General features: G+C 42.4%; 90 protein-coding genes, 8 pseudogenes and 1 CRISPR repeat array (1 of these 99 running past the window's edge). Of the genes and pseudogenes, 52 read left to right on the top strand and 46 right to left on the bottom strand.

Translation table 11 applies throughout. The features are described 5' to 3' along the window. The 4 genes from lepA to V7K30_RS21735 form a co-directional block, all read left to right on the top strand. A protein-coding gene (gene lepA / locus V7K30_RS21750) for a translation elongation factor 4 (protein ID WP_335002783.1) crosses the window boundary here: on the top strand, positions 1-1810 show its 3' portion. It extends 2 nt beyond the left edge of the window; the window shows 1810 of its 1812 coding nt (coding positions 3-1812); its start codon straddles the left edge of the window (only 1 of its three bases is visible, at position 1); the stop codon is at positions 1808-1810. A 939-nt stretch (positions 1811-2749) separates the two neighbouring features. Continuing rightward, positions 2750-3937, top strand: a complete 1188-nt coding sequence (locus V7K30_RS21745; RefSeq protein WP_335002781.1) for a glycosyltransferase family 4 protein — start codon at positions 2750-2752, stop codon at positions 3935-3937. A gap of 44 nt (positions 3938-3981) precedes the next feature. Next, positions 3982-4206, top strand: a complete 225-nt coding sequence (locus tag V7K30_RS21740; protein WP_335002828.1) for an alpha-amylase family glycosyl hydrolase — start codon at positions 3982-3984, stop codon at positions 4204-4206. A gap of 395 nt (positions 4207-4601) precedes the next feature. After that, positions 4602-5039 (top strand): DUF6918 family protein, encoded by a 438-nt coding sequence (locus V7K30_RS21735; RefSeq protein ID WP_335002779.1) that lies wholly within the window; start codon positions 4602-4604, stop codon positions 5037-5039. 634 nt (positions 5040-5673) lie between these two features. Here the strand turns inward: V7K30_RS21735 and ltrA are convergent. Together ltrA and V7K30_RS21725 are read right to left on the bottom strand one after the other, a co-directional pair. Continuing rightward, positions 5674-7416, bottom strand: a complete 1743-nt coding sequence (gene ltrA / locus V7K30_RS21730) for a group II intron reverse transcriptase/maturase (protein ID WP_335002778.1) — start codon at positions 7414-7416, stop codon at positions 5674-5676. 632 nt (positions 7417-8048) lie between these two features. After that, positions 8049-9170 carry an RNA-guided endonuclease InsQ/TnpB family protein gene (locus V7K30_RS21725; RefSeq protein WP_335002776.1) on the bottom strand — a complete coding sequence of 374 codons (1122 nt, stop codon included), beginning with the start codon at positions 9168-9170 and terminating at the stop codon, positions 8049-8051. Between the two features lie 210 nt (positions 9171-9380). Here V7K30_RS21725 and V7K30_RS21720 point away from each other — a divergent pair, with 210 nt between their 5' ends. Then, the gene (locus V7K30_RS21720) at positions 9381-10295 is read left to right on the top strand and encodes a M23 family metallopeptidase (protein WP_335002774.1); all 915 of its coding nucleotides are present in this window, start codon (positions 9381-9383) and stop codon (positions 10293-10295) included. A gap of 254 nt (positions 10296-10549) precedes the next feature. Further along, a CRISPR array of direct repeats spans positions 10550-12184; the repeat unit is 37 nt; unit sequence GTTTCAATCCCTAATAGGGATTTTAGTTGATTGCGAT. Positions 12185-12664: 480 nt separating this feature from the next. Here the strand turns inward: V7K30_RS21720 and V7K30_RS21715 are convergent. Then, positions 12665-13432, bottom strand: a complete 768-nt coding sequence (locus V7K30_RS21715; protein WP_335002772.1) for a circadian clock KaiB family protein — start codon at positions 13430-13432, stop codon at positions 12665-12667. Positions 13433-13643: 211 nt separating this feature from the next. Further along, on the bottom strand, positions 13644-14918 hold the full coding sequence (locus V7K30_RS21710) for a type IV pilus twitching motility protein PilT (protein ID WP_335002770.1): 1275 nt from the start codon (positions 14916-14918) through the stop codon (positions 13644-13646). A gap of 733 nt (positions 14919-15651) precedes the next feature. Between V7K30_RS21710 and V7K30_RS21705 the strand changes: the two genes are divergently transcribed. Next, positions 15652-16026: a hypothetical protein gene (locus V7K30_RS21705; RefSeq protein WP_335002769.1), complete on the top strand. Its 375-nt coding sequence runs from the start codon at positions 15652-15654 to the stop codon at positions 16024-16026. A gap of 273 nt (positions 16027-16299) precedes the next feature. Then, positions 16300-17430, top strand: coding sequence for a non-hydrolyzing UDP-N-acetylglucosamine 2-epimerase (gene wecB, locus V7K30_RS21700; RefSeq protein ID WP_335002767.1), 1131 nt, complete (start codon positions 16300-16302; stop codon positions 17428-17430). Positions 17431-17687: 257 nt separating this feature from the next. On the opposite strand, the gene V7K30_RS21695 is transcribed toward wecB, so the two are convergent. Together V7K30_RS21695 and V7K30_RS21690 are read right to left on the bottom strand one after the other, a co-directional pair. Then, the gene (locus V7K30_RS21695) at positions 17688-18356 is read right to left on the bottom strand and encodes a peptidoglycan-binding domain-containing protein (protein ID WP_335002765.1); all 669 of its coding nucleotides are present in this window, start codon (positions 18354-18356) and stop codon (positions 17688-17690) included. Positions 18357-18657: 301 nt separating this feature from the next. After that, on the bottom strand, positions 18658-19563 hold the full coding sequence (locus tag V7K30_RS21690; protein WP_335002763.1) for a CoB--CoM heterodisulfide reductase iron-sulfur subunit B family protein: 906 nt from the start codon (positions 19561-19563) through the stop codon (positions 18658-18660). 418 nt (positions 19564-19981) lie between these two features. Between V7K30_RS21690 and acpP the strand changes: the two genes are divergently transcribed. The 5 genes and pseudogenes from acpP to V7K30_RS21665 all read left to right on the top strand — a co-directional run bounded on the left by acpP (position 19982) and on the right by V7K30_RS21665 (position 24878). Next, positions 19982-20236, top strand: a complete 255-nt coding sequence (gene acpP / locus V7K30_RS21685; RefSeq protein ID WP_335002761.1) for an acyl carrier protein — start codon at positions 19982-19984, stop codon at positions 20234-20236. Positions 20237-20471: 235 nt separating this feature from the next. Next, the gene (gene fabF / locus V7K30_RS21680) at positions 20472-21722 is read left to right on the top strand and encodes a beta-ketoacyl-ACP synthase II (RefSeq protein WP_335002759.1); all 1251 of its coding nucleotides are present in this window, start codon (positions 20472-20474) and stop codon (positions 21720-21722) included. A gap of 281 nt (positions 21723-22003) precedes the next feature. Then, the gene (gene tkt, locus V7K30_RS21675; RefSeq protein WP_335002757.1) at positions 22004-24031 is read left to right on the top strand and encodes a transketolase; all 2028 of its coding nucleotides are present in this window, start codon (positions 22004-22006) and stop codon (positions 24029-24031) included. Positions 24032-24168: 137 nt separating this feature from the next. Further along, positions 24169-24462 carry a hypothetical protein gene (locus tag V7K30_RS21670; RefSeq protein WP_229451151.1) on the top strand — a complete coding sequence of 98 codons (294 nt, stop codon included), beginning with the start codon at positions 24169-24171 and terminating at the stop codon, positions 24460-24462. A gap of 5 nt (positions 24463-24467) precedes the next feature. Further along, positions 24468-24878, top strand: a pseudogene (locus tag V7K30_RS21665) (PIN domain-containing protein). Positions 24879-24971: 93 nt separating this feature from the next. Here V7K30_RS21665 and V7K30_RS21660 read toward each other — a convergent pair. Both V7K30_RS21660 and V7K30_RS21655 read right to left on the bottom strand, forming a co-directional pair. Then, positions 24972-25313 (bottom strand): hypothetical protein, encoded by a 342-nt coding sequence (locus V7K30_RS21660; protein ID WP_335002756.1) that lies wholly within the window; start codon positions 25311-25313, stop codon positions 24972-24974. Positions 25314-25410: 97 nt separating this feature from the next. Next, positions 25411-25614: a hypothetical protein gene (locus tag V7K30_RS21655; protein ID WP_335002754.1), complete on the bottom strand. Its 204-nt coding sequence runs from the start codon at positions 25612-25614 to the stop codon at positions 25411-25413. Positions 25615-25707: 93 nt separating this feature from the next. On the opposite strand from V7K30_RS21655, the pseudogene V7K30_RS21650 reads away from it, so the two are divergent. Together V7K30_RS21650 and V7K30_RS21645 are read left to right on the top strand one after the other, a co-directional pair. Next, positions 25708-25899, top strand: a pseudogene (locus V7K30_RS21650) (Uma2 family endonuclease); the annotation flags it as partial. Between the two features lie 429 nt (positions 25900-26328). After that, complete coding sequence (locus V7K30_RS21645) at positions 26329-26736, top strand: hypothetical protein (protein WP_335002752.1); 408 nt, start codon at positions 26329-26331, stop codon at positions 26734-26736. A gap of 192 nt (positions 26737-26928) precedes the next feature. On the opposite strand, the gene V7K30_RS21640 is transcribed toward V7K30_RS21645, so the two are convergent. After that, a complete protein-coding gene (locus V7K30_RS21640) occupies positions 26929-27120 on the bottom strand; it encodes a hypothetical protein (protein ID WP_335002750.1) in 192 nt (63 codons plus the stop codon). Between the two features lie 424 nt (positions 27121-27544). Continuing rightward, the gene (locus tag V7K30_RS21635; protein WP_335002748.1) at positions 27545-28150 is read right to left on the bottom strand and encodes a DUF3318 domain-containing protein; all 606 of its coding nucleotides are present in this window, start codon (positions 28148-28150) and stop codon (positions 27545-27547) included. Between the two features lie 272 nt (positions 28151-28422). Between V7K30_RS21635 and V7K30_RS21630 the strand changes: the two genes are divergently transcribed. Beyond that, positions 28423-28683, top strand: a complete 261-nt coding sequence (locus tag V7K30_RS21630; RefSeq protein ID WP_335002746.1) for a hypothetical protein — start codon at positions 28423-28425, stop codon at positions 28681-28683. Positions 28684-28799: 116 nt separating this feature from the next. Here V7K30_RS21630 and V7K30_RS21625 read toward each other — a convergent pair whose 3' ends face one another. From V7K30_RS21625 to V7K30_RS21600, 6 genes are all read right to left on the bottom strand, one after another. Continuing rightward, a complete protein-coding gene (locus V7K30_RS21625) occupies positions 28800-29048 on the bottom strand; it encodes a helix-turn-helix domain-containing protein (RefSeq protein WP_335002744.1) in 249 nt (82 codons plus the stop codon). A 147-nt stretch (positions 29049-29195) separates the two neighbouring features. After that, positions 29196-30833: an iron uptake porin gene (locus V7K30_RS21620; RefSeq protein ID WP_335002742.1), complete on the bottom strand. Its 1638-nt coding sequence runs from the start codon at positions 30831-30833 to the stop codon at positions 29196-29198. Positions 30834-30964: 131 nt separating this feature from the next. Next, on the bottom strand, positions 30965-31594 hold the full coding sequence (locus V7K30_RS21615; RefSeq protein WP_335002740.1) for a Crp/Fnr family transcriptional regulator: 630 nt from the start codon (positions 31592-31594) through the stop codon (positions 30965-30967). Positions 31595-32062: 468 nt separating this feature from the next. After that, on the bottom strand, positions 32063-32731 hold the full coding sequence (phoU, locus tag V7K30_RS21610; protein ID WP_335002738.1) for a phosphate signaling complex protein PhoU: 669 nt from the start codon (positions 32729-32731) through the stop codon (positions 32063-32065). A 28-nt stretch (positions 32732-32759) separates the two neighbouring features. Beyond that, complete coding sequence (locus tag V7K30_RS21605) at positions 32760-34079, bottom strand: sensor histidine kinase (RefSeq protein ID WP_335002736.1); 1320 nt, start codon at positions 34077-34079, stop codon at positions 32760-32762. Positions 34080-34132: 53 nt separating this feature from the next. Continuing rightward, positions 34133-34885, bottom strand: a complete 753-nt coding sequence (locus V7K30_RS21600; protein ID WP_335002734.1) for a response regulator transcription factor — start codon at positions 34883-34885, stop codon at positions 34133-34135. Between the two features lie 464 nt (positions 34886-35349). Between V7K30_RS21600 and V7K30_RS21595 the strand changes: the two genes are divergently transcribed. Together V7K30_RS21595 and V7K30_RS21590 are read left to right on the top strand one after the other, a co-directional pair. Next, positions 35350-36333, top strand: a complete 984-nt coding sequence (locus tag V7K30_RS21595; RefSeq protein WP_335002732.1) for a hypothetical protein — start codon at positions 35350-35352, stop codon at positions 36331-36333. Positions 36334-36386: 53 nt separating this feature from the next. After that, positions 36387-37466, top strand: coding sequence for a hypothetical protein (locus tag V7K30_RS21590; protein WP_335002730.1), 1080 nt, complete (start codon positions 36387-36389; stop codon positions 37464-37466). A 664-nt stretch (positions 37467-38130) separates the two neighbouring features. Here the strand turns inward: V7K30_RS21590 and V7K30_RS21585 are convergent. From V7K30_RS21585 to V7K30_RS21565, 5 genes are all read right to left on the bottom strand, one after another. Beyond that, on the bottom strand, positions 38131-43578 hold the full coding sequence (locus V7K30_RS21585; RefSeq protein WP_335002728.1) for a trifunctional serine/threonine-protein kinase/ATP-binding protein/sensor histidine kinase: 5448 nt from the start codon (positions 43576-43578) through the stop codon (positions 38131-38133). A gap of 54 nt (positions 43579-43632) precedes the next feature. Further along, a complete protein-coding gene (locus V7K30_RS21580; protein ID WP_335002727.1) occupies positions 43633-45264 on the bottom strand; it encodes a sensor histidine kinase in 1632 nt (543 codons plus the stop codon). A 666-nt stretch (positions 45265-45930) separates the two neighbouring features. Further along, positions 45931-46704 carry a 1-(5-phosphoribosyl)-5-[(5-phosphoribosylamino)methylideneamino]imidazole-4-carboxamide isomerase gene (hisA, locus tag V7K30_RS21575; RefSeq protein ID WP_335002725.1) on the bottom strand — a complete coding sequence of 258 codons (774 nt, stop codon included), beginning with the start codon at positions 46702-46704 and terminating at the stop codon, positions 45931-45933. 34 nt (positions 46705-46738) lie between these two features. Then, positions 46739-47032: a DUF3593 domain-containing protein gene (locus tag V7K30_RS21570; RefSeq protein WP_335002723.1), complete on the bottom strand. Its 294-nt coding sequence runs from the start codon at positions 47030-47032 to the stop codon at positions 46739-46741. Next, a complete protein-coding gene (locus V7K30_RS21565; RefSeq protein ID WP_335002721.1) occupies positions 47029-47364 on the bottom strand; it encodes a DUF2499 domain-containing protein in 336 nt (111 codons plus the stop codon). The genes V7K30_RS21570 and V7K30_RS21565 overlap by 4 nt, the downstream gene beginning before the upstream one ends. A gap of 187 nt (positions 47365-47551) precedes the next feature. Here V7K30_RS21565 and csaB point away from each other — a divergent pair, with 187 nt between their 5' ends. Continuing rightward, positions 47552-48595, top strand: a complete 1044-nt coding sequence (csaB, locus tag V7K30_RS21560) for a polysaccharide pyruvyl transferase CsaB (RefSeq protein WP_335002826.1) — start codon at positions 47552-47554, stop codon at positions 48593-48595. Positions 48596-48778: 183 nt separating this feature from the next. Then, positions 48779-50254 carry a glycosyltransferase family 87 protein gene (locus tag V7K30_RS21555; RefSeq protein ID WP_335002719.1) on the top strand — a complete coding sequence of 492 codons (1476 nt, stop codon included), beginning with the start codon at positions 48779-48781 and terminating at the stop codon, positions 50252-50254. 315 nt (positions 50255-50569) lie between these two features. Here the strand turns inward: V7K30_RS21555 and V7K30_RS21550 are convergent. Further along, a pseudogene (locus tag V7K30_RS21550) lies at positions 50570-50722 on the bottom strand (hypothetical protein); the annotation flags it as partial. A 27-nt stretch (positions 50723-50749) separates the two neighbouring features. Then, a complete protein-coding gene (locus V7K30_RS21545) occupies positions 50750-51682 on the bottom strand; it encodes an SDR family NAD(P)-dependent oxidoreductase (RefSeq protein ID WP_335002717.1) in 933 nt (310 codons plus the stop codon). 91 nt (positions 51683-51773) lie between these two features. Here V7K30_RS21545 and V7K30_RS21540 point away from each other — a divergent pair, with 91 nt between their 5' ends. Next, on the top strand, positions 51774-52124 hold the full coding sequence (locus V7K30_RS21540) for a MerR family transcriptional regulator (protein ID WP_334979548.1): 351 nt from the start codon (positions 51774-51776) through the stop codon (positions 52122-52124). Between the two features lie 170 nt (positions 52125-52294). Here V7K30_RS21540 and pgeF read toward each other — a convergent pair whose 3' ends face one another. Next, entirely contained in the window at positions 52295-53086 is a 792-nt protein-coding gene (gene pgeF, locus V7K30_RS21535; RefSeq protein WP_335002715.1) for a peptidoglycan editing factor PgeF, read from the bottom strand. Between the two features lie 77 nt (positions 53087-53163). Between pgeF and V7K30_RS21530 the strand changes: the two genes are divergently transcribed. Together V7K30_RS21530 and V7K30_RS21525 are read left to right on the top strand one after the other, a co-directional pair. Beyond that, positions 53164-53982 carry a biotin--[acetyl-CoA-carboxylase] ligase gene (locus tag V7K30_RS21530; RefSeq protein WP_335002713.1) on the top strand — a complete coding sequence of 273 codons (819 nt, stop codon included), beginning with the start codon at positions 53164-53166 and terminating at the stop codon, positions 53980-53982. A 90-nt stretch (positions 53983-54072) separates the two neighbouring features. After that, the gene (locus V7K30_RS21525; RefSeq protein ID WP_335002712.1) at positions 54073-55629 is read left to right on the top strand and encodes a M23 family metallopeptidase; all 1557 of its coding nucleotides are present in this window, start codon (positions 54073-54075) and stop codon (positions 55627-55629) included. Between the two features lie 100 nt (positions 55630-55729). Here V7K30_RS21525 and V7K30_RS21520 read toward each other — a convergent pair whose 3' ends face one another. Then, on the bottom strand, positions 55730-56410 hold the full coding sequence (locus V7K30_RS21520) for a riboflavin synthase (protein ID WP_335002710.1): 681 nt from the start codon (positions 56408-56410) through the stop codon (positions 55730-55732). A 340-nt stretch (positions 56411-56750) separates the two neighbouring features. On the opposite strand from V7K30_RS21520, the gene V7K30_RS21515 reads away from it, so the two are divergent. From V7K30_RS21515 to V7K30_RS21475, 9 genes are all read left to right on the top strand, one after another. Then, positions 56751-57248 (top strand): bifunctional nuclease family protein, encoded by a 498-nt coding sequence (locus tag V7K30_RS21515; protein WP_012406891.1) that lies wholly within the window; start codon positions 56751-56753, stop codon positions 57246-57248. A gap of 235 nt (positions 57249-57483) precedes the next feature. Continuing rightward, positions 57484-58614, top strand: coding sequence for an aldo/keto reductase (locus V7K30_RS21510; RefSeq protein WP_335002708.1), 1131 nt, complete (start codon positions 57484-57486; stop codon positions 58612-58614). A gap of 128 nt (positions 58615-58742) precedes the next feature. After that, positions 58743-60548 (top strand): ABC transporter ATP-binding protein, encoded by a 1806-nt coding sequence (locus tag V7K30_RS21505; protein ID WP_335002824.1) that lies wholly within the window; start codon positions 58743-58745, stop codon positions 60546-60548. A gap of 163 nt (positions 60549-60711) precedes the next feature. Further along, the gene (locus V7K30_RS21500) at positions 60712-61329 is read left to right on the top strand and encodes a Uma2 family endonuclease (RefSeq protein WP_335002706.1); all 618 of its coding nucleotides are present in this window, start codon (positions 60712-60714) and stop codon (positions 61327-61329) included. 115 nt (positions 61330-61444) lie between these two features. Then, the gene (locus tag V7K30_RS21495) at positions 61445-62572 is read left to right on the top strand and encodes an AAA family ATPase (protein WP_335002704.1); all 1128 of its coding nucleotides are present in this window, start codon (positions 61445-61447) and stop codon (positions 62570-62572) included. 2 nt (positions 62573-62574) lie between these two features. Next, positions 62575-63225: a DUF3226 domain-containing protein gene (locus V7K30_RS21490; protein ID WP_335002702.1), complete on the top strand. Its 651-nt coding sequence runs from the start codon at positions 62575-62577 to the stop codon at positions 63223-63225. Positions 63226-63247: 22 nt separating this feature from the next. After that, entirely contained in the window at positions 63248-63409 is a 162-nt protein-coding gene (locus V7K30_RS21485; protein WP_335002700.1) for a hypothetical protein, read from the top strand. Positions 63410-63530: 121 nt separating this feature from the next. Then, positions 63531-63941 (top strand): ParA family protein, encoded by a 411-nt coding sequence (locus V7K30_RS21480; RefSeq protein WP_335002698.1) that lies wholly within the window; start codon positions 63531-63533, stop codon positions 63939-63941. Between the two features lie 121 nt (positions 63942-64062). Then, the gene (locus V7K30_RS21475; protein WP_335002696.1) at positions 64063-66711 is read left to right on the top strand and encodes a U32 family peptidase; all 2649 of its coding nucleotides are present in this window, start codon (positions 64063-64065) and stop codon (positions 66709-66711) included. Here the strand turns inward: V7K30_RS21475 and V7K30_RS21470 are convergent. Further along, entirely contained in the window at positions 66706-67329 is a 624-nt protein-coding gene (locus tag V7K30_RS21470; protein WP_335002694.1) for a Uma2 family endonuclease, read from the bottom strand. The genes V7K30_RS21475 and V7K30_RS21470 overlap by 6 nt on opposite strands. Positions 67330-67416: 87 nt before the next feature. Between V7K30_RS21470 and V7K30_RS21465 the strand changes: the two genes are divergently transcribed. The 3 genes from V7K30_RS21465 to V7K30_RS21455 all read left to right on the top strand — a co-directional run bounded on the left by V7K30_RS21465 (position 67417) and on the right by V7K30_RS21455 (position 69282). Further along, positions 67417-67590: a hypothetical protein gene (locus tag V7K30_RS21465; RefSeq protein ID WP_335002692.1), complete on the top strand. Its 174-nt coding sequence runs from the start codon at positions 67417-67419 to the stop codon at positions 67588-67590. A gap of 30 nt (positions 67591-67620) precedes the next feature. Continuing rightward, positions 67621-68397 carry a class I SAM-dependent methyltransferase gene (locus tag V7K30_RS21460; protein WP_335002690.1) on the top strand — a complete coding sequence of 259 codons (777 nt, stop codon included), beginning with the start codon at positions 67621-67623 and terminating at the stop codon, positions 68395-68397. 333 nt (positions 68398-68730) lie between these two features. After that, the gene (locus V7K30_RS21455) at positions 68731-69282 is read left to right on the top strand and encodes a hypothetical protein (protein ID WP_335002688.1); all 552 of its coding nucleotides are present in this window, start codon (positions 68731-68733) and stop codon (positions 69280-69282) included. Between the two features lie 136 nt (positions 69283-69418). Here V7K30_RS21455 and V7K30_RS21450 read toward each other — a convergent pair whose 3' ends face one another. Further along, complete coding sequence (locus V7K30_RS21450) at positions 69419-70576, bottom strand: extracellular solute-binding protein (protein WP_335002686.1); 1158 nt, start codon at positions 70574-70576, stop codon at positions 69419-69421. A gap of 345 nt (positions 70577-70921) precedes the next feature. On the opposite strand from V7K30_RS21450, the gene V7K30_RS21445 reads away from it, so the two are divergent. Together V7K30_RS21445 and V7K30_RS21440 are read left to right on the top strand one after the other, a co-directional pair. Then, positions 70922-71290 (top strand): hypothetical protein, encoded by a 369-nt coding sequence (locus V7K30_RS21445; protein WP_335002684.1) that lies wholly within the window; start codon positions 70922-70924, stop codon positions 71288-71290. A 336-nt stretch (positions 71291-71626) separates the two neighbouring features. Further along, positions 71627-73594, top strand: coding sequence for a di-heme oxidoredictase family protein (locus V7K30_RS21440; RefSeq protein ID WP_335002682.1), 1968 nt, complete (start codon positions 71627-71629; stop codon positions 73592-73594). Positions 73595-73743: 149 nt separating this feature from the next. On the opposite strand, the gene V7K30_RS21435 is transcribed toward V7K30_RS21440, so the two are convergent. From V7K30_RS21435 to V7K30_RS21420, 4 genes are all read right to left on the bottom strand, one after another. Further along, on the bottom strand, positions 73744-74322 hold the full coding sequence (locus V7K30_RS21435; protein ID WP_335002680.1) for a PEP-CTERM sorting domain-containing protein: 579 nt from the start codon (positions 74320-74322) through the stop codon (positions 73744-73746). A 431-nt stretch (positions 74323-74753) separates the two neighbouring features. Continuing rightward, positions 74754-75953, bottom strand: a complete 1200-nt coding sequence (gene cobT, locus V7K30_RS21430) for a nicotinate mononucleotide-dependent phosphoribosyltransferase CobT (protein ID WP_335002678.1) — start codon at positions 75951-75953, stop codon at positions 74754-74756. Positions 75954-76023: 70 nt separating this feature from the next. Next, positions 76024-76764 carry a DUF2232 domain-containing protein gene (locus V7K30_RS21425; protein ID WP_335002677.1) on the bottom strand — a complete coding sequence of 247 codons (741 nt, stop codon included), beginning with the start codon at positions 76762-76764 and terminating at the stop codon, positions 76024-76026. A 216-nt stretch (positions 76765-76980) separates the two neighbouring features. Next, complete coding sequence (locus tag V7K30_RS21420) at positions 76981-77682, bottom strand: Crp/Fnr family transcriptional regulator (protein ID WP_179065484.1); 702 nt, start codon at positions 77680-77682, stop codon at positions 76981-76983. A 556-nt stretch (positions 77683-78238) separates the two neighbouring features. Between V7K30_RS21420 and V7K30_RS21415 the strand changes: the two genes are divergently transcribed. Together V7K30_RS21415 and V7K30_RS21410 are read left to right on the top strand one after the other, a co-directional pair. Continuing rightward, a complete protein-coding gene (locus tag V7K30_RS21415) occupies positions 78239-82324 on the top strand; it encodes a hypothetical protein (protein ID WP_335002675.1) in 4086 nt (1361 codons plus the stop codon). Positions 82325-82668: 344 nt separating this feature from the next. Continuing rightward, complete coding sequence (locus V7K30_RS21410) at positions 82669-83322, top strand: sugar transferase (protein ID WP_335002673.1); 654 nt, start codon at positions 82669-82671, stop codon at positions 83320-83322. 52 nt (positions 83323-83374) lie between these two features. Here V7K30_RS21410 and V7K30_RS21405 read toward each other — a convergent pair whose 3' ends face one another. Beyond that, positions 83375-84211, bottom strand: a complete 837-nt coding sequence (locus V7K30_RS21405; protein WP_334944988.1) for a carbohydrate ABC transporter permease — start codon at positions 84209-84211, stop codon at positions 83375-83377. A gap of 298 nt (positions 84212-84509) precedes the next feature. Here V7K30_RS21405 and V7K30_RS21400 point away from each other — a divergent pair, with 298 nt between their 5' ends. Then, on the top strand, positions 84510-84635 hold the full coding sequence (locus V7K30_RS21400; protein ID WP_335002671.1) for a hypothetical protein: 126 nt from the start codon (positions 84510-84512) through the stop codon (positions 84633-84635). A gap of 261 nt (positions 84636-84896) precedes the next feature. On the opposite strand, the gene V7K30_RS21395 is transcribed toward V7K30_RS21400, so the two are convergent. From V7K30_RS21395 to V7K30_RS21360, 8 genes are all read right to left on the bottom strand, one after another. Beyond that, a complete protein-coding gene (locus V7K30_RS21395; protein ID WP_335002669.1) occupies positions 84897-86120 on the bottom strand; it encodes a DNA-processing protein DprA in 1224 nt (407 codons plus the stop codon). 6 nt (positions 86121-86126) lie between these two features. Further along, positions 86127-88226: a RecQ family ATP-dependent DNA helicase gene (locus V7K30_RS21390; protein ID WP_335002667.1), complete on the bottom strand. Its 2100-nt coding sequence runs from the start codon at positions 88224-88226 to the stop codon at positions 86127-86129. 60 nt (positions 88227-88286) lie between these two features. Next, the gene (locus V7K30_RS21385; protein ID WP_335002666.1) at positions 88287-88463 is read right to left on the bottom strand and encodes a hypothetical protein; all 177 of its coding nucleotides are present in this window, start codon (positions 88461-88463) and stop codon (positions 88287-88289) included. Between the two features lie 112 nt (positions 88464-88575). Beyond that, positions 88576-89151 (bottom strand): 5-formyltetrahydrofolate cyclo-ligase, encoded by a 576-nt coding sequence (locus V7K30_RS21380; RefSeq protein ID WP_335002665.1) that lies wholly within the window; start codon positions 89149-89151, stop codon positions 88576-88578. A 72-nt stretch (positions 89152-89223) separates the two neighbouring features. Continuing rightward, positions 89224-90168: a GDP-L-fucose synthase family protein gene (locus V7K30_RS21375; RefSeq protein ID WP_335002663.1), complete on the bottom strand. Its 945-nt coding sequence runs from the start codon at positions 90166-90168 to the stop codon at positions 89224-89226. A 23-nt stretch (positions 90169-90191) separates the two neighbouring features. Next, complete coding sequence (gene gmd, locus V7K30_RS21370; RefSeq protein ID WP_335002661.1) at positions 90192-91271, bottom strand: GDP-mannose 4,6-dehydratase; 1080 nt, start codon at positions 91269-91271, stop codon at positions 90192-90194. A gap of 597 nt (positions 91272-91868) precedes the next feature. Then, on the bottom strand, positions 91869-92627 hold the full coding sequence (locus V7K30_RS21365; RefSeq protein WP_335002822.1) for a sugar transferase: 759 nt from the start codon (positions 92625-92627) through the stop codon (positions 91869-91871). Between the two features lie 112 nt (positions 92628-92739). Further along, positions 92740-93882 (bottom strand): glycosyltransferase, encoded by a 1143-nt coding sequence (locus tag V7K30_RS21360; protein WP_335002659.1) that lies wholly within the window; start codon positions 93880-93882, stop codon positions 92740-92742. Between the two features lie 349 nt (positions 93883-94231). Between V7K30_RS21360 and V7K30_RS21355 the strand changes: the two genes are divergently transcribed. Together V7K30_RS21355 and V7K30_RS21350 are read left to right on the top strand one after the other, a co-directional pair. Continuing rightward, positions 94232-95170, top strand: a complete 939-nt coding sequence (locus V7K30_RS21355) for an NAD-dependent epimerase/dehydratase family protein (RefSeq protein ID WP_335002657.1) — start codon at positions 94232-94234, stop codon at positions 95168-95170. A 225-nt stretch (positions 95171-95395) separates the two neighbouring features. Beyond that, positions 95396-96271, top strand: a complete 876-nt coding sequence (locus tag V7K30_RS21350; RefSeq protein ID WP_335002656.1) for an SMP-30/gluconolactonase/LRE family protein — start codon at positions 95396-95398, stop codon at positions 96269-96271. Positions 96272-96430: 159 nt separating this feature from the next. Here the strand turns inward: V7K30_RS21350 and V7K30_RS21345 are convergent, their stop codons facing one another. Then, positions 96431-98605, bottom strand: a complete 2175-nt coding sequence (locus tag V7K30_RS21345; protein ID WP_335002654.1) for a DEAD/DEAH box helicase — start codon at positions 98603-98605, stop codon at positions 96431-96433. Positions 98606-98959: 354 nt separating this feature from the next. Here V7K30_RS21345 and V7K30_RS21340 point away from each other — a divergent pair, with 354 nt between their 5' ends. The 3 genes from V7K30_RS21340 to V7K30_RS21330 all read left to right on the top strand — a co-directional run bounded on the left by V7K30_RS21340 (position 98960) and on the right by V7K30_RS21330 (position 100766). Continuing rightward, positions 98960-99397 carry a DoxX family protein gene (locus V7K30_RS21340; protein ID WP_335002652.1) on the top strand — a complete coding sequence of 146 codons (438 nt, stop codon included), beginning with the start codon at positions 98960-98962 and terminating at the stop codon, positions 99395-99397. Positions 99398-99419: 22 nt separating this feature from the next. Beyond that, positions 99420-100007 carry a DUF2808 domain-containing protein gene (locus V7K30_RS21335; protein WP_335002650.1) on the top strand — a complete coding sequence of 196 codons (588 nt, stop codon included), beginning with the start codon at positions 99420-99422 and terminating at the stop codon, positions 100005-100007. Between the two features lie 168 nt (positions 100008-100175). After that, positions 100176-100766 (top strand): Uma2 family endonuclease, encoded by a 591-nt coding sequence (locus V7K30_RS21330; RefSeq protein ID WP_335002648.1) that lies wholly within the window; start codon positions 100176-100178, stop codon positions 100764-100766. Between the two features lie 3 nt (positions 100767-100769). Here the strand turns inward: V7K30_RS21330 and V7K30_RS21325 are convergent, their stop codons facing one another. Both V7K30_RS21325 and V7K30_RS21320 read right to left on the bottom strand, forming a co-directional pair. Further along, positions 100770-101348: a Uma2 family endonuclease gene (locus V7K30_RS21325; protein WP_335002646.1), complete on the bottom strand. Its 579-nt coding sequence runs from the start codon at positions 101346-101348 to the stop codon at positions 100770-100772. 10 nt (positions 101349-101358) lie between these two features. Further along, on the bottom strand, positions 101359-101937 hold the full coding sequence (locus V7K30_RS21320; RefSeq protein ID WP_335002644.1) for a Uma2 family endonuclease: 579 nt from the start codon (positions 101935-101937) through the stop codon (positions 101359-101361). 293 nt (positions 101938-102230) lie between these two features. On the opposite strand from V7K30_RS21320, the gene V7K30_RS21315 reads away from it, so the two are divergent. The 5 genes and pseudogenes from V7K30_RS21315 to V7K30_RS21295 all read left to right on the top strand — a co-directional run bounded on the left by V7K30_RS21315 (position 102231) and on the right by V7K30_RS21295 (position 105943). Continuing rightward, positions 102231-102626, top strand: coding sequence for a hypothetical protein (locus V7K30_RS21315; protein ID WP_335002642.1), 396 nt, complete (start codon positions 102231-102233; stop codon positions 102624-102626). A gap of 502 nt (positions 102627-103128) precedes the next feature. Next, positions 103129-103599: pseudogene (locus tag V7K30_RS21310) on the top strand (TIGR04283 family arsenosugar biosynthesis glycosyltransferase); the annotation flags it as partial. Further along, positions 103599-103766 (top strand): annotated as a pseudogene (locus V7K30_RS21305) (IS701 family transposase); the annotation flags it as partial. The pseudogenes V7K30_RS21310 and V7K30_RS21305, both read left to right, overlap by 1 nt. A 16-nt stretch (positions 103767-103782) precedes the next feature. Next, positions 103783-104130: pseudogene (locus V7K30_RS21300) on the top strand (TVP38/TMEM64 family protein); the annotation flags it as partial. Between the two features lie 256 nt (positions 104131-104386). Next, positions 104387-105943, top strand: coding sequence for a mercuric reductase (locus tag V7K30_RS21295; RefSeq protein ID WP_335002640.1), 1557 nt, complete (start codon positions 104387-104389; stop codon positions 105941-105943). Between the two features lie 65 nt (positions 105944-106008). On the opposite strand, the gene V7K30_RS21290 is transcribed toward V7K30_RS21295, so the two are convergent. Further along, positions 106009-109071, bottom strand: coding sequence for a PA14 domain-containing protein (locus V7K30_RS21290; protein WP_335002638.1), 3063 nt, complete (start codon positions 109069-109071; stop codon positions 106009-106011). A gap of 1166 nt (positions 109072-110237) precedes the next feature. Here V7K30_RS21290 and V7K30_RS21285 point away from each other — a divergent pair. Then, a pseudogene (locus V7K30_RS21285) lies at positions 110238-110483 on the top strand (CBS domain-containing protein); the annotation flags it as partial. Positions 110484-110797: 314 nt separating this feature from the next. Further along, positions 110798-111308: pseudogene (locus tag V7K30_RS21280) on the top strand (magnesium transporter); the annotation flags it as partial. A gap of 69 nt (positions 111309-111377) precedes the next feature. Here the strand turns inward: V7K30_RS21280 and V7K30_RS21275 are convergent. Both V7K30_RS21275 and V7K30_RS21270 read right to left on the bottom strand, forming a co-directional pair. Next, positions 111378-111635 carry a hypothetical protein gene (locus V7K30_RS21275; protein WP_335002636.1) on the bottom strand — a complete coding sequence of 86 codons (258 nt, stop codon included), beginning with the start codon at positions 111633-111635 and terminating at the stop codon, positions 111378-111380. Between the two features lie 253 nt (positions 111636-111888). Beyond that, positions 111889-112770 (bottom strand): SDR family oxidoreductase, encoded by an 882-nt coding sequence (locus tag V7K30_RS21270; RefSeq protein ID WP_335002634.1) that lies wholly within the window; start codon positions 112768-112770, stop codon positions 111889-111891. Positions 112771-113542: 772 nt separating this feature from the next. On the opposite strand from V7K30_RS21270, the gene V7K30_RS21265 reads away from it, so the two are divergent. Beyond that, entirely contained in the window at positions 113543-115144 is a 1602-nt protein-coding gene (locus tag V7K30_RS21265; protein ID WP_335002632.1) for a peptide ligase PGM1-related protein, read from the top strand. Positions 115145-115343: the final 199 nt, after the last annotated feature.

The following is a 115343-nucleotide window of genomic DNA, read 5'->3' as shown; positions in this document are numbered from 1 at the left end:
GACTGACGTTCCCGCAGTTCGCATTCGCAATTTTTGTATTATTGCTCACATCGACCACGGGAAATCAACCCTCGCCGATCGCTTGTTGCAAGCCACTGGCACTGTTGAAGACCGGCAGATGAAGGAACAGTTTCTCGACAATATGGATCTGGAACGGGAGCGCGGCATTACAATTAAGCTGCAAGCTGCCCGGATGAACTACACAGCTAAGGATGGTCAGCAGTATGTGCTGAACCTAATTGATACCCCTGGACATGTGGATTTCTCTTATGAGGTGTCGCGCTCTCTTGTTGCTTGTGAAGGGGCATTGTTAGTAGTAGATGCGTCCCAAGGTGTGGAGGCGCAAACTTTGGCAAATGTCTATTTAGCGTTAGAGAGTAACCTGGAAATTATCCCGGTTTTGAATAAAATCGATTTGCCAGGATCAGAACCAGAACGGGTAATTGGCGAGATTGAAGAAATTATCGGTCTAGATTGCAGTGGGGCGATTCTGGCCTCTGCTAAAGAAGGAATTGGTATTGATGAAATTTTAGAAGCAGTTGTCGAGCGGATACCGCCACCGCCTAATACGATAAATGAACGCTTACGAGCGTTAATATTTGATAGCTATTATGACAGTTACCGGGGAGTAATTGTGTATTTCCGGGTGATGGATGGCACCGTGAGAAAAGGCGATCGCATCCATTTAATGGCATCCGGTAAAGAATTTGAAATTGATGAGTTAGGTGTCCTTTCTCCGACGCAAAAGCAAGTTGAAGAACTGCACGCTGGAGAAGTAGGCTATTTGGGAGCGGCAATTAGAGCTGTAGCTGATGCCAGGGTAGGAGACACAATTACCCTAAGTAAGGCGAAAGCAGAGTCAGCCCTACCAGGTTATGCAGAAGCGAACCCGATGGTTTATTGTGGCATGTTCCCCATTGATGCTGACCAATTTGAAGACTTGCGGGAAGCCTTAGAAAAGCTCGAACTCAACGACGCAGCGCTGCACTACGAACCAGAAACTTCTAGCGCGATGGGGTTTGGTTTCCGTTGCGGGTTCTTGGGTTTGCTGCACATGGAAATTGTCCAAGAACGTCTAGAGCGAGAGTATAACCTAGATTTAATCATTACAGCCCCCTCGGTGGTTTATAAGGTGATCACCCTCAAAGGTGAGGAGTTGTACATCGATAATCCTAGCCGTTTACCTTCTCCCAACGATCGCGAAAAAATTGAAGAACCCTACGTCCAAGTAGAGATGATTACGCCGGAAACCTATGTTGGCAGCTTGATGGAGTTGTCACAAAATCGCCGTGGCATCTTTAAGGATATGAAATATCTCGCCCAAGGAAGAACTACACTTACCTATGAGCTACCCTTGGCGGAAGTGGTGACTGACTTTTTTGATCAGATGAAGTCGCGATCGCGCGGTTATGCCAGTATGGAATATCACCTGATTGGCTACCGTGAAAATCCTCTGGTGAAACTAGATATCATGATTAACGGTGATCCGGTGGATTCCTTAGCGATGATTGTGCATCGAGATAAAGCTTACAACGTCGGGCGGGCAATGGCAGAAAAACTCAAGGAACTAATTCCCCGTCATCAATTTAAGGTGCCAATTCAAGCGTCTATTGGCAGTAAAGTTATTGCCAGTGAACACATTCCTGCCTTGCGGAAAGATGTGCTAGCCAAGTGCTACGGTGGTGACATCAGTCGGAAGAAGAAACTTTTACAGAAGCAAGCAAAAGGTAAAAAGCGGATGAAATCCGTAGGTACTGTGGACGTACCCCAGGAAGCCTTTATGGCGGTACTGCGCTTGGATCAAAGCTAATTTAAGAGTGCTTAATCCTCAGAGACGATTGGCTGCTTGCGGCGACATCTCAACCTGAAAAAACATAAAAGACGATGCCATTGGTGTCAAGTTAACGTAAAAACCAGTCTAGACAAAGCTTTGATAGATTCCCTCGTCAAGAGTCTCTGACTGGGAATGCCTAATGTGGCGGCTGCCGCCTCAAGATTAGCGGCAGAGCCGCAATGAAAAAGCATTTCCAGCTCTGGCTGGAAACGAGGTTTTAAAGGGGTTTGCGCTTAAGTTGACACCAATGGCTTTTCGGCCCACCCCACAAGATTGGATAATTTATTTGTTGTCAGTCCCTAATGCAGGTGACAAAGCACTTTAGACATATCCGCGAATTAACCTCAAAGCCTTATAAATTAAGGATAAAAACCTAATTTTCGGATTAATCTTTTATATAGCCAAACAGCAGGGGCGTGATCAAGTTAGTGCTTTCGCGTCGTTACCGCTTCTTGAAGCCTAAGTTGCAAAGTGGGCGCTTAAATACTGCTGTGAAGCCGATTTCCCCTTTCTTGTTAACCTCTCAAAAGCCTATCCCAACAACTCACTTTGACCGTGCCAATTTTAGATTTTAGATTAAAGAATTAAAAATTATTTCGGTTCATGCCCCGCCCCGCACTTCTGACAGGGCGCGAACGTGGGCGGAACAATTCCATTATCCAAAATTTAAAATTCGGCTTGCCCCAAGCCAAAAAGTGGTCGGGGTCAATCCAAAATTTAAAATCCAAAATCCAAAATCGATTGACCTTGTGTTATATTGCTAGCCCACAGTTGATAACCTTTGATAAGCTTTAACAAAATCACCGTTAAAAAATCTAAAAGTTTTAGTAAAAGTACTCACTATATTCGCCAGACTTGTATTTTTAGATAAATGTAGTTATTTAGATATTTGTAAAGTGTTGGGGAGTCTAGTAGATGAAGATACTGGTATTGAGTTGGGAGTTTCCACCAAGGATTGTTGGGGGAATTGCGCGGCATGTAGCGGAGTTGTACCCGGAACTGGTAAAGCTAGGGCATGAAGTTCACCTGATTACGGCGGAGTTTGGTCAGGCATCGATGTATGAGGTGGTTGAGGGAGTAAACGTACATCGAGTGCCAGTGGCACATAGTAACGACTTTTTCCACTGGGTAGTCAATCTCAACCTGAGTATGGGACATCACGGTGGTAAGTTGATTTTAGAGGAAGGGTCATTTGATTTAATTCATGCCCATGATTGGTTAGTAGGAGATGCTGCGATCGCTCTTAAGCATAATTTTAAAATACCACTAATTGCCACAATTCACGCCACAGAATACGGACGTTATAACGGTATTCACACAGACATCCAAGGCTATATTAATGGCAAAGAAATCTTGCTGGCTTTCAACGCTTGGCGGATTATTGTTTGTAGCGACTATATGCGCCAAGAAGTAGGACGAGCATTACACAGTCCTTGGGACAAAATCGATGTCATTTATAACGGTATCCGAGCCGAAAAGAAACAGCACCACGTAGATTTTCATGCTCTGGATTTTCGCCGCCAATTTGCCACAGACGAAGAGAAAATCGTTTACTACCTCGGTCGCATGACCTACGAAAAGGGTGTACCTATATTACTCAATGCCGCACCCAAAATCCTTTCCCAAATGGGAGGTAACGTTAAATTTGTGATCGTTGGTGGCGGCAATACTGACCATCTCAAGCGCCAAGCCTGGGATTTGGGAATTTGGCATCATTGCTATTTTACAGGTTTTCTCTCCGATGATTATTTAGATAAATTCCAAACTGTCGCTGACTGTGCCGTTTTTCCTAGTCTTTACGAACCTTTTGGAATTGTGGCTTTAGAAAGCTTTGCTTCCCGTGTTCCTGTAGTAGTTTCTGATACTGGTGGTTTTCCTGAAGTGGTGCAACATACCAAAACAGGCATTGTTACTTGGGTGAACAATCCCAATTCTTTAGCTTGGGGAATTTTGGAGGTTTTAAAAAATTCAGGTTATCGGCAATGGCTGGTGGATAATGCTTATGAAGATTTAGAGCGGCGCTTTAGCTGGCCGAAATTAGCCAAGCAAACTGAAGAAGTATATCAGCGAGTTGTACAAGAGCGATCGCAAATTTCCTGGTAAGGGACTTCCACATCCCCGACTTCTTCAAGAAGTCGGGGATATAAATTAAATATATAGAAAATCATGATCACTCCCGCTTTGTCTGTAACTTTGGTGCGATCGCCCGCGATAATGATTTATTACAAGAAGATAATCGCGACTTGTGGTATAAAGTTCAACCTTACCTGATTGGGATTTTCACTGCTAAAGGGATTCCCTTAGTGTGGCAAGGTGAGGAATTGGGTGAAAACAATTTAATCGGGGTTCCAGCTATTCAGAATATTGGGTAACTATTCCCAGCAACTACGGAAGAATCTGGACAGTCACAACTAATACCTAATCTATTTTGGATATCATCTGGCCGAAATTATAGCGGTTATTGCTTCAAGCGATCGTAGGGAACATTGCTGATTGGTGTCAAATTAAGAGGATAAAGCCTATATTTGTGCTTGTGTAAGCGTCAATCTCTCGATGGCGCTTACATCTTTGTTTAAGCAACCCAGAAGCTTGCAGGGCACGGGCGAAGTAGTCTCTTTAAGATTGCTTGTGCGCTCACCTCAATTCGATTTACCCATATTCCTTATGTCGATAACATCCTCTAACTCTGATACCATTTTCTGTAATTTCCTGCTTGCTAAAAAAATTAGTCGAATAGAAATTAAGTACTTAGATAAGGAAGACTGAAATGGGACTTAACGACGGACTTTTGAACCCGACCAAAAAGGCTATGGTCGTAGATGACTGTTGCAAGATGATAGAAGGACAGCTTGCATCCAAGTCAGGTATGAGCGGCATCGCGTTGAAAACTGCCTTCGCCGCCCTGAAAGGGGTCAAGCCAGGGTATATCCCCTACGTTGTTGAGCAGATACTACCGCAGTGCTTCACGGCACTTGATCCCATCTGGAGTGAAGGCGTAGAGAAAGGCAATCCAATTGAACACCTGAGTGCGAATCGCTCTCAGACGGCAGACGCGCTACTGGGTGTCACCGATGCTAGAGTCAAGAACGCCAAGCGCCAAATCGTGCGAGGAACCTATGAAAAATTTCGCGGTTCAGCCAAAAAGCACGTAGAAGAAGCAGTACCAGACTTAGCGAAAGTAATCCATAATTACACTAAGACTTGAGCCAGAAGGAAAAAATCACAATAAACGTATGCCATCGTTCGAGACGTCGGTGGCATATAGGGCAGATATTATATCGTGTCCCGTTAAAGACTTATTATTAAGACCGCAAGGGGGCAGGAGGAGAAAAAGTTTTCAGGTTTTTGCGGCGCATAGCTCGTTGATGTCAACTTAACGACAAGACTTACTAAAAGTTCCTCGTTCTCAAAGCACTAAACAGCACCCACAAAGTCAGTGTAACTTTTAAAATTTAATTTCCTGATATATTGCAAGTCAGCTTGAAACAGCAAATAATCAGAAACTATGTAAACAACTCCCACCTGCCTAAGGGCTGAGGTGGGAGCTTTCAGAAGCCCTGATCATATCAAACAAGCTTAGTTGCACATACTTTGCAGTACGTACTTCTAACTTACAAGAAATGCCCGAACCACGAGGCTGGTTTACAACAACCCCAATTGCAGAAATAATTAAAGTCAGTGAAGGAGTTACCCCCTCCACTGCTCTCCAAAACGGAACGTGATAGTTTCCCATCATTCCGCTCCTCAGTAAAACGGCTGTTGTCATCAGAACGTCGTTGCCAACATATAGTTTTCCCCGTTAATTTATGGGTTCCACAGGTGGCTTAGGTTTAGCACTATTAATGTGCTAATTTGTTACCGAGACTGCCATCAAGGGCAGTCTTTTTATCATGGCAATGCCGATGGAGTAGTTGCCAATTATCGTATGAGTTCCGTCCACCAATGGATGTAGGAACAAGATGGTCAACTTCAATCGAATCTCCATCTGTGAAGTAGCTACCACAGTGAGCGCATATTCCTTTTTGCTTTTTGAGTAGTGTTGCTACTCTCGTAGACACTTCAGGATGTACACCCATTCTGGAACTCCAATAAATCCAGTCGCCGTCATAGGGGGATGCTTTGCCTTTGACTTTTACAAAGCGCTTTATTTCTGTGGAACTATGTTGTATTAGCTTAAGGGAATTTTTACCTTCCCCAGTTGCGAATACCCAGTTATCGCCTTCTATTGTTTTGAAGTATTTAAGGCGTATCCACCCTCTACCTTTATTTCTATGACGATGACGACCCCATTTAAGAAGCTTCCAGACAGCTAAGTGCCATAGCCTTTTAAAAATTTTCTGGCTAACGACAGTAGAGAAGTAATTGCACCACCCCCGTATAATGGGATTGAGTCTTTTAATCAACATCGCTTGGTCTAATCCACGCGAATTATCTATTACTTCTGCCACTTTTCTATAGTGCCTTTTCTGGCTTTCTTTACTGGGGGTGATAATAGTCTTAAAACCTAATAAACCACCTCTGCTTTTACTCCCTGAGTTGTATTTTCCGACTGGAAATTGTCTAACGTTGAATCCTAAAAAATTGAATCCAGGTTCTTCGACTTTTAATTTGTTCAGGGTATGGGCTAGTCTTGTTTTACTCGGTTTTAGTTCTAACCCGATGTCACTTAACCACTTCTCTATCTCTGTCTTGCACAGTTTTATGACTTCGTAATCCTCATGTAGAACCACAAAATCGTCTGCGTATCTGATACATGAAATCGATTTGATTTTATCTCGCAATCCAAGAGTATGACCGCGACTATCTCTCATATCGAATTTTGGGGCTAATCCCATAATCAGTTCTTCCATTCCATGTAGGGCAATGTTCGCAAGTAGAGGTGAAATCACCCCTCCTTGTGGTGTGCCTTCATTAGTTGGGAACAGACTTTTCCCATCCATAACACCAGCTTTTAACCAAGCTCGAATTTGTCTTCGTAAGGTTGGATAGGTATTTAGTTTTTTGAGAAGTACTTCGTGATTAATACGGTCGAAGCATTTGCTGATATCGGCATCCAACACATATTTGGATTTTGAGTGAATTGAAGTAAATATTGCTCCAACCGCATCGTGACATGAGCGCCCAGGTCTGAACCCGTATGAGTTAGGTTCAAATCGCGCTTCCCACTCTGGTTCTAATACCAGTTTGACAAGTGCTTGCAATGCTCGGTCGAACATTGTCGGTATTCCCAAAGGTCTTTTTTCCTCTGTTCCTGGTTTGGGTATCCAAACTCGGCGCGTAGGTTTGACCTTTGAACCCATTTTAATTTCATTTATCAAGGTCAAACGTTGCTTTGGGGTCAGTGATTTAACTCCGTCCACACCAGCCGTTTTCTTTCCTTGATTATCCTGGGTTACACGACGAACTGATATTGCTATTGCTGACCGTGAACTTATCAACAACTTTTGAAGTTTACGCACTAACTTGACATCACCACGACTAGACGCTTGGTATATCCGCTTTTGCAACTTGAAAACGTTACACTCTAGCTTTCGCCAGTTGATATCTTTCCATTCATACATCGGTTTTAACGCCGTGTTCATGACTTATTCATTGCTACTGGTAGCTATACTTTCCGTCTTACCGTGTGTCTGTGGGCGTATCCTTACCGTTACAGCAAGGCGTTAGCTTCTGACCCAATCTCTCTCACCTGTTACCTGGTTTTAATCCAGAGTTTTCGTCTTAGCTGACTACTCAAAGTATTCGACCTCTTTGAGAGTAATCAAGTGAGTTGCTTCGTTCCTCGTAACCTTTGTTTTGTTCTGTTAGGATGTCACCTTTTCACCGGGTTTTTGGGTAACGTAGGTATGCCGATAAAAATCCTCATACCACCCTTATTTCTTTTCCTATGCCCTTTTGGGACTTCCAGCGCAAACAGCCTTATTTCGCTGGTTCGGCGTAACGATGATTCAGACAGTGACTTAGCATTTGTTATCCATAAGAACTTACTCACGGGACACCACTTTTAGGCTAGTAGCTCTTTCCGCTTTTATCCCCGCTTCACCGATTGAGGGCTAGTCTCTACAGTGGGGGATATGTTTTCACTCCTACGTCTGGAGGGCAGGACTTGACGTTTTCTAGGGTACTGGCGTTTTACCTGCAAGGTTATAAAGTTGTCATCTACAAGGGATTAAAGTGCGAACTCAATCCTTATGGATTACCCTGTAGAAGCCAGTCATCCCCCGATTGCTCGGTTTCGACTGAACGAATCGCACTTCTTAGCGCCATTCAAGTCAGCGTCACCAACCCAACCACAATGACCACAAGCAAACTTTTTACCACTGCGATACGATTCACCCCTAACCGGATGAATATGCAAACAGTTGTGGCAAGTTTGGCTGGTGTATCGTGGGTCTACAAGAACCAGTTTCACGCCAAACTTAATCCCCTTATAAGTCATAAATTCCCGTAACTGATAGAAACTCCAACTATTAGACAGTCGGCGTTCCCGTTTGCTACGTGGCAGATTGTTTGTGTGTTCCCTAATCCCAGTTAAGTCTTCAAGTGCAATACCCTGATTGCTATTCTTGGCAGACTTCACAAGTTGGTAACTAATGACGTGATTTACGTGAGTCTGAAAACGCCTCTCCCTACCCGACAACCGTTGCTGAAGTTGCCGACATCTTCGCCGACTACTTCTTGTGCCTTTCGCAGCCTTATATTGGAGTTGCGCCCTAACTCTGGCGTATTTGTCTCTAACTTTCGTTATCTTTTCACCACTGAATTTGTCTCCGTCCGACGTAACCGCGAGATCGGTTCTCCCCAAGTCAACACCGAGTATTTTATCTGTATCTTCTGGCGTTGGTGGAACCGATTCAAGCTGAATATTAAGGTAATAAGTCCCATCTTTGCGCTTTACCAAAGTTGCTGTTTTTGGGTTTTGTCCTTTCAACAATCCCCTTTGGTAATTGCCAATCGCAAGCCCAAATCGCTCCCTACCACCAATCAACGTGAGGCTAGCTGTCCAGTCTTTCTCACGAAAGCTAAATGTCCTCACATCATAAGTTGCACTAGTAGGAGCAAAGCCAGTTACAGGCTTTCCCTTCTGCTTGGCAGTCTTGCGATTTCCAGATACCCTTCTCACCGCATGAATGGCCATCTGAGAAGACAACCCAAACAACGCCCTGACGCTGTGATAAACCAAAGACTGCATCGCCAACTCATTCATCAAAGTTGGAGGTGCAGTCTTGTTCACATATTCGCAAGCATCAGTGAAAGCCTGCAACGTTGCATCAATTTTGGCAACTTGTTTAAAGCATACTTTGAGCTTGCAGGATACTGTCAGGACTTGCTTCATAATCTTATAATACCTCAATACGTGAGTTGTGTATATGAAGATTATGAAATTGGGAAAACAGTCGCTCACCCATTGCCTTTTTATCCTGCGGACAAATTCGGCAATAGGTAAGACGTGCGTTTACCCGCTATCCCTCCCCGCCCTACTAAGAGTTGAGGGCGGGGACTCCCGCGATCCCGTTGAATTATTGTTTTAATCGGCTTGCAATTTATGAAAAAAGTTACAGTTTATCGATACCGTACTTGTGGACTAGTTGTGTTAATATCCTTAATCGCCGTATTAAGTACACCTACATCTGCCCTAACACAGTTAGCAGGCGATTCCCCAATTGGGCAAACTCCTATCCCTGCTTCTAACTTAATCTGGCCGACTCAAGGGTTTATTTCTCAAGGCTTCCGCAAATATCAACATGAAGGAATTGATATTGCAGGGGCATCTGGGACTCCTATTGTTGCTGCTGCATCGGGTACAGTTGTCAAAGCAGGTTGGGATGATTGGGGATTAGGCAATGCTATAACTATTAAACATCTCGACGGCAGCATCACTGTTTATGGTCACAATCGCCGTTTGTTGGTGAGCAAGGGTCAACAGGTCATTCAAGGTCAAATTATTGCTGAGATGGGATCTACAGGCAATAGTACAGCACCTCATCTGCATTTTGAAGTTCATCCAAATGGTCGAATAGCAGTTGACCCCCTTCATCTTTTGACATCCTTAACTGCAAGTGTTACCTCTGGTTCTAAAGTTCAGCAAGTGGATAACCCGAACCGCCTAGTCTCGACACCCCCAGTAGCAAAGCAACTTTCACCTTCACAGCCAATTCCAATAGGTTTTGCACCTGTTAGCGCTGATACTAAATGCAATGGAGTTACCATCATTGAGGGTGAGACTGCAAGTATTCGTGTAAAAGTCTGTGAAGAAAATGGTCAGTTATTTTATATTGGGCAGTTGAAGCAAGATCCAAGCAAGCCTATAAAAATAACAGCTTTGAATATTGGTAAAGGCAGATATCGAGCAGACAATGGGAGTTTTTATTATTTAGTCAGCCCCGAAAAAGTGGAAGTTTGGCGAAATGGGACTCGGATGCGTTCTGACAGTTTTTATAGTTTAACAAAATCGCCATAAAGTCCCTCGCTAATAGTTGTTCATAACTATCTACATTGCAAGCGATCGCTTGAGTTGATCAATTTGCTAAGTGATTCCATAATTCAATCCGCTTGGGTTAAAGCCAAAAACCAGCGTAGGTTGGGTTGAGGGACGAAACCCAACATTTTCGGGACTTTGTTGAGTTTCACTACGTTCAACCCAACCTACAATTATCCTTAACCCAAGCGTATTGTTCCATAATTATCTGTATGGGGTTAAAAAATGTTGTATTTGTTTCAATCCCTAATAGGGATTTTAGTTGATTGCGATGAGTGCCTAAAGTAGCGCTAGTAAGATCAGCGTCTACGAGTTTCAATCCCTAATAGGGATTTTAGTTGATTGCGATTACTTTGAATTTCAGTATCCCATAGTTTTTTATGAGTTTCAATCCCTAATAGGGATTTTAGTTGATTGCGATGCTTGGTCAGGTATTGAATTGCAAATATAGACTATGTTTCAATCCCTAATAGGGATTTTAGTTGATTGCGATCTTATCCAAAGAATTCCTTAGATATCACCTGATTGTTTCAATCCCTAATAGGGATTTTAGTTGATTGCGATCTGTGAATGGGCTGCCAACTCTCATCTCGTGCCGCCTGATTGTTTCAATCCCTAATAGGGATTTTAGTTGATTGCGATAACGCTTCGCAGAAAGCAGGTGAAGCATTAAAGTTTCAATCCCTAATAGGGATTTTAGTTGATTGCGATTTGAGATAGATTCAGAAACATTGGAATCGATTGGTTTCAATCCCTAATAGAGATTTTAGTTGATTGCGATATGTTAGTCGCTGCAATGGTTACGCGTCCTCAGTGAGTTTCAATCCCTAATAGGGATTTTAGTTGATTGCGATGCTACCAAATAGTATTTTACCGGCCCTAGATCCTGGAGTTTCAATCCCTAATAGGGATTTTAGTTGATTGCGATTCTAAATCAAACAATGTAGGTTGGTTCATAATCAGTTTCAATCCCTAATAGGGATTTTAGTTGATTGCGATAACTCGATCCGCCTTCCCTAAGCTTTCCCATCTCCGTTTCAATCCCTAATAGGGATTTTAGTTGATTGCGATATAGCGGCGGCGGCTAACCACGTTTTAGCGATCGCTCGTTTCAATCCCTAATAGGGATTTTAGTTGATTGCGATGCAAATAAATAACTATTCTCATCCCACCAAGTAGGGTTTCAATCCCTAATAGGGATTTTAGTTGATTGCGATTTTGTGTCGTAAATCTTTGTGGCAGTGGGTTTTGTTTCAATCCCTAATAGGGATTTTAGTTGATTGCGATTTTGTCTTTACCGTTCTGATGCTAGTATAGCGTAAAGTTTCAATCCCTAATAGGGATTTTAGTTGATTGCGATTGCAATCAGGCAGTCGGTGGTACGTATCAAGTTGTTGTTTCAATCCCTAATAGGGATTTTAGTTGATTGCGATTAAGCGCCTATCGGATTTCACGATATAATTCTCAGTTTCAATCCCTAATAGGGATTTTAGTTGATTGCGATTGATTGCGATAGTACAGTACCTCCCCCTACTCCGTAAGGTATTGCGGTTTCAATCCCTAATAGGGATTTTAGTTGATTGCGATGTAAAAGCATTAGGGGAGTCGGGGATGATCAAGGTTTCAATCCCTAATAGGGATTTTAGTTGATTGCGATAAAACAATGAACACCAATACATTACGCATCATCCGTTTCAATCCCTAATAGGGATTTTAGTTGATTGCGATTTGTCAGAAATAGCTAAATATTTGAGTATTCAAAGTTTCAATCCCTAATAGGGATTTTAGTTGATTGCGATTTCAAAAAGTTCGCGTTGATCTCGAAATTACTAAAGTTTCAATCCCTAATAGGGATTTTAGTTGATTGCGATCGCAGGCGTCTGAAAGCCCCGTTTTATTTGGTTTTCAAGGTTCAATAGCGCGAATACGAAAATCATAACATGAGGAGTGGCAATTGTGATAAACGAAAATAGCTGAAAGCCAGTCCAAATAAGGTGCGCGGATGGTTTAAAGATTCTACAGCCGTCAAGTCCTTGCATACACGGCAATTCAGCCATTTTTGTAGTCACCTCTTCACCAACACCTACCCATTCGCGCACTTGGCAAAAAAACTAGTCTGATTGCAAAGCCATTCATTATCCATGAGCTTAGTACAGACTTTCTTTCATTCCTAGCGAAAACAATTGCCACCTATCAAACCTCGGCGTTTTCCTTAGCGTCCCTCTGCGTTTCACCTTTAACCCTCAATTGCCATGATTATTACCCCAAACTGTATCTAGCTCACCTGCAAGCGATGTTTGGGTTGGGCTACGCCTATGCACTTTGTAGTTATGATTCTATCGTTATAAAACTTAAAATTTTTCCTTAGTAGCTAACATCTGTAAAATCTTTTCTACATGCTCCAACTCTCCAACGATTCGCCGAATTGGGTGAGGCCAAACCTTGACAAGGGTAGGAGTTGCAGAAACCTGATTGAGTTCTGCTTGTTCTGGATGAGTTAAAACATCAATCACCTTCAGAGTATAAGGGTGTCCGAGCGATCGCTCTAATAATTCGTGTAAATTTTGCAGAATGCGTTCGGTGGTACTGCTATGTCCTGCTACAAACAAGCGGAGAACATAGCCTTGTGTGATTACTTCCTTTTTTTGTACTATTACTGGTTGGTGGTATTTTGGCACAGGTTCAGAAAGGTCTAGACGGACAATTAAATCGTGATCCTCCCAAAGCTGCCCAAATGAGGAACGATAAGTTGTTAACACCATGCGATCGCACAATCCCTCCTGCCAGGGAGCTGCTTGCCATACTAACTCCCCTGTGCCAAAAATCGCATTAAGCAAAGCTTGATGTCTAATTACAGCCGGATAAGCTTCAGCAAAAGTTCGCACTTGTTGAGTGCGCGGATCTAACCAGTGGTCAAGAGTTGCAGTATAACAAGGCACTAAAAAGTGCGGTGGCTCTGGTAAATCTAGGATTTCTTGCAAAGCCGAGCACAAATGCAAGTGCCATCGGCCTTGCTTGCTAGGGTCGATGCAGTAAATTAAATCTCCTCCAGGTGTAAATAGCGCAATGCCTTTAAACAGCTGGGGTGTAGATAGTTTATTTGTCGTCAAGTTATTCACAGAGGCTAGGAAGCTAAAAGTAAAAAATTCTCTCTTTTACCTTTTACCTTAGCTATAACCGCAACCAGGATCAGCTAGAAAATTGGGAACCCATGAAAAATCCCGTAAATCTCATTCCCAATCGGAGACTGGAAACGAGACAAATCCCCAGTCCCCAATCCCCAATCCCCAGTCCCCAATCCCCAGTCCCCAGTCCCTCATCTCCCCAATCTTAAACTCGACCTCGGAGAAATTGCGCCATTTCGTTAGGAGTTGGTGACATTTCCAAAGCAGTTTCTTCAGTGATGCGACCATCTTGATAGAGATTGAGCAACGACTGATTCATCGTAATCATGCCGTCAAAGCCAGCTTGTTTCATCAACTCGCCAATTTCATCATACTTACCGTCTTTGATCCATTCTTTAATAGCCTCAGTGTTAATCAAGACATCATGGAAAGCAGCCCGCTTCCCGTCAGTTGTGCGACACAAACCTTGAGCAATTACTGACACTAAAGACTCAGAAATTGCCACCCGCATTGCATCCTGTTCGTCACCAGAGAAGAGATTGAGAATCCGCTCAATGGTTTTGACAGCGCTATTGGTGTGCAGGGTTCCCATGACCAAGTGACCAGTCTGAGCGGCTTTTAGGGCGGTGTTAACTGTTTCCTTATCCCGCATTTCCCCCACCAGAATCAAATCTGGGTCTTCCCGTAAAGCTGCTTTCAAAGCGTTGTCAAATTTCCGGGTATGCATTCCTACTTCCCGCTGTTTGACTAAAGACTTGCGGCTTTGATGAACAAATTCTATGGGGTCTTCAATGGTGATGATATGCTTGGCCATCTCCTTATTGATGTAGTCAACCATCGCTGCCATTGTGGTGGACTTACCTGAACCAGTGGGCCCAGTCACTAAAATTAAACCTTTGTGATAATGACAAATATCTCGAAAAATTGGCGGTAAATTCAACTGTTCCATAGTTAAGATTTTCAGTGGAATCAACCGCAACACCATTGCAGGCCCTTTAAGAGAACCAAAAACATTAATCCGCACGCGAGCAAAGTCATACTGAGTTGCTCCGTCAAATTCTAAGCTTTCTTCAAAGCGCTGAATTTCCGCCTCACTCATCACTTCCCGCAACCAATTCATGAAAATTTCTTTATCTGTTTCTGGATAATCGGTTGATTGAATTTCTCCTCGGCTGCGGAAGCGGGGTACTTCACCTACACCCAAGTGCAAGTCAGAATATCCCTGATCGTAAGCTAGCCTGATTAACTGCGCTAGAGTGATTTGCGGAGTGCTGTTTTGAGGGCGAACTGAACTAGGTATTGGCGGTGGACTACCCGGACGATGCCCTGCAACAGGCGCTTTAGTGCTCCTATCCATTGACATATCTAATGTTTGTGTCATTTGCCGCTGCGTACTAAACGTTGGCGGTGGTGGCGGCATTGGTGGCAGGTTACGTTCGGTAGCAGAGTTAGAATTTAATGGAGAGTGTGATTCTGTCATATATCTTCACATTTGGCAGTTAAAAAGTTGAATTAACGAGAACTCAAGTCACTTGCTTCGATGACTTTTGGAGAATGCTTGCGTACAAGCCCTAGCGGTGATGGGAGGCGATTGAAACTCTAGAACCACGGTCAATCCATTTCATCCACCTCAATTTGTATCTTTTTTTCCTGAGATTCCACTCTTCAGAATATTTAGATAAATTATTTAACCTATCTAACCTGGTTTAACACACGCAAGGACTCAAAACACCTCAGCAAAAACACATAGAAGCTTTTGCAGTTTATGATACTTTGCATTAAACATAAATATTCTCAGCCCCTAGATGAGAAATTTATCCCACGCATGAACACGAATTGCCAGCAATTAACTGCACAAACACTAGTAGATCATTTATTCAGCCCATCTATGAATTATGAGAACCGCTAGGAATTTTTATAAGAAATGTTAAGTTGAATAGGAGCAATATCCTGGGGATCAAAGTTAAAAGCTCATACCTTTTAGGTGATATACCTCAAGATAGATGCAGGTAACAAGTTTTTTTAATAGATAGAAAATGGACTTTGCATCCATAATTATAAAAAATTAACTGTAAACTTTAGTAAACAAATGCTCATTTTCCCGATTAGTTTTTATATACTGAAATTTCACTGAGAAACAAATCAGTTTACTCGCGAAAAGCGAGATATGACTGAAATTAAAATTTACTGTTGTATTTTTGGGAGGAAAAGTCATGGTTTCTGCTCAAAGCTCTAATCTAGGAAAGACCTACTCCTTGTTGATGATTAAAAGCTTTTTAATATGGACTTTTACATTGGCAGTATGTTTGTTGGTTGTGGGTTTTCCACTAGTTGTCTTGATGGCTACGGTCGGATGTCTGTTGTCGATTATCTTACAATCTGTGATGCCTGTTAGTGCTGTTTTGCTTGTAGCAGGCGCTTTAATCATGTTTAATGTCATGGCAGTTGTATTGGCTGCGGGTGTGCTAACTCTTAAAGGAGTTCATCCCAATGAAATCAAATGGTTAAGCTGGCTGCATGGCGAGGCAGACCAAATGCAGAGTACTGTTTATGCTGCTTGCCCTTTAACTTGTGAGATTAAAATCTAGTCATTACAGGTGAATTAGACAAACAGTGCGTCTGCCCGGTTAAGCCGGGTTTTTTCATGCTCTTTGTGATTTGAACTTGTGAGATCAAGATGTAGTCATTACAGTTGAATTCGATAAACATTGCATTTGCCCGGTTAAGCTGGGTTTTTTCATATCTTGTGTGATTTATCCATTTATATTTATGGTTTGTGTGATGATTGACCGCCAACTATTGACTATTGACCATAGACCATTGACTATAACCATTGGCAAATGACAGATGACTAATGACAAATGACTAATCAAAAACGGGTTTGCATTATCTTGGGTACTCGTCCCGAAGCGATTAAACTAGCTCCTGTGATTCAGGTTTTTCAAAAGTCTTCAAGTTTTGAGTCGCAAGTAATTCTAACTGGACAGCATCGGGAGATGGTTGAGCAAGTTATGCAGCTGTTCAACATCAAGGCAGATTATGACTTGGAAATTATGCAGGTTCAGCAATCTCTAAATGATATTACCTGCCGTAGTTTACAAGGGTTAGAAGCGTTATTCAAGGAGAAAAAGCCAGATTTAGTGGTGGTGCAGGGAGACACTACCACGGCTTTTGCCGCAGCTTTGGCAGCTTTTTATCAAAAAATCCCTGTTGGTCATGTAGAAGCAGGGTTAAGAACTGATGATATCTTCAATCCTTACCCAGAAGAAGCTAATCGGCGGTTGATTTCTCAAATTACTCAGTTGCACTTTGCGCCGACTCCTTGGGCTGTGGAAAATTTGCACCGTTCTGGTGTTTTGGGTGAGATTCACATGACGGGTAACACGGTAATTGATGCGCTGTTGAATGTAGCTGCAACCCAAACAGTTTGTAATGTACCAGGCTTAGACTGGGATTCATATCGCGTTCTGCTAGCAACAGTTCATCGTCGGGAGAATTGGGGAGAACCTCTGTTAGCGATCGCTCAGGGCTTTTTACAAATTTTAGACAAGTTTCCTGATACAGCTTTGCTATTACCATTGCACCGCAATCCGACAGTGCGAGTCCCATTGCAGCAACTTTTAGGAAATCATCCCCGAATTTTCTTGACAGATCCTCTAGATTATGGCGAATTGGTGGGAGCAATTGGGCGATCGCATCTTTTGCTCACTGACTCTGGTGGCTTGCAAGAAGAAGCCCCCAGTTTGGGAAAACCAGTCCTGGTTTTGAGAGATACCACCGAAAGACCGGAGGCTGTTGCAGCTGGTACAGCTAAACTTGTAGGCACTACGAGTGAGAACATTTTTGCAAATGCTACTGAGTTACTCAGTGATCCAGATGCTTATGAAGCAATGGCAAATGCAATTAATCCCTTTGGGGATGGTCATGCAGCAGAGCGCATCTTGCAGATTGTGCAAAATTACTTGGGTCTTTCATCAGAAACATCAACTTAAAAACTTAGATTAAACAAAATGCAAAATTTCTGTTTTTTAGGGTGCATAAAACTGGCTTTTCTCATTTGCATTCAACACAGTTTCAATGTTGTGGGGTGGGCATCTTGCCCGCCTTAAGATGGGCAAGACGCTCCGTTTGCGCAGCGTCTTTGATAGGATAAGTATTAATCTAAGACTTACCTTACCTTAGATTTCTCTCCATCCCAAAAGAAAACAGGTACAACTTGGAAAAGAGATTTTCAAAGGGTGGCTTTTGGCTAAATACCCAGAGCTGCTCTAGTTTCGGGCCCCACCACGCCATCTACAAGTATACCTTTACTTGCCTGAAAGCTTCGGACTTGATTAACAGTTTCTTGACCATAAATTCCATCAACTCTGAGATTACCTAAAGCTGTCTGAACATCTCTGACAAGCAGACCTCTAGAACCAGGGGTAAGAATCACCGAACCGCCAACACCACCAGGACTAGTTGTAGGAAGACTGTTAGGTTTATCACCAACCCATCGGGCAAAAACGTATCTACCCGTAGAAAGCCGAGCAAAACCGTTTTCATACCTTTCAATCGCTGGAAGTGTTGCGCCATTTGATACACAGTCCACATAAGAGTAGCTGCTGCTTGGCCCTGTACGGATACGCAAACAACTACCGTTAGTCTTTACATATGCAGCCGAACTCATTTGAATTTGGGCAGCAGCAATAAGTAATACACCAACACCAGCTAAAGCTAACCAAGCCGAAGATTTAAGAAGTTTTTTCCAATTGAATTTAGATTTGCTGATTCCAGATGCCTCTTCCTTAGTAATAACTATGTCGGAGGATTTAAGAGGTTTTCTGCCATTTAATTGAGATTTAGACGGATTATATTTGGTGTTTCCAGATGCCTCTTCTTGAGCAATAAACATGTGGGAATAAGCAAGATATTCCATAATGCGCTCCTTTATGTGAAAAAATGAGTCCTTACAGAGAATTACTTGGTTTTTCTCTGTATTTATTCTTAGTATATTTTATATCATTGTGCTTTAAAAAGGTTTTTACTGGTAGCGAAATTAAGAAAACGTGAGTTCGACGAACCTCTCCCACCTAGCCTGCATCTCCCCGTCAGAGCTATCTATTAGTCACATCTTTCTTAAGATTTATACAAATTAGGTTTGGAGAGGGGTCAGATCAAAGCCATCGAATTCACGCTTCTTTACAATAGTTTGGTTTTATTATGCCAACTTACTTAAACTAAAATCCTAATTTTTCCAACACTGGCTTTGTGGAAACAACGTGGCGTTCTAAACCCAGTTCTTTTGGACTAACCCCAAGTGCCAAAGCAATTAACTGAGGTAAATGCAACACTGGTAAACCTAGCTTCTGTTCAATCACCTTTTCTACCTCTGGCTGACGCGAATCTAAATTTAAGTGGCACAGAGGACAAGGCGTAACTATACAGTCAGCACCAGATGTCAAAGCGTCCTGAATATGCATCCCCGCCATCTTGAAAGATTGGGTAGTGGCATAGCTAGAAAGCGGCCAACCACAACATTGCGTCCGACCTCGGTAATAAATTGGTGTTGCACCCACCGCTCGAAACATATTTTCCATCGCTTCCGGTTGGAAGGGGTCATCATAGGGCATAGATTTTTGGGCGCGGAGGAGATAACAGCCATAAAAAGCCGCACATTTTAGTCCAGTTAACTTCCTGGTGACACGTTTGGTAATTTCCTCTAAACCGTAATCTGTTACCAAGGCGTAGAGAAGATGTTTAACGTCGGTACTGCCGCGATAAGGCGAACAGCCTTCTTTATGCAGCAAGCCATTAACCTGTTCAATGTAGGCAGGGTTAGAAGTCTGGCATTCTTTCAGGTGTTCGTTGACGTGACCGATAACACCTTGACAAGTGCTGCAATGGGTAAGTAAGGGCAGATTTAATTCTTCTGCTAAAGAAATATTTCTGGCGTTGACTGTATCTTCAAGCAGTTGGGAATCTTCTTTAAATGTGCCAGAACCGCAGCAAGCAGCTTTTTTAAGTTCAACCAGTTCAATGCCCAGTGCTTGGGTAAGCGCTTGAGTTGACTGGTAAAGTTCCCGACAGGCCCCTTGGGCAACACAACCGGGGAAGTAAGCGTATTTGAGTGTCTGAGATAGCATAGAAGTATGTTTGGGTTAGAGCGATCGCTCTAAACAATAACTGTTTTATCATCCCTTGTTAGCACCGAAGTTCTGATGTTTGACGTTGGGCGACCCTTTAACCATCTAGATTAAAGGGTCGCAGCATCTACATATTCTTATTGCTAGCAAGGCTTTAAATACTGAACGAGACATTGTAAAAAATTTTAGCAATAATTGGAAAACCGAAGCATTTACACGGTATCGGCGATGGCGTAGCCCGCTCCACTGCCCAAGTGTTAAGAGAAAACTTAGCCATTCTTTTTAGAAGAAAGGTTTCTAACAGAAAAACCCTTGGCAGTATGCGGGCGATCGCGCTTGACGATAAGATGTATATGCTCAAAACAATGTCTCCTCTAAAGAGCAGATCCTCGCAACTGGTTAAGGACTTTTATTATTTATGAGCCAAACGGAACTTTTTGAAAAGGTCAAGAATATCGTCGCCGAACAACTGAGTGTTGACGACAAGAGCAAAATCACACCCCAGTCCAAGTTTATGGACGATCTGGGGGCAGATTCCTTGGATACCGTTGAACTGGTGATGGCCTTGGAAGAAGAATTTGATATCGAAATTCCCGACGAAGCTGCCGAGCAGATTATATCGGTTCAAGACGCAGTAGATTACATCAATAACAAAGTTACCGCATCAGCTTAACTGGGGATTGGGGATTGGGGATTGGGGATTGGGGATTGGGGAGATTTTTCTTCAGCACCTAGTCACACGAAGGGTGACGTTAGGAACGTCGCTAACGCTGACACTAACGCCAGTCTCTCATAAAGGAAATCTTTAAGACCCTTCGGGTGACGCTCCTGCTGCGCTGGCTCACCAGTACCTACTCGCTAACCCCGAATTTTTTGTATGCAGCTTTTTCGCCATTTTTAACTGAATCATGACAGATCATACACGTAAACGCGTTGTTGTAACTGGTGTTGGCGCGATTACACCTATAGGTAACACAGCAACAGAATATTGGGATGGATTATTGAGTGGACGCAATGGTATAGACTACATCACATTATTTGATGCATCTCACCATGATTGCCGCATTGCTGGTGAAGTGAAAAACTTCGATCCACATGATTACTTGGAGCGCAAAGAGGCCAAGCGCATGGATCGATTTGCCCAATTTGGGGTTGCGACAGCAAAACAGGCTCTATCTAACGCGCAGTTAGTGATCAATGACCTGAATGCAGAACAGGTAGGTGTCATGATCGGTTCTGGCGTTGGTGGCATAAAGGTATTAGAAGACCAGCAAACTATTTACCTCAACCGTGGCCCCGATCGCTGTAGTCCATTCATGATCCCGATGATGATTGCCAATATGGCAGCAGGATTAACGGCAATTCACACGGGTGCTAAAGGGCCAAACTCCTGTCCTGTAACTGCCTGCGCTGCTGGCTCCAACGCCATCGGAGATGCTTTTCGCTTAATTCAAGGAGGATACGCCCAGGCGATGATTTGCGGGGGAACGGAGTCAGCTGTCACACCATTGTCGATCGCAGGGTTTGCCGCCTGCAAGGCACTCTCTTTTCGCAATGATGACCCATATACAGCTTGCCGTCCATTTGACCGCGATCGCAACGGATTTGTTTTGGGTGAAGGTTCAGGAATTTTAATTCTAGAAGAACTGCAACACGCAATCAGTCGCGGCGCTCACATTTATGCCGAAATGATCGGCTATGGGATGACCTGTGACGCCTACCATATCACCTCCCCTGTACCTGGTGGACTCGGAGCCGCTAGAGCGATAGAGCTAGCGCTCAAAGATGCCAGCATAACTCCCGAACAGATCAGCTACATTAATGCCCACGGCACTAGCACCCCAGCTAATGATTCAACTGAAACCTCAGCAATCAAAAAAGCCTTGGGAGAATATGCCTATAAGGTGGCAATTAGCTCCACCAAATCGATGACGGGTCATTTATTGGGCGGTTCTGGAGGTATTGAAGCAGTAGCAACAGTACTAGCGATCGCTAATGACCAAATTCCACCGACAATCAATCTGGAAAATCCCGATCCAGAGTGTGACTTAGATTACGTGCCTAACTCTAGCCGCGCTCAAAAAGTCGAGGTGGCAATATCCAATTCTTTTGGGTTTGGCGGTCATAATGTCACACTAGCCTTTAAGAAATACGTCTAAGAGAATTCAGGAGTCAAAATTTAGAATTCAGAATTTAGAATTCAGAAGTTTTATCCTCCTCTGCCCAATGCCCAACGAAAGTATCAGAAATATCATTCCGATATAAACTAAGCGTTCAGCATGACCCAATTATCAGCTTGATTTATCACCATAAACTCAGGAGATCCCGCTTGTCCATCGACAAGCGGGAATGGGATGATGAGGATACTGTGGGGAATCTAAAATAACCCCAACAAGAGAAGCTACGAAGAGTGCTAACCCGTCGTTAAAAACAAGAGATTATGACTGTTGCAACCCAATCCCTCAAAGAATTGTCCCTCGAAGAACTTTGTATTAACTCGATCCGCTTCTTGGCTGTTGATGCCGTAGAAAAGGCAAAATCGGGACACCCAGGACTGCCGATGGGCGCGGCTCCGATGGCTTTTGTACTTTGGGATCGCTTTTTAAAGTTTAATCCCAAGAATCCTAAATGGTTTAATCGCGATCGCTTTGTCTTGTCTGCTGGTCATGGCTCGATGTTGCAGTACGCCCTGCTCTATCTGACAGGCTACGATAGCGTCAGCATTGAAGATATCAAGCAATTCCGTCAATGGGAGTCTAAAACCCCTGGACACCCCGAAAACTTCATGACCCCAGGCGTGGAAGTCACCACTGGGCCACTCGGTCAAGGAATTGCTAATGGAGTCGGTTTGGCGATGGCTGAGGCGCACCTTGCCGCTAAATTTAACAAATCCGATACCAAGATTGTTGACCATTACACCTACGTGATTGTGGGTGACGGTTGCAACATGGAAGGAATTTCTGGTGAAGCTTGTTCTTTCGCAGGACACTTGGGATTAGGCAAACTCATCGCTCTGTACGACGACAATCACATCTCCATCGACGGTTCTACAGATGTGGCATTCACCGAAGATGTTTCTAAGCGCTTTGAAGCTTACGGTTGGCACGTCCAACACGTTAAGGACGGCAACACTGACTTAGAAGCGATCGCTAAAGCAATTGAAGCAGCCAAAGCTGTTACCGATAAGCCTTCTTTTATCAAGGTAACAACTATTATTGGTTACGGTTCCCCCAATAAAGCAAACACCGCTGGTGTTCACGGTGCTGCTTTAGGTGGAGACGAAATAGCATTGACTCGGAAAAATTTGGGTTGGGAATACGAGCCTTTCGTAATACCCGAAGACGCTCTCAACCACACACGCAAAGCAGTTGAGCGCGGCGCAGGTTACGAAACCGAATGGAACAAGACCTTTGCGGACTACAAAGCTAAGTATGCCCAAGAAGCGGCTGAGTTTGAACGCTACATAAGCGGCAAACTACCCGATGGTTGGGATAAGGTACTACCCACCTACACCCCCGAAGACAAAGGACTGCCCACTCGCAAACACTCAGAAACCTGCCTCAACAAACTAGCGGCGGTTTTACCTGAATTAATTGGTGGTTCGGCTGACTTAACCCACTCCAACCTTACCGAAGTCAAGGGCAAGGGCGACTTCCAAAAAGGGCACTACGAAAACCCCAACATCCACTTTGGTGTACGGGAACATGCGATGGGCGCAATCTGTAATGGTATAGCGCTGCACGCTTCGGGATTAATTCCCTACGGTGCTACCTTCTTGATCTTCACAGATTATATGCGTGCTGCCATCCGCTTATCCGCCCTTTCCCAAGCTGGCTCGATTTGGGTGATGACTCACGATTCCATTGGACAAGGTGAAGATGGCCCCACACACCAACCCATTGAAACCCTGGCTTCCTTACGAGCCATTCCTAATTTAACCGTGTTTCGTCCCGCAGACGGTAATGAAACCTCTGGCGCTTATAAAATAGCGATCGAAAAGTCGAAGCAAAACGCTCCTAGCCTGTTGGCGTTCACCCGTCAAAACGTCCCCAACTTGCCAGGTACATCAATTGAAAAGGTGGCGAAAGGTGGATACACCGTGGTGGATAGCCAAGGTACACCTGAGATTATCTTGATTGGCACTGGTTCAGAATTGAGCCTCGCCGTTACCGCCGCTGAAAAACTCACAGCCGAAGGTAAGAAAGTTCGTGTCGTCTCGCTACCTTCATGGGAACTGTTTGAAGCACAGGATGCGGCTTATAAAGAGTCTGTTCTGCCGAAAGCTGTCACCAAGCGTTTGTCTGTAGAAGCTGGTAGCAGTTTCGGTTGGCACAAGTACGTAGGTACTGAAGGCGATTGCGTTAGTATCGATCGCTTTGGTGCTTCGGCTCCAGGCAATGTTTGTTTAGAGAAGTTTGGCTTTAGTGTTGATAATGTGTTAGCTAAGGCTAAACAATTGTTGGGTTAATAGCAACAGAATATTCTCAAAATTTTGTGAGGTGGGCATCTTGTCCACCTTTTTTTTACGCAGAGGGGCGTTGAGGGAAGCGCAGAGTAGAATCGTTTATAATTGGGCTAATTAGTTGATGAATGAAGGAGGAAGTTATTCAAGAAGTTTCTAGCTATCATCAAGAACTTACTAACCGGATATCGCCAATTGTAGACAACCTATTTAAAAGCAATAGCTTGTATTTGGTGAAATTAAAAAAATGGGAAATGATTGAAATGCTGGTAGACCTGTTTGGTAAATTTTCACCAGAAGAAATGCGAGCGATTAAAGATGATGATTTAACACGCAGAATTGATAGTATCTTAGTTTTAGAAGCTGTTTCTGGTACCTTAAATGATTTGACGCCAGAGCAAATAAAAATGTACGATGAAGCAGTAAAGAGAAAATAGAGAAAGTGACTTATTTACTTGATACAAACATTGTCAGCTATCTTCTCAAAAAGAACATCAATGTAGATAAGAAGTTCCGAGAAGCACGCCGTCTCCAAAAAGACATATTTATTAGCTGCATCACCTATTATGAGGTCAAACGGGGACTTTTAGCTATCAATGCTACAAGGTAGTCAGCTGACTTTACTTTGTTCTGTCGTAGATATCAAATTTTGTTTTTAGATGATATTGCAATTCTTGAAAAAGCCTGCGAAATTCATGTGGATTTAAAACGCAGATGTCAAACTATCCAAGAGCAAGATATATTTATAGCAGCAGCTGCGATCGCATGCGGTTTAATTCTAGTTTCTAATGACTCTGACTTGCTGGGAGTTGAAGGACTAAGCTTGGAGAATTGGCTATCAACAGATTCTTAAAAATAAGAGCTTCGTCTCTACTTAAGTTTATATTTGTCCTTATGACACTCGTGTTTAGAAACTGGGTTTTTCTAAAAAACCCAGTTTCTAGTCCTAAATTCCTACTAACTTGTCTAAAATAGCCCTAGCGCGAGAATCCTTTAGTCCTTCTGCTGTCCGATAAAAAACCTCCCATTCATCAGAAGTAATTTGTAAATATGATTTGTATTTATCTGCTGATGCTCTCAAGCGTTGTTTGTAATCTGGATAGGAATATATTTTAAGGTAGCGTCCGCGATTACCTGTGCGGCGAACCTTTACTTTCCACTCACGATTATAGCTGTCACATAAAACTGTTTCTCCCAAATCATGTTTAACGCTATGCCGTGTGTGGTCGAATAATTTATTGGCATCTTGGGCGATTTCTTTACCAAGCCTATATAAATCTAATATCATTACTTTTCCTTACAAAACTATTTCAAAATAGGGGTTTTAAATTTATTCTTTTAATTCCCCTGATTGTTCAATTTAAAAAATTTTAAAGCGAATTTAATTATCCAAAAACTGACTTTTTCATCCCGTAAATAGCTAATCCAGCAACTGCACCAGTCCCAGCAAAGCCTATTAAACCTATTCCGTAAGCAGTTCCTCCAATTGCTAAACCTGCACCTCCAACACTGTGGTACACAGTCACTCCTACCACTGCGCCAACTGTTGCAAAGGTAGCTGCTTCATTGATATTTTGAATGATATCCACGTTTTTGAATTCTAAATAACTTTTTATCAGCTTATTTAATTTTTTGAGCGAATGCTACCAAAGAAACACGTAATTAAAATATGGATAGTTCCCATGAACTCAGCACAAACACCTTTAGGCATTGAATCAACCCTACCAGACCACACGCAGCTACCAGAATCTGACGGGACATTTGTGAAAAATCTGCAAGAACATCCGCAAAGCTTATTGCTGACAGATTCGATTCAACCAATCTTGCAAAAGTTGCATCCCGATGGACAATATTGTATTGCTCAAGATGTGGGAGCGATGTCTACGACGGGCTACGCCTACGCAGCGCTTGGCTGCTAAACTAAGAGAATTAAATATTAACCCCGACGAATTAGTTTAATTATTTTGGCAACTATCTTTAGATAGATAGGGTAAACACTACACGATTTATCCTTAGTAATCCCTTGCTAGTAATGAAAAAATACAACTTTCCATCTGAATTTCATATTTAATTGATTTTGTCAATAGGTAATCTCCAGTATTGCCTAAGAAATCAGCAAGGGATTCTCTGGACTGAATCTATATTCATGCTTTATGTAGATGCAGTTATGACTTTGCAAATGCGATGATATATATTCGAGAACAATAATTAGTTACTGTTGTTCAGATAAAAAATCAGATTTTATCCGACTCCGATAACTTTGGTTTTTAGCCAATTGTTTGATGTTTTGAGAAGATAACACAATGAATAATATCCTCAAGCGCACACTTTTACCCAGCCTCATGGCTGCAAGTTTAGCTGGTGTCACCTTAGTTCCAGCGAAACCAGCTGCTGCTGATGACCAAGTACTAAGAGATGTAGGTATTGGGGCTGTTACCAATGTAGTAACAGGAGCTGTTAGAGGACATGGTAGTGTATTAGGCAATGCTGCCAAAGGTGGTGTGACTGGTGCAGCTGTCAATGGTGCAAATGGTCTGAGAAAGCATGGGTATCGCAATCACAATCGCCGGAGCGCTGTCCAAGATGTTGGAGTCGGTGCAGGGGCTGGCGCATTGACTGGCGCAGTTACTGGTGATGGTAGACATACCGTTGGCAATGCTATTGATGGTGCAGCTGTAGGTGGAGCAATCCATCTATTAACCAATCACTAATAATTCGTAAATTCATCAGCTGAAATACTTTCCAACGGTTAACGAACTTATCCCTTCCTAATTCCTCTCCTTCCTAAAAGGAGCAAACCCAACCTCTCTTCCCTAGTAGGGAGGGGAGGTTGGGGAGTTAGATTTATGTTGAGATAATATGCCACCGTCAGGAGCGGATGACGTTAGACTTAATAGTAAGCTCTAGCCCTTTAACGCCTTTCTAAAGTTTCGACGATAGGATTGATTTGTAATAAACAAAGCAGGCCATAGCAAAGCTAAACCAATGCGATTGGTCAAAGTTGGATTAAAATTAGTCCGCCCAAACCCATTCCAAAACTTCCAAGCGCCGCCTCCGTAAACCACTATTAAGCCGACTAAAATTAAGGTACTCATTCCCATCAACTCCGTTAGTAACTGACAGAATTTAAGTTAAGTTTTACCACACGAGGTAAGCACTTTATAAGCAACACTGAGAAGGTATGGCAAAACTCCCCAGTTTTTGACATCTAAGCCAGTTAAACACACATTCTCTTATTCCAGTGTAGAATAGCCTCATGCATTGCAGCTAGTTTGAGGCTCATGTGTTGTATCTCGTCGCCTAAAGGCTAGAAGCCTTGGGCTAAATACATAAAGCAGTAGTTGTTACTGAAAGCTTGCTGTAGTTATAAAAAACGAGAAATTATGCAAAGAATTCGGCTTAGACAATCCTAAAACCTGATCTGAAATTTAGAGGTTTTGGCATTGTTTGCTGTCAAAAACCAATATAAAGACTTTTCACTTTAAATGTTGCTACAAATAAGCAGCAGAGACATTTATTCTACTTATCATAACTTTCTGGCATACCCACTGGTGATAAACCCGCGATCGCTCGTAAGTTTTGGCAACGAATCAAGTCAGTAAAATTTAAACCAGAACGCCCTTCAATTTTTGCTACCGCTTCAATCGCAGATAATAAGTGCTGCGCTGCTTCAGCTTCTGAATAACCCCGCCGTTGTGCTATGCGAATTGCTGCTGCATCGGCATTTAACTCTGACTCTTGAGATTTATTGGCACGCCAAATCCGAAAAGCGGCGATCGCACTTAATCCCCCAGCTACGGCTACACCCACCACATCTGACTGTGCTGCTTCCAAGAATCCACCTAACAGCCCGGCCAGCACTACACCTTGATAAATGTCGGGTTTAAACCACTTCACCCCCGTCAACCAGCTAACCATCTGCAACAGCAGCAAGTCTCGTTGCGGCTTTGTCAAGCGACGCCACAAATCGAAATTAATATATATTGGTCGCGCCTGATTCCAGGGTTGGGGAAAGGAGGCGTCAATCACTTTTGCTTGCTCTGGCTTACTAACGATTTTTGTCGTCATCCGACCAGAAGCAGGCATCACATCTAACAAACGGCGAATTTCAACATTTGGCTCCATAAATTTAATTATTAGCCATAATGTGCATGGTAACTATTTTAGTTATCATTCGTGTTAACCTTTGATTTGTGAGATGCGATCGCAGTCTTTCTAAATGGTTGTTCTATTAGTGAAAACCTCTGTAAATGGCGATTTGTGAATAGATTCAGATCAAGCCATAAGAATATTGATTAAGCAGTTTGCTCGTGTGGCGGGATTTTCTAGTATCCGTTTGCCGCTAAATTCAAAACCTCAAAGTTTTGGATAACCATTGATACTACACTTGTAACTACATGGACGCTTTTGCTACCCTCCCGCCTGAATGGACGAATAAGGCAATACATGCCTATGAATTTTGCTGTCCTAACTGCCACTCAAGTAGCCGAGAAGCTGAAAAAGTTTGGCTAAATCGGCGATCGCCTGTACTCACAGAAGACCGTCATCGCAAATGGCAAGAGTTCTACTATTGCCACTGTGGTTCTGTGTGGTGGGCTTGGAGTAGCGATCGCCCCTCAACAGATATATCTGGTCAGCCAGATTATAATCCCACATAGCCAATTTTTTTCATCAGAATTGTGGATTTATTGATCTGCGACTATCCGTAAGCCAATTCTGAATAAGCTGGTAAATATTCCTACTGGAAGAACTTATGTGCTTTGCTCGTGTTTGATTAAATTAGATGAATTACTACTTTCTGATTGAGAGCACGAGCAATTTTTTGCAACATTGAAAGCGAGTGTCCTTCGTAATCAGCATCTTCAAGGCGTGCAATCACAGGCTGTTTTGTACCAACAAGTTCAGCAAGCTGTTTCTGCGTTAACCCCGCTTTTGTTCTGGCTTCATAAATCAGCTGTGCTACTTTTGCATTGATAGAGGCTTCCTCCACCATTATCTCAAGCTCAGGATCGCTGCTAGTCATCTTGTCAATGTTATATTACGGCAAAAGAGAAAACCAGAGGTGTGGACTATGATTATGGTTCCCCGATATTGAAAAATCTAAACAAAAGCCCACCTCAAGGCGGGCTTTTGTTTATCTAATTCTGAGCTTTGTATTTCATCACCAATTTTAGAAGGTGAAGGTAGTCCGTAGAGTGCCTACGTATTCAGTGTCGTTAGCGTCGTTGTGCTCTGGATTGAAGATTACCAACAAGCCAGGGGTGACTTGAATATTATCGGAAACCTTGAACTTGTAAAGACCTTCTAAGTGATAAGAGGTATTGTCGTCTAAGTTAACATTGGCGGCGACATTTTTTATGCTGCCACCCGTAACTCTGGGTGGTTGACCAAAAATAACACCTAAGACGTTACCTTTTCCACCAAAGTCTCTCAAAGCAAGCGCTCCAGCCCAGTACCAAATATCTGCATCTGCACCCGCATTAGGACCAGTCTGAGCATCGGCAGTTGTGTAACCTCCCCAAGCGCTAAGAGCAAACTTAGGGCTAACTTGGAAAGTACCCTCTACACCGTAGTTGTTGGATTCGGTACGAGTGTTATTCCCAAAGGGATTGTTAACAAAAGCACTGCCTGTACTTTGTAAAAGGTTGTTGTTAGCACCATTAGTTTGATAAGTGCGGGCGTATGTTAGACCAATATTAAAAGCTTTGCTGGGTTGGAAAGATAACTGACCAAAGATAGCGTTATCACCATCCAACAGCCCATTATTAAGGCTAGGGTCGTTAGCAGTCCTAGCTAAATAAGCACCGCTCAAGCTGATCGGGCCTTTAGGATTGAAGGTAACAGTTAAACCAGCGCCACCGGCACCTTGACGATAAATAGGGCTGAAACGTCCATAGCGAGAAAGGGCACCTTTACCAGAGCTAGCAAAGTCAGGGTTGAAGTTATTGACATTCTCCCATAACTCTCCACCAGTGGCATCAATTTTCACACGTACTGCGTCACTAAAGTTGAAAGCATAGTTAATTTTGTCGATGACAACAGAGTTGCCAGTGCCAGTAACACCGTCATAGGCCAAGCGGGTCATGTTAGTACCGCTCACACCAGCATTAGAAACGATGTTGCCAGCATTCAGACGAATTTGCAACTGGTCTTTCCCAGTGAAACTGCTGTATAAGTTCAAACGAACGCGGTCAGAAAAAGTGGTATTAGAATCCAAGTTTTGATTTGAATTACCAGCAGCAACTGCCCTATTTCCAGCAAAAACATCAGACACACTGAAAACTGCTTCCCCAACCAACTTGGTGGTAGTGGAGAACTGATTGGCTTCCAATTCAGAAGTGCGGGCTTCTAGTCCATCCACACGACCGCGCAAGGTGGCTAGTTCAGCAGAATATTCTTCTTGTAAGCGCTGTAAAGTAGCTAAGTCTTGTTTGCTCACCAAATCGGCTGTAGCTGTAGCAATCAGTTCATTAACCCGATCTAAACAGGCATTCAAACCTGCGGCAAATTCATAACGGGTCAAAGCACGGTTCCCACGATAGGTACTGTTAGGATAACCTGCAATACAGCCGTAGCGCTCAACTAGGGATTGTAAAGCTTGGAATGCCCAATCTGTGGGCTGCACATCCGAAAATTGCGAAACTGATGTTACCTGACTCATGTTGTTAGAGTCTTGAGCTTCAGATAAATCGGCAACATTTGTTACCTGTTTGTTGACTTCAGCAGCTAAAGCACTATTCGCAGCAAAAAATGTCGCTGCGACAACAACCGGACTAACTTTAATAAGATTCCAGAATCGTTTTGTCATGTTTTTACTCTCACTCACACCCACATAATCCAGTCCTGAGAAAATGCTTATAACACTTTACTTTCAGGGATTCTACACACAATCACAGCGATGATTATACATTATATTCTGTGATTATTACAAGCAAGTCGTTAACATACTGCTGAACCATAATTTTTAAGTAATTTATTTGGGAACCGCAAAATAATGCGGCGTTTGTGACGTAAAACTGTTCCTTCTTCTTCCAACTGTTGTAGGAGCCGGGTAACTGTTACTCGTGTGGTATTTAACACTTCAGCAATATCTTGATGGGTAACATTTAGATCGATTAGCTTGCCCTTCTCTACATCACGGCCAAATTTTTCGCTTAACCAGACTAAAAACTGCCATAAGCGTAGCGAAATTGGTTTTCGATGCACAATGCTTAGTAGATCCTCTGCTTGTTGAATATGAGACAACAAAGCATTAATATTTTGATGCCACAAATGAGGTGGCACAATGCTTATTTCCACGCCTGTGAGACATTCAATCTGGTAGGGCTTGACTCTAGACAAAGGATAACCAATCAGATCCCCTAATCCCCAATAACCGAGAGTGATGAATGTTCCATCTTCACTCCACGTTAAGGTACGAACTGCACCGTGCTCAATCCGCCAAAGTACGTCATTTTGAAGTGGAATTACTTGCCTACGGGTAAATATCTGCTGGGGTAATTGTCCACTGAAAGCAGAGCTATTTGACACGGCAGAAGAGTTTGAAGTAGGAGTTGTGGAATACATCATTAACCGTAACTACATAATTATCAGGGAATCTCGCTATTTACAATCATTAAGAAACTCTAATAATTTGTATTAAAATTTACCTATATAGTTGAAAGTGTATTCTTCTCAATCGAGCTAGAGACTAACTCAAAATTTTTTTATGGAAACAACTTATGCCTTCAGGTATCTATCAGTAAGATAGACCGGAATTTTTTGGTTGTTTATCTGTTACTCTAATTGTGCAAGTTTAAGAATAGGTAAGCTTTTAGTAAAATATTTAGTTAACTTATTTTTAATAATTTAGTATTTTCTGAAGACTCAGTACAGGATTTTATCAAATCGTAGCGAATCAATTTTAAAAAGTCTCCGCTCCTGGAGGTTTAACTTTCAACCCTCAATTCCCAACGGTTTTACGCAAAGCTGTACGAGTCGTCAGCCTTTGTTTGTAGAGGTAGTGGCTTTAGCCTGTGGACTGATCTGAATCGTCAATTAAGAGCGTTGACCAGTGACAATATATGCTACCCTTTGACCGATATTAGTGGCATGATCTGCCATGCGTTCCAGACAACGAATTGCCAGTGCTAGCAGTATAATTGGCTCAACTACGCCTGGAACATCGCGTTGTTGGGCTAAAGTCTGATAAACGCGATCGTAGGCATCGTCTACAGTATCATCTAGGTGCTTTAAACGGCGTCCACCGGCTTCATCAAAATCTCCCAAAGCCTTCAAGCTAGTTGCTAGCATCGCCTGTGCGTGGAGGGACATAGCTTCAATTTCTGGCAAACACGCATGAGGCGCGTAAGGAAAAATTTTAATCGCAATCTCAGCTAAATCCTCAGCATAATCGCCAATGCGCTCTAAGTCTCGCACCAACTGCATAAAGGCACTCAAGCAGCGCAAATCTTGAGCCGTAGGCGCTTGCAGCGTCATAATCGCTGTACAGTCTGATTCGATTTGACGATAAAAGCGATCAATCTTTTTATCTAATCGGGGAAGTTCCTCAGCTGCTGTTAAGTTACGAGCAAATAACGCTTGGTGGCTGAGGCGAAATGATTGTTCTACCAAAGCACCCATGCGTAATACATCCCGTTCTAAGCGCCTAATGGCGCGTGCGAGTTGGGGTCTTTGAGGATTGGGAGTATAATCGACAGCTTTCACACTTGTTGTCTCAAACGTGAAGATATTACTAACTATAGTCTTGGCTTAGGGAGTTTGCCATAACTTCATGAAATTGGAGTTGCATCCACGCACCACCAGTTTCTGGATGGTTCATAGCTTTGATTGAAGCACCGTGGGCGATCAGAATTTGCTCAACGATCGCTAATCCTAAACCACTGCCTATGATCGCCCCTACGGAGTTACCATCTTGGGGGGAATGGGTTCGCGCTTTATCTCCGCGATAAAATCGCTCAAAAACGTGGGGTAAATCTGCCTCAGAAAACCCGACTCCAGAATCAATAAGATTTATTTCCAGGATTGGGGAAGCCCCATCATTATCCTTTGCTGATAAGATTTTCGCTTTAACGTGAATACTTGTGTAAGGAGGACTGTACTTAATGCTATTGTCTAGCAAGTTGAGAAAAACCTGGTAAATCCGGGCTTGATCTGCCTTAATCCAGAGATTTTCTGGGCCAGAATAAGAAAAAGACAGATGTTGGCGCCCTGCCAAGGGTTCTAGTGTTTCCCAAACGGATGTAATTAGCGATCGCAATTCTACAGCTTTGGCTTGCAATTGCATGGTTGGGTTTGCTTCCATTTGGGTGAGGTCTAGCCAGCTTTGCACTAAGTTTATCAGCCGGTCAACTTCCTGCATCAAGCGGTTAACCCAGCGATTTAGAGGTGGTTCCAAGCGGGTTTGTAAAGTTTCCGCAACCAAGCGAATCGAAGTCAGCGGCGTTCTGAGTTCGTGCGCTAGATCAGAAAAAGAGCGATCGCGGACTTGATTTATATCTAATAGGGGTTGACGATTTTCTAAAAAGACTCCCACTTGTCCATTGGGTAAAGGCAAGCTAGACGCCCGCAAAGCCAGAGATTTTATTGTTGGCATCTCTGCCGTATCATCATAAGATGGATGAAATATCCATTCTCCCGTCTGTGGTTTTTGCAAATCACGAGTTTGCTCAATTAAATGGTCAAGTTCGTAAGACCGTACCAACTCTAGTAACAAGCGCACCTGTTCTGGTTGCCACCTTTGCAGATACAAAATTTCCTGCGCCTGCCGATTACACCACAGCAGTTGATTTTCCTCATCCACCTGCAAATATCCCACTGGTGCAAAATCTAGTAGGTCTTGGTAAGTTTGCAACGACTGCTGCAAATCTTGCCGTTGCTGCTTCACCATCGCTATTTCCTGCCGTAACCCAGGAATCAGCAGCAGTCCCATTTTGTCAGAATGCGAGGTTAACGGTCGGAATAAACGCCCCAGGTAGCGGTTAAGTTGAACCTGTTGCCAAATCCAAAACCCAATGCCTACCGCTAAACCCAGAAAAAATCCCAATAAAAGCATTTGAGTTGTTAGTTTCTTGGTGACTACTAAAAACTAACAACTATCCAAACTAATTATCCAAACCTATAGCCAAAACCTCTCACAGTCACAATATATTCGGGATGACTGGGGTCTTGCTCTAATTTTTCGCGCAACCACCGAATGTGAACGTCTACGGTTTTACTATCGCCGACGAAATCTGGCCCCCAAACCTGATCTAGCAATTGTTCCCGTGACCATACCCTGCGGGCGTAACTCATAAATAGTTCCAGCAAGCGGAACTCTTTGGGGGAAAGACTTACCTCTTGACCACGAACCAGCACACGACATTCTTGGGGATTCAAGCTGACATCCTTGAATTTTAATACTGGTACTTGGGGTAAATTACTTAGGCGTTGGCGGCGGAGTAAAGCGCGACAACGAGCTACTAACTCGCGCATACTAAAGGGTTTGGTCAGGTAGTCATCTGCTCCCACTTCTAACCCCAGAACGCGGTCAGTTTCACTACCCTTAGCACTGAGCATTAAAATAGGTACTGGGTTTCCTTGATGACGTAACAAACGGCAAATATCTAGCCCATTGATTTGAGGCAGCATCAAATCAAGAATGATCAGATCAAAGGGAAGTTCCCCGGAATTGGTTTCAAAACTTTTGAGATACTCTAAAGCAGACCGCCCATCAGGTGCAGTTATCACCCCGTAACCTTCTTCTTCCAGAGCTACAGCTAGCATTTCCTGGATTAATTCTTCATCTTCTACTACTAGAATACGGCTGGTTTGTCCAATGTCCGTTCTGGCAGAATATTTGGTCGATTCACTGGTATACATTGATATCACAAAAGTCTGGGACTGTGCTTGTATCAATTAGGATGATTGAATCTATTATCTAGCTTTACTGCAACCGCGCTTCTACTAGGGTTAATTCTTTTAGATTTTCTTTACAAAAAGTAACAGATATCACAGCACCCTCCTAAATCATAAATCACTAAACATTTTCATATTTTGTTGTGTGACGCAATTACATGAAGAATTGTCTTGACAAAAGCAGATTAAGTTGGGTATATTTGCTTTAGTACAAAAGTACTAAATAGCTCGAAGGAAAAACTATACCTGAAAAACAAAAGGACACATGTGTGGAAAATTCGTACCCATCTAAGTGTCATCTATTGAACATTTCAGTATTTATACTGCGTTAAAAATGTTGATTCAAAGCTACTCTGATGTCTGCATAGGGTAGTCCTTGATATGGCTTGCTACCCAATAAATCATTGCCTATTGAAGGGAGTTGGAAGATGACTACAGTTGGAGTCAAGGACAGCAAACAACAACTAATGCAAGCATTTCAACAAATTATTATTCAAAGAAAAAAGCTGGAATCGAAAATAGCAACTAAACAAGAGGAAGCAGAAAAGGCAAAAAGTCAAGAAATTCTGCAAGCAGCTTCTACATATACGGTTGATAGTATTGTCAAAGGTTTAGCTGATTTACAATTGGAGTTTGGCAGTATTCTCAACGCATTATCTGAAAAACTAGCTCAGGAAAATTCCAAGTTAGATGAATTGAATCGAGCTATAGAAATTGAAACTCAACGCCTACAAGAGCTTCAAGAAATCAGAGTTGTAGCGGATACTCTAGACATTTTAAGTCAAGAACATCAAGAAAAATTAAAAACCCTCGAACAAGATACTATCAGCAAAAGGGAAACACTAGAGAAAGAAATTACAGTCAGGCGAAAAGAATGGCAAAAAGAGCAAGCAGAGTATGAAGAAAAACTCCAAGCATATAACGATTTATTAGCTAAAGCTCGCCAGCAAGAACAAGAAGAATCTCAGTATAAGTTAGAAACTACTTATAAACTCAATACAGACAGTTACGAAGCAATAAAACGCCAACAACAAAGGGAAATACAAGAAAATTCTCAAAATAAACAGAAAGATTGGGCAGAACGAGAAAAGATATTCGCTGAACGCCAACCACTCTTTGCAGACTACCAGCAAAAAGTAACTACATTTCCTAATGAACTGGAAGAAGCTGTTAAGAAAGCTAGGGAAGAGGCAATTAAAGAAACAGTCCAAAAAGCTAAAATAGAGGCTGATTTATTTGATAAAGAGTGGGAAGCTAATAAACAAAGTTATGAACAAAAAATTCAATCCCTGGAAGAAACAATTAAGAAACAGTCTGAGCAAATAGAAGGTATTTCTGCTCAACTGCAAAGTGCATTAAAACAAGCACAAGACTTAGCTATGAGAGCTTTTGGCAGTTCTAATCTTAAATAGTTATGAGTCTGGAGCATCTTAATCATTTTTAATTCCTGAAGAGGAGGTTTGTTGTGGTGGTAAAAAAACCGACTGATAAGAATACTAAAGTAGAAATTCTTCAGGCGTATGAGGAGTTAGCTAAAGAAAAAGCAGCGCTGAAATCGGAACTTGATCAAGTTGGTAAAGAAAACCAGCCGGGAACTAAAGAACAGCCTAAATTAGAACAAAAAACACCTATGAATCAGCTTTCTAGTGTCCAAGAAAAGATGAACAATACAATTGAAAGCTTGGCAAGGATTCAATTAGGTTTTGGCAGTGCTGCTAATGAATTATCAGAACAGCTAACCATAAAAGCCTCTAAATTAGAAGAAATCAGGCGAAATTTAGAAGAAGAAATCCAACAATTAACACAGTTGCACAATTTAGAAATTTCTGATGATATCTTGGATACTCTCATCCAAGCTTATGAAGATAATACTAAAGCTTATCAGGAAGAATATAGCCAGCGTTCTGAAGTGTTATTCCAAGAAATACTAGAGCAAAGGAATACTTGGGGAAAAGAACAAGAGGAACAGCAACGGGCGATAAAAGAACGAAATGAAAACTTGAATAAAACTCGGCAACGCGATGCGTCAGAGTATAAATATAATTTAGAACTCCAGCGACAACTGCAAAGTGGCGAATACGAACAAGAGCAGAAAGCACTATATAAGCAACTAGAAGAATTACTACAAGAAACAGAGAAACAGTGGGCTGAAAGAGAGAAAGCAATTTCTGAAAGAGAGAAACAATTTGAAGAATTAAAAGCCAAGGTAGAGGTTTTTCCGAAAGATAAAGAAGCAGCCATCAAAAAAGCTACAGAAGAAGGCAAAGGCATCGCCCACTATCAAGCTAAAGTAAAATCAGATTTATATTCTAAGGAAGTGGAAGGGCAAAAGCGTTTCTATGAACAAAGATTGCAATCTCTAGAACAAACTATTACTAATCAAGAGACGCGGATTCAAAATCTTTCTAAACAACTTGAATCTGCTCTCAAACAAGTTCAGGATTTGGCAGTTAAAGCCATTGAAGGTACTTCAAATGTTAATTCATATCAAGCAATCAAAGAAATAGCTTTAGAACAGGCAAAGACTCAAGTAAAAAATAAATAAGCTGATTTCTTCTTGATGATAATTGTAGAGACTTAAATTAAATCAAGTCTCTACAAGGAACTATAAAGCTTTTTATTCGGTTCTCTTTGGTTTTTTGATGTCTGAGGGAGGTTGTAGTTTCTTCTTCTTTGTTGCGTTAGCCTGTGTTTGATTAAATGCTTGGTTAGAATTTTGTTCTTGACTAGACATAATACTAAATTTTGAACTCTACTACAATTTAATCTACATTACGGGTATTGTCGATTACGGAAACAGATCGCCGAAAATTTCAGTTGAAACAAAAAAAGTTTAGTAGATAATGTTACCCCTGTAGAAAGCTTTACTTTTAACGGGTTAGAGACAAATCTTAATATATAAGTCAGCGATCGCTAGGTAACGCAGTGTGCAACTCCCTCTCCTTAGTAAGGCTACGGTGTACACACAAGTCGAAAAAAGCTCGATTTCTCATTTCTCCTTGTTCTCTCGTTCCTATGCAGAGCATGGGAATGGTTGATTAGAGGCTGCTGCCTCCAGTCAGATATTGAGTCAGAGACTCAATGAATGCATTCCTCATGCAGAGCATGGGAACGAGTCAAGCCTAATCAAGCTAGGTTTTTAGGACTTGTGTGTACACCCTCTCCTTACTAAGGGAGGGATTAAAGACTTGAAATCGGAGTAGTAGCCATTAATATACTGGAATCTCAATGACAAATTCTGTTCCTTCACCAAGCACAGAATTGCAACTCAACCGCCCATTGTGGGTTTCCTCGACAATTTGACGAGCGATCGCTAATCCTAATCCCGTTCCTTTCCCCACCTCTTTAGTTGTAAACAGATGGTCAAATATCTGCGTTCTAATCTCCTCTGGCATCCCCTGACCGTTATCTCTAATGCGAATTGCTACCGTGCGTTGGTCACTGGATACTTCGGTATGAATCAGTATTTGCTGATGATCGGCTTTCACTTGGGCAAAAGAACGCCCCTGAATGGATGTATCTAAGGCATCAATTGCATTAGCGAGGATGTTCATAAATACTTGATTTAGCTGTCCTAAAAAGCACTCAACAGGCGGTAAATCTCCATAGTCAGTAATGACTTCGATCGCGGGACGTTTTTCGTAAGCTTTGAGGCGATACTTCAAAATCAACAGCGTACTCTCAATTCCTTCATGGAGGTTACAAGCAACTTTTTCGGTTGTATCGGCTCTGGAGAAGGTGCGGAGACTGGTACTAATGTCTCTAATCCGTTCCGAAGCCCCCTTCATCGAACTTACTAGCTTTGGGAAGTCTTCAATCAGGAATTCTAGGTCAATTTTTTCGCCATGCTTAATGACTGCGATCGCTGGAGTGGGATAATGTTGTTTAAGCAATTGGATATGGGCGAGTAAGTCTTGAGTATACTCTTCGGCATTGTTGAGACTGCCTTCGAGAAATCCAATGGGATTATTAATTTCATGTGCCACCCCAGCAACCAAATTGCCCAAGGTTGCCATTTTTTCATTTTGCACCATTTGTAATTGGGTATGCTCAAGTTCTTGCAGCGATCGCTCTAACTGTTGTCCATAATTTTGGGATTCTTGATAAAGGCGGGCATTTTCTAGAGAGATGGCGGCTTGGGTGCATAGCAGTTGGATAACTTCAGTGCGATCGCTCGTAAATGCACCAATTGTCAGCGCATTTTCTAGATATAGCAGCCCGATGAGTTTACCTTGATTTAACATCGGCGTACACAACACACTCTTAGGTTGTTGCTGCATGAAATATGGATCGGCGATAAAATTAGTTTGTGCTGTTAGATCATCGAACACAACAGTTTTTAAGCTGCGTTTGACAGAGTTTACCAGTGTAATCGGAATGCCTTCGCTGGTTGACAATGGTACAGATACCAGGGTGACTCCTTCATTAATAGTGGCTACAGCTTTAACCACTAAGTTGTCCTGTTGCAGTACAAGCAAGGCAGCTTTTTGTGCCCCAGCATTTTCCATCACCACTTGCAAAAGGGTAGTGAGTAATTGCTGTAATTGAATTTCACTGGAGAGAGCTTGGGAGACTTTAAAGATGGTGGCCAAATCGAGGGCTTCATAAATATTGCTGCTAGAAAGGTTTGTGTGGATGGTTTGATGTGGGAATGATGATCTATCGACAGTTGAATTTAGTTGAAAGCGATTAAGTTGCTGTTGTAATATGGGAGCCAAGAGGTGAGGATAGCGTTTTTCTAAGTCCTGGATTTTAGCTTTAGCACCCCAACGGGCATAGCAGTAATAAGCTTCTTGCATATAAACTTGGGCGATTTTTTCTTTGCCCCAGTCGAGGTAGAACTTGGCAGCTAGCTCATTGCTCAAGGCTTCTTCTTGGATATATTCGTTTTCTTTAGCTAGAGTTATGGCGCGATCGTACAATTCCATTGCTTTGTTTTTTTGCAGCAAAATCCGATGCCGCTCTGCTTCGACTAAATAAAATTTGTGTTGATGATTCATTGGGGCATGATGCGCCCATTTTTTTAGCTTTTTCTGATGGGATATTACTTTTTTAATAATCTGTTTTTGCTCGGTAGCCGTTGCTGTTGAATAAAGAATCAGTTGGGTTAGCGCCTGATAAAAATAAACTATTGGTACAACTGCCGCCGATGTTACCCCATCTAAATAGGTTATTGCATTAATTGATGCCTCAGATGCTCCGGCATAATTTTCAAAAAGGTAGCAAAGTATCAGTTCATTGGCATAGCTAAAGCACAATCCAGTGCGATCGCCTGCTTGCTCTTGTAATGGGCGAATAGTTTGTGCATCATAAACAGCACCTGAGAAGTAACTGGGATTAGTAGACGGTTCTAACAAATTCAAGATGGCTTGACGAAATGAATTAATATAACTCTGAGGTTTTTCTTGTCTAAAATGGCTGTAGACTTCAGCATAGTCACCCATCTTTTTTTCTAACTCAGCCAATTCCTGCCCGATAAAATATCCATGAAAACTACAGCTATAGCTAGCCCAAGCAGCATATTCAATATCTCCTGTTTCTAACCCCACTTGATACGCTTCGGTTAACGGTGCAATTGTGTCTTTAAGAGGTTGATGCCAGTGATTAATAAATGTTTGAACAATGAAGAAGGTTCTAGCTTTGAATTCCTTGCTATGGAATTTTTCGAGAACTTGTAATGCTAATTGACCAAATTCATAACCGGTCTCAATATTTCCCAAAATGCCACACTCAATCAATCCATACCAGGCATAGCCAAATGCAGATGCTCCCGCATTGCCGTACTGCATCGATAGATTGACTTCGCTCAAGATTATTTGTGGTAGTAAATCTGGACGACCAATATAAGCCGTTGAATTCGTACTAGCTAGAATTCGGATTGCTGCCAGCTGTTTGCCCCCCGTCATGTCAGGTAAATCAATCAAAGTTAAAGGAGATTTACCTAAAAGTCGTAATTTTGTTTGGGCTAAACTGAGGAATGTTTGCGTTTTATTTGCTTGATGAGATAGTTTTACACCTAAGAGATTTAGCAGTGCGATCGCAGTCCGAATCGAATCATCAAAACGACTCTGAGCTAAATAAGATTGAATTTGGATTTCAATCGATTTTACCTGATCTAGTAAGACATTAGCATGGTGTTGGACTTGCTTGACAAACTCTTCTGCCTGGTCAAATTCACCTATAAAATATGCTGCCGAAGCAGCTTCTTCATACAAGGCTAATGTGAGTGAATATTGTTGTTGCCAGCTATCTTTTGTCAATAGCTGAATCCCGCAACTAATATATTCCATTGTATTAGTATAAGCAGTGGATTGTTTGGCTTTTTGCCCAGCTAGCAAATTTAACTGTGCTAATTGATTTCGATCAGACTGGTCAGTGATTAGATTTACACCAATATTTAACTGATTAACAATCTCAAAAATTCTCTCTCCCTGCTTTTTAATCGGTATTTTGCTTAATAATAGTTGGCCAATTTGCAGATGGATGGATTGCTTTTTTGACTCTAGGATTAACGCATAAGCCGCTTGTTGAACGCGATCGTGTAAAAATTTATAGTTTACAGTTAGCGAACTTTGTACTAAATCTTGTGTTTCCCGCCCGACATAGAATTTGTAAACTTCACTTTGTGGCAGGATTAATCCCTCTTGTAATGCTTTCCAGAGGTATATTGCTGTTTCGGTTTCGGAATTTTCTGAAACAATTGCCAATGTTGCCAAATCAAATTGATTACCAATACAAGCCGCTAATTTCAAAACATCCTGCGTTGGTTCTGGCAATTTTCGCAACCGTAACACCATAAAATCAACCACATCATCTGTCAGGGCTAACACCTTCAAGTGGGCAATATCACACTGCCAACTTTCGCTATCTAAATCAAATTTAATTAGTTGATCTTGATGCAGTGCTTTGAAAAAATGCGTACTGAAAAATGGATTTCCCTTGGTTTTCTGATAAACCAATTGTGTGAGTTTTTCTGTAGTTTCTAGTGAACAACTTAGGGTATCAGCAACCAGTTGATTTAAACTGGGTTCACTCAGGGGAGCTAATGTAATTTTGTTAATGCTAGCATTGGCTTTGGCAATTTCATCTAATGTCAACATCAATGGATGAGCAGCAGAAACTTCATTATCCCGATAAGCTCCAATTAAAAGTAAAGCTCCACTTCCTGACTCGTTCATCAGCAACTGGATCAATTTCAGTGATGTAGAATCAGCCCACTGCAAATCATCAAGGAAAATTACTAATGGATGTTCTTTTGTGGTGAATACCTGAATGAACTTTTGGAAGAGTAAATTAAACCGATTCTGTGCTGCACTGGGTGAAAGTTCGGTTGCAGGTGGTTGTTGACCAATAATTTGTTCTAGTTCGGGAATTACCTCAAGAATGACTTGCCCCTGCTCACCCAGCACTTGTAAAATTTTATTTTTCCAAGTTGACAATTGGGCATCACTTTCACTCAGCAATTGCCCCATTAAGTCTCGAAACGCCTGCACAAAAGCAAAGAAGGGAATATTACGATTAAATTGGTCAAATTTGCCTTTGATGAAGTAGCCTCTCTGTCGAGCAATGGGTTTATGAACCTCGTTGACTAAGGCAGTTTTACCAATACCAGAAAAACCAGCCACTAGCATTAGTTCTACCCCCCTTAGTCCCCCCTTGGTAAGGGGGGATTCAGGGGGGTTGGTAACGCGGTCAAATGCTTTTAGCAGAGTTTCAACTTCATCCTCACGACCATAGAGTTTTTCTGGGATAATAAAGCGATCGCACACATCCCGTTGAGCAATTGGGAAACTTGCAATCTTACCCGTTTCCTTGAGTTGAGCCAAACAATTTTCTAAATCATATTTCAGCCCAAATGCACTCTGATAGCGGTCTTCGGCATTTTTCGCCATCAGTTTGCTGACAATAGATGAGAGTACAGGCGCAATTTGCAGATTAATCTCGTGTACTAAAGGCGGAAGTTTGGCAATATGACAATGTACCAATTCCATCGGATCGTGCGATTTAAATGGTAATTGCCCTGTTAGTAACTCGTAAAAACTTACACCCAGAGAATAAAAATCAGTCCGGTAATCAATTCCCCGATTCATGCGTCCAGTTTGCTCTGGAGATAAATAGCCAAGTGTCCCTTCTAGCACATTAGGACTCATCAAGATTTGAGTTTCCCGTGGCAGCAGAGATGCAATACTAAAGTCAATTAACTTAACTTCTTTAGTTTCTGGATTAATTAAAATATTGGCGGGTTTAATATCTTTGTGAATGATCAGATTACGAATTAGAATATCTAAGGCATTACAGAGAGCGATCGCTATTTGTAAAAACTCAATCAGAGTTTGTGGTGTTCCCCCCATCCCCCCATTCTTTCCTCTCCCTTCCCAGTGGTTGAGAGAAATTCCTCCAAAGTCCTCCATCACTAACGCATAGCCATTCTGGTAGGGTTCCAGGCTATAGGTTTGGATGATTCCAGGTAGATTTAGATTTTTGGCGATGGTAAACTGGTTGCGAAACTGTACCAATTCGCTGAAACTGGGATAAGCAGTTTTCATCAGCTTAATAACCACAGATTTTTGGTCAGTCTCTCGATTAGCGCGATAAACTAAGGTTCGAGAACCGTTATAGAGTTCTTTGCTAACCTGATATCCGGGAATACTGACCATACGGCTTAATCCTTGAGATGCCAGTATCTAGTGTTCCCAAAAACAGGGCCGGATTTACGATTCAGGTTGATGAACTGGTATCTCAATTATAAATTTGGTACCCTCTCCTAGTGTGGAATCACACCACATCTTGCCATGATGTTTTTCTATGACTATTTTGTAGCTGATGGATAAGCCCAAGCCAGTGCCTTTACCGATAGCTTTGGTGGTGAAAAAAGGATCAAAAATGCGCGATCGCACTTTTTCAGGTATCCCCGAACCATTATCAGCGATCGCAATCTGCACCCGATTATCAGCCGTAACTTGAGTTGAAATCCAAATTTTACCGGGTTGTGTTTGTTGAGCAGATTCCTCCAGCGCATCGATCGCATTCGCCAGTAAGTTCATAAATACCTGATTGAGTTGTCCGGGATAGCACTCAACCAAAGGCAATTGAATGTAATTTTTAACCACTTCAATTGCCAAAGACTCTGGTATTGCCTTGAGGCGATGTTGCAAAATCAGCAGCGTATTGTCAATCCCCTCATGAAGATCAACAGTTTTGAATTCGGATTCATCCAGGCGGGAGAAGTTACGGAGAGATAAAACAATTTCCCGAATCCGCTCAGTGCCAACTTTCATTGATTGCAGTACCTTGGGCAGGTCTTCATTCAGAAAGTCGAGATCCACGTCATCCAAAGTTGCCTGGAGCGTTTTGGGCGGATTCGGGTAGTGCGCCTGATACGCCTGAACCAATTTCAGTAAGTCTTGACTGTAGTTATCAATATAAGTAATGTTGCCATGAATAAAATTGACAGGGTTGTTGATTTCGTGAGCAACTCCAGCGACCAGTTGCCCCAGACTCGACATCTTTTCAGTTTGAATGAGTTGCTGTTGAGTGCTGTGAAGCTGAGTTAAAGCTTGCTGAAGTTCTGTTGAACGTTGTTCTTTTTCAGTGAGCAGTGTTTTCACGCGTTCGATCAAATGGTTGAATGCAGTCGCTAAAATACCGATTTCATCCTTGGTCGTGACGGGGGCTTGCAGGTCAAAGTTAGACTCTTGGGTGACTTGCCGTGCCACCGATGTCACGGATTGCAGTGGTTTGGCAATGCTGCTCGAAATGCTAAATCCGATGATCAATGCGAAAATAACACAGCCTAAACTGGTGATACCGATCGCAATCATTGTCGGTCTGGCTTGAGCGATCGCATTGTCATACAGCGATGACCACTCTAAAATCACGGCACCAGTCACCTGTTTTTGATTGTTTGTCAGGGGAACGACAATTGATTTAATCCCTTGGGGATGATCAACGCTCTTTTCCATAAAAGTTCTGAAGTTAGTATCCTGCATCGTTTTCTGGATTTCATTGCCCTTGTCCTCATCAAAAGTCGTGCCGACACTTTCAGGAACGGCATCCGCCAAAATTAGCTTCTGCCGATTGACCACCACAATGTCGCGCTTTTGCAGATCATGCAGCAAATTGGTCAAGTTTTGCAGTTCGTCGGAACGTTCAACAGAAATGGATTTGTGATCATCAGAGATATGGTGGATCGAAACAGCAAGTACTTGGGCAACGTGTTCAGCTTCGGCGATCGCCAGAGTTTCAGCAATTTTCTGGTTTTGGGCGATCGCAACTGCACCAACAAGGCTCGTTAATAAGGAAATACCAACAAAGCTTCCAAGCAGTTTGTGAGAAATTTTCATCACGATAGACCAGCCATAACCATGTCAACCTCAAGTTAGTGTTCCCAGATATTTGAACCACAAACTTTGGAAAACTGGATGATCGTGGTAAAACTGGTAAAATTTCTGGACTGTAGGTTTTTAATTTGGCGTTCGCGTAGCGTGTCCTTTAGGACAAGGTATGGCAGATATGGCGTGTTACAGCAGTTTTCATGTATTTGAACCACATCTATCGTAAGGGCACAGCAATGCTCATTGGTGTCAACTTAAGCGCAAACCCCTTTAAAACCTCGTTTCCAGCCAGAGGCTGGAAATGCTGCTCTTGGCGGCCTGCCGCCAGCAAGGGAGGCGGAGCCTCTAGAACGGCATTCCCAGTCGGAGACTGGGAACGAGACAATCTAAAAGCTAGTTATAGACTGGTTTTCACGTTAAGTTGACACGTATGAGCAATGCTGTGCCCCTACCGCGTGGTCTATTTACCTGAAAATAGCTGTAAGCCCAAGGTAAGGGATCTTAGGGGGAGACAAAAAGGGCTAAGATGCAGACAAAATAAGTCTCATTGCCCTCTCGCTTTATTGATATAGGAATCCGATTTGATTTTTGAAAAAAGTCAAGGGACAATATTTGCGAGATAATTTTGCTGGTTTTGTGGGATACCCAACACAGGTTGTCTCAATAAAAATAATCTCAAGCAAAGGTAGAAAAACCTAAATTCGGTGGAATATCCTGAATCCGCCCAGGCCCGATCGCTCGTAATGCTTCTTTGAGTAAAATATCCCCAGTATACAAAGCACGTCCGACAATCACACCAGTCACGCCTTGAGGTTCTAACGCCAACAAACTTAACAAATCGGTGAGAGAACTTACCCCACCGGAGGCAATTATCGGGATGGAAATTACTACTGCAAGTTCTCGCAAAGCTTCTAAATTCGGGCCTGTAAGTGTACCGTCTCGGTGGATATCTGTGTAAATTATCGCGGCTGCACCCAATTCTTGCATCTGTACAGCCAGTTGAGTTGCTAAAACTTCCGAGGTTTCTAACCAACCGCGAGTTGCTACGAGTCCGTTACGGGCATCAATACCGATAATAATCTGTTCGGGAAATTCTGCACACAGTTCTTGTACTAGCTGGGGTTGTTCTACGGCGATGGTGCCGAGAATTGCCCACTGTACGCCCAGATTGAATACTTGTTGCACGCTGGTGCGATCGCGCAATCCTCCACCAATTTCAATGGGTACTGACACTGCTTGAGCGATCGCTTCAATTGCCCCCAGATTTACTACTTTACCTGCTTTGGCACCATCTAAATCAACTATATGCAATCTGGTAGCACCTTGATCTACCCACTGTTTGGCAACATCAGCCGGATTTTCGCTAAAAACTTGCGAGCGATCGTAGTCTCCTTGATACAGTCGCACACAATGACCTTCTAGTAAATCAATCGCTGGAATTACGTCCATTTACCTTTTCCTCATAACTCAATGCAATCAAACACTAGTTTTTCATTTTTAATTGCCTTACGGCTTGCCCAAAACCCAGCACAAGTAAGATGTTAGAAAGGGTCAAAAATAGTTCTGCACCACCGTGCAACCAATCCACATCTGCCAAAGACTTGCCATAATGCAATACAGCATAAATCCCCGCCGGGATGGTGATGGCAACAAACACAAGAGTGCCGTAAAATCCATACAGCGCTAAACGCGGCATTTGCGGACTGCGGCTAATAAACCACAAGAAACCCAAATAGGGAAACAGTGAAAGTGCAAACAGGGTTTCTTTAGAAATCATTGCTCTAATTTGATATGTTTTGATTCAACAGTCTCAGGAGATTTGGTAGAACGCCAAATCAAAAACGCTGCTGCCCAAAGCGTAAAATTACCAACTAAGGTCATGGTAGCTTGAAGCGTTACCAGCCATTCCAGAGATTCGGCGTTGTCGAAATAATGCCAGGTACAGGCACACATGGCGCTGACTAAAGCTGGTAACATGGCAAGGGATAATCCCCACCAATTGCGATTACCAGTCAGTTCGCCATAAGTCCAGATTAACCAAATGGCGACAATCCACTCAATAACGCTAGAAATATGAATAATCCAAGTGGGAATTGATAGGGTGTGCATAAGAAAGTTAGGAGTTAGGAGTTAGGAGAGACGCGATTAATCGCGTCTGTACAGGAGTCTTTTCTATCTTCTTCTGTTACGAAGTTTGAAAATAGAACTTGTGAATGAGTCTACTATCTGTATCAACGACAGATGTTCTGTATAAAAAAAGCTGATAATCTAAAATCTAAAATCCAAAATGGCAAAGATGCGGGCATTATTGTCTGGGTATTACGGCAAAGGTAATGGTGGTGACGAAGCTTTGTTAGCAACGCTTTTGCAAATGTTACCACCTGATGTAACGCCTGTGGTGCTTTCTGGTAATCCAGAGTCAACGCGCGATCGCTACAATGTAGAAACCTCCGATCGCATGGCTCCCTTACCTGTACTGCAAGCTTTACGCTCTTGCGATGCCTTGATTTGGGGCGGCGGCAGTCTCATTCAAGATGTTACCAGTACTATCAGCCCATTTTATTATGGGGGACTGATGGCATTGGCGCAGAAAATGGGTTTGAAAACCATTGCTTGGGCGCAGGGCATTGGCCCCTTGCTGCGTCCGCAAACTCGTTGGTTGGCACGGCAAACCTTTGGTAATTGTATCAAAATTAGTGTCCGCGATCGCGCCAGTGCTGCTTTATTATCTGATTGGCAAATTCCTTGTATTATAGCTCCTGACCCGGTTTGGGCGTTGGAGTCGAAACCAGTACCAGGACTTTGGGATTTACCTGCGCCGAGAGTTGCGGTAACGTTGCGATCGCATCCCCAACTTACAGAAACACGTCTGGCAAACTTAACTCGTGCTTTGGTGGATTTTCAAAAAGCTACGCAGGCTTTTATTTTATTACTGCCATTTCAAAAAACTGAAGATTTAAGTATTGCCGAAGCTATTCAACCGCATCTTAAAGATGTCAGCAAGATTTTGTGTCTGGAAAATCCACAACTTTTGAAAGGTGTGTTTCGCGGTGTCGAGATGGCAATTGGGATGCGTCTGCACAGCTTGATTATGGCTGCTGCTGAAGGTTGTCGCTGCTTTGCTATTAGTTATGACCCCAAGGTTAATCGTCTTATGGAAGACTTGGAAATGCCTGGGTGGGATTTGGCGACTTTACCCGATGACCCCAATTTGATTAGTCTGACTTGGATGGAGCATTACGCTAATGGCGATCCTTTATCACCAGAGCAAATACAATCTTTAGTAGATAGGGCATTAATGCACCGCGAGTTATTGAGCCAAGCTTTTTGTAATAATTAAGACCAAAATCCCAATAAAAGAGCGTATTGTACGCAACCGAGAACCGCTATAATTTTATGGCGGCAAGGGAGTAATTATCAAAATTCTGTAAATTGATTATGAAAATACTTAAGTATAGTTTATAACGAATGAGTTAAGCGATATTATTTACCTGTATCGTAAATAAGTATTGAGATCATTCCAATGATAAGCTTTGGCTTTTGGAACTTAATTATAGTAATTTTAGTTACTTTGGTTCTCAAAAATAATTGGCGATTAGATGATGAAAAGGCAGCCTGGAAAAATTCTTTATTCTTAAAATCTTCTATAATCCAACGGTTGATCAGGTTTTTTCGTCAACCAATTGTTAACTTTCTCGTCCAAGCAGCTGTTGTATTAGTCGTTACTAGATTCCTCTGTTATACAGGTTGGCTAGTTTATTTCCTAAATCAACCACATCCACCCTTATGGGATTTTAAGTGGTATTATGTGGCGAGTAAATTGGCTCATCAGCATTTGAGTCCGTTTAATGTTGAGATTTTTAACCAAAGTTTCTGTACCCTAACTAAGACGTGTGGCTTTATTCCACCGTTCGTCTATCCACCTAATATCATTCCTCTCATCTGGTTTCTTGGTTATTTTTCGATCAATACTGCATTTACAATCTGGATTGTGATGCATATGTTAGCAATCGGTTTGGCTTTATGGGGAGCGAATATCCTCTTGGAGTCGAAGTCGCGAGCTTTGAGAACTATTTGCACAATCTCGATTGCCTTGATTTATGGCTTAGTTTACGATCTTCAAGTTGGTAATATTGCCATTTTCGTTGCAGTTCTGATCTTATGGATGTTTATCTTTGCTAGAAAATATCAGGATATTCCAGCAGGTATTTGTTTGGGAATTGCCCTTTGTAAACCAACATTAGCTGCATTATTCATTCTGTATTTTCTACTTAAAAGAAGATTTTCTCTAGTTTTTGTCTGCGTTGTCACAGCAACTTCTCTAGCCTTTATAGGTCTAGCCTTGACGGGCAATTCTTTGACAGAATTCCTGTCGGATGCCGCTCGTGGATTTTCACTCTGGCTAAATGATCCATCAGTTAGCCCCTATCTTTCGATTAGTCGCCTCGATTTGATGGTTGTGGGCCCGAGATTATTTCCCAAGAATCCATTTTTTGCCAAGCTTTTATCAGACTTAATTGTTCTGATCCTTGTTGGTTTAGTGGGTTGGTATTGGTATCTACAACAATCTGTTACAGGCTGGTCAAAAAATATATATTTAGCAGAAATGGTACTAGTTTCTTGCTTGAGTATTGCCATTAACTATTCACAGCAAACTAGTTCTGTGATGTTAATACCTGCTGTGGTTTTTTTGCTAAATGATTTGCTGTATCAGATTAGGCATTGTACATTTTCTAGGAAAAGAATGTCTGTTTGGTTAGCAGGCGTTTGCTGTGTAGCAGTGCAAACAGCAGTTATTCATGGCTGGCTCATCGGCTCTCTTGCAAAGCACTGGAATGTGAAAGCAGGGGAATTGCCCTACTTTATGAAAGTAACTATCTTCGCCCTACCGAGTTATGCCATTTTAGCAATCACCCTAAGTATTTTAGTATTAGCAATTAATTCGCTGCGGCAAAAACAGGTTCTGAAATTTCAATCTTTGAATCGGGTGTCAGAATAATTCCTAATTGATAAGCTAAACCACATCTAGTTTGCATAATCTAAAATTGTACATTTCTTGTGGGGTGGGCGTCTCGCCCGCACAATATATGCAAGTTAAATGTGGAACAGCTTAATGACGGTCTCTGCCAGACGCTCTAGCTAGCTAGCTTGCTTGTATTGTAGAGGTACGAATACTCGCTCTCAGCGAACGCAAGAGCGTCTTTTGGAGTTGCCATGCCGTTGGCGAACGCGAACAGCGTGTTGCCAGACTTGCCTCTCGAAGGCGAACAGCGTCTTTGAAGGAGAAGAGAAAGCTTTACGTTGCGCTAACATAATATGCTCCATAACCGTCAGTAACTAACCACCCCAAAAAGGCATCGCCAATCAGGCGTAGGAGTTCTTCTTTTCTGCAACTACCGATATGATAAACCGCAATTGTTTGAGTAATCGCCACCCACAACCGCAATCGTACATTGCCTCTCTTTTTTTGTTGATCTACCTTTTGTGTACCTTGTCAATGCGTAAGTCTTACACTCGTTTCCCACAGATCGACTGCTTTGTGCTCATCGTAGGATTCATCAGACGATCGAATTTCCTTCAGTCCATCAAAATATCGACCTGTCACCTGATCTAGTGCGGGATCGAGAATGAGCCGAGCCAGCGCACTGCCCATCACTTGAGAGTCTCTCGATTGCTCTAGAGTCGATGCTGACAGAGTTGCCTTGAGCGCGGAGCGTTCTGATTCGCTATAGTCTCGACTCAACTTTGTATCGAGCATCAAGCCCGGATTAAACGCATTCACTGTCATCTTCGACTGCTGCTTTTGCAAACGGCGCGAAAGCTCATAAGTACAGAGCAGGTTGCAGAGTTTGGAAGTGGTATAGCGCACCCGCCCAACCGTTGCAATGTCCATCTGATTATCATCACCCGTCGGAAATGCTAGGGCGTTTGCATCCTGATAGTTTGGGTGAGGCATTCCAGTATTTGCTTCTGGATTGTGGGTATCACTACTGACAAATACAATGCGGGAGCGATCGCTTAACTGTGGCAGCAGCAAATTGACAAGTAGAAAGTGTCCTAGATGGTTCACGCCAAAGGTCATCTCGAATCCATTTTCTGTGTAGCGTGTGCCTGAAACGATTTGAACTCCTGCATTACACACGATCGCGTGTAAAGGGGGATGTTCTCTGGTCTGGAAATCTTGCACGAACTGACGCACGGATGCCAGAGATGCCAAATCAAGGGTCATCCCTTCAATAAAAGAATAGTTCGTTTCAGCAGTCAATTGTTGAACCGCTTCTTCAACTTTGGGCAGATTTCGACTGGCGATGATAATGTGCCAGTCTTGTTTAGATTGTGCGATCGCTTGGGCACAATAGTATCCCAGACCACTATTACCTCCTGTAATGATCACCGTTTTACTAGCTTTAATTGGAGTTTGCATCATGTTCAGCCTGTAAATTGAAAACCTATGTCAAACTTAAAGGATGGAGCATACTCCAATGTCAAGTAGAAATCTTCAATCTCCTCAGTAATCTATGTTGATTAGCGAACTTTCTCAGAAAGTAGGACTCTCGAAAGACACGATCCGTTTTTACGAGAAGGCTGGACTTTTAGACTCAAGCAGCAAGCGTTCAGAGAATAACTATCGGAATTACAGCGATGAAGCAGTCTCACGTTTAGAGTTCGTCCAGCATGGAAAAGCCCTTGGATTTACGCTCAGTGAAATAAGGAAAGCTCTCGATGAGTGGGACACCTCTTCAACTGAAGATAAGCTGCGGAGCATTCGCAATAAGATTGCAGAAATGGATGAGAAGATTGGACAGTTTCAAGCGTTTAAATCTCATCTCATCGAGAAGCTCAAACGGATGGAAAGCATAGGCACGTAGCTTTAACGGTATTGTCAACTTAACTCTTCAGTCTTCCCAGTTTTATCTCTGTAATTATCGATTCTACTCCTCTTCTGTCACTCTCCAAAAATATTTGCCTTTTCGGAGTTCTAGAGCTTTTGTATAGCAAGCAATTGCGCGATTATTTTCTAACATATTGATGCTAAAGTTTAAAACAAGTTTTGCCTTTTCCCACTGACAATCCCTGACCATTGCACTTTTTTCTCTTTCTCCCGGCGGTAAGAAAAGAAATGCTCTGGAGTTTGGAAAGTACAATAAGGTGCGATCGCAATTTGTTCTGCACTAATCCCCAAATTTTCCAGTTGTAAGGCATTCACTCGCCGGACATCCAGCCGTACCTTTCCTGGATTGGGGTCTTCTAGCAAAGGTGAATTTGGTAGCTCGTGTAATGCAGTTACAATTTTTTGTTCGTCTTCATGTGGTATAATGCTAGCCCCAATTTCAGCAGCCACTTCGATAGAGACTTGGTAAACCTCACCAGCGATCGCCGGGCCCATCGCAATTCTCAAATCATCGAGTTTGCTGCCTTGAGATTGTAGTCGAGCGATCGCTAGGGGTACAATCTTCTTGGCAGTCCCCCGCCAGCCTGCGTGTAATGCTGCCACCCGTCCAGTTACCACATCCCCAATCAGCACGGGTGTACAATCTGCACTAGCTACCCAGACTGCTTGGAGAGGCTGCTCGCTAACTAAACCATCTGCCGATGCTAAATCCTCCCCAAGAGTGCAAAAGAAGCTCTCAATTTCTTGGGGCGTGAGAACAGTATTGCCATGAACCTGCTTTAAGCGATAGACTGATGCCTCTGGTTGCAATACTTCTGTGAGAACTTGTGGCGATCGCGGCCAAAACTGCTGGGTAAAGAAGCCGTGATGCCAATGCTCCAGAATACTACAAGTTAAATAGGGCAGTCCTTCCCAATTGCGCCAGTGCCAAGTGTGCATCTTCAACCAAACCTAAACAGAAATCACTCATCAGCCAATCAATGCTAACTTGAACAACGGAATTTGGGTTAACTGCTGTGGGATTTAATCTGCAAAACTTGGAAGCAGCCTTGAAAGCAGGGCGTAAGTATACATATTTACCATTTTCTCTCCACTTTTTTGAAAGCGTCTCTTCAACTAACCAAACCCTCTGGAACTTACTCAACCAAGGGGCTATTTCAGGAACAGTAGTAATCGCAACCGTGCAATCTGCTGGGCGGGGACAATGGGGACGCCAGTGGATTTCTCCGGTTGGGGGATTATATGTTTCCGTGGCGATTTCTTGCGACCACAAAATAGAGGCTACTGACAGCTACCAGCTAACTTTCGCTACTGCTTGGGGAATTGCGTCTCAATTGCGCCAGTGCGGTGTAGATGTTGGGATAAAATGGCCCAATGATTTAGTTTTAAATGGTCGCAAACTAGGCGGCATTTTGACAGAAACCAAAGTAAACAAAGGACAAATTACCCAAGCAGTAATTGGTGTTGGTATTAACTGGACAAACCCAGTACCCGAAACTGGAATCAATTTGGAATCGTGGCAAGCTTCCCAAGATTTCAGACCAATTTATTGTCTAGAAATGCTAACCTCTAAAGTCTTACTGGGAATAGAATCCGGTATGGAGTGCCTTTGGCAAGAAGGAGTAAGCATACTCTTGTCTCGCTATCTAGATTTGCTTACAAACATGGGCGATCGGGTGTACGTCAATAATCTTTCAGGTACTGTAGTTGGGGTGACTCCTCAAGGAAATTTACGAGTTGATTTGGAAACACATGATACAAAGGAACTAATTACACCGGAAATTTATATTGAACCCGGTACAATCAGTTTGGGATACCATAAATCTTCCGTTTAAATTTTAGGTTTGTTCAAAATATAGCTCTTTGGGCAAGACAAACCACTAGCATCATCTCTTTAGGCTAATTACACACAACTGAGAGAACAAATGACGCAGCGCAATAATTCTGCCCATCATCGTTTGCACTACTTATGGCAGCAAGGTCTAACGAAAAAACGCTTTGCCTCTACGCTACCAGCTCAGAGCCTCTGTTGGCTGAGTAGCGTCAGCCTCCTCAGCGGCGGCTTTGTGTTTGCCCAAACGGAAACACAAATAGACAACATCGTTCCCACTGTTGAAAGTTCCCAGCCAACAGCAGTTACAAATCCAGTTAGAAAACAGGCTGTTGCGCCGGAAGCAGCGTCAGCGCAACCGGAATTTTCCCAACGGCGAAGCAGACTTAGACAGAGATTAGGCAAGCCAGAGGTTGCTCGATCAAAAGAGCCAGTTAGGCAGTCTACGCCCAAAATCGAAGCTGCTGATCCTGTTGTGATTATCAGACAGTCAAAGCCCAAGGTAGAAGCCTCACAGGTTACTCCTGCAAGGGTGAGACAGGAAAAACCCAATACCCCTGCCCGCTCTTTACCTGAAAAACTGCCAGAAGTTGCTCAACCAGCAAATAACTCAAACAGCCCTGTCAGTGCAACTGCGGGGAAAACCAAGGATTATAATAACGCCTATATTGATCCTAATAGTTATGACAGTGGTGCCACAGGTACTTATCAAGCACCAAATTCCGTAATTCTCACAGAACGCTCCAGTGGTTGCCGAGCCATCTTGCCGTCAGGGCAAAGCGTATTAGGTGGCGTTTGTGCCAAAGTACCCCAAAGGAGTGTAGCTGATTCTAATGGTAAAGCAGCACCTAATTGGCTTAGAAGAAGTCAAAATGCCCAATTAGCAGTAGTTCCACCCGTGCGGCAAGTTGCAACTACTGGCAGCACCAGCAGATGGCGTGCCACTCCAAATGTTTCTAGTGGTGACACCAAAAGCGCATATCGCCCTAATCGGTTTATCCCCAATCCCGGCGAGTTCAGCCCCACAACAGTGAGTGCAACTCCCATCGCCCCCAGTGGCGGAACTTTACCTCCACCAATGGCAGATGGCAACATTGCACCCCGCCCCAGCAACGTAGCTTACGACTTCTCACTGGCATCAGTATTGCCGCAAATCCCCTACACAGGGAGAGTCGCCTATAGCGGTACGGGAATGATGTATCCATTGTCTATTCCCGCTCCCATTACCTCGTTGTTTGGTTGGCGAATTCATCCAATCACAGGCGATCGCCGCTTCCATGCTGGTACAGACTTAGGTGCGCCTATGGGAACGCCAGTTTTGGCAGCAGCTGCTGGTCAAGTGGAAACTGCTAACTGGGTGGGTGGTTATGGTTTAACCGTTATCCTGAATCACAAATCTGCTGAACAAACTCTCTACGGTCACATGTCAGAAATTCTTGTTCAACCCGGTCAGTGGGTACAACCTGGAACTGTCATCGGGCGTGTTGGCAGTACTGGGAACTCCACAGGCCCTCACCTGCACTTTGAAGTCCGTCACCTGACACAAGATGGATGGGTTGCTGTTGACTCAGGAGTGGAATTACAAAGTGCCCTCAGCCAGTTAGTGCGAGGCTTGCAGACCGCCCAGGTTAGCCAGCAACCAGGCAGCTAGAAGAAAGTTAGGAGTGAGGAGTGAAGAGTTATGAATTTAAAACTCCAAACTCCAAACTCCTAACTCCAAACTCCAAACTCCAAACTCCTAACTTTTTTAGTTAAAAATACCCGTGTTCTGCTAAGAATGCGGGCGTAATGCCATCTATACTAGTTTCATCAGGGGTTGTGGTGTGTGGGTTGCCAGAAGAAAGGAATTTTTCCACGTATTTGCCGAGAATATCCCCTTCTAGATTCACCAAACTCCCAGGAACCAAATAGCGAAGATTTGTCTCGGCATAGGTGAGGGGAATTACCGCCACCTTGAATTGGGAGAGTTCTGGCTCATATGCGGCGACTGTGAGGCTGATGCCATTGACAGCAATGCTACCTTTAGGGACAATGTACCGAGCGATCGCATCAGATGCAATAAAGGTCATTTCCCAAGAACTAGCCGTTTGTTCTGCCACTAGCAATCGACCGATGCCGTCTACATGACCCATCACAAAATGACCACCAACTTTGCTGCCCACCCTGAGCGACGCTTCTAAATTGACATATCTCTGTGGCGTTTGCTCACCTCCCAACGTCGTGCGGCGTAGAGTTTCCGGTGAAGCCGTGGCGATAAACCCGTCTTTTAAAACTTTTTCTACTGTCAGGCAAACACCATCTACAGCAACACTGTCACCATAAGCCAAATCTTGCATAATTACTTCGCCCGACTGGCTTACACAAGTAATTTGCCAAGAATCGCCCCCTAAGGGTTCCATCGTTCCTAATGACTGGATTAATCCTGTAAACACGGCTTTTTTGTCAAACTAACTCTATTTATTACCTAATTTTGCCTGAAATCAATTGGTAATTGTCACATAAATCTCGAACATCCAAGTATATTTTCTGACTTTGTTTCGGATAGGAATATTAACACATTAGCATCCTTCACAAGGCATACTTGGGTAAGAAGGTTATTGTCTAAGAAGACCAATTTGACTTACTCTGGTTTTCACCACAAGTTCGGAGTTTAATAGAAGCAATTATAGAGAACAAATGCTTATGTTTATTACTGTCACCAAACCGCCGAAAAATGGGTACTATTTGTTACACAGCATCCAAGGCTCTCAAAGCATTGTAGAGGCTTAGGCAATGATTGAAATGAAAGTCGCTGGCATAGCATTAGATGCCATAACCCGCAGCCCGATCGTCCTTTTGAAAGATTCTTCAGATCGGCGGGCTTTGCCAATTTACATCGGTCAGGAACAGGCTAGGGCAATTATGGGTGCATTGGAGAATCAGAAGCCTCCCAGACCCTTAACCCACGACCTGATTGTGAATCTTCTAGAGACTTGGAACATGACTCTAGAAAAGGTGATTATTCATTCCCTGCAAAAGGATACATTTTATGCAGCTTTAATCGTCCAGCAAGGCGAAGTCAAAAAAGAAATTGACGCGCGTCCTAGCGATGCGATCGCTATTGCCCTCCGTACAAATACCCCCATCTGGGTAATGGAAGAAGTGATTGCCGATGCTTCTATCCCTGTTGATCGCGATGCAGATGAAGCCGAACAGCAAGCCTTCCGTGAATTTATTTCCAATCTCCGTCCTGAAGATTTGATCAAGCGCTTTGGTAATGGCGACAGCTAAAAAAGTTAGGAGTTAGGAGTTATGAGTTATAGGAATTACACAAAATTGTCTCAAAAACCTGATTTGTCGTAGCGGTAATTCATGAATTACCGCTACTTCAGAACTTTTTTGCGTAAGTCCTAAGTTATTTTGCTTCGACTCCTAACTCCTAAGCTAAAAAAGTTAGGGTTAAGAGTTATAAATTACTTCCTTCAACTCCTAACTCCTAACTTCTAACTCCTAACTCTGTTTAAAAATGCAATACCGACGCTTTGGAAAAACGAATTTGCGCTTCTCGGTTTTTTCCTTGGGAACAATGCGCTACTTGGCTTGTTTTGAAAATGCTCACCAGACCATCGAACAAGCCTTAGCACTAGGAATTAATCATCTAGAAACCGCCAGAGGTTACGGCAAAAGCGAGGAGTATCTTGGTAGGGCGCTAAAAGCTGGGTTGTCAGTACCCCGAACGAGGCTTTACATCACTACCAAAATCTCAGCTACAGCAGATGCTGACTCCATGCGTCGGTGCATCGACGAATCCCTAGAACGATTACAGCTAGATTATTTAGATTGCTTAGGTGTTCATGGTTTGAACACTTGGCAACATTTGGAGTGGGTACAAGCCAAAAATGGCTGTATGCAAGCTGTAGAGGAAGCTGTTGCTGATGGTCGAGTGCGACACGTTGGTTTTTCCACCCACGGATCATTAGAATTAATTCAGGCAGCTATCAATACAGATTTATTTGAATTTGTCAATCTGCATTATTACTATTTTTTCCAACGGCACGCACCAGCGATTCAACTAGCTGCCGAAAAGGACATGGGGATTTTCATTATTTCCCCTGCTGATAAGGGAGGACGCCTCTACACGCCACCCCAAACTCTAAAAGACCTGTGTTATCCGTATTTACCATTAGATTTAAACTATCGCTTTTTACTTTCAGACAACCGTATTACTACTTTGAGTATAGGGCCAGCAAACCCAGATGAATTGATTGAACCTTTGCGAGTTGCTGACGATGATGGAGAGTTAACATCAGCAGAAAATTCTGCTTTTGAGCGTTTAGAAAATCACCAAAAAGTCGCTTTGGAAACTGATAAGTGTAGCCAGTGTTATGCTTGTTTGCCCTGTCCAGCAAATATCAATATTCCAGAGGTATTGCGGTTACGAAATCTTGCAGTGGCATACGACATGAAAGACTATGGACAATATCGTTACGGAATGTTTGAAAATGCTGGTCACTGGTTCCCTGGAATGAAAGGCAATCGCTGTACAGAATGTGGTGACTGTTTGCCTCGGTGTCCAGAAAAGTTAGATATTCCAGCTTTGTTGGAAGATACTCACCAAAAATTAAGTGGGAAAGCAGGTAGGAGATTGTGGGGTTGACTTTTATGTTTTGCGCCTATCACAGCCGATAAAAATGTAAAATTTATAAAAGATTAAAAAAGTCAGGAAAATCTGCCCAAGCTGGGGTATCTCGCGGCAAGAAAGATGAAGATTAAAAAAAAAGAAATATCCTACGCCAATCACTGACGGTTTTCCGCTACAGTGGACGGGCTGTAAGCTTAGTTTGGACTACTAGCCGATCGCTTACTATTCTTCTGGCGAGTTTAACTCTAGTAGCTGGTCTTTTACCGGCGGCGATATCCTACATCAGTAAGTTAATTGTTGATGCAGTGGTATTTGCCTCTCATAACTCAGACAGCAATGGTTTTGTCAATATTTATCACCCTTTTTTGTATGTAGGATTAGAAGCGATCGCTGTAATTTTACTAGCAGGCAGTCAGCGGGGACTCACCATTTGTCAGTCGTTATTGCGGGCGCTAATGGGTCAGCGAGTAAATGTACTCATCTTAGAAAAGGCGCTGACACTGGATCTCAGGCAGTTTGAAGATTCAGAATTCTATGACAAATTGACCAACGCCCGACGAGAAGCATCAGTTCGTCCTCTTTCTTTAGTAAGCCGCACCTTTGGGTTGGTGCAAAGTGCCCTTTCCCTAATCACCTACGGTATTTTACTAGTAAATTTCTCCGTTTGGGCGGTGGTGGTGCTGATTTTGGCAGCTATGCCTGTATTTATTGCCGAAACTAAGTTTGCTGGAGAAGGCTTTCGCTTGTTTAGTTGGCGTGCGCCAGAAACCCGCCAACAGAACTACTTAGAAAATCTGCTAGCAAGAGAAGATTTTGTCACAGAAGTCAAACTCTACCAGCTGGGAGAGATGCTGTTAGAACGTTACCGCAACCTGTTCGATCAACTCTATGGCGAAGACCGCGATTTGACTCTAAGGCGAGGATTGTGGGGCTATCTCCTAAGTTTAGTCAGTACTGCTGCTTTTTACCTAGCTTATGCTTGGATTGTGCTGGAAACAGTGTTAGGTAAGATTTCTTTGGGAGACATGACACTATATCTGACTGTGTTTCGTCAAGGACAGTCTACTTTTTCCAATGCTCTCACCTCTATTGGAGGAATGTATGAAGACAACCTATATCTATCAAATCTCTACGATTTCCTCGAAGAGAAAGTACCAAAGTCTTGGGGTAAGGCAACCATTGGTTTAAATCCCCAAGATGGTATCCGTTTTGAGAACGTCTCATTTACTTATCCGGGGAGTTCCAAGCCAGCGTTGACAAATATTTCGCTACACTTGAAACCCAGAGAGAAACTAGCAATTGTGGGTGAAAACGGTTCTGGTAAGACTACCTTAATCAAACTACTTACCCGACTCTATACCCCTGATTCTGGGCGAATTTTCTTAGATGGCTTGGATTTGCAGGAATGGGATGTGGATGTGTTGCGGCGTCGGATTGGTGTAATTTTTCAGAACTTTGTCCGCTATCAATTCACTGTAGGTGAGAATATTGGCGTGGGCGATGTAGAACATCTCGAAAACAAAACCCGTTGGCAAACTGCTGCCCAAAAAGGCATGGCCCAATCTTTTATTGACCAATTACCCCAAAGCTTCCAGACTCAACTTGGTCGTTGGTTTAAGGGAGGACAGGAACTTTCGGGGGGACAGTGGCAGAAAATTGCCTTGTCTCGTGCTTTTATGCGATCGCAAGCAGATATCTTGGTGTTAGATGAACCAACATCAGCAATAGATGCCCAAGCTGAGTTTGAGATTTTCAATCATTTTCGCGCTATTACTCAAAATCAGATGGTGCTTTTGATTTCCCATCGCTTCTCGACGGTACGGATGGCTGACAAAATTTTAGTAATAGAAAATGGGGAAGTTATAGAACAAGGAACTCACGAAGAATTGTTACAGCTAGGAGGACGTTATGCAAAATTATTTCTGTTACAAGCAGCCGGTTATCAATAGGAAATAGGGCTAGGAGTTACTTTTGAATTGAGATAGCGATGCCTAGGTTGGGCTGCGCCTACGCTCACTTTCTAGAAAGTACCTAGCCGCTCATCTAACTACGTTAGACTGCTCGATATAAATTGCTGAAATCCCTTGAGTGCAGTTGTTATTTGATAAAATTATGCAAGTTATACAACAGCGATACTACACACCAGAAGAATATTTAGAACTAGAAGAAGCTGCTGACTACAAAAGTGAATACATTGATGGGCAAATAATTCCTATGGCGGGTGGGACAATAAATCATAATCAAATAGCACTTAACTTAAGTACTGAGTTTAATTTTGCTTTTAAAAAGCAGAACTACCGGGTTTTAATGAGTGATGTTCGTCTGTGGATACCTCAAAAGCATACCTACACCTATCCAGATGTGATGATTCTAGCGGGTGAACCGGAGTATTTCAACAAGCGGACGGATATAATTGTCAACCCACAGGTCATTGTGGAGGTTTTATCTAAATCGACTAAAGGCTACGATCGCGAAGATAAATTTCAGGCTTACCGAACTATTTCCACTTTCCAAGAATATCTATTAATTGACCAAACTCAGATTCATGTAGAGCAGTTTTCAAAAATTGGAAAAAAGCAATGGACGCTTCGTGAATATGATGAAGAGGATGAAGCGATCGCACTTGTAACCGTACCCTTTGAGATTTCCCTACAGGATTTATACAACAAGGTGAAATTTGAGCCTGTTGAGCCAGAAGGGGGAAGTGCTGATGTTGAGGAATTTAAATAAGGGGAGCGGGTTAATAGAGTTGAGCAGTTGTTCCTTTTTGCTAGAGTGAAAAGGGTCAAGACTGCTTATACTAATATCAGTCATTGCCTCTTTGTTGTCTCCGGCTAGCAAAATTATGTTGAAGACGATAAAAATAGAAAATTTCCGTAGTTTCCAATCTTTCGAGCTTCAGCAACTTGGTAGAGTCAACCTACTTGTTGGTAAAAACAACAGTGGTAAAACATCAATATTGGAAGCTATTCAACTTTTATGTTCACGGACTAATCTTGAGCCACTTGCTGAGGTTATGACTAACCGAGGTGAATATTTTTGGAATGATAATCAAATAAAAAATCGTGAGCTTGATATTTGTCATCTTTTTTACGGACATGAAATTCAACCAGATAGCAAACTTTGTATATCAGGTATGAATGGCGAAACTAAAGAGACAATTACTGTTAGTATAGGAGCGCGTTACTTTCACCTTGATGATGATTTGGGAAGAGAATTAAATGAAAAATCTAGCAGTTTAAATGAATCTTCAATTTTAATAAAAGATCTTAATTTTGGGATCAACTGGACTAATGGAGAGGAAACAGAAATTTTGAACTTTCCCTTATCAAATAATAATGGTTTAGATTTAGATTATATTCAGCGATTCCGTCGAGATGGTAAAAATCCAGCACCAAAAATACAATTTATAACGTCATCTTCTCTAGGAACTGAGAAGATGATTGAACTCTTTGATCAGATAGTACTAACGTCTGAGGAAAAACTTGTAGAGCAGGCACTACAGAGGATAGACTCTAAAATTCAACGGATTGCTCCAATTAGTTCTCAAAAATTACGGCATTCTTCAGTTTATCGTGGTGGTTTCCGTGTGCTACTTTCTGACAGAAATCAGCCTGTACCAATTGGCAGTATGGGTGATGGTATTTGGCGGATATTAGGACTTGTATTGGCTATAGTATGTGCTAAAGATGGATACTTATTTGTTGATGAGATTGATACCGGACTCCATTTTACAGCTATGTCTGATATGTGGAAAATGATTTGGGAAACAGCCAAAAGATTAAATGTGCAAGTTTTCGCAACTACACACAATAGTGATTGTTGGACAAGTTTAGCCAGTATTGCAGAGCAGCAAGATGCCACTGAGGATGGTATTAGAATTCACAGAATTGAAAAAGGTAAAGACACAAGTGTAGTCTTCACTGAACCTCAAATCGTCATTGCTGCTGAAAGAGAAATTGAGGTACGTTAGTAATGGCAAAAGGTTATGAACCCAAAAAGCTGTTAGTAGAAGGACAGGAAGATTTACGAGTTATACCAGAATTAATAGAAAAAAACGGAATTCGTTGGGGTGATAAAAAAAGGGAAGCAATTGTATCAATACAAGATTGTGAAGGTTACGAGAACATTGATGCAAACCTTATTTCTACTGAATTACAAGCATCAGGACTCACTAATTTAGGCGTGATAATAGACGCAGATGAAGATTTACCTGCACGTTGGATCAGTATAAGAAATGCTTGTTTGCCAAGTATACCTGACATTCCTGAAGGAATATCAGAGACAGGACTTATCCACATTACAAAAAATGGAATTAAGTTTGGTATCTGGATTATGCCAGATAACCAAATGAGAGGTATGTTAGAGACGTTTTTGGCTTACATAATTAGAGATGAAGGCGAAACTATTTGGCAATATGCTCAGGAAGTAGCAAAAGAAGCAAAAAATAAAGGAGCATCATTCAAAGATTCTTATCTTGATAAAGCTAAAATTTACACTTGGCTAGCATGCCAAGAAGAACCAGGAAGACAACTTCATCAAGCTATAAAGTATGAAATTCTGAATCCACAGCATCCTAAAGCACAGACATTCATAACCTGGTTTAAAACTCTGTATGATCTATAATTTAATTTGTTGGATTTTATATATGCAAGAATCTAAAGAGGATAAGGCGATATCTCTGATGCGCTACGCCTACGGACTTGTAACCGTACCATTTGAGATTTCCCTACAGAATTTATACAACAAGGTAAAGTTTGAGCTTGTTGAGTCGGAAGGGGAAAGTGTTGATGTTGAGGGATTGGGGTAAGGGTGCGTTAAATAACTTGCTATTCTGTAACCTTTTTAGAAGCTATATTTAAGTCATACAGGTTCTAAAATGAATAATAGCTGTATTCAAAAGATTTCAGAAGTATCAAAAGCAAAATAAGATGGTTCACAAGATTGCCTTGTTCAATCACAAAGGTGGTGTCAGTAAGACCACAACGACTTTTAACTTAGGTTGGATGCTTGCTTCAAAGGGTAAGACAGTTATCCTTGTAGATACTGATCCTCAATGTAATCTAACAGGAATAGCTTTAAAAGAAGAAACTGAAGATGATGAAGCAAGAATAGAAAAAATTTACAATACACATTCAAATATAAAAACTGGCTTGGCTCCTGCTTTTGAGTCACAGCCACGGGCTATTAAAGCTGTAGATTGTATTCCGATAGAAGGACAAGAAGGTTTATTTTTATTACCTGGTCATGTAGGCTTTGCTGAATACGAAGTAACATTAGGTATCGCGCAGAAACAAAATTGCTCACGAAGCAGATATAGATCCCACCCTCAACATAGGTAATCGCTGGTATATCGACGAATCAATGGTTGGTGATACAGTTGATTTTATTGAGCCCCTTCTCCCCTTTCCCCACCAACTTCGATAAAATCACTATGGTGCTAGTTAACCCTCCCTAAATCTGATGAAAAGCGATCGCCCCTCTTCCCAACCCTCCCTTCAACGTCCTGAACTACTTGCACCAGCAGGTAATTGGGACTGTGCTAAAGCTGCTATGGAAAATGGGGCAGATGCGATTTACTTCGGTTTGGATCGGTTTAACGCCAGAATGCGGGCACAAAATTTTACTGAGGCGGACTTACCCCAATTGATGACATTTCTGCACCGTCGGGGCGTAAAGGGTTATGTCACAGTCAACACACTAATATTTCCCAAAGAATTAGCAGAAGCGCAGCAATATCTCCGCACAATTATTGCAGCAGGTGTGGATGCGGTGATTGTCCAAGATGTGGGTATATGCCGTCTCATCCGTCACCTGTCGCCCGATTTTCCCATCCATGCTTCCACGCAAATGACAATCACTAGTGCGGCTGGAGTAGAATTTGCTAAGTCCCTCGGCTGTCAATTGGTGGTGCTGGCGCGTGAATGTTCTCTTCAGGAAATCAATAAAATTCAGCAGCAGATTGCCCTACAAGAAACTTCGCTGCCCTTGGAAGTTTTTGTTCACGGTGCTTTGTGTGTGGCGTATTCCGGTCAGTGTTTGACTAGTGAGGCTTTAGGCGGACGTTCTGCCAACCGAGGCGAATGTGCCCAAGCTTGCCGGATGCCCTACGAGTTAATCGCTGATGGGGAAGTTGTGAATTTAAAAGAACGCAAATATTTACTTAGTCCACAAGACTTAGCAGGGTTAGATGTTTTGCCAGATTTGGTGAAATCAGGAGTAACTTGTCTCAAGATTGAAGGTCGCCTGAAAGCTCCAGAGTATGTTGCTAATGTCACCAGTGTTTATCGGCAAGCCCTAGATGGGGTGATGACAGAATTGGAAAGACCTAACCCCCTAACCCTCTTCCCTTGTAGGGAAGGGGGAATAAAAGCTCCCCTCTCCGCTTCGGAGAGGGGCTGGGGGAGAGGTCAATCAAATCAAGAACACTACAACTTAGAGATGGCATTTTCTCGTGGACTCTACACGGGTTGGTTTGGCGGGATTAATAATCAAGAACTAGTTCACGCCCGCTTTGGTAAAAAACGTGGGGTTTATTTAGGTGAAGTCACCCGCATTCACAACGAACAGGTAACAGTCAAATTGGAAGCGCCTGTAAAACCAGGGGATGGAATTGTGTTTGACTGCGGTCATCCAGAGGCGAAGGAAGAAGGCGGCCGGGTTTATGCTGTGGTGTCCAAAGGTAAAGAAGCAATGCTGACCTTTGGGCGAAATGATTTGAACCTGCGTCGAGTGCATATAGGCGATCGCATTTGGAAAACCAGTGATCCAGAACTCGATAAGCAACTGCGTCAAAGTTTTGCTGGTGAAAACCCCCAATTTCAGCGTCCGATTGACTTGGAGGTTTATGGAGAAGTTGGTCAGCTATTAATTGCGATCGCCCGCGATCAACTCGGTAATATTGTACAGGTGGAGTCTGCAATTTCTCTGGTTGAAGCGCATACCAAACCCCTAGATACAGACCGTTTACAAGAACAATTCGGTCGTTTGGGTAACACCCCTTTCTGTTTGGGAACACTAACTAACCACCTCAGTGGTACTGTTATGCTGCCCGTAAGTGAGTTGAACCGGATGCGGCGGGAAATTGTGGTGCAGTTGGAAGAATTGCGAAGTCAACCCAAACGCTGGCAATTATGTTCTGATGTCTCTTTCCAAGACTTACTACCCTCCTCATCTCCCTTATCCCTGTCATCTCCTGCACTCATCGTCTTAGTACGAAACCTCAAGCAACTCCAAGCCGCCCTCAAAGCTGGTATTGAGACACTTTACTGTGAATTTGAAGACCCCCGCGCTTACCGAGAAGCGGTGCAAATGGTGCGCCAACAACGGCAAAAAAACAAAGCAGACAATTCTTCACTTTTAACTCCTAACTCCCAACTTCTAACTCCTAACTCTCTACTCCCCACAATTTGGGTTGCACCACCCCGAATTACCAAACCTGGAGAAAACTGGATTTTGCAGCAAGTACGTGCCTCTGAGGCAGATGGCTATCTGGTGCGGAACTATGACCAACTGCAATTTTTTGCCCAAGACCGTTGTATCGGAGATTTTTCGCTCAACGTTGCTAATGCCTTAACAGCAGACTACTTTCAGCAACGCTTTGCTTTAGAACGGCTGACGGCATCCTATGACCTGAATATTACCCAACTGCAAGACCTGCTCACCAGTTGTCCACCCCAGTGGTTTGAGGTGACAATCCATCAGCATATGCCGATGTTTCACATGGAGCATTGTGTATTTTGTGCCTTTCTCTCAACGGGTACAGACTACACTAACTGTGGACGACCTTGCGAAAAGCAGGAAGTGAAATTAAAAGACCGTGTAGGCAGCGAACACGTCCTCAAAGCAGATGTAGGTTGCCGGAATACTGTATTTAACGGCACTGCTCAAACGGGAGCCGAGTACGTACAACGTCTGATAGAACAGGGATTACGTCACTTCCGCATCGAGTTTGTGAATGAAACACCAGAGCAAGTGAGTAAAACAATACATTGCTATCGTCAATTATTGCAAGGTGAGATTACAGGTTCCCAACTCTGGCGAGAGTTGAAGTTGCAAAATCAGTTAGGTGTGACTCGTGGCCCTATGGGAGTGTCAGCACTGCGGTCATAATTGATTTTCTGAACGCCCAGCTTGAAAAATCTGTTCGGCGGTCAAGTTTAATTCTGGGAATGTAGGGGATATGATGGTGTCATTTCCCCGAAACAGATTAACTTGATACTCACCATCCACCAAATAGTAAACGGAAATAGTTGGTTGTTTGGGATTACCTATATACCTTCTACCGCCCAAAGCTAAATAATCAGTAATCCAGTATTCAGGAACACCAAAAGTTTCGTAGTCAACCAGCTTGGATGCATAATCATCCTTCCAATTAGTGCTGACGACTTCAATAACTAGGGGAACTGACGCAGCTTGAGTAACCGTTGAAGACTTTTTCCACATCGGCTCTGCTGAAAGATTCTTTTGATTAATCACTATCACATCAGGCGAATAACCTGACTCCTTATCAGGAACCTTGACCAGTGCTTGCTTGGGTATAAGGTATGGGAGACTCAGCCGTTCAAATTCTACGTTTAGTTTTTTAGCTAAAAAACCATTAATCTCTTCATGATCTCCTACTGGCTGCATTTCAACAATTGTTCCGTCGTGTAGTTCATAACATCCGCCATCTGGCTTCCAATTGAGGAATTCTTCAAAAGCGATTGTTTTTGGTAAGGCTTGAAACATCAGACTTGCTCCTGACTCTGGTTTAGAGTTTAGCAAATTACTTGGTATCAGATTACTTAACCCTCTGTATCTCGTTATAGTTTAACTGTGTTGCTGGATGTAGTTTTGTTGTCTGATGCAGTGGGTGCAAAGATTGGTGGTTTTCATAACTATTCACTAAAGATATCGCCAGAAATTCTATTACATAAATATCAAGATAATTTCCCATCTTTAGAAACTGGAGATCAGGAAATATTACTGAAAAAATATGAGAATCAATAGGAAATCTATCTTGCACAGCAGCCGGCGCCTATGAATAATATTTCGACAACTAATAATTGGGACAGTTCCCTTTATGAAGATAAACACGCCTTTGTCTGGCAGTATGGTGAGGACTTACTAAAATTCCTCAACCCTCGGCCAGGAGAATCCATTTTGGATCTAGGCTGCGGTACTGGACAACTAACAGAAAAAATTGCCCAAGCTGGTGCTGAAGTTATGGGAGTTGATCATGCATTTGCGATGATAGAAAAGGCAAGAGAAAACTATCCCCATATCCGCTTTGATGTTGCTGATGCCAGGAATTTTCAAGTAGACAAGCCATTAGATGCTGTATTCTCTAATGCTGTACTACATTGGGTGAAAGAAGCAGATAGTGCGATCGCTTCCATACACCAAGCCCTAAAACCCGGAGGTCGTTTTGTCGCAGAATTTGGTGGTAAGGGGAATATACAGGCGATCGTTAAAGCCTTATACAGGGCTTTAGAGTCCATTGGTATCCCTCAACCACAAATAGAGAATCCTTGGTATTACCCCAGTATTGGTGAATACACCAGCCTACTGGAACAGCAAGGTTTTGATGTCATTCACGCTATCCTGTTTCCTCGTCCAACTCCCCTAGCAGAGGGAGAAGCAGGTATGGCAAACTGGATTCAGATGTTCGCCAGCAGTTTTTTAACAGGACTTTCTGGTGAGCAACAAATACAAATAATTCGCGTCGTGGAGGAATATCTGAAGCCAACACTATATCAACAGGGAACTTGGACAGCAGACTATCGAAGAATTCGCGTTGTTGCCATTAAACCTTAGATTGTGCGAATTTTGACTTGTGCCTTACAGCAGTTTTGATCTATTTGAACCACATCTGTCGTAGGAATACAGCAATGCTCATACGTGTCAACTTAAGCCCAAGCGAATGGAATTCCCGGCTACACAAATGAAGTCCGCCTCCGCAGACTAAGGAAACAAGGGGCAAAATCCCCTTGTCTGGAACCCACGGAGGTGGGTCAAGTTTAGTGTAGACGCGGTTTCTAACCGCCCATTTGGCGTTAAGTTGACACCAATGAGCAATGCTGTGCCCCTACACCGTGGTCTATTTACCTGAAAATTGCTGTAATTACGAATTACGAATTAGTATCAGCTATGTATATACCTAAATTGTGCGATCGCCTTTGGCGATGGCGCAGCCATCGCCAGACATGGTTTTCATTACTACTAACCATTAGCCTTACCACTTTAGTAGTCCCGCCCTCACTAGCGCAAACCCCCCCAATACCGTTGCCTTCTAGTGCGCCTCTAGAACTAGACTTATTAACCAAGCCAAAAGACTATGTGATCACAGCTAACACCATTAACCCAGCACAATTGACCGTTCCGAGTTTATGGTGGGCACAACAAAACTCTGAGAAAAAGCTATTAGACAATTGGATAGCATATCCAGCTTCTGAAAAAGAACCTGCACGAGTAGACTTGATCGTGAATCAGCAAATTTGGAGCTTACTAGAGTATGTAGAGCGCTACGACTTCGTAAATCGCTTGGGTAGCGCTGCACGGAACTTTGGTTACAACGTCCGGGTATTTAATTATCAAAAAGAACCCTTGGCAACGTACACTTGCAACTTTAGTACAAGTCCAGCTTTATGCAGTATCCAAACGAATGTTAAGAACAAGATAGGGTTACAGCGTTCTTTGTAGAAAATAGTTAGGAGTTAGGAGTTAGGAGTTAGGGGAGATGGGAAAATCTCAATGCCCAATGCCCAATGCCCCATGCCCAATATCCAATGTCCAATGCCCAATGCCCAATGCCCAATGCCCAATGCCCAATGCCCAATTAAGCTTTAATTTTGGTGAACAAAGACTCGTATTGCTTTATTGCTGATGGGGGTAAGGGAAGCAAAAATTCACTTTTATCGAAAACTTCGCGATCGCTCTGTAAAATGCTCCATAATGGTTCTTGGATATCGTCAGCGACAATATTTGTAGAAATTGGCGAATTACTTTTAGTCAGCACCGAAATTTGTTTAGCTGTGCTTGGTTGCCAACAAAAATCAATCCATTGATCTGATAAAGTACCCTTAATAATACCTGCGGGACGTACCCACAAGTCTGCCCAGATTGCTGTTCCTGACTGAGGGATAACTACGGCAAGTTGCGGATAACGTCCCAGAAGTGGCAGTACATCGCTTGACCAACCAACCGCTAGCCAAGTGTCTTCCATAATTAGAGGTTCCAAGTAGTTATTGGAACTGTAGAACTTCACCTGTTGATTTAATCTCTGTAATTCCTTTTCTAAGTCTGGTACTTGGTCAAGATTCTCTGTATTGTAAGATTTTCCTAGCTTCTTTAAGACCAGACCAATAACTTCTCGTGGTTGATTGAGTAGGGAAATGCGCTGCTGCATTCCATCTCGCCACAAATCACTCCAATCTTTGGGCGTCCATCCCAATTTTCGCAACTTGTCACGGTTATAAACAATCACCGTGCTACCCCACCTGTAAGGCGCACCCCACACCTTCCCTTGAGTATCCAATTTACCTTCGTTGTTGCGCGTTACAAGTTGTTTCCACCTTTCATCTAAAGCAGACCACTGCTTTAATTGGTTTCCCTGTACCTCTTGGAGTGGTTGAATCAATTTTTGCTCAATAGCTGCTTTTAGCCAGTAATCTCCCAATGTCACTAGGTCTGCATCAGTAGTTTTTTGACCTTGCCTAAAAGGTATAAAGCGACTCCATCCCTGCTCATCGGTGGCTTTTGGTTTCTGCTGCCAATTTTGTAATTGCTGAAATAAATCCTGTATCTGCTCAACTGGAGCAAACTTTAACTGCACCTGTTGCTGCAAACCTTTGTGGAATTGATTAACTACCTGACCAGGTATAGAACCTTTTAATAACTGTACTTTTAGTTGCGTCTGGTTGTTTCCACCACAGCCAAAAAGCAGTTGTGAAAGTGCCAGTGTACTTGTACTTAGCAAAAAAGACCGTCGATCCATTGATTTTGGATTTGAGATTTTTGATTATACCTAATATTAAGCAGAGATTCACTAGCTGAAAAAGTGGAGTTGGAAAATTATCGGTATTTTTTCTTGGCAATACGGATAAATTTGAATATTTTGCTCAAAATAGCGACTTTTTCGGCAAATAACTACCTAAAGATTAATTTTTATCTATAAATTTCCTTAGTGGTACTTATGGTCAAATTTTACTTATATTTAGAATTAATGATTTAAATGTCACATTTGCACCAAAAATTATCAATACTTAAATAATCCATAAGTATAGTTAACGTTGATAGTAAATTGAATAACATATAGAAAATGTACGGATGAGGGTATTAAATGGAGCCATTACAGAAGCAAATCCTGACTTTAAGCGAAAAACTGGATGCCCTCTGCCAAGTGATTGAGCAGCTTGACGGTAAAGTCGCTCAAGCTTTCTCAGAGTGTTCTTTAGCGAATACACAAGCAAAGGATAATTATCAGGAGAATGGCGCAGCTAGTGGCTACCAGTTCAGACGTAACAATTTAAATCCAGAAATGGAACACAAGGATGTCTTGATAGATGGCATTTATCTAGATATGCATCGTCAAGGTGGAGATAATATAACACCAGAAATTCAAATACAACGACTGACAGCGCAATTAACAGCAGCATACAATCGCATTGCCGCCTTGGAAGAACAATTACTCAGAGAGAGAATTCATTAAATTTAACCTGAGTTCAACGAATTAAAAAAATGGCTGGAAGTACGGAAGGCAAGCCTTTAGGTTAAATGTCGAGCGATCGCTTTGTAAGCAGATATTAAGTATAATCAACTAATCCAGCCATCAAATTGATAAAAAACTTAAACACACTATTGCATATATTTACGTAACAGTGTGATATATCTACGTATGGCTTTTAGTGATTACCTCACTATGAAACAAAAAAACAACCCTAAGACTGCTGTCGTTAGGGTTTTGTATGGTTCAAAAACCAAGATATTCTTATTAATCTGCGTTTTTCTCATTAGTGTTTTTGGCATCTTGTTATCAAATTGGTTGATGACAAGCCAAACAGCTTTTGCAAAAAGTCAATTTTTGCAACCTGCTCCTACTCAACCGCTAGGCTATTACGACTATTTCGGTAAACTACTGAGTCCACAAGAAGCATCACTACTAATTGTAAATAAGGGACTCAATCCTAATGACCCCATTTCCTATCAACGGGTAGGGGCAGTTAAAATTACTCAGGAATTAATTGCCCAAGGTGAAGATATATTCTTGAACCACAAGATTGGCGACACATTTGGATTACAAGGAGTATTCGGTTTTGGACTTGGCATTGCTAAAATTTTGCCAGAATTACAGACAGCAATAGTTAAGTTGCAAGGTCAGCCGACAACGAACTTACAAATTATTCTTGAGAAGGATATAACACTAGGTAGTCGAACTTTTCCCAAAGGAACTGTCGTCAATACAGGCTTAAAAATGGAAAAGGGAGGGACTCTTCCGATTGGGCTGGGAATCACACCTAAGATTGATATTAGCTGTGCTGCGTGCCATGTATCTCTTTCAAACAAGGGTGAACGTCTTTTGGGAGTACCTAATGGCGAAATTGCCACGCCCCTGCTGGTTGCTTTAGCACCAAATTCTTCTGCGGGGTTTTCGCGGTTAAAGTTTAATCCCCTAAGTCCACAATACCGAGGCAATGGGAAAATTATTCTAGACAGTAAAGGTAATAAAGTAGAATTACCTGATCCTGAAAAATTTGAAAAAGCTTTCGACGATGCAGTATTGGATGTGCCTTTTGGTAATTTTGAGAGTTCTTCAGATAGTATCAACGATACTACTCAAATTCCCAGTATGTTCACATTTAAGAATCATCCTTATTTCCTTGATGGACAGTTTGCTGTGGGGCCGTTTGCGGGACTCAGCGCTGTCAGCAACGGTGTTCATTCTTCAGAAATCAATCTGTTCGCAGCCGCTCAACTCAGTGCAGAAACCCTTGGTATTGATCCAGAAGTTTATATTGGTACATTACTGCAAAATGCTGCCGTTAAGAGCCTACGTTTACCAGAAGGACCTCCGGTAAAACCCTCTCAGTGGTTGCGGGGAGCGATCGCACCAAATCCTATACAAGCAGAATTAGAAGACCAAATTCCTGCCCCAGGCACAGGAACTTACCCAAACCTACGACCCAGTTTGTTTACTTACAACGGTTTGGTTTTCAGCCCAAATACTAAAAAGCCCGGTGATATTGCTAGCGGCACTTTCTTATTTGCTGAAAACGCCATGTCTGCTTTTCAAAATAGCTTAGTACCACCTGCAAACCAGACTTCGGAAAACTGGCAAGCTTTGAATAGCAATTCTGTTAAGCGTGGCGCAAAAATATTTGAGAAAGCCAATTGTGCAACTTGCCATATTCCACCATTCTTCACTGACAACAAAATTCATCCAATTGATGAAATTCATACTAATCCAGCCCGCGCCCAGTCTCGCTTGGGGCTGAATAATTTGTTAGTACCACCCAAGCTGTACACTTTTAACACTCCAGTTCCCATACCTGCTAACGCTGAAGTGCTGGATCTACCAACGCAGGGTATCTCCGATACTCCCACAACTCTACCCAAAGGTATATTGCCAAAAGGCGGTTACAAAACTACTTCCTTGCGTGGTCTTTATTTAAGCGCACCATATTTGCATGATGGTGGTGCAGCAGTACGAGCAGGAAGCCTGAAACTTGACTCAAATGGTATCACGGTTGTTAACAAGATCGGCTTAGGGCTTTCTGGCACTCTCAGCCAAGGTATACCTGCCGATCCAGCAAGCAGCTTGCGTGCCTTGGTTGATCGTGATCTTCGTACCTTAGTTGTGAAAGCCAACAAAGCTAACCCTAGTTTAGTGCGTAGTAACCTTGATGGCACAGGTCATGATTTCTACGTAGATAGACAGGCTGGGTTTAATTCCAACCAGCAAGCAGACCTGATTAATTTCTTGCTGGCACTTGATGACAATCCTGGAAGTTTCTAATTAAAGCTACGCCTGATATCCTATGTTAGGGATTTCCAAGAAATAAATTTATCCAACTATTTATTGTGGGCGGGCTTTCCGGCCCACAATAAATAGTTGGATATTTTTTATTTAGAAGTCCCAAATACCACAATACGGTTCAGTTAAGGTTAAAACTCTTTGTCATGCTTCTGGGAAGCTAATACTTGTTTTCGCTTTGTCCACCAGCCAAAACCAAGAGCAACTAACGAGCCACCTACTGTGTAGGGTTCGGGAACAGGACGTGGTATCACACTAAAGCTGCCATAATCTACATCGCTTGAAAGCTCTGAATAACCTTCATTGAAACTACTGTATAATACGTTAACGTTGCCATTTCCATCTTCCCCGCTTCCAGAAACCAGGTAAGAAAAACCGTTCTGGGTTAACAGCGGCGGACTCGCATTCAACAGATTGTCATTGATTCCGTATGTACCTGGTGAGAGCAGCCCAATGATTGTTTCGGTAATTCCTTTGACTGTTCTTGTCCCAGTTATTCCTGTAATTGTGTAATTGTTTTTTATGGGATCTAGATCGGTGGTAGTAAGGCTGCCGCTAGCGGAAATCGCTGTATCATTTGCTTCATAACTAGGAAAAGAGTACTGAAAATCAAATAGCTGTACAGCTTGTGCCGTAGAACATGCACCAACACCAGTGATACTTATAACAGTACTAGCGGTAGCAATACCAAGCTTTTTGACAAATTTCATCCGATAATTCTCCTGAAAAACAAGAAGGTAAACAAAGTTGCATAGTTCAAATTGCTAGAAAGACGCTCTAACGCACAGACACACACAGAAGTTAGAAGCTTCTGGCTTCCTAAGATCAAAAGTTCGGGAGACACGCAGAAGCGATTTGAATGACGATTAGGTTATTAACTGTTGATTTGGCTAAGTACAGCTTTGCGTAAAATTGTAGCGTTTTTAAACGCAGAAAGAAGTACGATCGCAGAAAACCTCCGCTTATATCAAGTCCGGTTAATCACTTATGATTACCGGATCTGTGCAAAAATCGTAAAAGCCTCTTTCCCCCTGCTCCCTGCTCCCTGCCCCCTGCGGTCTAAATGATAACTCTTTGACCGGACATAATATTATAATTTCGATGAGAGCGCAGAGCCTTCCCAAATTTAATTCGCTACAAATTAATGAAATGCTGTACTTAGGCGTTCAAGTTGGGCTTCAATGGCTGCCAAAAGTTCGTGTTGCTGCCAATCTTGGCTCAGATGGGCGGCTATGCAAGCTGCTCCAGCACCCATACCTTCTTTCACAAAGCCTTGCTCATAAGCTCTCAGTTGGGGATAGCGAGAATCAGCAAAGCTCAGATGAGTTGCTAATAGGGGAGGGGTTCCTCCACTCTGAGTTAAGCTACCTTTTCCTAAGCTGAGGGCTAAGTCAACTGTAGCGCCAGTAGGATCTTCTGCCACCCAGCGGGTTGTGCCTACAACTACTGCTTCTGGTTGCCATGATAAGGCGTAAGCTTGAGCGATCGCACTGATCAGCGCATAAACCGCCAGCATTTGCGTCCCACCAGCTAGCATTACACCACAATTACGACTAGCAGCGATCGCCATCCCAGCTACCACCACTTGCATGGGATCACCCACGGCGGCGACGAGTTTTAGAGGATCTACGGAATTTTGGATTCGAGATTGGAAGTTTTTCTCCCCCTGCTCCTTGCCCCCTGCTCCCTGCCCCCTGCTCCTTCTCATCTTCTCTAGCCCCGCTTGCACTAGTGCCCACTTTTGCGCGTGGTTACAAACAGGGTGGCTACTATTAACTTTTCCGGCAGCATCTATACCCAAACCAGTTAAAATTGCCAGGGCAGTTGTAGTGCCTCCAACGACGCACTCACCGATAATCAGATACCCCTGTTGGATATTGGCAGCAAGGCGTTCTCCCCAAAGTAGCCCTTGTTCAAACAAGTGGTGTACCGTGGTGATTTCCATAGCAGTACCTCCACTTAAACACTTAGCAGGAGTGCCACCCAAATCAATTACTGGTACAGCAGGAGGCTGGGGTAAACCAGCATTAAACAAATGAACTGGTATCTTTAGTGACTCAAAGACAGCGCGAGAAATCAGCACAGGCGAAGCCCCAGCCGCTAATGGTGGTAGGGGATATTGGGCTTTATGTTCTGGGCCGTAATACAAAAACTCGGCATCGGCACAAGCAGTATATTTTCGATCCTCTGGAGTGCGACCAGCCGCTGAAATCCCTGGAATTAAACCAGTTTCAGTAAATCCTAAAACACAGGCAAATACGGGTAGACAACCACGATGCCGTCGTAGCCATTCTTCACCTTGTTCTTTTTGGGTATAAATACGAATTTGGGAATTGGGCATTGGGCATTGGGCATGGGGCATTGGTGATTAGTTAGGACTCATTATTTAATCAAGGACAAATGACAAATAACTATCCTTCATAATCCATGAGGACTTGTACCCAGCGTGGTGGACGGGGAATGGGGTTGCCCAGGCGGTCAAAAAGCAACCATGCTGCCAGGTGTACCACAAAAAGGTAGATAAAGTTATTGAGTACAATTAGAGCGATCGCTCCTACTTGAATCAAAAATACACTGGGACTGGCCAACAAACTCAGCTTCAAAAATAGCCACTCAATGAACTCAGTCACCTGGGTAATCACATAAATCCACAGGTCTTCACCCGACAAAACAGACAGCAACCACAGCCTAAAAAAAACTCCCAAAGTACCCAACAGCGTACCCAAGGTGATAGAAACAATCCAGGGAACACGACGACGATACCATGTCGCTCCCAAAAGCACGCCCATGAACCCGTAGGGCATGACAAACAGCAAACTGCGGGCTGGCCCCATCAGTACCGTCAGCAATAACCCGGAGGTGAGTGCTGCCATCCATGCCGCACGTTTGCCCCAACGCAGATAAACTAGAGCGATCGGCACCGGAAAAAATATCCGCAAAACTGGGCCCAACGGAAAGTAGAAATTAATAAACCAAATTAAGCTAGCAGTACTGGCTAAAAATGCCGTTTCCACCATCCTCAAAGGCGCATCAGCCTTGAGTTGAGGAGGCATTAACTGCTGTTCTTTGTCTAACCAATGATTGTGGGGAGTTGGAGATTCAGGAGATGGATCTTCCTCCGGCTCATCTGGCAGAGAATCTAAAATACTCATATCTGACAAGTTCTTAAACTGGGGATTAGGGATTGGGGACTAGGAACTGGGGATTGGGAAGATGAGTATGTGGATTCATACCCCAACCAAATCTTACTCATAATTTTTTCCCCATTACCCAGTACCCAGTCCCGGAGCGCCCATTCCTCGCCAACAAGCTGCCATCTGTTCGCGTAGCGTCTTGTAGAGAAGTTGGGAAATCCTGGGCGCGACCTGTTAGACTATCATTCTTTCCAAGGCTGACAAATCGGGAATACAAATAGTGTCTTGATCCCGTTTAATCAACCCTTTTTTTTCTAGCCTTGTCAAGACTCGTGTCACAGTTTCCCGCGCCAGTCCGCTCAAACTACTCAATTCCCGATGAGGTAAATTGGGGATTTCGGTTCCTGTTTGCCCTTTTTTTCCCTGTCCTTCTGCCAAAAATAGCAACGTATCTGCTACCCGTGACTGGCTATCAGATTCCCGCAACCGCAATCGGCGATTTACTTGCCGCAAACGTCGTGCCATTAGTTGCGCCAATCGAACTCCCGCCAAGGGTTCTATCTGAAGCAACTTGACAAAATCCTGAGCAGGCATACTGCCAATTACCGTCGGGGCCAAGGTAATCACATCTGTGGATCGAGGTACTTCATCTAAGGCCGCCATTTCACCAAACAATTCCCCTTTGCCAAGAATATTCAGCGTTACCTCTTTTCCTTCCAGATTGTAGGTGCGAATTTTTACCCATCCGTCCATAATAAAATACACAGAACCGCCCCAGTCATTTTCCAGCAGAATCACCTGATTGGCTGGGTGAGTGCGGGTGACAAGATGGATGAGGGCTGATTCCACAGCAGTTTCTGGCAACCCTTGAAAAAAGGGAGCCGAGGTGATCATCCAGGGATTAGCCTGTGCTTGCAAGCTATATCGGTCTTCCATTACAACATTTTTATTCAAGCTTCTATATACACAACAAACAAGAGCGCCATTTTTAGCCTAAGCCATCAAGGCACAGCTCCCTTTTAAAGAGAAAACTAAACTATCCTACATAAGAACGCGACAAGAACGTTTTTCTAAACCATCTTTACCTATAAGTTTAAACGGGGTAAAAGTTTTGCAAAAAGTAGTTTATAGCCGGCGGAAGTATTGCTTAGGGGCTAGCTGCACTGCAAACTTGATTAGTTAAGAATATAGGCAAACAACATCAATGATACTAAAGGGAGTAAATTATTGCTCAGGTATTTTAGCGATTTTCAAAAATAGGCAACCAATGAGCTGCAAAACTAAACTTCTTAAACAAACCCTGACTGAAGATTGCCACGACTCCCAGTAATCCATAACATAATGACAGTCACAAGTCCAAACAGCGGCTTTTGCCACTCAAAACTTCTCCGATGGCCGACGCTGCGCGTAGCTTGGCTTTTGAGCAGGGGTACGGTGATTGTAAAGTAATTGTCACATTAGTTGATATACATTTCTAAGTAAGGTGATAAAAGTGACTTCCAGTACAGATGAAATTCAAAAGCTGATCGCAGACATTGACAACTTACTTGCCAACGGTGGCAAGCGCCTGTCTAGATTTCTTTCTGGTCAGGCGCAAGAACCTAAAGAAGTTTTAGAACGAGTTCGCGACTTTTTGGTGAAGTTACAAGAAAAAGAAGCATTAGAGAGCGGCATCCCAAATCAGTTTTCTGAAGAACCGCGTTCGCCCTACAGCCCTTCGGGCATCCTACGGCAGGCGTTGGCGGAGCCATCGCCTTTGTTCACAAAATCTATTGATCAAGGTTATAACCAATATCCACTACCGCCGCTCGAATCCAGCCAGGAAGAGAATACTGTTGGAGCAAGACAATTAAAAAATGAATTTTCGAGATTGATTCAACCATTGCGATCGGAATTAGAATTGCTCTTGCAAGAGCGAGCCACTCTCATACAGGAAATTCGGCAGCTAGAGCAAAGGCGATTGCAAAACTATTCCTTAGCGCAGCAGTTGACAAATCAGGAGCAGATGATTACCGAGTTTTTACAGGTACTCATGAGTCGTCTTGTGCCAACTTTAACACCACTTCTAACACAGGGGGGGGAAAATTCCGCTAGTTCTTCAGGAGGAATTAATCACACAACCTCTGCAACTCAACCTTTGTTAGAATCCCCAGACCGTGTGGAGCAGTTAACACATCTGGCGAGGGAGTTGGATCAACGCCTATTATCACTAGATGGAACGGTGAATGTAGTCTTTGAGGCACTACAGCGCAACATTAATACTTATTATGAATCCCTGTCGCAAGCACTGGCAAGAATGCATAGCAAGGGGATGCAAGGCGAACAGCTGATGGCCAGCTTTCTCAACAATTTGACCCAGCATTTGCAGCAAGAATCCCCTAGTTCCCAGTCATCTTTCTTGGGGGTAGAATCTGATCCACCACCATCATTGCCTGACCCAGCCGAGATCACTGCTGAAGTTGCGCCCCAACCCTTTGAGCTTATAGAGCCAGAAACTTCATCTTCACTCACAATTAATTCTGAGCCACAGGAGACTACCCTCACAGAGGATTTAGATGCAGCGCTGTTGCAGCTTGGTTTAAACTCGTCTGAATCTTCTGAAACCCCGACCAAATTACCGCAAGATATTTCTGCGTTAATTGGTGATGAAGTAGACCAACTTTACGCCAGTTTGTTTGGTGCTGGTAATCTTAAGAATCCAAGCCTTGATGTTGCCACAAATGACTTATCTGCTTCCACGACCTCACCATCACCGTTGAACATCGCTGAGGCCCCACCTGTCCCGGCAACTGTGGATTCTGCGGTTGTGACACCAGATATCGGTCTTTCAACCCAAGAGACTTTAGTAGAAACCACAGATTCATCATCAGAGCCAGAGGAAGAACTATTTTTTGAAGAGGATACTGACCTAGACTCGCCTCTTAGCTTCTCTACACCACCAACAGATAGTTTACCGGTGCAACTCGATACTCAGCCAGCTAGTGTTGATACAATTAATACCCTAACTGACCTATTGCCTGATACAGGTAGTGAGCAGCAACTGCTGGAAGTTGATACAACTAGTGAACAGCAACTGCTGGAAGTATCATCCTCTGTGGATAATCCCACAACTACAGTACCCGTTACTCCAGAAGTAGCAGAAATTGCGACGATCGCCACATCGCAAGTATTAATTAACGATCAGCAGTCAGAACTGTCTTTAGATAACTACATTACTGCTTCGCCACAAGAAAACTTGCTTTCTATTGAGTCAAACCAGGCTCCAGTTGTACCTGATATTTCTTTAGATGAAGAACAGTTGCAGCAATTAGATCGGGATTTGGCTAATTTTGATCAGCAGCTAAATTCTGAGTCGCAGCCAGCTAACAACTTAGATATTTTCTCGGAACTACTTGATCAAACTCAAGACACAATCCCCACAACTTTCCCTGAGCCGCAAACAGAAAATCTCCAAACAACAGAAAACACCTCAACTGCTGCTTTCTCCAGTTTGGCAGTTTCCCAGGTTGAAACTGAACAAAACAAGGAAGTCACAACTCCTGTTCAAGATAGTTCTTTACCTTCAATTTCCAACTCCATCAACAATCCAGAACTTTCGCTTAATGTTCTAGAATCAGTCTGGTATTTAGGAATTGATTTAGGTACAACAGGAATTTCTGCCGCATTATTAAATCGCTCGACTTTTATTGTACATCCTATCTACTGGTCAGCAGAAAATCCGCAGGGAACAAGTTCTTTTCAGCAATCATTTCGTTTACCAACAGAGGTTTATCTACCTACAGCTTCTGTACCTCACGGTGAAAATGAAAGTATCGAAACACATGAGCAGACAGCACCTGCGGCTGTTGCCCAAGATAAAGTGCCTGACCACTCGCCTACCACTCCTGCAACATCGAGATCAACAGCAGATCCGACGACAAATAATCTCTACTCGGCGCAGTTAAAGCCCTATTTACAAGTAGCCATTCCCTACAAGAGTGAACGCCAGAAATGGGAACCTGTTTTGCAATTAAATGAATTTTCGGCAGGCCCTTTGATTTGGGTTGTGCGATCGCTCTCTAAACTACTCTTAACCCTCAAATCGGATCAAACAAGTACCACTCCTAGTTTAACGGCTGCTGCTGTTGGGATCAGCGAAGAAGATTTTCCGAAGATTATCAATAATATTGCTGGTGTTATTTGCACCTGTCCATCTAGTTGGTCGGAACAATACCGCTTCAATGTGCGGGAAGCTTTACTCACCAGCAAACTTATCCAACATCCGCAGCAAGTCTTTTTTGTGGAAGAAGCGATCGCTAGTCTACTCCCGGAACTCGATGCTGCTAACGGTGAGCAAGTAAAATTAAGCGGATCTCAAGGTTCTCATCCGGCAAAGACCAGCGAACATCCCCTTGTTGGCAACACCCTGGTGATTAACATTGGGACAACTGCCACAGAAATGTTGCTGGTCGATATCCCAGAAACATTGCTGCAATTGACATACAATGATTTCATGCTCCACAGTTTTGCCTATGCTGGCAAGGGAATTGAACAAGATATTATCTGTCAGCTGTTATTGCCACCTAAATCTCGGCAATCACGCCCAGAAACACCAAGCGATGCCTTCGGCGGGCTACGCCAACGCAAAACTATTACCAGTAATCCTTGGCAATGGCAACCCTCAATCCCTGGTTTAGACCAAATGCGTTGGCAGAGTTTAGGATTGGAAGAATTAGAACTACCCAGAGTCGGAGAACCAGATATCACCGCTCGAATTCGCCTCCAGCAGCGTCTAGAAAGTTCTCTGCTGGGACAGGCGGTATTAGATGCGGCACTAGCCCTAAAGCTGATTTTGCAACACCAAGACTCTTTTACCCTGGAATTAGCCGATCAGCAGTGGATTTTGCAGCGACGAGACTTAGAAAGCCAGGTATTTATCCCCTTTGTGCGCCGCCTGAACCGTGAACTCAATAAATTATTGGTAGCTCGTGGTATCCCTACAGAAGCAATTAATCAAGCTATCCTGACTGGTGGGGTGGCTTGTATCGGGACGGTGAATCGCTGGCTACGGCAAAAACTCCCCAACGCTAAAATTATTCAAGATTTATATCTCGGCGAAAACGGCGCTCCTAATTGCAGTCGGGTTGCTTATGGTTTGGCGATGCTGCCTTTGCATCCCCAGATTTTAGATATACCCAGGCAACAATACACTGATTATTTCCTATTTACAGAATTGCTGCGGCTGCTACCAGATCGACCTTTATCTTTCGGTGAAGTTATCCAGTTATTTGAGGGTCGTGGGATCAATACTCGCACTTGTCAGCAACGGTTGCTAGCTTTTTTGGAAGGTGAACTGCCTTCGGGCTTGATTCCTTCAGTTACAGACTCAGCCTGGCTCACCCAGAGTTCGCAAGAAAATCCCGACTATCAGGCGATCGCCACGGCACCACTTTTTGAAAAACAAGGGAGTCTCACTTATCGTCCCAATTCGCAACAACTGTTGTCTTTGCGTCGCTATCTTGATGCGATCAAGGCTAGTAATCAGCAATCACTGGAGGAACCATATACGGTGAATTTTGCCTTAGAGGTTCATCATTGAGACTAGTACATTACGCTAGAAATAAGATACTACTCAAAATTCCAAATGCTTATGAGGTAAGCATTTGGAATTTTACAAAGCACTACTAGTACTTCAGGACAGTAATTTTTTGGATGTGTACCATATATCTTTTTTATTTGATAGAGAAAAATACTGTAAATTTATAATCTACCATCTTAATTGAAAGATTCTGTAAATTTTGAGTTTTCGGTTATTCTATTGGTTGTAATTTGTGTATATTAACACTCGGTAGGAGCGACAGAAGCAGTAAAAATCGCCTAATAATCATGTCCATGTCTACACTACTGATACAAAAATTCCTGTTATAAAATAAGTTAGCCCTTGTGAATAATCTTTATCTTTATTCAGTTAATTGTTCGCAACAGCCTTTACACCCGTCAACTTTAAGCGTGAGAAAACGATTAATTGACATTGTTGGAGCTATTGTGGGGCTGATTATTACATTTATGGTAGCAATTCCCGTAGCAATTGCTACCTTTATTCATGAGCCAAGTCCAATATTTTATTCCCAAATTCGCTGTGGTTTGAACGGAAAAACTTTCCGCATGTGGAAATTCCGTTCTATGATCGTCGATGCCGATAAACTTAAGCATTTGGTTGAAAACCAAGCCAAAGGTCACATCTTTAAATCTGTTGACGATCCTCGCATTACTCCTGTGGGTAAATTTTTGCGGCGTACTAGCTTGGACGAATTACCCCAATTTTGGAATGTTTTGTTAGGGGAAATGAGTTTAGTTGGTACTCGTCCACCTACTCTTGATGAAGTTACGCATTACGATCCACACCACTGGGACAGATTGCTAGTTAAACCAGGGATTACCGGAGAATGGCAGGCGAATGGTCGTTCCAGCATCACAGACTTTGAAACCATTGTCAAGATGGATATAGATTATCAACGCAAGTGGTCTGTAACTTATGACCTGAGTCTGATTGCTAAAACTATCTGGGTAGTATTGAAAAAGACTGGTGCTTATTGAATTGGGGCATTGGGCATTGGGCATGGAGCATTGGGCATTGGGAGAGAGATTTTTAACCCTTGACGCCGCTACCAGTTTCTGTGGGTACAATGTAACGTTGTAAAAATAAAAATAGTAATAATACTGGGGCGATCGCAATCACTGAACCAGCAGCTACCAACCGCCAGTCAAGGGAAAATGTCCCTGCTAGCTTTGCGACTCCCAAGGGAAGAGTGTATAAATTTTCGTCTTGGATGACAATTAAAGGCCACAAAAAGTCACTCCAAGCACCAATGAATACAAAAATAGCTAAAGTTACCAGTGCTGGGCGAACTGCTGGTAACATGATATGCCACCACAAACCTAACTCCGAACTGCCATCCATTCGGGCGGCTTCTTCTATCTCTTTGGGGACACTCATGAAAGCTTGGCGCAACAGAAAAATACCAAAGGCAGAAGCTAAACTCGGAAAAATCATCCCTAAATAACTATTTGTCAAACCCAACTGGACTGTCAAAATATACAGGGGAATCATCACGATTTGGAAGGGAATCATAATCGTGGAGACAATCGCCACAAAAATCCAGTCTCGCCCTACAAAGGACAATCTTGCCAACGGATAGGCAGCTAAAGCGCAAAACAGCAGATTTAACCCCACAGTCAGCACTGACACTAAAGTACTGTTATATAGGTATTGTCCAAAAGGTAGAGAGTTCCAGACACTAGAGAAGTTATTTAGTGTCGGTTGACTGGGCAATAACTGTGGCGGCGACTGAAAAATATTTTCCGTAGGCGATTTTAAGGATGTACTAATTAGCCACAGTAAAGGAAAGAGCATCACCAGTGCGATCGCTCCCAATAGCGCATACATTAGCAGAATTTGCGATCGTGATTTTTTCCAATTCAGCATTTGATTAATAACTTTCCGAGTTTTGTAAATATTTATGACAGCTTACTTTATAAGACTACAACTTGCTTTTCAGATTTTGCACTTGCTCAAATATTTGGTGGATGTTCACCCATTCTCACCCACATTTTTCGCACACGAATCAATTGCAGACGATTCATTTTTAAAGTAGAAATTGTTGCTCTGCCAATGGTTGTAAGCCCTACAATTTATGTAGTATCTTCACTCAGGGCTATTTCGTTCTAGACAGAAACCGCCCAGAACACTGACCAGAACGGCATAGTCTTTATCGCTCAAGTTAATGCAAAAAGCTGGCGGAAGGCTGAAACTAGCGCCTCGGAATTTGCAGACTGGGCTGGGGCTGTATCGGGCAAGCTTGGTCAACGAACTTTTAACGGCTTTGAAGTCCTTGATGCCAGAATTCTAATTTTTGAGAAAAAAGCAAAGGAAGTCAAACCAGATGTAAGGGCTACTGTATCTGAAGCTGGCGCTTCTTCATAGACCTGTGTCTGCACTCACGAGTAAATTTCTACCTCTGCCAATAGCTCATGGCAGAGGTAGAAGCACTTTCAATCGCCTATTCCACGAATGACTAAATTCGTGTATATTTTCTTATATACTTGAGATTTTGAATACTCAGAATTCCCTCTAATCTCTCACTAAAACAAAAGTACCCTCTGTGACACTATCATAATAAAGAAAGTTGAGTTGCTGGTTTATTGACTATATAAGCGACTGGTCTGTTAATTTTTCTGACCTTCCCTTCACTCACAGCCTTGTTTAACCAATCCTGCATTTGAGATGGTCTGACATCCAGACATTCCGCCAGAGATTTTGCATCTTTCGGTTGCTGTAAATGATTGAGAATAAAAGGTAAAATAGCTTGATAAATATCTTGTGGATGAATATCCAAAATAGTCTCTTGAGTTGTTGTTTCTACCTTAATCTGTATCGGTTCAATCCAAGAAGCCGCTTTTGTCAAAAGTTCTCTCAATGAATCGTTGCAGGGTTCAGCCGGAAAAGATTTTGCACCTTGATTGTGCAGTTGCTGATTACCTTCTGACACAACCCCTTCCAACCGTACAAAAACTGGGATATCTTGAAGTCGGGAAAGCGCTTCCACTGCACCCGCCCAAGTACCGCCTTCACCGAAAGAAGAACTGACTACAAGGGCATAATCCGCTAAAGCATAAATATATTTGTTTCGCCCCATTGCATTACCAGTATTGAAACCAGCCTCAGGGTCGTAACTAGAAACTAAAGTAAGTCTACCCTCTTGAATACTAGAGCGATACTTGCTGTTTACTGCCGCTTTAGTCAAACTATCCGCCAGTACACCGACAGATGTTCCTCCTGCGTCCAACACGCCTAGCATTGCTGCTTGATCTACTCCACGTGCCCCACCGGAAATCACTTGCATGTCTTGTACAGCGCTGTTTTGTGCAACTCTTCGCGTGTAGCCAAGTATCTCATCATCGACATCACGAGAACCGATAATTGCTAATCCTCCTAGAGATAGCAGTTCGATATTGCCAACACCATAGAGAATTGCTGGTGCTGAATGTCTCAGTCTTTGCTTAAGCCGTTTAGGATAGTTTATGTCACTTCTTCCCAGCACCCACAATCCCTGATTAGTCCATTTCTCAACAGCCAAACTTAGCATCATACCCCGTTCTAATAAAGCTGAAAGCCTTTCAGGGTTAAGCTTATTAAGAGTAATTTTTTCTAACTGTTCTTTGGCTGTAGATTCTAGTAAATCTGCTGGGCGCATCTGGTTTTCCCGCAACCAGTCTGTTAAAGAATTATATTCACTCAGAGTCAGAGGTTGTGGCTGAATTTGACGATTTTGCCCAAAGCTGGCACACAACAGCAAAATTGCTTGAGTATCTGGTTGCAGGACATGATTGAACATGATTTTCTAATCCCCTTGACCGAATGAATTGAGTGCTAATGCCACAGGAAAAACTACTCCACTGTTAGCACGACGCAAAAGTGCTGCAACTACAGTAAAAGTCCAACGGGAATCAACTATATCATCAACCAAGAAAACAGAACCACTGATTCCTTTCCCAGAGTCAACGGCAAAAACCCCATCCAAATTATGAGCTTGTTGGTAACTATTGTTCATCTTTTTCTGCAATTCAGTTTGGTGAACTTTCCGCACAATTGGCATGAACGGCAAGCCTAATTTTTCTGCCAGTTGTTGAGTAAAGTTTGGTACAAGTTCTGGACGATTCAATGAGGGAACACAAGTTATCCAAGTCGGAAAGGGTTGTGGTTTCCAACGTTGAATCATGTCAATAACACCTTGCACGAGTGCATCATCAAAATGATTATCTTGATATTTACCCTGCTTGACTAATTCTCCCCAACCTGCATCACCCCATAAAGATAATGCCCTTCCTTCTTCTGCTCGTAAATTATTTTGAATATTGCCTGAAAAGTCATAATTGGGCAATGCTTCTGGTGGCCATTTTTTGCGTTCTTCAATGATTTGGTCGCTGCGACGTAAATATTGAATTGCTTTATTTACAAGTTCGATTGAGCAAGTTTCTGGTAATAATGGTCTATTCAAACACACAGCACATTTACCGCAAGCTGTAGGATGAGGATCGTCTAATTCTGCCGCTAGAAAACTCATCAAGCATTCTTGACTTTGCATATATTGTAACATTCTAGCTTGTTCTTGACGACGAATTTGTGTGAGCTTTTCAATTTTTTCAGTGTCAGGCTGATAAGAAACTGGGGTCAGATACCATTTTGAATTTTGCTTAGTTACAGGTGCAGTAAATTCCAGCGAAAGCAGTTTTAAAACTTTCTCAATTTGTCCTCGTGACAGATTGAGTTGCTGCTCCAATTGCGGAATGGAAAAACCGTCTACAGCTTCGTTAAGTGCATTTAAAATCTGTTGCGTATGTATCTCTGGGGGAAAAGCTGTATTGATGAAGAAGTTAGTGATATCATGATCTTCATCTCCACTGAGAAGAATTCCATAGGCTTTTTCTACTGCTCTACCTGCTCGTCCCACTTGTTGATAATAATGGACAACCGAGCCAGGACGTTGGTAATGAATGACAAATCCTAAATCTGGTTTATCAAAACCCATTCCTAATGCTGTAGTTGCTACTAATGCCTTAATTTCATTATTTAAAAGCTCGTCTTCCAATACTATACGAACTTCGTTATCTAACTTACTATGGTATGCTTTAGCATTAATGTTTTGAGTTTTTAACCAATCGGCAACTCTTTCAGCATCTCTAACAGTTAAGGTGTAAATAATCCCACTTCCTGGTAAGTTCGGAAGGTGTTGAGCTAACCATGCCATTCGTGCTGCTGGACTAGGGATAGAAATATTTTGTAAATGCAAACTTTGTCTGGTTAAATTTCCTCTGGAAACACGCAGAGTTGATCCCAATTGAGCGACTATATCATTTACAACTCGATTGTTAGCTGTAGCAGTTGTTGCTAATACTGGGATGTTTTGGGGAAGTGCCTGTAAAATTCTCACAATCCGGCGATAATCAGGGCGAAAATCATGTCCCCAATCGGAGATACAATGGGCTTCATCAACAACAAATAAACCTATACGTTGAGACACTGGTAAAAGAATTTTTTCCCGAAATTCTTCATCAGCTAGTCTTTCGGGAGAAATTAGCAGAATATCTACTTCTCCTGCTAGCAACTGTGTTCCTACTAATTGCCCTTCATCTCTATTGCTGGAGTTAATTGTTTTGGCTTTTACACCAATGCGTTGGGCTGCTGCAATTTGGTTTCGCATCAAAGCCAATAGTGGAGAAATCAAAAGAGTACAACCAGCACCTTGATCTCGTAGCAAGCGAGTTGCTAAAAAATAAACTAGACTTTTTCCCCAACCAGTGCGTTGAACAACGAGTAAACGCGATCGCTGCTGGAGTAACTCTTCAATCGCTTCCCATTGTCCAGAGCGAAAGTCAGCTGTAGAGTTATCAAGCGCTTGACGCAGAAGCAATAATCCCTGTTCGTGAATACTAGTTGTCATATATACTAAGTAACGAATTATCGTTTCTGTTGTAACATAAAAGACAACCAGTATTAGTTATTATGCTACGCTTCTGTATGCATAACCTAAAAAAATGCTAATCTCTTGGTATATCTTGCCGTCATTCATCAACAACAGCATTAATGCTCGTTCCCGTAGATGCTTGTCTGCACTTTCTCTGATGGCAAGTTGTATATTTTCTTGTTGACTAGGTGTGAGAAAATATTTAGCAGGCATGGCAGTAGATATAATATTTTTCCAATTTCCATTTTATGCAAATTAAAGGTACAGCAGCTTATTATTCAGTTTTTCAGTTAGTTCATTGTCTTCATTCATTATCCTGAATCCTTCAGCCTTTCTGAGTCAATCCGGTTTCTGTAGAAACAGCTTGTAGTGGTTTATCCCAAAGTTCAATCGGTATTTGGGACAAATAGGCAAAATCAAAGACAATTCCGATAGTCGGCTTTGTCTGCCACTGCGGTAAACTGAGCAAGCGATCGTAATATCCGCCGCCATAACCCAAACGATATCCTTGATAGTCACAAGCTACACTGGGGACGAGAATCAAATCTACTTCGGCAGCATCTAAGATTGGAGCGTCGGGATGTGGTTCAGTAATGCCATAAGCGCCACTTTGGACAGAATCTTCAGGTGTCCAAATATGCCAATATAGGGATTTATCAACGCAGCGAGGAAATCCCCAACGGTATTTGCTGTCTGTAAATAGTGGACTGAGATCAGGTTCTTGGCGAAAGCTGAAATAAGCAAGTATTGTTTTTGCTTGGGTAAACAAAGTAGAGTTTTGTAAATCAGAGCAAATGCGATCGCTTTTTTCTCTCCACTCTCCAACGGACATTGATTGACGTGTTTTGAGTAAAGTGCGGCGTAGTTCTGCTTTATTTAGTTGATAATTAACTTTGTCCATAAAAATTTATAGCGTCAAATAAATAAGCTGGGCATTACCCAGCTTAAGTACTCTACACTCATTAGTACATCGTTATACAGCCTGTTGACGATACCACTCAATGGTGTTCTTTAGCCCTTGCTCAAAGCTCACCTGAGCCGTGAAATTAAAGGCTTGCCTTGCCCTTTCAGTATCTAAACAACGGCGGGGTTGACCATTAGGATTGTCAGTTTGCCAGACAATTTCACCCTTAAACTCCATCAATTCGCAGATTAGAGTTACTAAATTAAGGATGGAGATTTCATTACCTGTTCCCAAGTTAACTGGTTCTGATTCGTTATAGAATTGAGTCCCCATAACAATCCCCCGCGCTGCATCTTCTGAATACAGAAACTCACGGGTGGGACTGCCATCACCCCAAACTGGAAGTTGCTTTTCTCCCTTAATTTGAGCTTCGTGAACTTTGCGAACTAACGCTGGAATCACGTGGGAACTTCCTGGGTCAAAATTATCTTCTGGACCATATAAATTTACTGGCAGTAGGTAAATCCCATTAAAACCGTACTGCTGGCGGTAAGATTGCAATTGGACTAAAAGTGCTTTTTTAGCAATTCCGTAGGGGGCGTTGGTTTCCTCTGGGTAGCCATTCCAAAGATCATCTTCTTTAAATGGCACTGGGGTAAATTTAGGATAGGCGCAGATTGTGCCAACACATACGAATTTTTGTATTCCAGCTTGATAGGCAGCGTGAATTAGCTGGGTTCCCATGATCAAGTTATCGTAGAACAACTCTGCGGGTTTTTCGCGGTTCAGACCGATGCCACCGACATGGGCTGCTAGGTGAATAATTATGTCTTGCTGGTCAACTGCACGTTGGCTATTTTCCCAAACACGTAGATCGCAATCGCGCGATCGCACTATTGTAATCTTCTCACGAGCAGCCCCTGCTTTACACAATTGATCGATCACCTGACGACCTAGAAACCCCGACCCACCAGTGACGAGAATGCGTTGATTTTTTAGCTCTAAGGCGGTCATATTTTTATCCTCTGTGGTGCGAATCAGAAGTGCAAAGCGCCCAGTTCTTGACGAATAGTCGCAATATCATGTGGAAATTGCGAGCCATTTCCATTGGGTGAAGTGTGACCCAACGCTTGTAAATCTGCTTCTACCATTAGGGAAACTAGTTCTTCAAAGGTTACTGATGTTGTCCAGCCCAACTTCTGCCGTGCTTTGGTAGAATCGCCAATCAACAACTCTACCTCAGATGGACGGAGGTAACGCTCATCAAACTCTACATAATCTTGCCAATTGAGATTCACATAACTAAATGCCAGTTCCAAAAACTCCCGCACCGAGTGAGTTTCACCAGTAGAAATTACGTAATCTTCTGGCTGTTCTTTCTGTAACATCAACCACATGGCTTTGACGTAATCTTTCGCATAGCCCCAATCTCGCTTGGCATCTAGATTACCCATGTAAATTTTTTTCTGTTTCCCAGCAACAATCCCAGCCACTGCTCTAGTAATTTTGCGGGTTACAAAAGTTTCACCCCGTCGTGGTGACTCGTGGTTAAAAAGTATGCCATTACAAGCAAACAAACCATAAGACTCACGATAATTTACAGTTTGCCAGTGGGCGTAAACTTTCGCACAGGCATAGGGACTGCGCGGATAAAAGGGCGTTGTCTCAGTTTGAGGTACTGCTTGTACTAAACCGTACATTTCTGAAGAACCCGCCTGGTAAAATCGCACCTGAATTCCGGTACGCTGTTGGTAGTCTCGAATTGCTTCCAACAGACGCAGCGTCCCCATTCCGACAGTATCCACCGTATATTCTGGTGAATCAAAGCTGACTCTGACATGGGATTGAGCGCCGAGGTTATAAATCTCTACTGGCTTGACATCTTCTAAAATACGCCGCAAGGTTGTACCATCTGTCAAGTCACCATAGTGCAGAAATAACCGCACTCCCTCTTTGTGGGGGTCTTCGTAAATGTGATCGATGCGGTCTGTGTTGAAGGTAGAAGTTCTGCGAATAATGCCATGAACCTCATAACCTTTTTCCAGCAAAAACTCAGTTAGATATGAACCATCTTGACCAGTAATACCAGTAATTAACGCTCGCTTTTCTTGCGTCATGCTCAATTATCCTTTATTGTCTTTGATTAAAAAGTTACAGGCAATCTGATACAACCTAGCAGCTAATTGCCGAATTGCCTAATGGGAAACCTACGAGTTATTGTGGTTATGATACTTTCTCCGTAAATAAATATACTTACATAAAAAGGAATTTAACACGTAAACCAACATTAGATAGATGAAGATTGTTTAATTATGTATATTTTTTTGGATAAAGATTCTTTTTATGTATGTTGTTTTTTGTGAAAACTTTATATATCTCTGGTTTTGTGAAGACTGAATTAAATAGATTTGAAATTAAACTTATGGCAAAAATCCGAATATGAGCAAAACGAACCCAAAATCCACACTTCAAAGAGGTCTGAGCTAAGTAGAAAGGCACAAATATATAGGACTCATATTTGATTGCGTGAAAAAACTCAGTACAACTCAAAGATGCTTCTTCCCTACTCCCCACTCCCAGCCTACGCAAATAATTTCAGAAATCAAATCGGATTGCTATAGATAACTATAAGAAAGATGAACAGTCAGTTTTACAGGTAGAATTTGGTACTTAGGGGCATTAACTGCCCCACAGAACCAACCCTAAGTAGTTACTCAGTATGCCCCGTTATTTTTGGGCAGAATGACTATATCAACAGTTTTCAAGATAATCCATAAATCAAGCCATAAATTCCTAAATTTGACATAATGCAGGTCTATTTGGACTCGCCGAGGGTAGGGAATGTCATTACGCCCAGACACCTGCCACAATCCAGTAATTCCTGGACGGATTGTTAAAATCTCATCAATGTGACAACCGTATTTTGGCAGTTCCTCTGCTACTAAGGGTCGGGGGCCGACTACACTCATGTCCCCTTTTAAAACGTTCCAGAACTGGGGAAATTCGTCTAAGCTGGTAATTCGCAAAAATCGACCAATTTTGGTAATCCGGGGATCTTGTTTCAGCTTAAAACTGCTCTCAAATTCTTGTCGCAACTGGGGGGATGTTTCCATCATTTGCACGAGGATTTCGTCCGCATTGCTCACCATTGTTCGGAATTTAATACAATTAAACGCTTTGTAATTTTTCCCTACCCGTTCGTGGACATAAAAAATTGGACCTTCTGAGCTGAAAGCAATCAGCAAGACCAAGATTAAGTAGACGGGGAAGAACAAAATTAACACTGACAGCGAAAACACTATATCGAACAGTCGCTTGGCAAACTCTCCGTTTAAACCCTGAAAAGAGAAACCTTTGGGTTTAACTTTTGGGGTCTTTGTTTTTTGACCGCGTTTTAAGAAAGTACGCGTAGACGCTCTAGTGTCTTGCCGTAGGCCTCGCTTGCCGGAGAGGAGTGAGCTCTGGGCAGTCATCATACTCCTTAATAATCCACACCACACATAGTCCCAATATTAAAGCCAAAATGAGGTGCTTCTGGGGGGAAATTGCCAAAAGCCTAAAAAAATAAGAGATTAACCAAGACCATCATTGCAAAAATGGTCTTTTTTCGTTGCATTTGTTTACAAAATCTAGATAACGCTCTGCAAAGATTTGCGGTGAAAACTGCGCGGCGTGCGATCGCATATACTCGGAACTGAATGAACCCTCATACATTTCAAACTTTTCTACTGCCTCCACCAAAGCTGCCTCTGTTTGCGTCCTGAAAAATATACCTGTCCCTGTATCCACATCAGAGCGGATATCTCGCACCGTTTCTAGAGCACCCCCGGCACCGTAGGCAATCACTGGCGTGCCACAGGCCTGTGCTTCCACTAGGGCAATACCAAAATCTTCACAAGCTGCATATACAAACGCCTTAGCCCTAGACATATATTTTTTTACCACATTATCGGGTTGCCATCCCAGTATTTGGATATTGGAGTTTGCCATCTCACGAATCTTTTTCATTTCATCTCCTGTACCAATGACTACTAGTGGTCGTTTTAGTTGATTAAAAGCCTTGACAATCAACGATATTTGCTTATAACTCACTAACCGGGAAACTGTCAGGTAAAAGTCCTCTTTCTCAGACAGAAATGGAAATTCCGCAATATTCACTGGTGGGTAAATGACTGTTGCTTCTCGCCGATAGCAACGCCAAATCCGCCGAGCTGTATGCTGCGAGTTGGCAATGAAGTAATCAACGCGATTGGCACTCAATACATCCCACTGGCGCAAACGATGTAATAAATATCGCGTCACCCACCCAGGTAAACCACTACCCATTTTGCTCTGGCGCAGATAATCAAAGGTTAAGTCCCAGGCATAGCGCATAGGGCTGTGGCAGTAGCAAATATGCATCTGTTCGGGAGTGGTAAGGATTCCTTTGGCAACAGCGTGAGATGAAGACAGAATTACGTCATAATGGCGCAAATCAAGTTGTTCGATTGCCAAAGGCCACAAAGGCAAGTATTTTTGTATACCGTTGCGGGCATAGGGAAAGTTCTGGAGAAACGTTTTGCCAATCTGACGCTTGTATAGATAACTTTCTCTATTGCTGGATTCAAAATCGATCAGAGCATACAAATCAGCATCAATGTGATTCAAAATTTCTCGGACAACGAGTTCTGAACCACCGGTGGCTTTGGGTGTCAGCCACTCATGAACCAGAGCATATTTCAAGGGCACAGCTAACTTGAATAAATGGAAAATACAAAGGCCAACTTGATGACGTTAACTGAAAAGTTTCCCCTTGTGATTAATTAACGGGAAGCGCACCAGGTTAGCACATAAGACGCAATCTTTCCTTCAGAGGTTCCAGATGGATGATAACCTCAGAGTGGGGAATGGGGAATGGGGAGTGGGGAGTGGGCACTTGTACTGAGCGAACGCGAGTGCGTCTCGTAGACAAGCCGTTGGCGCAGCCTCTCCAAGAGTTGTATTGGGCATTATTATTCTTCCCCTACTCCCTACTCCCTACTCCCTACTCCCCACTCCCTACTCCTTTGACGACAACTGATATAGAAAGGGTGAATTTATGCGAATTCTGATTATGGGTGGTACTCGGTTCATTGGTGTCTATTTAACTCAATTACTAGTAGAACAAGGACATGAGGTGATGCTGTTCAATCGTGGAAATCGGCCAGCACCTTCTTTACAGGGAGTAGGACAAATTATAGGCGATCGCACGGATGCTACTCAATTAAAAGCAAAATTATCGCCAGAAAATTTTGATGTCATTTTTGACAATAATGGACGGGAACTTACTGATACTCAACCATTAGCAGAGATTTTTCAAGGCCGGGTGCAACATTTTGTGTATATGAGTTCTGCGGGGGTGTATCTCAAATCTGACCAACTGCCCCACACAGAAGGTGATCCAGTAGATCCCAAAAGTCGCCATAAGGGTAAACATGAAACAGAAGCTTACCTGACTCAATTGGGATTGCCTTTTACTTCTATTCGTCCTACTTATATTTACGGGCCTCGTAATTATAATGAGTTGGAAGGCTGGTTTTTTGACAGAATTGTGCGCGATCGCCCGATTCCCATCCCTGGAAATGGTTTGCATATCACACAGCTAGGTCATGTAAAAGACTTAGCAAAAGCTTTGACTCAGGTTTTGGGCAATAAACAAGCAATCGGACAGATTTATAATATATCTGGCGATCGCTTTGTCACTTTTGATGGTTTAGCCCGTGCTAGTGCTGTAGCGGCTGGCAAATCACCCGATGCTGTAAAAATCGTCCATTACGACCCGAAAAAGTTTGATTTCGGCAAGCGCAAAGCTTTTCCGATGCGGGTGCAGCATTTCTTTGCTTCGGTGAACAAAGCGCAAACAGAATTAAACTGGCAACCTGAATATGATTTAATTTCTGGGTTACAAGACTCCTTGGAAAATGATTATCTGGCTAATGCAAAAGACAAAGCCGAAGTAGATTTTTCTGTAGATGAGGAGATTTTACAAGCTGTTTAATAACAAGATTCCCGACTTTTTAAATAAGTAGGGAATCTGAGCCTTAGCCAAAAGAAAGAGTCTTTTATTTTACCTGGAAAAGACGCAATCCATCGTGTCTTTAATTTTTACTTGAATATAAATTAAGATTTTTTCTGTTGTCTATTGGTAAGGCAGACGTTTTTTAACGCATTGCGTCAATTTCACTGAAATTACTTTCTGTAAATGGTGTTGTTAGTTGATAAAATGAACAAGTTGCAATATCCACTCCACAATGTTCTAGAAGTGCGTGCCCGCTTAGGTGAAGGCCCCATCTGGGACTCTAGCCAAAACCTACTGTATTGGGTCGATATTTATAACCATCGGGTGCATCAGTTCAATCCTGCCACGGGGGAAAACAGCTTTTTTGATGTGGGAGATGTCGTAGGCGCGATCGCTACAGCAGGTGCAGATAGATTAATTATGGCGCTGCGTCATCACCTGGCATTCCTCAGCACTCAGACAGGTGTAGTTACCCCAATTTTGGAAATTGAAGGAAATCTACCAAAAAACCGTCTCAATGAGGGTAAATGCGACTCTCAAGGCCGCTTTTGGTTCGGTTCAACGTGTTCTTTAGAAAAACCCCAGGCTAGCCTATATCGCTATGACACTGATGGTTCATTGCATGTCATGGAAACAGGATTGACTATCTCTAATGGTCTGGGGTGGAGTCCTGACGAAAAAACGTTTTACTTGACAGATTCCCCTCACCAAAAAATATACGCTTACGACTTTAATTCAGTAACAGGAAATATTAGTAATCGTCGGATTTTTGTTGATTTAACTAATGAATCCTTCTACCCAGATGGGTTGACAATAGACAGTGAAGGATATATCTGGTCAGCTATGTGGGATGGATGGTGTGTGATTCGTTTCAACCCCAAGGGTGAAGAGATATTGCGGATAAAGCTACCTGTGCAATTGCCAACTAGCTGTACTTTTGGGGGCGAGGATTTGCAAACACTTTACATTACCACTGCTTCAGTTGGACTCAGCCAAGCAGAGATCGAAAAAAGTTTCTACTCTGGTGATTTGTTTGCTCTCCAAACTGATATTACTGGATTACCTAATTATGATTTTTAGCAAATATACCCGGCGATTATAAATCGCGGCTACACAAACTAAGTCCGCCTACGCGGACTCCAGGGATTTGAAACCCACCTCCGTGGGTTTTGTCTGTATAGCCGCGATTTATAATCGCCAGGGTAGGCGTGTTTTTACACTCATTGACATGCTCCCTATTTATTCTCTCCAAAGTGCCACTTGCTGTTTGAGTTCTCTCATATCTAAATAATCGCTAGCAAAAGCTTTTCGTAAAAGTGGATGAGGAATAAATTGATCATACTTTTGAATTTCTGGTGCTTCTGAAGTACTGAGTAAATCTTCTGGGCTAATTCTTTGCTCACACAATGAAGCAATTTCACGATAAAGATATTTAAATTTATCCTTGCCTAATTTAATTGTGAAATAATAGGGATTTAATCCGCCAATACTTGTAATTTCCAACGATTCTCGACAGTACGAGTTTAGTAATCTTTCTAAAGTGCGATAAGCAACCGTACCCATCCAGGGAAAAATGCAGCATTTACCTTTTTCAAATTGCAAGATATTTTTTTTATCTAATCCAACCTGCTGCACTAATTGGCGAACTTTACGTAAACGTTGCAAAGCATTTTTCTGCAAGTAGCTATACTCGATATTTTCAAATAAAACCTGTTGCATTCGTTGCAAAACTTTGGTATGAATAGTGCCACTACCACCACGCCAATAAATACTAGCTTTACCCTCGGCTTGTTTAACAAAAATAGCCTTCTTTTTAAAGTCAACTTCTATGACTTCCCAAGTTCTACCAGCTAAAGCAAATTGATTGCCAACAGCAGGCGGCGTGACGATACTGCCAATTTCCGTTGCACCTTGTTTAACAATATATTCTTGTTGTTCAGCAAAGACAGCATAAAACTGAAATTTTCTCACAATCTTTTCTCCTGCCAAACCCAAGATTAATTTACCTTGTTCAGTATGCTGAATATGACCAATATCAATTAAATAGCGGAGCAATAGTTGGAAATCCTCTTTGGAAATAGCAGCAAAGGGCGGCAGACTAAAAATTTGTTTAGCTAGGGCATTAGGTGAAATTTCCCCCGTTGCTGTTAAAATACTCATTGTTTGGTGATAAAGCAAACTCAAAGGATATTTAATCGGTCTGATTGGTTCAATCCATTGATCCTCTAAATAAAGTTGAATGATAGCAATAGACTGCAAAAGTTGCCAGGGTATTTGTTCTGGTAGAGAAGCTTCTAATAATGGTTTCTCTTCAGCGCAGATAAAGCGCATATCGGCAGCTTCACCTCTCCTGCCACTGCGTCCTAAACGCTGTAAAAAGCTAGCTACAGATAAGGGTGATTCTAACTGAATAACTCGCTCTAAATGACCAATATCTATACCTAATTCTAAAGTCAGAGTGGCGGCAGTAACAGCTGGATTGTTAGGTTCACGCATCGCATTCTCAGCAAATTGCCGCAAGCTAGCAGATATACTCCCATGATGCACATGATATATATCTGGTAGTCCTTGTGCTGTGGCAATTTGTCGCAAAGATGCTATTACAGATTCAGTCCGCGTCCGATTATTAGCAAATATCAGGCATTTGCGAGATTTGCTAAGGTTGAAAATATATTGTTCATCATCTGTTGTCTCTGATTGATCTAGTTCATCAGTAATATAAAAATGTTCTACAGCTAGTTTGATTTGGCGTTTTATCCCGTCAGTTTGCGGTGTAATCACTGGCTTATCTGTTCCAGAACGCAACCACTCTTCAGCTATTGAGTAATCACCAAGAGTTGCCGATAAACCAATACGGCGCGGTTGTTTTTGCGTCAACTTTGCTAAACGTTGTAATTGGCAAATAATTTGACAACCGCGTTCTGAACCCATAAAGGCGTGAATTTCATCAATGATCACAAATCTTAAATCACCAAATAAACGCAGGAGGTCGTTATTTTTGTTGATTAACAAACTTTCTAGAGATTCTGGTGTAATTTGGAGAATGCCTTGAGGATTCTTTAAAAGCTTGTTTTTTCGAGTTTGAGAAACGTCACCGTGCCAGTGCCAAACTGGAATATCTGCTTCTTTGAGTAAGTCGTTGAGGCGCTCAAATTGATCATTAATTAAAGCTTTGATGGGACTAATATATAATGCCCCGATAGTTGCAGCCGGGTTAGCATGTAATAGAGTCAAAACTGGCAGAAAGGCTGCTTCTGTTTTACCCGCAGCAGTTGCAGCAGTAACTAGCAAGTGAGCATCGGTGTCAAATATAACTTGACAAGCGGCAATTTGGACTGGTCGTAATTCAGTCCACTGGTGATGATAAATATATTCTTGGATGAAGGGTGCAAGTCGGCTAAAGGCATCGCTCATGTTTTTTATGAATAATTAGTAATAGGTAATGAATTGACTACTAAATTATTACTGATTATTTATTACATCGATAAAGTTGAAATAATATCATATTATGGCGGTTGCCAGATGCATGAAGTACATATCAAAACCTCACCCCCAACCCCTCTTCTTATTAAGGAGAGGGGAGATGAAGCACAGCTTTATCGGGGTGAAGTTAACAGTACCTGACTAGATTAGAAAACGCTATAAGCGAGGTGAGCATTGTGGATTTTTAAAAATTTTGTCGATTTTTCCTCCTATTGACTCAAGGCAGATTAACATCTGTCAGTCAAACTGAAGTAATAGGGGTAAGTATATAATCAGGCAAAAACCATGAAGAAGTATAAGGAAATTTTACGTGTCATCCTTGCTATATCCATTATTGTGGTTGGAGTGACACACTTTGTTATTCCAGAACCGTATGTCAAAATTATGCCACCGCAACTTCCTTACCCTTTAGGGTTAGTTTATCTCAGTGGGTTTTATGAAGTTTTGGGTGGTATCGGGTTATTAGTCCCGCCTGTAAGTCAAGCTGCTGCTTGGGGACTTATTGCTCTTTTTATTGCTGTTTTCCCTGCCAATATCAACATGGCAGTTAATCATATTCAGTTAGAACATATACCAAACTCACCTTGGGTACACGTAGTTAGACTTCCCTTTCAAGCAGTTTTAATTGCTTGGGCTTGGTGGTACACAAAATCTTCTGATTCGGAAAAACAAGCTTCTATCATTCCTAAGTCACTCATTCCCAAAGAACTAAAATTGAAATGAGTGCGTTTTTTATATCTGAATCATGCGCGTTGCAATTTTGTTTAGGATAACACTCTCGTTAGCAATAAGCATTGCAGGAGTTGCCGTTCCGGTGACTCAAGCCGTGCAGCTCAGAGATGGTATAGTCTACTTTGTCCAACCGCCGAAACTTGTTAAAGCGACAACTACTTACAAAGATGTGAATGTTTGGGGCGCGACTTATTATTTTACTATCAACCTGCCGGAGAATGCTGGAGAATCCCTCCAGAAGGTAACGATCGCACAGAGGGAGGGAGTAGAAAACATCGACTACAATCTTAATGATACCCGTGCATTTGTGGGAACAAGCGATGCCTACGGCGGGCTACGCCTACGCAAAGAATCTCGGCTAACACTAGGCTCAGTAACAAACGAACGCGAGACACGAACAGTTACTGTGAACTTTAACCCGCCTGTGACTCCAGGACAGACAATTACAATCGCCCTCCGCCCTGTGAGTAATCCCAGCTTTTCTGGTGTCTACTTGTTGGGTGTGACAGCGTTCCCGGTGGGTGAAAAATCCCACGGTCAATTTCTCGGCTTTGGACGGTTTCAGTTCTACAGCAATAGAAGTAACTGGTGGTTTCCATAAGCACCACTATCTCAATGCTATGAACAACACAAGTTTATGTGGTAACGACAGCTTGTTGTAAAATTGCGATCGCTTCATTGATAACCTATACGACACGCGATCGCAAAACTTTAGAATAGCTCTATATCGAAAAAGTAGAATTAGTGCGCGTATAAGGAAAGTGTTTTTATGAGCATCCCACTTTTAGACCAGCCTATAGAAGAAAAATTGGTAACTCTCAAGGATGTTTCTTGGGAGCAATTCAAAGGGATTGAGGCACAACTTCAAGACAACCGCAATGTCAGACTGTCTTATTTGTCAGGAATCTTAGAAATTATGTCGCCCATTGGAGATAAACATGAAAAAGTGAAAAGTACTGTTGGCTTGCTACTAGAAACTTACATGAAAGAGTTGGGCATCCGGTTTTACAGACGTGGTGGTTTCACTTTAGAAGAACCTGGCTATGCTTCTGGTACGCCAGATGAATCTTACAGCATTGGCACAGAAAAAGAAGTTCCTGACATTGTGATTGAAATTATTGTTACTAGTGGAAGCATTAACAGGAAGGAGTTATACAAACCTAAAAAAGTGCCGGAAGTTTGGTTTTGGAAATCTAATGAAATAAAAATATTCCGTTTTACCGAGAGTGGCGAGTATGAAGAAGTAAAGCGGAGTGGGTTTTTTCCAAATTTAGACCCCGCTTTACTGCTGCGTTATATCGCAATGTCTGACCAGTACGATGCTGTTGTTGAATTTGAGCAGGCACTCCGAAATCAATAATATTTATCTCCAGATTATTGATAAGTTTAAAATAAATCCTGGTAAAACATCTTCTCCTGATAATTCTTGTGGAGATGCTAATATTTCCACTGGTTGACCAAGACGATAGATTTCTACTTGACGCGTTTTTGGATTAATTAACCAACCTAATTTGACTCCATTATCGATATATTCCTGCATTTTCTCTTGGGTTTCTCGCAAAGTATCGCTGGGTGACATTAACTCTAAAACAAAATCTGGTGCGATCGGCGGGAACTTTTCTTTTTGTTCGGATGTGAGTGCATCCCATCGATCTTTTTTTATCCAAGCAACATCAGGAGAACGGTTTGCACCATTAGGAAGTTTAAAGCAGGTGGAAGAGTCGAAGCCAACTCCTAACTGAGTTTGGCGATTCCAAATCACAAAATCTGCCGTCATTTCAAAATTACGATTTCCAGTTTCTCCGCCTGTAGGTGGCATTATTAGTAGTTTTCCCTCTGCATTGCGTTCAAATTTAACTTCAGGGTTTTCCCGACAGAGTTGATAAAATTGGTTGTCGGTGAGTTGGATGATGGGATTTAAGTTGACGGTAATAGCTGTCATAAATTAATATTTATCTCCAGATTATTGATAAATTTAAAATAAACCCTGCTAAAACATCTTCTCCTGATAATTGTTGTGGAGATGTTAATATTTCCACTGGTTGACCAAGACGATAGATTTCTACTTGACGCATTTTCGGACTAATTAACCAACCTAATTTGACTTCGTTATCGATATATTCCTGCATTTTCTCTTGCGTTTCTCGCAAAGTATCGCTGACTGACATTAACTCTAAAACAAAATCTGGTGCGATCGCTGGGAACTTTTCTTGTTCTTCGGGTGTAAGTGCATTCCATCGATCTTGTCTAATCCAAGCGACATCAGGAGAACGGTTTGCACCATTGGGAAGTTTAAAGCAGGTGGAAGAATCAAAGCAAACTCCTAGTTGAGTTTGACGATTCCAAATCACAAAATCTGCTGCAATTTCAATATTACGATTTCCAGTTTCTCCGCCTGTGGGTGGCATTATTAGTAGTTTTCCCTCTGCATTGCGTTCAAATTTAACTTCAGGGTTTTCCCGACAGAGTTGATAAAATTGGTTGTCGGTGAGTTGGATGATGGGGTTTAAGTTGACGGTAATAGCTGTCATGGGGATTATAGCAATCCGATTTGATTTCTGAAATTATTTGCGTAGGCTGGGAGTAGGGAGTAGGGAGTGGGGAGTAGGGAAGAAGCCTCTTTGAGTTGTACTGAGTTTTTTCAAAAATCAAATATGAGTCCTATATCTTGGGAATGACATCAACTATGGAAAAATCAGTTATTTGGGAAAAGATAGAGTTTTTGAGCCAGTATAGTGGCTTTTTCCTAATCTTTAATAAATTTTACTAACTAAGTCAAATAACCTGCTTTAATACAAAATAGCCACTGTATCGCATACCTGCTATGTCCGCCGACTATCTGACACCAGAACAACGTGCATTCATATCCCGATATCGAGAAAAATGGCAACACATTGGGCTATCCACTGAACGCATTAACCAGCAACACGCTACAGATGCAGTTCGAGCAATATATACTGCACTCGAACTCACCGAACCTGAAATAATTATCGTTGATAGCCCTAACACTGCGTTCGAGTACATCTGGAATTTGCTCAAAGTTAATTCCCACACAATCCTGGGTGATGCCATAGATAGTTCCTATTGGAGCAGAATCTACAGTAATTTGCAATCAGATTTGCTCGTGCGATTACCCGGCGATTTACAAACAAATTTACATTCGTTGTTTGACAATCATCTGGCAAAAGAGTATGCCAATTTACTGCAAAGACAGCAGTAGCACAGACCAATTTTATCAAGACATCCTGGCAATGAATTTCAGAGTCAAGCGATCGCTCTTTGATGCCATTTTTTCAGATTAGATGCAGAGTTCACAGAAGTAATTTCAGGGTTCACAGAAGTAACTTCAGGGTTGACAGAAGTAACTTCAGGGTTGACAGAAGTAACTTCAGGGTTGACAGAAGTAGCTTCAAGGTTGACAGAAGTAGCTTCAGGGTTTGTTTTTGTCTGCTGCGATCGCTTAATTATAAAAACTCATTGCCAGCAAAGCAAGCTCCGATAAAGAGCGATCGCTCTGCTTGCTCTGACAAATAAATCTTTTTGTTTTGCCCACAGACGCAAAGAAGACCGCAAAACAACTACTTTTAGTCGAATAATATTGTTGCTGGCAAAATTTCTATTAAGCTGTTGCGTATTTAATTTGTATACGCGACGCGGGCAAGATGCCCGCACTACAATAATTTTACGTTTTCGTATTATACAATTTAGCTGCACATCAGCTTATCATTCCAACTCTTAATGAAGCAGGGAATATCAAAGAGGCAATTGCAACTACTCAACCCAATACAAATATAGAAGTAATCATAGTAGATAGTGGCTCCAAAGATGACACCATAGAAATAGCCAAGTGTTTAAGTGTCAAAGTTATCTCATCATCACCCGGTCGGGCTGTGCAAATGAACGCGGGTGCTGTAGCTGCTAGCGGTGATATTCTATTATTTCTCCATGCAGATACCCGTTTACCAACTGGGTTTGATGACATGATTCGCACGGCGCTACAACAGCCGGGGATTGTCGCTGGTGCGTTTAACTTGCGGATTGATGCATCACTTTTAAGTTTACGATGGGTAGAGTGGGGAGTAAATGTGCGATGCCTACGGCGGGCTGCGCCTACGCATTTTTGGCAAATGCCCTATGGCGACCAAGCAATTTTTTTAACAAAAAAAGTATTTCAGCAAATTGGCGGTTTCCCCTGACAGGCGGCTTGAGACGCACGTGGGCGAACAAACCTTTGAACACTTTCACTGAAGCAATAGATGCTTTTAGAACAGCTATGTCTTTTCGATTTTTTGACTGGCTGATCGTTCATCGTGACGTGTTTGCTGCTTATAAAGCCAGTTTGGGCTTTATTTGGGCATAATTTTTGTCTAAGTCCCAATAACAAAAAATTTGCCGCCATTGACCAAGCTGTTGGTAGAGAAGGGTTAAAAATTGTCCTGTTAACGCCACTGTCCCCCATATTTCCTTTCAATTTATTGAATTACGCTTTTGGAATGACACAGGTTTCTCTCAAAGACTATATATTGGGTTCCTTCGGCATGATTCCCGGAACCATTATGTACGTTTATATTGGTTCACTTGCACGTAATCTTGCCATGATTGGTATTGAGCCTCAACACCCAACTTTACAATGGGCAATTCGGATGTTGGGTTTGATTGCGACAGTGGCTGTAACAGTTTATGTTACCCGGATTGCACGCAAAGCTTTAGAAGAGAAATTGTAGGGGCGTATAGCTAGCTGTAGTCTATTCAACTGCAAATTGCTGTAAATGATCGATTGCTGAAATGTTTATACAGGAAAGCTTCAATAGTATCTGTCAATTCCCAAACGGACAAAACAATTCAAAGGCTGTATTCCTTATTAAACAAGCATAAAAAATAAAAGACTGAGCCGCCTAAATTTATCGGGATTCTTAATTTTGAATTCCCCCAAAAGGCAGTTGAATTTAGTATTTTCAATTCTTAAAAGAGGTTTCGCCAATGTCCAATTCAGATTTAGAGAGAGTCACAGTTCGCCCAATGGATGAGTATAACCAAAAGTTGGTGTCTTACGTCCATCCGCCAAATTGGGTTAATCCTCAACCCGCCGATGTTTACGATTTGGTAGTAATTGGTGCTGGTACAGCGGGATTAGTAGTGGCGGCGGGTGCGGCGGGTCTGGATTTGGGTTTAAAAGTGGCGTTAATTGAAAAGCATCTCATGGGTGGAGATTGCTTAAATGTTGGTTGCGTACCATCTAAAACTATTATTCGGTCTGCCCGCGTTGTTGGCGAAATCTGGGATGCTAAAGACTTGGGAGTTAATATTCCCCAACATAATATTGATGTTGATTTTCCCAAAGTTATGGCAAGGATGCGGCGGGTAAGGGCTGATATCAGCCATAACGACTCGGCGGAGCGGTTTCAAAACTTGGGTGTCGATGTCTTTTTCGGTAGCGGTCGATTTGCGAGTAAAAATACCGTGGAAGTTGGCGACAAAATCCTCCGATTTAAAAAAGCTGTAATTGCTACTGGCGCAAGAGCTGCACAACTGTCGATTCCGGGAATTGAAAAGGCGGGTTATCTAACTAATGAGACGGTTTTTTCGCTGATTCAACGACCGGAACGTTTAGCGGTAATTGGTGGCGGCCCCATTGGTTGCGAATTGGCGCAAGCTTTCCGCCGCTTGGGTTGTGAGGTGGTACTTTTCCATAGCGGTTCTCATCTTCTGAATAAAGAAGACGCTGACGCGGCTGAAATTTTCCAAAAGGTTTTGATTAGGGAAGGAATTCGCGTGGTACTGAATTCCAAGTTGGAAGAAGTGGTAACTGTTACTGAGGGGAAACGGCTTTACTTTTCCTCCAATGGTCATCGAGATTCGGTGACAGTAGATGAAATTTTAGTCGGTGCGGGGCGATCGCCAAATGTGGAAGGTTTGAATTTAGAATCAGTGGGGGTGGAATACGACAACCGCCAAGGTGTAGGTGTAAAGGTAAATGATTACCTCCAGACGACGAATCCCAAAATTTATGCAGCTGGCGATATCTGCATGAACTGGAAGTTTACCCATGCTGCTGATGCAGCAGCGCGGATTGTGATTAAAAATACACTGTTTTCTCCCTTTGGCTTCGGACGCTCTAAACTCAGTAATCTGGTGATGCCTTGGGTAACTTATACTGACCCAGAAATTGCCCATGTCGGGTTATACGAACACGAGGCGCAGAAATTGGGTATTGAGGTGACGACAATCAAGATAGCTTTTAGTAGTGTAGATCGAGCGATCGCAGATGGTGAAGAGTCAGGATTTCTCAAAATCCACCATAAAAAAGGGTCTGATGAAATTCTCGGTGCAACTATTGTCGCCAGTAACGCGGGTGAGATGATATCACTTGTGACTACGGCAATGGTGAATAAGATCGGTTTGAGCAAGTTAAGCAGTGTGATTCATCCTTATCCGACTCAAGCCGAAGCTATTAAAAAAGCAGCTGATGCTTATCGCCGTACACTCCTGACATCAAATACCAAAAAATTGTTGGGATTTCTGACAAAGTTATCTTGACCAAAATCAGTGAACAGTCAGACAACTGTTCACTGATAACTGATAACTGTTATGTCATGTTATCTCTAAACAGGTCGGAAGCGATCAATCTCGCCTCCTGTAAAGTTTGCGTAGTACAGATTACCATCCTGTCCAGTGCTGATTTGTGTAGTTACCCCTAGATTAGGTCTGTCTACCTGGGAAGCAAACCGCTTAACTGAGACAACTTTGCCCTCACTATTCAATGTCAAAGCATCAATGGTTCCTTGACTGAAATCACCAACGAATAAGGCACCTTGATAGATTGAAGGGAAAGTACTGCCTGTGTAAAAGTCACCCATGACGATGGAATTGGAACCAAAATGCTTGTAGGTATAAATTGGTGCTGTGACATCTGTGCCACTACTATAGAAGGCTTTCGCTTCGTCTAGGTTAGCATAGCTTGGTTGTTTCAGGTTGACGATATTGCCATTTGCATCAAGGCCACCTTCATAGAACGGCCAGCCAAAGTCAGCTCCTGGTTTTCCGACATTGACCTCTTCGTAAGTAGCAAAGCCAACATCACCAATATACGGGGTATTAGTCTTCTTATCAATTGTGAAGCGGAAGGGGTTACGCAGACCCAAGTCATAGACCTTGGAACTATTGCTGTTGGGGTCGTTAGTAAGTTTGTAGAAAGGATTACTTGATAAACCATCACCAGTAATCGGGTCAATCCGCAGGATCTTGCCGGACAGACTACTGACATCCTGAACGCGAACTGCTCGCGGGTCTATCCCATTGTAGGAAGTACCATCTCCTAAGCTAACAAACAAAGAACCATCGGTACCAAAGCGCACAGAACCAACTGAGTGAGATTCACTATCATTGGCTATAAAATCCTGAACATTTTGGACTTTATTGAGATTATTGAGATAATCCTGCAAGCTGGTAAAAGGCTTACCAGTATCTTTGTTGAGAATTCCTGATGGTGCATAGTTAAGTGAGATATTTGTGCTATTTCCATCTGGGTGGCTGATATACTGCCAAGTGCCATTTTTGCCTAGCAGCACAACTTCGCTGCCAGCAATAGCAGTAGTGTAATTAGTCTTGGGATCAGCTGTCACCCGAATTAGCCGAGCAGTCCGATTCCCATTCTGGTCAGGATCGTCCAATGTGCTATTGGGATTGTTCTTAGGATTGTTTGGATTGGTTTCTGGTGGATCGTAGGTAAACAACAGGTAAACATAGTTGTTGCCGTTTGGATTTTTGCCAAAATCTGGATGTACGGCAATGCCTAACAGACCGCGATCGCGCGTATCATTTACCTCTCCAGAAATATCGATAAATGGTGTTGATAATAAGGTGCCGTTATTCAACACTCGCACTACCCCATCTTTCTGGGCAATGAACATGCGCTTACCGTCAGATGTCCAGTCAAAAGCTGTGGGTTGAGTCAAACCAGAAGCTACCGTCTCTAAAGCAAAGTTACCAGGGTCATTATCGATAATAGTGATAGTTGTCTGTTGAGTATTTAGTTGCACTCCAACTGCGTTACTGAACTTCAAATTAAATGTTTCATCTGGCTCCCCAACAGTGTCATTTATAATGGGGATAACAATGGTCTTGCTGGCTTGTCCTGCCGCAAAGGCCAGGGTTCCAGATACAGCCTGGTAATCAGATCCGGCTTTAGCAGTCCCATCCTGGGTTATGTAGTTTAGACTAGCAGCCCCCAAAGTGTTACCCCGTGTAACTGTCACCGTAGCAGTACCGTCACCCTCATTAACTACTGGCTGAGTGAAGTCCAGACCAGAGCGATCGTTATCTTGAATCGTAATTCCGAGAGTTCTTTGGAGTCCTAGTGTTGCCCCCTGTGCCTGATCAATGACAAAATTAAAGGTTTCATCTGGTTCTGGTAAGGAATCGTCATTGATCGGAATGGATACCTGTCTGCTACTTTGTCCCGGCGCAAAAATAAGTGTTCCAGCGCTTTCGGTGCCTTCACTTCCGTAGTCAACTCCTGCTGTGGCAGTACCAGCTATGGTTGCATACTTGATTGAAGATGTGCTGCTTAAATCGCCATTTCTGAGCAAAGTTACGGTAACACTACCACTACCTTCGTTCACAGTTGTGGAAGATGATCCTAAGGTGATGCTGGTCTGAAGAGCGGGTGAATACAGTTGGGACTGAGGAATGATTTCCTTTGCCTGAGAGGAGCTTGACCAAGCCAATTCAGAAACGGCAGAGAAGGTATTTTCGTAGTACTCAAGTTTAATATCGTACTTCTGACCTGCAACCAGTGCGATTGAGCCACTGTCTTCTCTAGCAGAGTGATCAACAAACTGATTGATGATTTGTTGACCATTCACCCACAGTCGCACACCATCATCACTAGTGGTGTAAAATTTGTAAGTTTCGCTGTACTTGGCTTGCACCTGACCTGTCCAACGCGCTGAGAAGGTATCTGCACCTATGGACGGATCTGGAGAACCAGCGCCCCAGTTAAAGTTCACCGTTGGATCTGTGCGAGTTTGCTTCAGGTTGGTGAAGTCTATGTTGTCGTAGTACTCTGCTGTGAGTCCGTTGCCATTAGCAGGTATGTTAACATTACTATACAGTTGGGACTGAGGAATGATTTCCTTTGTCTGAGAGGAGCTTGACCAAGCCAATTCAGAAACGGCAGAGAAGGTATTTTCGTAGTACTCAAGTTTAATATCGTACTTCTGACCTGCAACCAGTGCGATTGAGCCACTGTCTTCTCTAGCAGAGTGATCAACAAACTGATTGATGATTTGTTGACCATTCACCCACAGTCGCACACCATCATCACTAGTGGTGTAAAATTTGTAAGTTTCGCTGTACTTGGCTTGCACCTGACCTGTCCAACGCGCTGAGAAGGTATCTGCACCGATGGACGGATCTGGAGAACCAGCACCCCAGTTAAAGTTCACCGTTGGATCTGTGCGAGTTACCTTCAGGTTGGTAAAGTTGATGTTGTCATAGTACTCTGCTTTGAGTCCATCTCCCTGAGAAAGCAGGCTGCTACTAGTCCGAGCGGAAATACTGGATTGTCCCTGACCAATGCTTTCTAGAGATGATTGAGCACCAATTACTGGACTTGCAGATGTTGATAACTGTTGATTAAGACCTTGATTTGGTGAATTATTCATTGAGATATATGCCTCACAATAGTGCTCAAACTAATTCCATAATTAATGTTACAGAATCAGTTTTATCTTAAATTTTTCCAACAAAAAATACCTAATAATGCGATTTTTAAATATATTGATAATCTCATGATTATTTGCCTATCAATATATTTATTGATGTTGATACAAATTATTTCTTTTATCTATGATCCTTTGCTCATCTGCTTTACTACTGTGCTACCTATTTGTATGAACGTTATTAAAAAAAGAGCATGAAAGAATACATTTTTCTATATCTTCTCCGAAAGGAGACATCTAGAAAAACGTGTATAACAAGAAATACTAGAGATTACTTTAAGGGTTTATTAGTCCTTATGAATCTTTGTTTTCTTTCAACAAATTTTCGAGTTTTTGATGCATGTAAATTCAGTTTGGTGAATTTAATCAAAAATTATAAATCATCATTATTGAGAGCTTCTAATCTCACTTATGTGCAGGTGCATCAACTTTGAGGTGAAGCAACACCCAATCAGGGCAAATACATACTTAAGTAGTTAAAAATGAGAATTTTACATATTTTTATTTAAGGATTATTTTTAGATTAATCAACTACACATTTGACACTAGAACACGGTGTTATGTCTATCTTCTTTGTGGAACTTTGTTTAAACATTCACATTGATATATACCTTTTTAAAGGAATATGGAAGTTTCGATGAACTTTAAATAAAAATTACCAACACAATGGATAATCTCATGTTTTTTATCCACATATATATTAGATATATAAAAGTTATATAAAGATTTTTTTTATATTTAAAGATTTGAAAAAGTATTATTTATCTATACTGCATCTTGACTGTCAATTCATATCTTTGTTACAAGAACCAGCAGAGATATAGTACTAACCTAAAGTCAGTGGAGCAAAAAGTTTTACAAAAGCCTTACCAGTCATGCATTTAAATTAGGAAACACAATCTGCTGCAATTAAGAGATTATCGTACTTTTCGAGTAACCCTTTTGTAGGTGGACTATCCAGCGATCGCTACGCGACAGCTTCTCAACTCTTGGAGAGGGTGCGCCAATGAGACGCCCAAGGGACGCTGAACGCAAGGAATTATCAGCGTCTGAAACCGTTACTCTTTCGTTAATTTACAAAAGTTTCCAATTTACTCAAAGTCGGAAAAATTACAATTTTAGAAGAAGTTGCCAGATTAATCCAAAGATATGACTTTCTGGCTGTGCTTGTGGTAGATCGAAAACAGCGTCTAGTAAGTATTGTTACGGTGGATGATCTGATTGATATTCTGCAACAGTAAACCACCGAGGATATCTATACCTTGGGTGGTGGTGTGCAGTCGGGGGACGACAACTATTTTCAGATAAATTTACTGGAAATTGCTCGGAAGCGGGTTGTGTGGTTATTGGTCTTATACCATTTCACGAAAACCTTGATACACATAAATTTATCGTAGGGGCATGGCATTGCCCATGCGTGTCAACTTAAGCTAATATCCCTATAAAACCTCGTTTACAGCCTCTGGCTGGAAATCCTCCTCATTGCGGCTCTGCCGCAAGTCAGGGAGGCGGCAGCCCCAAAATAGGCGTTCCCAGTCGGAAACTGGGAAGGAGGTAAACGAGGTAATGTCTCAAAGCATTCTCGCTTACTAGCTTTCACTTTAAGTTGACACCAATGGGCATTGCCATGCCCTTACCAACGTATTTGTATCATTATTAAAGTGAAATGGTATTACTTATAACCAATACCATCACAGGAAGAATTATTAAGTCGCAAGAAGGTATTTTGGCAAAAGTGGTGACACTGACTGCGTTTACCCCCTTGTTGAATTGGTACTGGTGGTAACGTAGGCGCTCAATCTTCCACAGTGGTGATTCGCGGAATGAACACCGATGAAATCCGATCGCTTGGCGCATAGCAGTTAATCGGTCGGGAGGCGATGTCTGACGACAAGCCGCTTTGCGTCTACGCTGAGGCATTATTGGGAGGAATGTTAGGTGCGATCGCTACTGTCTGGGCTTATTTTCTGCAAGGACAATTAGAAGTAGCGATCGCTGTAGGCACTAGTCTGGTAGCTATTTCTATTTTAGCTTCTATCTCCGGTTCAGTACTGCCGTTTCTATTTCGCTACCTCCGTTTAGATCCGGCATTAATGTCAACACCATTCATCACTACAGCAGTTGATGTCGTGGACGTTTTGATTTACTTCAATTTGGCGCGGGTAATTTTAAAGTTATGAGTCATGAGTTGTGAGTTATGAGCTAAAAATTTCTTTAATTCAAAACTCCTCACTTCTCACTGCTCTTTTTTACAATTCTGATTCTGTCTTTGGAGCAACAATTTCGCCAGTACCCAATTCCAGTATCATGTCCTGATCAGTAATCAATCCGCTGAGTTCCTTCACTTGTAAATTCATTTCTTCACAAGCTTGTCTAAGTTCTCTGGCAAATTTGTTGAGGTCTTGACCATAGCCACATTGATAAGCAGCAGTTTCAATTCCTTGTTTGGCATTTGCTCTAGCACAATCTACTAGTTCCGTGCCATGCAGTGGTGTTGGAGATGCCATAGACGTAGTTATGATTTCTTAAATGTTTGCTGCTAGATAGATTATCAATATTTCAACATTGACTCATCCCTCTAATGGAAGACAATTAGGGTAGAGTTAGGAGTTAATAGTTAGGAGTTAGGAGTTCAAAATTTATAATTTTAAACTTCAAACTCTGGTAAATTTAGTTTTTGAATTTTGGATTGAAGGAAAAATATAAAATTCAAAATTCAATGACTTCCAACTCTTAACTCCTAACTTCTAACTATTTTAGTTAGCCATTAACTACTTCTCCACCATTGACATGTAACACTTGTCCAGAGACATAAGAAGCATCATCAGAGGCTAAATATACATAGCTAGGAGCAACTTCTTCTGGTTGTCCAGCTCGTTGCATTGGTACTTGTTTACCAAAAGTTTCCACTTTCTCTTCGGGAAAAGTTGAGGGAATTAAAGGTGTCCAAATTGGCCCTGGTGCAACAGCATTAACGCGAATTCCTTTTGAAACCAAATTTTGTGATAAGGAGCGAGTAAAGGCAACGATCGCACCTTTTGTAGACGAGTAATCTAGTAGTTGTGGGCTACCTTTATAAGCTGTTACCGATGTGGTATTGATGATAGAACTGCCTGCTTTTAAATGCTTGAGTGCAGCTTTCGTCATGAAAAACATCGAGAATATATTAGTGCGGAAAGTGCGCTCTAGTTGCTCTTTGGTGATTTCTTCGATACTTTCTTGAGGATGTTGTTCGGCGGCGTTGTTAATGAGAATATCGAGTTTGCCAAACTCACCAACTGTTTGTTGTATAGCTTGCTGACAAAAAGTTTCATCACCAATGTCACCTGCAATCGTTACTGCACGACGCCCTTGTTTTTCTACCAAATGTTTTGTTTCTTTGGCATCATCGTGTTCATTGAGGTAAAGGATCGCCACATCTGCACCTTCTTTAGCAAATGCGATCGCTACAGCACGACCAATACCACTATCTGCACCCGTAATCAATGCTACTTTATCTTGTAACTTGCCACTACCCCGATACTGGTCATCATCTGCTTTGGGTTTTGGCGTCATTTCTGATTCAACACCTGGTGCTTCTTGCTGCTGTGGCGGTTGTAATTTTTGCTCTTTTTTCTCTTTTTGCTCTTTTGATTTAGCCATAGGTTTTCTCTTGGTAATTGAATTTTGAATGTAATTAAGTATTGGGCATTTGAGTTAGGGCAGAGGTGACAGGTAATAAAGAATAATCTTTCTTCTGTAACCTGTACCCTATTCCCTTCTTCTGTCCCCAATCTCCATTTTCAAAAGCAAACCTTGGATCGAAAATTCAACCCAAGGTTTATTTTTTGCTTTGGCTCCCACTAACCATTTGCAATTTTAAGCCTTTATACCCGGATGCTCGCCAAACAAACGTACTTATTACTGGCAACTGTACGCGGCTGATATTATTTATCCTCGCACCAGACACACGCTATTCACCTGACCACCAAAAACAAGTACACAACTCTCATGTGATCAAGGATTTATCCTTTTCATCTGCTTTAAAGTTAACTATTATGTTGCTGTAGTTTATCGCTCCCTGGAGGTAAAGTCAGCTGGAATTTGCTCAACCTTTAGACTGAAAATAAATTAAGTAACTATTATTTCCTTAATTAGTTGAGTATGATATCTTCTGGCTCAAGAATCATACCATTTTCAATAAATGATGAAAATATACATTTCTACTTTCTCTCTTTGTGGTTGCAAAAATACCTACTATCATGCAATCTACTGTCGTTAATATTAATTTAGTCCGATATATGCATAGCTGCTTTCTTGCAGACTAAATTTCTGGCAAAAGTAACTGAATCATAACATCACGGTTATACCTCCAGACTAATCGTCCAAAAGCCTGCGTGGTGCGCTACATTGAAATCATTAGAGGGCAGGGGTTATGGCAATACAAAATATTTCCGAGTTAGAGCAGGTTGAAAAGTTTCGCCACTTGCAATTAACCTTGCGCGATCGCTGGAAAACGATCGAGTTATTTGACAATAGTGAAGCGGATATTTTAATTATTCCCTCCCTGAGTCTCGACCAGCGCGAACTCCAAAAGATCGAAGGCTGCGAACATTATGAAGAAAGATTACTATTTTCCTTAATTCGGTTGCAGAATCCCCGGACTCGGCTGGTTTATGTAACATCAGTACCGCTGCATCCTAGTATCATTGATTATTATCTGCAACTGTTGCCAGGAATTCCCTTTTCTCATGCTCGCAATCGCTTGCTGCTACTTTCTACTTACGATTCCTCTCTTAAGCCTCTGAGCCAAAAGATTTTAGAACGCCCCCGCCTGCTAGAGCGGATTCATCAATCTTTGAGGCTAGACAAATCATTTATGATCTGCTACAACTCTTCGCACTGGGAAGGCGAATTGTCTTTAAAATTAGGTGTACCACTGTATGCTGCTGCACCAGATTTACAAATTTGGGGGACAAAAAGTGGCAGTCGGGAAATCTTCAAGGGAAGCGGAGTACCGCATCCAGATGGCAGCGAAAAAGTTTGGAACCACACAGCTTTGGCAGAAGCTACCAGTGATTTGTGGGAACGACAACCGACATTAAAACGGGTAGTGGTAAAACTCAACGAAGGCATTTCTGGAGAGGGAAATGCATTGCTGGATCTTAGACCGATTGAGAATGTAGCACCCGGCAAAGATACTCATGCCCAAAGGGTAGCAGTACTTAGCGATCGCTTCTCAACAATGCGCTTTCAAGCAAAACTTGAGACTTGGGATAATTTTTCGGGAAGAATCCCTGAGTTGGGAGCGATCGCCGAAGCATTTGTAGAAGGGAAAATTAAGCGATCGCCCAGCGTCCAAGGAAGGATCACACCCAATGGTGAAGTGGAAATCCTTTCAACCCACGACCAAATTCTTGGAGGCCCAGACGGTCAGATTTATCTTGGTTGTCGCTTTCCCGCTGATGAAAGCTATCGATTGCAATTACAGCAATTGGGACTACAAGTTGGTAGAAAGCTAGCAGAAAAAGGCACTTTAGAGCGATTTGGCGTAGATTTTATCGCCGTTGACAAAGGTAACGGAGAGTGGGATATTCAGGCGATCGAAATTAACCTGCGTAAAGGCGGCACAACTCATCCATTCATGACCCTGAAATTGTTAACGAACGGTCGCTATGACCTTTCCACGGGTTTATTTTATAGTCAGCAAGGTCGTCCAAAATACTACATTGCCACTGACAACCTGCAAAAAGAGCGCTATCAGGGATTATTACCTAATGATTTGATGGATATCATCGCTGAACACAGACTACACTTCGACAGCGGTAGTGAAACAGGCACAGTGTTTCATCTTATGGGTTGCCTTTCGCAGTTTGGCAAGTTGGGATTAACCAGCATCGGTGATTCCCCGCAACAAGCACAAGACATTTATAACAAAGTTGTCAAAGTTCTGGATGAAGAAACCCGCAGCGAAAATCACGATTTCTCGGCGTTTTCAGATTATTGCTTTCCCGTGGCTTGGGATGAATTTAGTTAATAAGTGTCGTTTGCAACATGCTTTAACCCCCTTAAAAATGGGGTTAAAGCAGGCGGGGGGATCTTAACCGAACCGGATTGCGATCGCACTGGCTTGGCTATACATATAGCAGTAGCCATATAGGTTAGGACATATAATCTGATTAGCAGTGTTAAATATGTAGCTGAAATCTTTGATCGATATTATGGCTAAACCCTAC

The sequence above is a fragment of the Nostoc sp. genome (assembly GCF_036917655.1).
Taxonomy (GTDB): domain Bacteria; phylum Cyanobacteriota; class Cyanobacteriia; order Cyanobacteriales; family Nostocaceae; genus Nostoc.
The sequence above is the reverse complement of the archived record's forward strand: the minus strand, read 5'-3'. Positions and strand labels throughout refer to the sequence as shown.

Bases quoted from the DNA above. Each gene is read 5' to 3' on its own strand.
- tkt (WP_335002757.1), top strand. From the start codon at position 22,004: ATGACTGTTGCAACCCAATCCCTCAAAGAATTGTCCCTCGAAGAACTT.
- V7K30_RS21380 (WP_335002665.1), bottom strand. From the start codon at position 89,151: ATGGACAAAGTTAATTATCAACTAAATAAAGCAGAACTACGCCGCACT.
- V7K30_RS21510 (WP_335002708.1), top strand. From the start codon at position 57,484: ATGCAATACCGACGCTTTGGAAAAACGAATTTGCGCTTCTCGGTTTTT.
- V7K30_RS21265 (WP_335002632.1), top strand. From the start codon at position 113,543: ATGGCAATACAAAATATTTCCGAGTTAGAGCAGGTTGAAAAGTTTCGC.
- V7K30_RS21485 (WP_335002700.1), top strand. From the start codon at position 63,248: ATGCAAGAATCTAAAGAGGATAAGGCGATATCTCTGATGCGCTACGCC.
- V7K30_RS21445 (WP_335002684.1), top strand. From the start codon at position 70,922: ATGGAGCCATTACAGAAGCAAATCCTGACTTTAAGCGAAAAACTGGAT.
- csaB (WP_335002826.1), top strand. From the start codon at position 47,552: ATGCGGGCATTATTGTCTGGGTATTACGGCAAAGGTAATGGTGGTGAC.
- V7K30_RS21355 (WP_335002657.1), top strand. From the start codon at position 94,232: ATGCGAATTCTGATTATGGGTGGTACTCGGTTCATTGGTGTCTATTTA.
- V7K30_RS21725 (WP_335002776.1), bottom strand. From the start codon at position 9,170: ATGAAGCAAGTCCTGACAGTATCCTGCAAGCTCAAAGTATGCTTTAAA.
- V7K30_RS21630 (WP_335002746.1), top strand. From the start codon at position 28,423: ATGGACGCTTTTGCTACCCTCCCGCCTGAATGGACGAATAAGGCAATA.
- V7K30_RS21275 (WP_335002636.1), bottom strand. From the start codon at position 111,635: ATGGCATCTCCAACACCACTGCATGGCACGGAACTAGTAGATTGTGCT.
- cobT (WP_335002678.1), bottom strand. From the start codon at position 75,953: ATGCCCAATTCCCAAATTCGTATTTATACCCAAAAAGAACAAGGTGAA.
- ltrA (WP_335002778.1), bottom strand. From the start codon at position 7,416: ATGAACACGGCGTTAAAACCGATGTATGAATGGAAAGATATCAACTGG.
- V7K30_RS21385 (WP_335002666.1), bottom strand. From the start codon at position 88,463: ATGCCTGCTAAATATTTTCTCACACCTAGTCAACAAGAAAATATACAA.
- V7K30_RS21405 (WP_334944988.1), bottom strand. From the start codon at position 84,211: ATGCTGAATTGGAAAAAATCACGATCGCAAATTCTGCTAATGTATGCG.
- V7K30_RS21690 (WP_335002763.1), bottom strand. From the start codon at position 19,563: ATGCTATCTCAGACACTCAAATACGCTTACTTCCCCGGTTGTGTTGCC.
- gmd (WP_335002661.1), bottom strand. From the start codon at position 91,271: ATGACGCAAGAAAAGCGAGCGTTAATTACTGGTATTACTGGTCAAGAT.
- V7K30_RS21705 (WP_335002769.1), top strand. From the start codon at position 15,652: ATGGTTTCTGCTCAAAGCTCTAATCTAGGAAAGACCTACTCCTTGTTG.
- V7K30_RS21660 (WP_335002756.1), bottom strand. From the start codon at position 25,313: ATGATATTAGATTTATATAGGCTTGGTAAAGAAATCGCCCAAGATGCC.
- V7K30_RS21330 (WP_335002648.1), top strand. From the start codon at position 100,176: ATGAGCATCCCACTTTTAGACCAGCCTATAGAAGAAAAATTGGTAACT.
- V7K30_RS21500 (WP_335002706.1), top strand. From the start codon at position 60,712: ATGCAAGTTATACAACAGCGATACTACACACCAGAAGAATATTTAGAA.
- V7K30_RS21640 (WP_335002750.1), bottom strand. From the start codon at position 27,120: ATGAGTACCTTAATTTTAGTCGGCTTAATAGTGGTTTACGGAGGCGGC.
- V7K30_RS21350 (WP_335002656.1), top strand. From the start codon at position 95,396: ATGAACAAGTTGCAATATCCACTCCACAATGTTCTAGAAGTGCGTGCC.
- V7K30_RS21645 (WP_335002752.1), top strand. From the start codon at position 26,329: ATGAATAATATCCTCAAGCGCACACTTTTACCCAGCCTCATGGCTGCA.
- V7K30_RS21375 (WP_335002663.1), bottom strand. From the start codon at position 90,168: ATGACCGCCTTAGAGCTAAAAAATCAACGCATTCTCGTCACTGGTGGG.
- V7K30_RS21290 (WP_335002638.1), bottom strand. From the start codon at position 109,071: ATGAATAATTCACCAAATCAAGGTCTTAATCAACAGTTATCAACATCT.
- V7K30_RS21325 (WP_335002646.1), bottom strand. From the start codon at position 101,348: ATGACAGCTATTACCGTCAACTTAAATCCCATCATCCAACTCACCGAC.
- V7K30_RS21695 (WP_335002765.1), bottom strand. From the start codon at position 18,356: ATGGAATATCTTGCTTATTCCCACATGTTTATTGCTCAAGAAGAGGCA.
- V7K30_RS21315 (WP_335002642.1), top strand. From the start codon at position 102,231: ATGTCCGCCGACTATCTGACACCAGAACAACGTGCATTCATATCCCGA.
- V7K30_RS21295 (WP_335002640.1), top strand. From the start codon at position 104,387: ATGTCCAATTCAGATTTAGAGAGAGTCACAGTTCGCCCAATGGATGAG.
- V7K30_RS21600 (WP_335002734.1), bottom strand. From the start codon at position 34,885: ATGTATACCAGTGAATCGACCAAATATTCTGCCAGAACGGACATTGGA.
- V7K30_RS21515 (WP_012406891.1), top strand. From the start codon at position 56,751: ATGATTGAAATGAAAGTCGCTGGCATAGCATTAGATGCCATAACCCGC.
- V7K30_RS21320 (WP_335002644.1), bottom strand. From the start codon at position 101,937: ATGACAGCTATTACCGTCAACTTAAACCCCATCATCCAACTCACCGAC.
- V7K30_RS21615 (WP_335002740.1), bottom strand. From the start codon at position 31,594: ATGATGTATTCCACAACTCCTACTTCAAACTCTTCTGCCGTGTCAAAT.
- V7K30_RS21270 (WP_335002634.1), bottom strand. From the start codon at position 112,770: ATGGCTAAATCAAAAGAGCAAAAAGAGAAAAAAGAGCAAAAATTACAA.
- V7K30_RS21455 (WP_335002688.1), top strand. From the start codon at position 68,731: ATGTATATACCTAAATTGTGCGATCGCCTTTGGCGATGGCGCAGCCAT.
- V7K30_RS21470 (WP_335002694.1), bottom strand. From the start codon at position 67,329: ATGTTTCAAGCCTTACCAAAAACAATCGCTTTTGAAGAATTCCTCAAT.
- wecB (WP_335002767.1), top strand. From the start codon at position 16,300: ATGACTAATCAAAAACGGGTTTGCATTATCTTGGGTACTCGTCCCGAA.
- hisA (WP_335002725.1), bottom strand. From the start codon at position 46,704: ATGGACGTAATTCCAGCGATTGATTTACTAGAAGGTCATTGTGTGCGA.
- pgeF (WP_335002715.1), bottom strand. From the start codon at position 53,086: ATGCACACTTGGCACTGGCGCAATTGGGAAGGACTGCCCTATTTAACT.
- V7K30_RS21710 (WP_335002770.1), bottom strand. From the start codon at position 14,918: ATGACAGAATCACACTCTCCATTAAATTCTAACTCTGCTACCGAACGT.
- V7K30_RS21635 (WP_335002748.1), bottom strand. From the start codon at position 28,150: ATGGAGCCAAATGTTGAAATTCGCCGTTTGTTAGATGTGATGCCTGCT.
- V7K30_RS21525 (WP_335002712.1), top strand. From the start codon at position 54,073: ATGACGCAGCGCAATAATTCTGCCCATCATCGTTTGCACTACTTATGG.
- V7K30_RS21340 (WP_335002652.1), top strand. From the start codon at position 98,960: ATGAAGAAGTATAAGGAAATTTTACGTGTCATCCTTGCTATATCCATT.
- V7K30_RS21450 (WP_335002686.1), bottom strand. From the start codon at position 70,576: ATGGATCGACGGTCTTTTTTGCTAAGTACAAGTACACTGGCACTTTCA.
- acpP (WP_335002761.1), top strand. From the start codon at position 19,982: ATGAGCCAAACGGAACTTTTTGAAAAGGTCAAGAATATCGTCGCCGAA.
- V7K30_RS21460 (WP_335002690.1), top strand. From the start codon at position 67,621: ATGAATAATATTTCGACAACTAATAATTGGGACAGTTCCCTTTATGAA.
- V7K30_RS21735 (WP_335002779.1), top strand. From the start codon at position 4,602: ATGGGACTTAACGACGGACTTTTGAACCCGACCAAAAAGGCTATGGTC.
- V7K30_RS21565 (WP_335002721.1), bottom strand. From the start codon at position 47,364: ATGCACACCCTATCAATTCCCACTTGGATTATTCATATTTCTAGCGTT.
- V7K30_RS21475 (WP_335002696.1), top strand. From the start codon at position 64,063: ATGAAAAGCGATCGCCCCTCTTCCCAACCCTCCCTTCAACGTCCTGAA.
- V7K30_RS21720 (WP_335002774.1), top strand. From the start codon at position 9,381: ATGAAAAAAGTTACAGTTTATCGATACCGTACTTGTGGACTAGTTGTG.
- V7K30_RS21335 (WP_335002650.1), top strand. From the start codon at position 99,420: ATGCGCGTTGCAATTTTGTTTAGGATAACACTCTCGTTAGCAATAAGC.
- V7K30_RS21745 (WP_335002781.1), top strand. From the start codon at position 2,750: ATGAAGATACTGGTATTGAGTTGGGAGTTTCCACCAAGGATTGTTGGG.
- V7K30_RS21585 (WP_335002728.1), bottom strand. From the start codon at position 43,578: ATGGTCAGTATTCCCGGATATCAGGTTAGCAAAGAACTCTATAACGGT.
- V7K30_RS21420 (WP_179065484.1), bottom strand. From the start codon at position 77,682: ATGGAAGACCGATATAGCTTGCAAGCACAGGCTAATCCCTGGATGATC.
- V7K30_RS21480 (WP_335002698.1), top strand. From the start codon at position 63,531: ATGGTTCACAAGATTGCCTTGTTCAATCACAAAGGTGGTGTCAGTAAG.
- V7K30_RS21345 (WP_335002654.1), bottom strand. From the start codon at position 98,605: ATGAGCGATGCCTTTAGCCGACTTGCACCCTTCATCCAAGAATATATT.
- V7K30_RS21490 (WP_335002702.1), top strand. From the start codon at position 62,575: ATGGCAAAAGGTTATGAACCCAAAAAGCTGTTAGTAGAAGGACAGGAA.
- V7K30_RS21620 (WP_335002742.1), bottom strand. From the start codon at position 30,833: ATGACAAAACGATTCTGGAATCTTATTAAAGTTAGTCCGGTTGTTGTC.
- V7K30_RS21545 (WP_335002717.1), bottom strand. From the start codon at position 51,682: ATGATGCAAACTCCAATTAAAGCTAGTAAAACGGTGATCATTACAGGA.
- V7K30_RS21395 (WP_335002669.1), bottom strand. From the start codon at position 86,120: ATGTTCAATCATGTCCTGCAACCAGATACTCAAGCAATTTTGCTGTTG.
- V7K30_RS21625 (WP_335002744.1), bottom strand. From the start codon at position 29,048: ATGACTAGCAGCGATCCTGAGCTTGAGATAATGGTGGAGGAAGCCTCT.
- V7K30_RS21540 (WP_334979548.1), top strand. From the start codon at position 51,774: ATGTTGATTAGCGAACTTTCTCAGAAAGTAGGACTCTCGAAAGACACG.
- V7K30_RS21605 (WP_335002736.1), bottom strand. From the start codon at position 34,079: ATGCTTTTATTGGGATTTTTTCTGGGTTTAGCGGTAGGCATTGGGTTT.
- fabF (WP_335002759.1), top strand. From the start codon at position 20,472: ATGACAGATCATACACGTAAACGCGTTGTTGTAACTGGTGTTGGCGCG.
- V7K30_RS21400 (WP_335002671.1), top strand. From the start codon at position 84,510: ATGCAAAAAGCTGGCGGAAGGCTGAAACTAGCGCCTCGGAATTTGCAG.
- V7K30_RS21495 (WP_335002704.1), top strand. From the start codon at position 61,445: ATGTTGAAGACGATAAAAATAGAAAATTTCCGTAGTTTCCAATCTTTC.
- V7K30_RS21555 (WP_335002719.1), top strand. From the start codon at position 48,779: ATGATAAGCTTTGGCTTTTGGAACTTAATTATAGTAATTTTAGTTACT.
- V7K30_RS21425 (WP_335002677.1), bottom strand. From the start codon at position 76,764: ATGAGTATTTTAGATTCTCTGCCAGATGAGCCGGAGGAAGATCCATCT.
- V7K30_RS21570 (WP_335002723.1), bottom strand. From the start codon at position 47,032: ATGATTTCTAAAGAAACCCTGTTTGCACTTTCACTGTTTCCCTATTTG.
- V7K30_RS21580 (WP_335002727.1), bottom strand. From the start codon at position 45,264: ATGAAAATTTCTCACAAACTGCTTGGAAGCTTTGTTGGTATTTCCTTA.
- V7K30_RS21390 (WP_335002667.1), bottom strand. From the start codon at position 88,226: ATGACAACTAGTATTCACGAACAGGGATTATTGCTTCTGCGTCAAGCG.
- V7K30_RS21435 (WP_335002680.1), bottom strand. From the start codon at position 74,322: ATGAAATTTGTCAAAAAGCTTGGTATTGCTACCGCTAGTACTGTTATA.
- V7K30_RS21595 (WP_335002732.1), top strand. From the start codon at position 35,350: ATGACTACAGTTGGAGTCAAGGACAGCAAACAACAACTAATGCAAGCA.
- V7K30_RS21440 (WP_335002682.1), top strand. From the start codon at position 71,627: ATGACAAGCCAAACAGCTTTTGCAAAAAGTCAATTTTTGCAACCTGCT.
- V7K30_RS21365 (WP_335002822.1), bottom strand. From the start codon at position 92,627: ATGACTGCCCAGAGCTCACTCCTCTCCGGCAAGCGAGGCCTACGGCAA.